Source organism: Paenibacillus sp. EB106-05-06-XG162, assembly GCF_058791655.1.
The window spans coordinates 113650-228992 of sequence record NZ_JBYTDT010000003.1 but is presented as its reverse complement, the minus strand read 5'-3'; the positions used below and the strand labels follow the sequence as shown (position 1 = coordinate 228992).

106 protein-coding genes (2 of these 106 only partly in view) are annotated in these 115343 nt (G+C 47.3%); 85 read left to right on the top strand and 21 right to left on the bottom strand.

Features of this window, described 5'->3' with window-relative positions; all coding sequences use genetic code 11:
- Together recJ and AC3WU2_RS09810 are read left to right on the top strand one after the other, a co-directional pair.
- Positions 1 to 177 carry the final stretch of a single-stranded-DNA-specific exonuclease RecJ gene (gene recJ / locus AC3WU2_RS09815; RefSeq protein ID WP_492453640.1) on the top strand. Its footprint begins 2253 nt before the window's first position, so the window shows 177 of its 2430 coding nt (coding positions 2254-2430); its start codon lies off the left edge, out of view; its stop codon occupies positions 175 to 177.
- 27 nt (positions 178 to 204) lie between these two features.
- The gene (locus AC3WU2_RS09810) at positions 205 to 717 is read left to right on the top strand and encodes an adenine phosphoribosyltransferase (protein ID WP_492453639.1); all 513 of its coding nucleotides are present in this window, start codon (positions 205 to 207) and stop codon (positions 715 to 717) included.
- 76 nt (positions 718 to 793) lie between these two features.
- On the opposite strand, the gene uraA is transcribed toward AC3WU2_RS09810, so the two are convergent.
- A complete protein-coding gene (uraA, locus tag AC3WU2_RS09805) occupies positions 794 to 2065 on the bottom strand; it encodes a uracil permease (RefSeq protein ID WP_492453637.1) in 1272 nt (423 codons plus the stop codon).
- 199 nt (positions 2066 to 2264) lie between these two features.
- Here uraA and AC3WU2_RS09800 point away from each other — a divergent pair, with 199 nt between their 5' ends.
- From AC3WU2_RS09800 to AC3WU2_RS09775, 6 genes are all read left to right on the top strand, one after another.
- Positions 2265 to 4445 (top strand): RelA/SpoT family protein, encoded by a 2181-nt coding sequence (locus AC3WU2_RS09800; protein WP_492453635.1) that lies wholly within the window; start codon positions 2265 to 2267, stop codon positions 4443 to 4445.
- Positions 4446 to 4461: 16 nt separating this feature from the next.
- Complete coding sequence (gene dtd / locus AC3WU2_RS09795) at positions 4462 to 4908, top strand: D-aminoacyl-tRNA deacylase (protein WP_018757071.1); 447 nt, start codon at positions 4462 to 4464, stop codon at positions 4906 to 4908.
- A gap of 81 nt (positions 4909 to 4989) precedes the next feature.
- Positions 4990 to 5160 carry a hypothetical protein gene (locus tag AC3WU2_RS09790; protein WP_018757072.1) on the top strand — a complete coding sequence of 57 codons (171 nt, stop codon included), beginning with the start codon at positions 4990 to 4992 and terminating at the stop codon, positions 5158 to 5160.
- A 544-nt stretch (positions 5161 to 5704) separates the two neighbouring features.
- On the top strand, positions 5705 to 6952 hold the full coding sequence (gene hisS / locus AC3WU2_RS09785) for a histidine--tRNA ligase (protein WP_492453632.1): 1248 nt from the start codon (positions 5705 to 5707) through the stop codon (positions 6950 to 6952).
- A 37-nt stretch (positions 6953 to 6989) separates the two neighbouring features.
- A complete protein-coding gene (gene aspS / locus AC3WU2_RS09780) occupies positions 6990 to 8771 on the top strand; it encodes an aspartate--tRNA ligase (RefSeq protein WP_492454035.1) in 1782 nt (593 codons plus the stop codon).
- Positions 8772 to 8788: 17 nt separating this feature from the next.
- Complete coding sequence (locus AC3WU2_RS09775; RefSeq protein WP_492453630.1) at positions 8789 to 9547, top strand: tRNA threonylcarbamoyladenosine dehydratase; 759 nt, start codon at positions 8789 to 8791, stop codon at positions 9545 to 9547.
- Between the two features lie 61 nt (positions 9548 to 9608).
- On the opposite strand, the gene AC3WU2_RS09770 is transcribed toward AC3WU2_RS09775, so the two are convergent.
- On the bottom strand, positions 9609 to 9803 hold the full coding sequence (locus tag AC3WU2_RS09770; protein ID WP_492453628.1) for a hypothetical protein: 195 nt from the start codon (positions 9801 to 9803) through the stop codon (positions 9609 to 9611).
- Between the two features lie 171 nt (positions 9804 to 9974).
- Between AC3WU2_RS09770 and AC3WU2_RS09765 the strand changes: the two genes are divergently transcribed.
- The 3 genes from AC3WU2_RS09765 (at position 9975) to AC3WU2_RS09755 (ending at position 13863) form a co-directional block, all read left to right on the top strand.
- Complete coding sequence (locus AC3WU2_RS09765; protein ID WP_492453626.1) at positions 9975 to 10991, top strand: ketoacyl-ACP synthase III; 1017 nt, start codon at positions 9975 to 9977, stop codon at positions 10989 to 10991.
- Positions 10992 to 11077: 86 nt separating this feature from the next.
- Positions 11078 to 12391, top strand: a complete 1314-nt coding sequence (locus tag AC3WU2_RS09760) for a replication-associated recombination protein A (protein ID WP_492453625.1) — start codon at positions 11078 to 11080, stop codon at positions 12389 to 12391.
- A 143-nt stretch (positions 12392 to 12534) separates the two neighbouring features.
- A complete protein-coding gene (locus AC3WU2_RS09755; protein WP_492453623.1) occupies positions 12535 to 13863 on the top strand; it encodes a hemolysin family protein in 1329 nt (442 codons plus the stop codon).
- Positions 13864 to 14050: 187 nt separating this feature from the next.
- Here the strand turns inward: AC3WU2_RS09755 and AC3WU2_RS09750 are convergent, their stop codons facing one another.
- The gene (locus AC3WU2_RS09750) at positions 14051 to 14959 is read right to left on the bottom strand and encodes an ROK family protein (RefSeq protein ID WP_492453621.1); all 909 of its coding nucleotides are present in this window, start codon (positions 14957 to 14959) and stop codon (positions 14051 to 14053) included.
- Positions 14960 to 15003: 44 nt separating this feature from the next.
- The gene (locus AC3WU2_RS09745) at positions 15004 to 16017 is read right to left on the bottom strand and encodes a LacI family DNA-binding transcriptional regulator (RefSeq protein ID WP_492453619.1); all 1014 of its coding nucleotides are present in this window, start codon (positions 16015 to 16017) and stop codon (positions 15004 to 15006) included.
- A gap of 343 nt (positions 16018 to 16360) precedes the next feature.
- Between AC3WU2_RS09745 and AC3WU2_RS09740 the strand changes: the two genes are divergently transcribed.
- The 8 genes from AC3WU2_RS09740 to AC3WU2_RS09705 all read left to right on the top strand — a co-directional run bounded on the left by AC3WU2_RS09740 (position 16361) and on the right by AC3WU2_RS09705 (position 26783).
- Positions 16361 to 17674, top strand: a complete 1314-nt coding sequence (locus AC3WU2_RS09740; RefSeq protein ID WP_492453617.1) for an ABC transporter substrate-binding protein — start codon at positions 16361 to 16363, stop codon at positions 17672 to 17674.
- A gap of 2 nt (positions 17675 to 17676) precedes the next feature.
- Complete coding sequence (locus AC3WU2_RS09735; protein WP_492454033.1) at positions 17677 to 18555, top strand: carbohydrate ABC transporter permease; 879 nt, start codon at positions 17677 to 17679, stop codon at positions 18553 to 18555.
- Positions 18542 to 19381, top strand: a complete 840-nt coding sequence (locus AC3WU2_RS09730) for a carbohydrate ABC transporter permease (protein ID WP_492453615.1) — start codon at positions 18542 to 18544, stop codon at positions 19379 to 19381. The genes AC3WU2_RS09735 and AC3WU2_RS09730 overlap by 14 nt, the downstream gene beginning before the upstream one ends.
- 23 nt (positions 19382 to 19404) lie before the next feature.
- Entirely contained in the window at positions 19405 to 21045 is a 1641-nt protein-coding gene (locus tag AC3WU2_RS09725; RefSeq protein ID WP_492453614.1) for an alpha-glucosidase, read from the top strand.
- A 33-nt stretch (positions 21046 to 21078) separates the two neighbouring features.
- Positions 21079 to 22023: an MTP-1 family protein gene (locus tag AC3WU2_RS09720; RefSeq protein WP_492453612.1), complete on the top strand. Its 945-nt coding sequence runs from the start codon at positions 21079 to 21081 to the stop codon at positions 22021 to 22023.
- A 35-nt stretch (positions 22024 to 22058) separates the two neighbouring features.
- Complete coding sequence (locus AC3WU2_RS09715) at positions 22059 to 23120, top strand: BtaManbiosPhlase (RefSeq protein WP_492453610.1); 1062 nt, start codon at positions 22059 to 22061, stop codon at positions 23118 to 23120.
- A 68-nt stretch (positions 23121 to 23188) separates the two neighbouring features.
- Entirely contained in the window at positions 23189 to 25768 is a 2580-nt protein-coding gene (locus AC3WU2_RS09710; protein ID WP_492454030.1) for a beta-mannosidase, read from the top strand.
- Between the two features lies 1 nt (position 25769).
- Entirely contained in the window at positions 25770 to 26783 is a 1014-nt protein-coding gene (locus AC3WU2_RS09705; protein WP_492453608.1) for a zinc-dependent alcohol dehydrogenase family protein, read from the top strand.
- 87 nt (positions 26784 to 26870) lie between these two features.
- Here the strand turns inward: AC3WU2_RS09705 and AC3WU2_RS09700 are convergent, their stop codons facing one another.
- The gene (locus tag AC3WU2_RS09700; protein ID WP_492453606.1) at positions 26871 to 27308 is read right to left on the bottom strand and encodes a hypothetical protein; all 438 of its coding nucleotides are present in this window, start codon (positions 27306 to 27308) and stop codon (positions 26871 to 26873) included.
- 202 nt (positions 27309 to 27510) lie between these two features.
- Between AC3WU2_RS09700 and crcB (AC3WU2_RS09695) the strand changes: the two genes are divergently transcribed.
- A complete protein-coding gene (gene crcB, locus AC3WU2_RS09695; RefSeq protein ID WP_492453604.1) occupies positions 27511 to 27897 on the top strand; it encodes a fluoride efflux transporter CrcB in 387 nt (128 codons plus the stop codon).
- Positions 27898 to 27919: 22 nt separating this feature from the next.
- On the top strand, positions 27920 to 28282 hold the full coding sequence (crcB, locus tag AC3WU2_RS09690; protein WP_492453602.1) for a fluoride efflux transporter CrcB: 363 nt from the start codon (positions 27920 to 27922) through the stop codon (positions 28280 to 28282).
- Between the two features lie 15 nt (positions 28283 to 28297).
- Here crcB (AC3WU2_RS09690) and AC3WU2_RS09685 read toward each other — a convergent pair whose 3' ends face one another.
- A complete protein-coding gene (locus AC3WU2_RS09685) occupies positions 28298 to 29539 on the bottom strand; it encodes an MFS transporter (RefSeq protein WP_492453600.1) in 1242 nt (413 codons plus the stop codon).
- A 365-nt stretch (positions 29540 to 29904) separates the two neighbouring features.
- Positions 29905 to 30768, bottom strand: coding sequence for an ABC transporter ATP-binding protein (locus tag AC3WU2_RS09680; RefSeq protein WP_492453598.1), 864 nt, complete (start codon positions 30766 to 30768; stop codon positions 29905 to 29907).
- 285 nt (positions 30769 to 31053) lie between these two features.
- Between AC3WU2_RS09680 and AC3WU2_RS09675 the strand changes: the two genes are divergently transcribed.
- From AC3WU2_RS09675 to AC3WU2_RS09630, 10 genes are all read left to right on the top strand, one after another.
- On the top strand, positions 31054 to 31710 hold the full coding sequence (locus AC3WU2_RS09675; protein ID WP_492453596.1) for a response regulator transcription factor: 657 nt from the start codon (positions 31054 to 31056) through the stop codon (positions 31708 to 31710).
- 3 nt (positions 31711 to 31713) lie between these two features.
- Entirely contained in the window at positions 31714 to 33159 is a 1446-nt protein-coding gene (locus AC3WU2_RS09670) for a sensor histidine kinase (protein ID WP_492453594.1), read from the top strand.
- Positions 33152 to 33919 carry a hypothetical protein gene (locus AC3WU2_RS09665; protein ID WP_492453592.1) on the top strand — a complete coding sequence of 256 codons (768 nt, stop codon included), beginning with the start codon at positions 33152 to 33154 and terminating at the stop codon, positions 33917 to 33919. The genes AC3WU2_RS09670 and AC3WU2_RS09665 overlap by 8 nt, the downstream gene beginning before the upstream one ends.
- Before the next feature lie 169 nt (positions 33920 to 34088).
- Entirely contained in the window at positions 34089 to 35483 is a 1395-nt protein-coding gene (locus AC3WU2_RS09660) for an ABC transporter substrate-binding protein (RefSeq protein ID WP_492453590.1), read from the top strand.
- A gap of 31 nt (positions 35484 to 35514) precedes the next feature.
- Positions 35515 to 36324 carry a polysaccharide deacetylase family protein gene (locus AC3WU2_RS09655; RefSeq protein ID WP_492453588.1) on the top strand — a complete coding sequence of 270 codons (810 nt, stop codon included), beginning with the start codon at positions 35515 to 35517 and terminating at the stop codon, positions 36322 to 36324.
- Between the two features lie 316 nt (positions 36325 to 36640).
- Entirely contained in the window at positions 36641 to 37363 is a 723-nt protein-coding gene (locus AC3WU2_RS09650) for an N-acetylmuramoyl-L-alanine amidase family protein (RefSeq protein ID WP_492453586.1), read from the top strand.
- Positions 37364 to 37384: 21 nt separating this feature from the next.
- Positions 37385 to 38782 (top strand): ABC transporter substrate-binding protein, encoded by a 1398-nt coding sequence (locus AC3WU2_RS09645; protein WP_492453584.1) that lies wholly within the window; start codon positions 37385 to 37387, stop codon positions 38780 to 38782.
- A 198-nt stretch (positions 38783 to 38980) separates the two neighbouring features.
- Positions 38981 to 39874 carry a carbohydrate ABC transporter permease gene (locus AC3WU2_RS09640; RefSeq protein WP_492453582.1) on the top strand — a complete coding sequence of 298 codons (894 nt, stop codon included), beginning with the start codon at positions 38981 to 38983 and terminating at the stop codon, positions 39872 to 39874.
- 40 nt (positions 39875 to 39914) lie between these two features.
- Positions 39915 to 40763, top strand: a complete 849-nt coding sequence (locus tag AC3WU2_RS09635) for a carbohydrate ABC transporter permease (protein WP_492454028.1) — start codon at positions 39915 to 39917, stop codon at positions 40761 to 40763.
- A 12-nt stretch (positions 40764 to 40775) separates the two neighbouring features.
- Entirely contained in the window at positions 40776 to 41921 is a 1146-nt protein-coding gene (locus AC3WU2_RS09630) for an efflux RND transporter periplasmic adaptor subunit (RefSeq protein WP_492453580.1), read from the top strand.
- A 63-nt stretch (positions 41922 to 41984) separates the two neighbouring features.
- Here the strand turns inward: AC3WU2_RS09630 and mnmA are convergent, their stop codons facing one another.
- On the bottom strand, positions 41985 to 43115 hold the full coding sequence (mnmA, locus tag AC3WU2_RS09625; protein ID WP_492453578.1) for a tRNA 2-thiouridine(34) synthase MnmA: 1131 nt from the start codon (positions 43113 to 43115) through the stop codon (positions 41985 to 41987).
- 255 nt (positions 43116 to 43370) lie between these two features.
- Between mnmA and cymR the strand changes: the two genes are divergently transcribed.
- The 15 genes from cymR (at position 43371) to AC3WU2_RS09550 (ending at position 59984) form a co-directional block, all read left to right on the top strand.
- A complete protein-coding gene (cymR, locus tag AC3WU2_RS09620; protein WP_018757097.1) occupies positions 43371 to 43790 on the top strand; it encodes a cysteine metabolism transcriptional regulator CymR in 420 nt (139 codons plus the stop codon).
- 59 nt (positions 43791 to 43849) lie between these two features.
- Positions 43850 to 45007, top strand: coding sequence for a cysteine desulfurase family protein (locus tag AC3WU2_RS09615; protein ID WP_492453576.1), 1158 nt, complete (start codon positions 43850 to 43852; stop codon positions 45005 to 45007).
- Between the two features lie 127 nt (positions 45008 to 45134).
- Positions 45135 to 45659: a PRC-barrel domain-containing protein gene (locus AC3WU2_RS09610; RefSeq protein ID WP_018757099.1), complete on the top strand. Its 525-nt coding sequence runs from the start codon at positions 45135 to 45137 to the stop codon at positions 45657 to 45659.
- A 12-nt stretch (positions 45660 to 45671) separates the two neighbouring features.
- On the top strand, positions 45672 to 45881 hold the full coding sequence (locus tag AC3WU2_RS09605; protein WP_018757100.1) for a YrzR-like zinc ribbon domain: 210 nt from the start codon (positions 45672 to 45674) through the stop codon (positions 45879 to 45881).
- Positions 45882 to 46050: 169 nt separating this feature from the next.
- Positions 46051 to 47118, top strand: coding sequence for an AI-2E family transporter (locus AC3WU2_RS09600; protein ID WP_492453573.1), 1068 nt, complete (start codon positions 46051 to 46053; stop codon positions 47116 to 47118).
- 952 nt (positions 47119 to 48070) lie between these two features.
- Positions 48071 to 50698 (top strand): alanine--tRNA ligase, encoded by a 2628-nt coding sequence (alaS, locus tag AC3WU2_RS09595; RefSeq protein WP_492453571.1) that lies wholly within the window; start codon positions 48071 to 48073, stop codon positions 50696 to 50698.
- Positions 50699 to 50828: 130 nt separating this feature from the next.
- Positions 50829 to 51089, top strand: a complete 261-nt coding sequence (locus tag AC3WU2_RS09590; RefSeq protein ID WP_018757104.1) for an IreB family regulatory phosphoprotein — start codon at positions 50829 to 50831, stop codon at positions 51087 to 51089.
- Positions 51090 to 51101: 12 nt separating this feature from the next.
- Positions 51102 to 51521 carry a Holliday junction resolvase RuvX gene (gene ruvX / locus AC3WU2_RS09585; protein WP_018757105.1) on the top strand — a complete coding sequence of 140 codons (420 nt, stop codon included), beginning with the start codon at positions 51102 to 51104 and terminating at the stop codon, positions 51519 to 51521.
- Positions 51522 to 51533: 12 nt separating this feature from the next.
- Positions 51534 to 51833: a DUF1292 domain-containing protein gene (locus tag AC3WU2_RS09580; RefSeq protein ID WP_018757106.1), complete on the top strand. Its 300-nt coding sequence runs from the start codon at positions 51534 to 51536 to the stop codon at positions 51831 to 51833.
- A gap of 3 nt (positions 51834 to 51836) precedes the next feature.
- Positions 51837 to 52151 carry a DUF1292 domain-containing protein gene (locus AC3WU2_RS09575; protein ID WP_492453568.1) on the top strand — a complete coding sequence of 105 codons (315 nt, stop codon included), beginning with the start codon at positions 51837 to 51839 and terminating at the stop codon, positions 52149 to 52151.
- A 244-nt stretch (positions 52152 to 52395) separates the two neighbouring features.
- A complete protein-coding gene (mltG, locus tag AC3WU2_RS09570) occupies positions 52396 to 53439 on the top strand; it encodes an endolytic transglycosylase MltG (protein WP_492453566.1) in 1044 nt (347 codons plus the stop codon).
- A gap of 35 nt (positions 53440 to 53474) precedes the next feature.
- On the top strand, positions 53475 to 54428 hold the full coding sequence (locus AC3WU2_RS09565; RefSeq protein ID WP_492453564.1) for a peptidase U32 family protein: 954 nt from the start codon (positions 53475 to 53477) through the stop codon (positions 54426 to 54428).
- Positions 54429 to 54466: 38 nt separating this feature from the next.
- Positions 54467 to 55804, top strand: a complete 1338-nt coding sequence (locus tag AC3WU2_RS09560) for a peptidase U32 family protein (protein ID WP_492453562.1) — start codon at positions 54467 to 54469, stop codon at positions 55802 to 55804.
- A 143-nt stretch (positions 55805 to 55947) separates the two neighbouring features.
- Positions 55948 to 58023: a methyl-accepting chemotaxis protein gene (locus AC3WU2_RS09555; protein WP_492453560.1), complete on the top strand. Its 2076-nt coding sequence runs from the start codon at positions 55948 to 55950 to the stop codon at positions 58021 to 58023.
- A 113-nt stretch (positions 58024 to 58136) separates the two neighbouring features.
- The gene (locus tag AC3WU2_RS09550) at positions 58137 to 59984 is read left to right on the top strand and encodes a peptidoglycan D,D-transpeptidase FtsI family protein (RefSeq protein ID WP_492453558.1); all 1848 of its coding nucleotides are present in this window, start codon (positions 58137 to 58139) and stop codon (positions 59982 to 59984) included.
- Here AC3WU2_RS09550 and ytvI read toward each other — a convergent pair.
- A complete protein-coding gene (ytvI, locus tag AC3WU2_RS09545; protein ID WP_492453556.1) occupies positions 59921 to 61024 on the bottom strand; it encodes a sporulation integral membrane protein YtvI in 1104 nt (367 codons plus the stop codon). The genes AC3WU2_RS09550 and ytvI overlap by 64 nt on opposite strands.
- Before the next feature lie 125 nt (positions 61025 to 61149).
- Here ytvI and AC3WU2_RS09540 point away from each other — a divergent pair, with 125 nt between their 5' ends.
- The gene (locus tag AC3WU2_RS09540; RefSeq protein WP_492453554.1) at positions 61150 to 62547 is read left to right on the top strand and encodes a polysaccharide deacetylase family protein; all 1398 of its coding nucleotides are present in this window, start codon (positions 61150 to 61152) and stop codon (positions 62545 to 62547) included.
- 51 nt (positions 62548 to 62598) lie between these two features.
- On the opposite strand, the gene ilvD is transcribed toward AC3WU2_RS09540, so the two are convergent.
- A complete protein-coding gene (gene ilvD, locus AC3WU2_RS09535; RefSeq protein WP_492453552.1) occupies positions 62599 to 64287 on the bottom strand; it encodes a dihydroxy-acid dehydratase in 1689 nt (562 codons plus the stop codon).
- 194 nt (positions 64288 to 64481) lie between these two features.
- Positions 64482 to 66665 (bottom strand): M1 family metallopeptidase, encoded by a 2184-nt coding sequence (locus AC3WU2_RS09530; RefSeq protein WP_492453550.1) that lies wholly within the window; start codon positions 66663 to 66665, stop codon positions 64482 to 64484.
- A 170-nt stretch (positions 66666 to 66835) separates the two neighbouring features.
- On the opposite strand from AC3WU2_RS09530, the gene AC3WU2_RS09525 reads away from it, so the two are divergent.
- The 8 genes from AC3WU2_RS09525 (at position 66836) to AC3WU2_RS09490 (ending at position 74869) form a co-directional block, all read left to right on the top strand.
- Positions 66836 to 67171, top strand: a complete 336-nt coding sequence (locus tag AC3WU2_RS09525; protein WP_492453548.1) for a DUF1904 family protein — start codon at positions 66836 to 66838, stop codon at positions 67169 to 67171.
- Between the two features lie 142 nt (positions 67172 to 67313).
- Positions 67314 to 67538, top strand: a complete 225-nt coding sequence (locus AC3WU2_RS09520) for a hypothetical protein (protein ID WP_492453546.1) — start codon at positions 67314 to 67316, stop codon at positions 67536 to 67538.
- A gap of 38 nt (positions 67539 to 67576) precedes the next feature.
- The gene (locus AC3WU2_RS09515; RefSeq protein ID WP_492453544.1) at positions 67577 to 68236 is read left to right on the top strand and encodes a hypothetical protein; all 660 of its coding nucleotides are present in this window, start codon (positions 67577 to 67579) and stop codon (positions 68234 to 68236) included.
- The gene (locus tag AC3WU2_RS09510) at positions 68233 to 69432 is read left to right on the top strand and encodes a glutathionylspermidine synthase family protein (RefSeq protein ID WP_492453542.1); all 1200 of its coding nucleotides are present in this window, start codon (positions 68233 to 68235) and stop codon (positions 69430 to 69432) included. The genes AC3WU2_RS09515 and AC3WU2_RS09510 overlap by 4 nt, the downstream gene beginning before the upstream one ends.
- Positions 69433 to 69435: 3 nt before the next feature.
- Positions 69436 to 70128, top strand: coding sequence for a signal peptide protein (locus AC3WU2_RS09505; protein ID WP_492453540.1), 693 nt, complete (start codon positions 69436 to 69438; stop codon positions 70126 to 70128).
- A complete protein-coding gene (locus AC3WU2_RS09500) occupies positions 70125 to 70514 on the top strand; it encodes a DUF350 domain-containing protein (protein WP_492453539.1) in 390 nt (129 codons plus the stop codon). Before AC3WU2_RS09505 ends, AC3WU2_RS09500 begins: the two co-directional genes overlap by 4 nt.
- A 184-nt stretch (positions 70515 to 70698) precedes the next feature.
- Positions 70699 to 73905 carry a DEAD/DEAH box helicase gene (locus tag AC3WU2_RS09495; RefSeq protein ID WP_492453537.1) on the top strand — a complete coding sequence of 1069 codons (3207 nt, stop codon included), beginning with the start codon at positions 70699 to 70701 and terminating at the stop codon, positions 73903 to 73905.
- A 196-nt stretch (positions 73906 to 74101) separates the two neighbouring features.
- The gene (locus AC3WU2_RS09490) at positions 74102 to 74869 is read left to right on the top strand and encodes a polysaccharide deacetylase family protein (protein ID WP_492453535.1); all 768 of its coding nucleotides are present in this window, start codon (positions 74102 to 74104) and stop codon (positions 74867 to 74869) included.
- 49 nt (positions 74870 to 74918) lie between these two features.
- On the opposite strand, the gene AC3WU2_RS09485 is transcribed toward AC3WU2_RS09490, so the two are convergent.
- Positions 74919 to 75797 (bottom strand): AraC family ligand binding domain-containing protein, encoded by an 879-nt coding sequence (locus AC3WU2_RS09485; RefSeq protein WP_492453533.1) that lies wholly within the window; start codon positions 75795 to 75797, stop codon positions 74919 to 74921.
- Between the two features lie 193 nt (positions 75798 to 75990).
- Here AC3WU2_RS09485 and AC3WU2_RS09480 point away from each other — a divergent pair, with 193 nt between their 5' ends.
- The 10 genes from AC3WU2_RS09480 to AC3WU2_RS09435 all read left to right on the top strand — a co-directional run bounded on the left by AC3WU2_RS09480 (position 75991) and on the right by AC3WU2_RS09435 (position 86575).
- Positions 75991 to 77172 (top strand): galactokinase, encoded by a 1182-nt coding sequence (locus AC3WU2_RS09480; RefSeq protein ID WP_492453531.1) that lies wholly within the window; start codon positions 75991 to 75993, stop codon positions 77170 to 77172.
- A 172-nt stretch (positions 77173 to 77344) separates the two neighbouring features.
- Positions 77345 to 78331, top strand: a complete 987-nt coding sequence (galE, locus tag AC3WU2_RS09475; protein ID WP_492453529.1) for a UDP-glucose 4-epimerase GalE — start codon at positions 77345 to 77347, stop codon at positions 78329 to 78331.
- Between the two features lie 4 nt (positions 78332 to 78335).
- A complete protein-coding gene (locus AC3WU2_RS09470) occupies positions 78336 to 79937 on the top strand; it encodes a UDP-glucose--hexose-1-phosphate uridylyltransferase (RefSeq protein WP_492453527.1) in 1602 nt (533 codons plus the stop codon).
- The gene (locus AC3WU2_RS09465; protein ID WP_492453525.1) at positions 79934 to 80803 is read left to right on the top strand and encodes a hypothetical protein; all 870 of its coding nucleotides are present in this window, start codon (positions 79934 to 79936) and stop codon (positions 80801 to 80803) included. Before AC3WU2_RS09470 ends, AC3WU2_RS09465 begins: the two co-directional genes overlap by 4 nt.
- Positions 80804 to 80889: 86 nt before the next feature.
- Positions 80890 to 81354, top strand: coding sequence for a MarR family winged helix-turn-helix transcriptional regulator (locus tag AC3WU2_RS09460; RefSeq protein WP_018757130.1), 465 nt, complete (start codon positions 80890 to 80892; stop codon positions 81352 to 81354).
- A 100-nt stretch (positions 81355 to 81454) separates the two neighbouring features.
- On the top strand, positions 81455 to 82747 hold the full coding sequence (locus AC3WU2_RS09455; protein WP_492453523.1) for a homocysteine synthase: 1293 nt from the start codon (positions 81455 to 81457) through the stop codon (positions 82745 to 82747).
- Positions 82748 to 82981: 234 nt separating this feature from the next.
- Positions 82982 to 84145, top strand: a complete 1164-nt coding sequence (locus tag AC3WU2_RS09450) for an iron-containing alcohol dehydrogenase (protein ID WP_492453521.1) — start codon at positions 82982 to 82984, stop codon at positions 84143 to 84145.
- A 150-nt stretch (positions 84146 to 84295) separates the two neighbouring features.
- Positions 84296 to 84814 (top strand): NfeD family membrane protein, encoded by a 519-nt coding sequence (locus AC3WU2_RS09445; protein WP_492453519.1) that lies wholly within the window; start codon positions 84296 to 84298, stop codon positions 84812 to 84814.
- A gap of 15 nt (positions 84815 to 84829) precedes the next feature.
- Complete coding sequence (gene floT, locus AC3WU2_RS09440; RefSeq protein WP_492453517.1) at positions 84830 to 86386, top strand: flotillin lipid rafts scaffold protein FloT; 1557 nt, start codon at positions 84830 to 84832, stop codon at positions 86384 to 86386.
- Positions 86387 to 86437: 51 nt separating this feature from the next.
- Positions 86438 to 86575: a hypothetical protein gene (locus AC3WU2_RS09435; RefSeq protein ID WP_169445382.1), complete on the top strand. Its 138-nt coding sequence runs from the start codon at positions 86438 to 86440 to the stop codon at positions 86573 to 86575.
- 342 nt (positions 86576 to 86917) lie between these two features.
- Here AC3WU2_RS09435 and AC3WU2_RS09430 read toward each other — a convergent pair whose 3' ends face one another.
- Positions 86918 to 88132 carry an MFS transporter gene (locus AC3WU2_RS09430; RefSeq protein WP_492453515.1) on the bottom strand — a complete coding sequence of 405 codons (1215 nt, stop codon included), beginning with the start codon at positions 88130 to 88132 and terminating at the stop codon, positions 86918 to 86920.
- A 196-nt stretch (positions 88133 to 88328) separates the two neighbouring features.
- On the opposite strand from AC3WU2_RS09430, the gene iolD reads away from it, so the two are divergent.
- The 13 genes from iolD (at position 88329) to AC3WU2_RS09365 (ending at position 102894) form a co-directional block, all read left to right on the top strand.
- Positions 88329 to 90194, top strand: coding sequence for a 3D-(3,5/4)-trihydroxycyclohexane-1,2-dione acylhydrolase (decyclizing) (gene iolD / locus AC3WU2_RS09425; protein WP_492453513.1), 1866 nt, complete (start codon positions 88329 to 88331; stop codon positions 90192 to 90194).
- Between the two features lie 17 nt (positions 90195 to 90211).
- Positions 90212 to 91057 (top strand): 5-deoxy-glucuronate isomerase, encoded by an 846-nt coding sequence (gene iolB, locus AC3WU2_RS09420; protein WP_492453511.1) that lies wholly within the window; start codon positions 90212 to 90214, stop codon positions 91055 to 91057.
- Positions 91032 to 92033, top strand: coding sequence for a 5-dehydro-2-deoxygluconokinase (gene iolC / locus AC3WU2_RS09415; RefSeq protein ID WP_492453509.1), 1002 nt, complete (start codon positions 91032 to 91034; stop codon positions 92031 to 92033). Before iolB ends, iolC begins: the two co-directional genes overlap by 26 nt.
- Positions 92034 to 92062: 29 nt before the next feature.
- Positions 92063 to 92773, top strand: coding sequence for a glycerophosphodiester phosphodiesterase (locus tag AC3WU2_RS09410; RefSeq protein WP_492453507.1), 711 nt, complete (start codon positions 92063 to 92065; stop codon positions 92771 to 92773).
- Between the two features lie 254 nt (positions 92774 to 93027).
- On the top strand, positions 93028 to 93975 hold the full coding sequence (locus AC3WU2_RS09405; protein ID WP_492453505.1) for an ABC transporter permease: 948 nt from the start codon (positions 93028 to 93030) through the stop codon (positions 93973 to 93975).
- A gap of 45 nt (positions 93976 to 94020) precedes the next feature.
- The gene (locus tag AC3WU2_RS09400) at positions 94021 to 95769 is read left to right on the top strand and encodes an extracellular solute-binding protein (protein ID WP_492453503.1); all 1749 of its coding nucleotides are present in this window, start codon (positions 94021 to 94023) and stop codon (positions 95767 to 95769) included.
- 97 nt (positions 95770 to 95866) lie between these two features.
- Positions 95867 to 96775 carry a carbohydrate ABC transporter permease gene (locus AC3WU2_RS09395; RefSeq protein ID WP_492453501.1) on the top strand — a complete coding sequence of 303 codons (909 nt, stop codon included), beginning with the start codon at positions 95867 to 95869 and terminating at the stop codon, positions 96773 to 96775.
- A 24-nt stretch (positions 96776 to 96799) separates the two neighbouring features.
- The gene (locus AC3WU2_RS09390) at positions 96800 to 97690 is read left to right on the top strand and encodes a CehA/McbA family metallohydrolase (protein WP_492453499.1); all 891 of its coding nucleotides are present in this window, start codon (positions 96800 to 96802) and stop codon (positions 97688 to 97690) included.
- A 12-nt stretch (positions 97691 to 97702) separates the two neighbouring features.
- The gene (locus AC3WU2_RS09385; protein WP_492453497.1) at positions 97703 to 98713 is read left to right on the top strand and encodes a LacI family DNA-binding transcriptional regulator; all 1011 of its coding nucleotides are present in this window, start codon (positions 97703 to 97705) and stop codon (positions 98711 to 98713) included.
- 38 nt (positions 98714 to 98751) lie between these two features.
- On the top strand, positions 98752 to 99702 hold the full coding sequence (locus tag AC3WU2_RS09380; protein WP_492453495.1) for a carbohydrate kinase family protein: 951 nt from the start codon (positions 98752 to 98754) through the stop codon (positions 99700 to 99702).
- The gene (locus AC3WU2_RS09375) at positions 99699 to 101171 is read left to right on the top strand and encodes a leucyl aminopeptidase family protein (protein ID WP_492453493.1); all 1473 of its coding nucleotides are present in this window, start codon (positions 99699 to 99701) and stop codon (positions 101169 to 101171) included. Before AC3WU2_RS09380 ends, AC3WU2_RS09375 begins: the two co-directional genes overlap by 4 nt.
- Positions 101172 to 102143 carry an aldo/keto reductase gene (locus AC3WU2_RS09370; protein WP_492453491.1) on the top strand — a complete coding sequence of 324 codons (972 nt, stop codon included), beginning with the start codon at positions 101172 to 101174 and terminating at the stop codon, positions 102141 to 102143.
- Positions 102133 to 102894: a sugar phosphate isomerase/epimerase family protein gene (locus AC3WU2_RS09365; RefSeq protein ID WP_492453489.1), complete on the top strand. Its 762-nt coding sequence runs from the start codon at positions 102133 to 102135 to the stop codon at positions 102892 to 102894. The genes AC3WU2_RS09370 and AC3WU2_RS09365 overlap by 11 nt, the downstream gene beginning before the upstream one ends.
- An 85-nt stretch (positions 102895 to 102979) precedes the next feature.
- On the opposite strand, the gene AC3WU2_RS09360 is transcribed toward AC3WU2_RS09365, so the two are convergent.
- Both AC3WU2_RS09360 and AC3WU2_RS09355 read right to left on the bottom strand, forming a co-directional pair.
- A complete protein-coding gene (locus AC3WU2_RS09360; RefSeq protein ID WP_211220768.1) occupies positions 102980 to 103423 on the bottom strand; it encodes a DUF441 domain-containing protein in 444 nt (147 codons plus the stop codon).
- 123 nt (positions 103424 to 103546) lie between these two features.
- On the bottom strand, positions 103547 to 104389 hold the full coding sequence (locus AC3WU2_RS09355) for a helix-turn-helix domain-containing protein (RefSeq protein ID WP_492453487.1): 843 nt from the start codon (positions 104387 to 104389) through the stop codon (positions 103547 to 103549).
- Positions 104390 to 104519: 130 nt separating this feature from the next.
- On the opposite strand from AC3WU2_RS09355, the gene AC3WU2_RS09350 reads away from it, so the two are divergent.
- The 3 genes from AC3WU2_RS09350 to AC3WU2_RS09340 are packed head-to-tail and all read left to right on the top strand — an operon-like array spanning position 104520 to position 107405.
- Complete coding sequence (locus tag AC3WU2_RS09350; RefSeq protein ID WP_492453485.1) at positions 104520 to 105278, top strand: sugar phosphate isomerase/epimerase family protein; 759 nt, start codon at positions 104520 to 104522, stop codon at positions 105276 to 105278.
- A gap of 51 nt (positions 105279 to 105329) precedes the next feature.
- On the top strand, positions 105330 to 106415 hold the full coding sequence (locus AC3WU2_RS09345; protein ID WP_492453483.1) for a Gfo/Idh/MocA family protein: 1086 nt from the start codon (positions 105330 to 105332) through the stop codon (positions 106413 to 106415).
- A 21-nt stretch (positions 106416 to 106436) separates the two neighbouring features.
- Positions 106437 to 107405 (top strand): sugar phosphate isomerase/epimerase family protein, encoded by a 969-nt coding sequence (locus AC3WU2_RS09340; protein ID WP_314591567.1) that lies wholly within the window; start codon positions 106437 to 106439, stop codon positions 107403 to 107405.
- A gap of 108 nt (positions 107406 to 107513) precedes the next feature.
- On the opposite strand, the gene AC3WU2_RS09335 is transcribed toward AC3WU2_RS09340, so the two are convergent.
- A complete protein-coding gene (locus AC3WU2_RS09335; protein ID WP_492453480.1) occupies positions 107514 to 108605 on the bottom strand; it encodes a M24 family metallopeptidase in 1092 nt (363 codons plus the stop codon).
- A gap of 154 nt (positions 108606 to 108759) precedes the next feature.
- Positions 108760 to 109224 (bottom strand): hypothetical protein, encoded by a 465-nt coding sequence (locus AC3WU2_RS09330; protein WP_492453478.1) that lies wholly within the window; start codon positions 109222 to 109224, stop codon positions 108760 to 108762.
- Positions 109225 to 109457: 233 nt separating this feature from the next.
- On the opposite strand from AC3WU2_RS09330, the gene AC3WU2_RS09325 reads away from it, so the two are divergent.
- Complete coding sequence (locus AC3WU2_RS09325) at positions 109458 to 110204, top strand: sugar isomerase domain-containing protein (protein ID WP_492453476.1); 747 nt, start codon at positions 109458 to 109460, stop codon at positions 110202 to 110204.
- A 136-nt stretch (positions 110205 to 110340) separates the two neighbouring features.
- Positions 110341 to 110751, top strand: coding sequence for a VOC family protein (locus AC3WU2_RS09320; RefSeq protein ID WP_492453474.1), 411 nt, complete (start codon positions 110341 to 110343; stop codon positions 110749 to 110751).
- 71 nt (positions 110752 to 110822) lie between these two features.
- Here the strand turns inward: AC3WU2_RS09320 and AC3WU2_RS09315 are convergent, their stop codons facing one another.
- From AC3WU2_RS09315 to AC3WU2_RS09300, 4 genes are all read right to left on the bottom strand, one after another.
- Positions 110823 to 111065 carry a hypothetical protein gene (locus tag AC3WU2_RS09315; RefSeq protein ID WP_492453472.1) on the bottom strand — a complete coding sequence of 81 codons (243 nt, stop codon included), beginning with the start codon at positions 111063 to 111065 and terminating at the stop codon, positions 110823 to 110825.
- A gap of 21 nt (positions 111066 to 111086) precedes the next feature.
- On the bottom strand, positions 111087 to 112517 hold the full coding sequence (locus AC3WU2_RS09310) for a hypothetical protein (RefSeq protein ID WP_492453470.1): 1431 nt from the start codon (positions 112515 to 112517) through the stop codon (positions 111087 to 111089).
- 136 nt (positions 112518 to 112653) lie between these two features.
- Positions 112654 to 113157 carry a preQ(1) synthase gene (gene queF, locus AC3WU2_RS09305; protein ID WP_492453468.1) on the bottom strand — a complete coding sequence of 168 codons (504 nt, stop codon included), beginning with the start codon at positions 113155 to 113157 and terminating at the stop codon, positions 112654 to 112656.
- Complete coding sequence (locus tag AC3WU2_RS09300; protein ID WP_492453466.1) at positions 113141 to 113830, bottom strand: queuosine precursor transporter; 690 nt, start codon at positions 113828 to 113830, stop codon at positions 113141 to 113143. Before AC3WU2_RS09300 ends, queF begins: the two co-directional genes overlap by 17 nt.
- Before the next feature lie 318 nt (positions 113831 to 114148).
- Here AC3WU2_RS09300 and AC3WU2_RS09295 point away from each other — a divergent pair, with 318 nt between their 5' ends.
- Together AC3WU2_RS09295 and AC3WU2_RS09290 are read left to right on the top strand one after the other, a co-directional pair.
- Complete coding sequence (locus AC3WU2_RS09295) at positions 114149 to 114880, top strand: (Fe-S)-binding protein (RefSeq protein ID WP_492453464.1); 732 nt, start codon at positions 114149 to 114151, stop codon at positions 114878 to 114880.
- Positions 114877 to 115343, top strand: partial view of a LutB/LldF family L-lactate oxidation iron-sulfur protein gene (locus AC3WU2_RS09290; protein ID WP_492453462.1) — the beginning only. 1045 nt of this gene lie beyond the right edge of the window; 467 of the gene's 1512 nt are visible here — the first part of the coding sequence; it begins with the start codon at positions 114877 to 114879; the stop codon falls past the right edge of the window. Before AC3WU2_RS09295 ends, AC3WU2_RS09290 begins: the two co-directional genes overlap by 4 nt.

The following is a 115343-nucleotide window of genomic DNA, read 5'->3' as shown; positions in this document are numbered from 1 at the left end:
CTTGGTTTCATTCAAGAAGCTTCGGGGCGTGTCACCATCGTTGATCAGCCGCAAAAAGCAGATTTGACCACGGCGCAAGCTTATCGCGATCTTGAACGCAAGTCTGCTGTAGAAGAGCAATTATTAGCCGTATCGACAGCGCAGCTCGCGCGTCGTTTTGGGCGACAATCCGTTTAAGTAATGAAATAGAGGAGAGATAGATGGATGGATTTCAAACAACATATTCGTGTCATTGAGGATTTTCCGCAACCAGGTATTAGCTTTAAAGACATTACGACTTTGCTCAAAAACGGTGAAGCTTACCGCGAAGCTATCAATGCCATGAAGGAAATGATCAAGGACAAGCAAATTGATCTGATCGCAGGTCCAGAAGCACGTGGATTCGTCGTGGGTGCACCGCTTGCTTATGCTCTTGGCGTAGGGTTCTTACCGATTCGTAAGAGCGGTAAATTACCGGGAGAGACGATTGAAGTTGGCTATGACCTAGAGTATGGTTCAGACAAGTTGGCGATGCATAAGGATGCCATCAAACCAGGTCAGAAGGTTCTTATTGCGGATGACCTGCTTGCAACAGGCGGTACAATCTGTACTTCGGTGAACCTTGTTCAGCAGCTAGGCGGCGATGTTGTCGGTGCGGCTTTCTTGATCGAGCTCGCAGAATTAAATGGCCGCGACAAACTAGAGAACATTGATGTCTACTCATTGTTAACTTATTAATCATAATAAAGATGTATCAAAAAGAGCTGGTGTAACGTATTCGTTACGACCAGCTCTTTTTTTGTATAGTTATGGATTACTTCTCGTTCGACCAGCCGATTTTCTCGATGATCGTGAAGAATAAGCTAAGGACGATTGCTACAATAGTTGCAAGTGCCATTCCTTTGAGCTCCACATGACCGATCGTCAGCTTCGCGCCACTGATACCAATGACGATAACGAGTGTGGTAAGCAGTAAGTTCGTCGGTTTACCAAAATCAACTTTGGACTCTACCAGAATGCGAAGGCCGGACGACGCGATAACACCGAAGAGCATAAGTGATACACCGCCCATAACCGGCACAGGAATACTGGAGATCAGTGCAGAGAATTTACCGAAGAAGGACATCAGAATCGCGAATACAGCGGCACCGCCGATGACGAATGTGGAGTATACTTTCGTAAGAGCCATAACGCCAATGTTCTCACCATATGTAGTATTTGGTGTGGATCCTACAAAACCAGAGATAATCGTAGAAATCCCGTTACCGAGAATGGAACGGTGAAGACCAGGGTCTTTCGACAAATCTTTACCAACGATATTGCTCGTAACCAGCAAGTGTCCTACATGTTCAACGATAACGACTAGAGCTGCTGGGATAATCGTAATAATCGCAGTCCAATTGAACGTGGGTGTCGTAATATGTGGGAAGGAGAACCAACTTGCATTTACAACACTTTCCCATTTCACAAGACCTACCATAGCTGCAACAATATAACCGACGATGATCCCGATCAGAATCGGTATGATCTTGAAGAAGCCGCGGAACATCACATTACCAATAACTGTCACGCCAAGTGTAATGAGCGATACCGTAATGACTTTAGAATCCGGTGTCCAATCTGCACCCGAACCGATGAGACCAGACATACTAGCTGCGACCGGTACGAGTTCAAGCCCGATTACGGCTACAATGGCAGCCATTGCTGCTGGAGGGAAGAGAACATGAATCCAATTTGTCCCAGCTAGTTTAACGAGAAGAGCTACGAGACAGAAGATGACCCCAGTAACTATGAAGCCGCCTAGTGCATCGGAATAACCGTTACCGCCTTTCATCGCGAGAACAACAGTAATAGGAGATATAAATGCGAAGCTGGAGCCGAGGTATGCGGGAATTTGCATTTTGCATAAGAATAAATAGAGTAGTGTGCCTATCCCGTTCATGAGTAGTACAATACCTGGATCAATGTGGAACATATTCGGAACAAGAACAGTCGATCCGAACATAGCGAACAAATGCTGAATACTCAGGATTGCGCCTTTGCCGAGTGGAGGTCTTTCATGGACTTGAATTTCTCTTTGTGACAACAATATCACTCCCCAATAAATATAAAACCTGTACTATCTTATATAGATTTTCCGATAATTTCAACAAAAATGTGCACAAATAGACAAACCAAAGTCAGAATAGTTGACGAAGCCAGCCCAGAAGGGCATAATGATAAAAACACGGATTTATGGTCGGATTGTACCGCATTCTATGTAGAGAGGAATTGGAACGGAGCAGATGGGCATTGAAAAGTTACTTGAGAAGGCATCCGCATATATCAAACCACAGGACTTGCAGCGTATACAGGAAGCCTACGATTTTGCTGAGAAAGCCCATATCAATCAGGTGCGCAAATCGGGGGAGCCTTATATTCTTCACCCGCTTGCGGTCGCTGATATTGTGGTTAATATGCAGATGGATACGACATCCGTTATTGCGGCGCTATTGCATGATGTAGTTGAAGACACATCGGTCTCCTTGGATGCCATTCGGGAGAAATTCGGCAATACTTGCGCCTTGCTCGTGGATGGTCTGACTAAACTCGAGAAGATTCAGTTCCGATCCAAAGAGGAACAACAGAACGAGAACTATCGGAAGATGTTTGTAGCAATGGCACAGGACATTCGTGTCATTGTCATTAAGCTTGCAGACCGTTTGCACAACATGCGAACGTTAAAATATCAATCCGAAGAAAGCCAGCGTCGAATTGCTTATGAGACGTTGGAGATTTTTTGTCCAATCGCACACCGGCTCGGGATTTCCGCAATTAAATGGGAGATGGAGGATATCGCCCTTAGATATTTGAATCCGCAGCAATACTACCGGATTGCGAATCTCGTTCAGAAGAAGCGTGTAGAGCGGGAGCAGTATATTGATAATGTCATTGGACGAATCAAAGAGAAGCTAGACGAGATGGGGATCGAAGCGGATTTATCCGGTCGCCCCAAACATATTTATAGCGTGTATAAGAAGATGTCGACGAAGAACAAGCAGTTCACTGAAATCTATGATTTGCTCGCGATTCGGATCATTGTTGATAATATTAAAGATTGTTATGCGACACTCGGAATTATCCATACGTTATGGAAGCCGATGCCTGGCAGATTCAAAGATTATATCGCGATGCCAAAAGCGAATATGTATCAGTCCCTGCATACGACGGTGATTGGACCAAATGGTGAACCGACAGAAGTGCAAATCCGCACATGGGAAATGCATCGCACGTCCGAGTTCGGTATCGCAGCGCATTGGGCATACAAAGAAGGCAGTGTCGTACCTGCTGGCAATTTCGAGGACAAAATGAACTGGTTCCGCGAAATTCTAGAGCTCCAGCAAGAGACCAAAGATGCGTCAGAGTTCATGGAATCACTCAAAATGGACTTCTTCTCGGATCTTGTGTTTGTTTTTACGCCAAAAGGCGAAGTTATCGAATTACCGGCGGGATCAGTCCCATTGGATTTTGCTTATCGCATTCATACGGAAGTCGGTAATCGGACGATCGGCGCGAAGGTAAACGGTCGAATCGTACCGCTCGAACATAAATTGAAGACAGGCGATATCGTCGAAATTCTAACGTCGAAGCATTCCTACGGTCCAAGCCAGGATTGGGTCAAAATCGCACAATCCTCGCACGCGCGCAGCAAAATTAAGCAATGGTTCAAGAAAGAGCGCCGCGAGGAGAACGTAGAGAAGGGTCGAGAACTACTCGAGCGCGAGCTGAAGCGTCTTGGTCTAGAGCCGTCGGCTTGGTTAACGGATGACAAACTTCTTGAGGTGGCGAAGAAATTCACCTTTAATGATATCGAAGATATGCTGTCTGCCATCGGCTTCAGTGGCATTACCGCAGCTCAGATCTGCACAAGACTTACGGAGAAAATGCGTAAGGAAGCGGAAGAAGCGAATTTAATCGAATTGACGAATGAAGTACGTGAAGTGAAGAGTTCGCCAGAACGGAAATCACGTCCGACGAACGGCGTTCGGGTCAAAGGTATCGATAACCTGCTCGTGCGGTTTGCACGCTGCTGTAATCCGATTCCTGGCGATGATATTATCGGGTATATTACGCGTGGACGCGGGGTGTCTGTGCATCGAACGGATTGTACGAACATTCCGAAGGATGACGATGCTGATGAAGCAGCACGTGTCATTGAAGTTGAGTGGGAGAAGACGGTCGAAGCGAACTATAGTGTTGATATTGAGATTACAGGACTGGATCGCCGCGGTATGCTAAATGAAGTGCTTCAGGCGGTATCCGAGAGCAAGACGAATATTTCGGCGGTATCGGGTCGTTCGGATAAGAACAAAATGTCGCTCATTCATATGACGATTCTCATTCGGAACAATGATCATTTGCAATCCGTCGTCGATAAAATTAAGCGTGTCAGAGATGTCTATTCCGTTCATCGGATGATGCAATAGAGGAGAATTGTGGTTCATGAAAGTCGTGGTACAGCGTTGTAAAGAAGCAAGCGTCATTGTCTCGGGTGAGACCATCGGTCAAATTGAATTCGGATTAATGCTGCTCGTGGGCATCACCCATGAAGATACAGAACAAGATGTTCGGTATGCTGCGGATAAAATTGCGGGGCTGCGTATCTTTGAAGATGATCAGGAGAAAATGAACTTCTCTGTCGTGGATGTTGGCGGACAGATTCTATCGGTCTCCCAGTTCACACTCTACGGTGATGTTCGCAAAGGGAAACGTCCGAACTTCATGGCTGCGGCTCGTCCCGAACAGGCGGAAAAGTTATACGAACTCTTCAATGCGAGATTGCGTGAGCTAGGCTTGGTCGTAGAGACCGGGCGGTTCGGGGCAATGATGGATGTCGTCTTTACGAATTCAGGCCCCGTCACCTTGATCGTGGATTCGAAGCAAGAGTAAGCAAGAACACCCAGATGGATTAAGAGAACTCCGATCGGGAAGACTAGGGAGGTACCAGTCTTACGTGAAGGAGCGATTGCATTGCGTTCATCGAAGAAAGAAATGGCCATGCGACGAGCAGATGCTCGAATTCTTGGCAATGATATGCATGAGACGATGCGGATGGGCGTCAGTCGGAGCGGGAACGAGTTCGCTTCCGAGATGATGATTCCAACGAAGCGTAATCAGGATTGGAATGGAACGGGGAAATGAAGCGCTTTATTTTTTGTAATATAACTGTAATGTTAATTAAACAATCCGATAACATTGCCGGTCTATACTACAAACATGACCCCCTTTTTAATATAACTTTTGGACCTACAATCGAATTTGTAGGTTTTTTTCTGTCTTCTTATCGAATTAAGGCCCAAAGAGGCAACCAAATCTTGACTTTCCTACACTAACTCGCTACAATCATATAATAAGTTTATGAATCTTTGATTCGTTGAAGGGATAAAGTACTTCACCCCACATAGACAGAGAGGGATCCCCAGGCTGTAAGGATCCTTATGATGGACGAACGAATAGACCTCCCTGAGAACAAACGGTGAACCGATGAGCTTCGATGCGAAGCCTTCGCAGTAATCGATTTGCGTGTCACGGGCGTTAACCGTAAAGCGAGCGATATTCATCCTGTAATATGGGATTTAGCTCGAAATGTGGGTGGTACCACGGGTGAATGTGAACACAATCTCTCGTCCCTGTTCTGATGACAGGGGTGGGGGATTTTTTTATTTTTAGACGGAGGGAATCGAATATGGCATTTCAGAAGCCTACGGGCACACAGGATATTCTGCCTGGGAATGTAGAGAACTGGCAGTTTATTGAAGAGAAAGCACGTGACTTGAGCCGCAGGTTCAATTACAAGGAGATTCGCACACCGATTTTTGAGCAGACTGAATTGTTCGAGCGCGGTGTTGGAGAGACGACAGACGTCGTCGAGAAAGAAATGTATACGTTCCGTGATAAAGGCGACCGCAGCATGACGCTTCGTCCGGAAGGTACGGCAGGCGTGGTTCGTTCCTATGTAGAGAACAAGCTCTACGGGGAGCCGGATACATGCAAGTTGTATTATATCGGTCCGATGTTCCGTTATGAGCGTCCGCAAGCAGGGCGTCAGCGCCAATTCCATCAGTTCGGGATCGAAGCCTTCGGTGCGATAGACCCGAGTATTGATGCGGAAGTTGTGGCGTTCGGTTATCAGTTCTGCCGCGAGATCGGATTACAAGGTGTAAAGGTGGAGATCAACTCCATCGGGAACCCAGCCGTACGGGCAGCTTATCGCGATACATTGCTCAATTTCTTGAATCCGCTACGGGACAAACTCTGTAAGGATTGTCAGTCTCGTATGGATCGTAATCCACTTCGTGTATTGGATTGTAAAGTGGATCAGCAATATTTCACGGACGCACCATCGATTCTAGATAGTCTGGACGAAGAATGTGCGACACACTTCGAGAAGGTGAAGCAGCATTTGACCGCGATGGGTGTGGAATACACGATTAATCACCGTCTTGTACGGGGGCTTGACTATTATACGCATACTGCGTTTGAGTATAAAGCACAAGGCATCGGCGCGATTGATACGATCGGCGGCGGTGGGCGATACAACGGATTGGTTGCTGGTATTGGCGGCCCGGATCAACCGGGTGTCGGATTTGGTATCGGTCTGGAGCGTATCGCATTAATTTTGGAGAAGCAGGGCATTGCGATTCCGCAGCCAAAGCCGCTCGATGTGTATCTGATTGCACTTGGAGAGCAGGCGGAGGATGAGGTTACGAAGCAGTTGCATATTTTACGGACACAAGGCATCATTGCGGAGAAAGACTACCAGGGACGTAAAATGAAGGCGCAAATGAAATCAGCTGACCGGATGCAAGCTCGCTTTACCGCGATTTTAGGTGATGACGAGTTATCCCGCGGAGAGATTGCGCTGAAATCGATGACTACAGGGGAGCAGAAGATGGTACCACTTGCTCGCTTAGCTGAAGAAATCATTAAATAGGTAAAGACAATATACCAAAAGGGGTAGAACGAAAATGATGCTAAAAACGCATAACTGTGGAACATTGACTAAAGCAAACGTCGGTGAGACGGTAACGCTCAACGGTTGGGTACAGCGCCGCCGTGACCTTGGAGGCGTACTCTTTATTGATCTTCGCGACCGCAGCGGGATCGTACAAATCGTGTTCAATCCGGATTTCTCCGGCGATGCGCTTAAATTAGGCGATCGTGCGCGGAATGAATTCGTACTTGCTGTTTCTGGTAAAGTCGTGGAACGCGATGCGGAGACGGTTAACTCGAACTTGCCGACAGGTGAGGTTGAAGTACAAATTACGGAAATTGAAATTCTAAATGCAGCGAAGAACCCGCCGTTCTTCATCGAAGACGGCATCGAAATCGATGAATCCCTTCGCTTGAAATATCGTTACCTGGATCTGCGTCGTCCAGAAATGCAGAGAACATTATTGCTTCGTTCGAAGGCTGCAAAAATTTTCCGCGATTTCCTCGACGAGCAAGGCTTTATCGATGTGGAGACTCCAATCTTGACGAAGAGCACACCAGAAGGTGCGCGTGACTATCTTGTACCGAGCCGGGTGCATCCAGGTGAATTCTTCGCATTGCCGCAATCGCCACAAATTTTCAAACAGTTGCTAATGGTCGGCGGGATCGAGCGTTACTACCAAATCGCACGCTGCTTCCGAGATGAAGATCTTCGTGCAGATCGTCAGCCAGAATTCACGCAAGTCGACATTGAGACATCCTTCTTGTCCCAAGATCAATTACTTGGCATGATGGAGCAGCTCATGGCTCGCTTGTTCAAGGAAACAATTAACGTTGATATTCCTACGCCGTTCCAACGTATAACTTATGCAGATGCAATGGGTAAATATGGTTCAGATAAGCCGGACTTGCGTTTTGGCATGGAATTGATTGAAATGAACGATATCGTAGCGAACTGTGGTGTAAAAGTATTTGCTTCCGTTATTGAAAAAGGCGGCGAAGTGAAATGCTTGAACGCAAAAGGCTGCGGAACATGGAGCCGTAAAGATATCGACGATCTAGGACCTTATGCAGCGCGTTATGGCGCGAAGGGCCTCGCTTGGATTCAAGTGAAAGACGGCGAGTTCAAAGGGCCTATCGTGAAATTCTTCAGCGAAGAAGAAATTGCAGCGATCAAAGAGCGTACAGGGGCAGAAGAAGGCGACTTGCTCTTGTTCTCCGCAGACAACAAGAAAGTTGTTGCTGATGTACTTGGTAACCTACGTCTCAAAATCGGCCGTCAACTCGGTTTGATTAACGATAATGAATACAAATTCGCGTGGGTTGTAGACTTCCCACTTCTCGGATATGACGAAGAAGCGAAACGCTATGTCGCAGAACACCATCCGTTCACGCGTCCGAACGAAGATGATGTGCATTACTTCGACACTGACCCAGGAAAGATTCGTGCACAAGCTTACGATATCGTCTTGAATGGTTATGAAGTCGGCGGCGGTTCGATGCGGATCTACAAACGTGATGTGCAAGAGAAAATGTTCAACGCACTTGGCTTCTCGCCAGAACAAGCGAAAGAACAATTCGGCTTCTTGCTGGATGCATTCGAATACGGAACGCCTCCACACGGTGGTATTGCATTCGGATTTGACCGCTTAGTGATGCTGCTCACAGGCCGTACGAACTTACGTGAGACGATCGCATTCCCGAAAACAGCAAGTGCAACAGATTTGCTCAGCAATGCGCCGTCACCGGTTGAGAGTGCACAGCTTGATCAATTGCACATCAAGCTCTCGAAAAAAGCAGCTGAAGCAGTCATCGGCTAGAGGAGGCAGTAAGCACTATGCTTCATCAGTTTTCTAGAACAGAACTGGCTATTGGTCCGGATGGTCTGGACAAAATGAAGAGAAGTACCGTCGCGGTCCTCGGGATCGGCGGCGTCGGCTCAATTGCAGCTGAAGCGCTCGCGCGTACAGGGATCGGCCGAATCATTCTCATCGATAAAGATGTGGTCGACATCACGAACATTAATCGCCAGATTCATGCGTTAACGACGACGGTGGGACAGAAGAAAGCGGATTTGATGCGTGACCGGATTAAGCTTATTAATCCGGATTGCGATGTCATCGCGCTGAATATATTCTACACGGAAGAGACCTATGAGCAGTTGTTCCAATATCCACTCGATTATGTACTGGATGCATCGGATACGATCATCTATAAGATTCATCTGATCAAACAGTGTCTAACTCGCGGGATCCCGGTCATCTCGAGCATGGGCGCAGCGAATAAGATGGATCCGACAAAGTTCCAAGTTGCGGATATTTCCAAGACTTCAATGGACCCTATTGCACGTGTCATTCGTCAGAAATTACGCAAGGAAGGCATTAAGAAAGGGGTTCAAGTTGTCTTCTCCACAGAGGAGCCAATCAAACCTCGTGAAGATGTGACCCAGCGAATCGTTCCGGAGAATGCGCCGGATATTCGTAAAGCGCAAATGCCGCCAGCGAGTAACGCGTTCGTACCTCCAACCGTTGGGCTGATTATGACCAGCGTTGCAGTACGTGATTTGCTCGCAACTATGCAGACAGAAGAATCATAATAATGCGAATAACCTGTTCTTGGCCATCACGGCCGAGTACAGGTTGTTTTTTTGTGTAAGACTATTTCAACCGCAGGTAAGCCCAGCTTACCAGGCTGATCGCTGCCGCTCCCGCGAGTGCGATGAAGAGGAAGTAACCTGCTCTAGTACGTGTAACCGTATGCGTGTCGTAGAATTCCCCTTTGCGTGCAGTGCCCGCCCAGAGATCCCAGACGAGTTGGATGACGACGAGCGTAAAGCCCCGGATTTGCTTCATGTACACTCCTCCTTTTCCTATTATTGTAATTTAATAGAAATTAACTTTCAACTGAATATTCGAATAAAACGAACCACTAGCGTTATTTAATGGGGTGTGTTATGATATCACTAAATTTAGTACCAGATACTAATATCTAGTGCTAATAAAAGACTGAAGGAGGATTAGGATATGACAAATTCAAATGTGTTGAAAGATAGTAAAATCGAAATGACTTCGCATGCTCGAATTACAGCGATCGGTGCTTATGTTCCTGAACGCAAAATTACGAATGCAGATATGGAACAGCTGGTAGATACCAGTGATGAATGGATTGTGCAGCGTACAGGGATTCATGAGCGAAGAGCCGTTTGTGATGGCGAATTTACGAGTGATATGTGTATTCGAGCTGTCGAGGATATGCTAGCTAACTATCCGGTTAACGTTGAAGACGTCGATATGATTCTGGTTGCGACGAATACGCCCGATGTTCCGTTCCCTTCAGTAGCGGCAATCGTTCAAGCGCATTTTGAGATCGCAAGTACGGGGACGCTGGATATCAATGCGACGTGTGCAGGGTTCGCATATGGTCTGCATCTCGCGAACGGTCTGATCAGCGCAGGCTTGCATCGGAAGATCCTCGTCTTCGGGGCAGATACCTTAACACGTGTGACGGATTACACGGATCGCACGACCTGTATCCTTTTTGGTGATGGAGCGGGTGTCGTGCTAGTGGAACGAGATATGGAAAACGGCGCATTTCAGGCGGTGACGATGGGGACAGACGGGGTTGGCGGCAAGCATGTATATCGGTCAGGATCGCGTAAGGAGCTCCACGGCACAGTGCTAGTCGGAGATGGGAATATCGTACAGAACGGACGGGAGGTCTACCGTTTTGCTGTGAGTACGGTCCCGAAAGGAATTGCAGCACTGCTCGAGCAGACAGGTGGAACAACGGAGCAGATTGATTGGTTCGTACCGCATAGTGCGAATTTGCGCATTATCGAATCGATCTGTGAGAAGAGCGATATTCCATTGGAGAAGGCGCTCTATAGCCTCGAATATTACGGCAATACATCGGCTGCATCGATCCCGCTCGCCATTCATTTGGGAGTTCAGGAAGGCAAAGTGAAACAGGGCGACAATATGCTCTTGTTCGGCTTCGGGGGCGGCCTCACGTACACAGGATTGATCCTTCGCTGGATGTAGTTAGGCTCCCTTAGGCTACTTGTGGTATGATATAAGAACAAGTGTTAGCATCATATCGCAGAATAAATAAGGGTTGGGATTAGACGATGGATTTATTCTCTTATCAAGAACAATCAGAACCGGGACAGCGTTTGCTTGCAGATCGACTGCGGCCGCAGTCCCTGGATGAATACATTGGTCAGGAACATATTGTAGGACCGGGTAAATTGCTTCGAAGAGCAATCGAAGCAGATCAGGTCAGCTCCATTCTTCTCTATGGGCCGCCAGGGTGTGGGAAGACGACGTTAGCTCATATCATTTCGAGGCAGACCAAAGGTACATTCGTACGCCTAAATGCAGTCGATGCATCGGTTAAGGATGTACGAGAAGTCATAGAACAAGCTAAACAGAATAAGATGATGTATGGGACGAAGACGATTCTATTCTTGGACGAGGTGCATCGTTTCAACAGCTCGAGGCAAGATGCGCTGCTGCCTGCGGTGGAGCAGGGCACCATCGTGTTCATTGGAGCGACGACGGAGAACCCGTTCCATTATGTGAACGGGGCGTTGCTCAGTCGTTCTACGCTCTTTCAGCTGCAGCCGCTCACGCAGGTGCATTCGCTGCTGGCCATGACCCGTGCCCTGTCGGATCCCGACAGGGGCCTCGGCTTCATGCAGCTCAGCGCCGATGAAGAGGCGCTGACGCACATCGCCAGCATGGCGAATGGGGACATTCGCCGTGCGCTGAATGCGCTGGAGCTGGCGGCACTGACGACGCCGCCGGATGCGGACGGCAGCGTCCGCATCACACTCGAGGTGGCGGAGGAGTCCATCCGCCGCCCGACGGTCCGTGCAGACGAGTCGACGCAGTACGACGTCTTGTCGGCGTTCCACAAGAGCATTCGCGGATCGAGCGATGCCGCGTTGTTCTGGTTCTTCTATGCCGTCGAGAAGCTCGGCATGGACCCGATGACGTTCATCCGTCGTCTGACCGTTGCATGCAGCGAAGACATCGGCTTAGCTAATCCGCAAGCGCTCGTTCAAGCGACCAGCGCGCTGGATGCGTATCATAAGATCGGGTGGCCGGAATCCAAATATATTATTGCCCAGGCCATTCTATTTGCTGTTGAGAGTCCAAAGTCGAATGCGATTCCGCTCGCCATCTATCGCGCGATGGAAGCGATGGAGGAGATCAAGTCGGCCGAGGTGCCGCTTCATTTGCGCGATACGCATTATAAGGGGGCAGAGAAGCTGGGTCATCAGGGATACAAGTATCCGCATGATTATCCAGGGCATTATGTCGTGCAGGATTATTTGCCTGCGAACATTCGAAATCGTGTCTTCTATATGGCCTCTGAGCAAGGTATGGAAGAGAAAATTAAGCATAACCAACAGCTTCGGCGACAACCAAAATCATAGACGAAAATTTTCCTTCATTTGACGGACAAACCTACTCATCGGTATAATATAATATTAATATAAGATTTTCATATCTGAAGGAGGTGTACCTATTCGCCTTTAGCGCTTGTGATTTAAGTTTCGCAAAGGAGAATAGGGAATGAATGGATGACCCTTTACCGAGTTTGTTGAATTTATTTTTTGTGTTCGTGCTCGTATTTCTGAATGGTTTCTTCGTCGCAGCGGAGTTCGCGATGGTGAAAGTACGGGGGAGTAGAATTGATACCCTTGTGCAAGAAGGCAGTAAGAATGCGAAATTCGCACAGAGCATCGTCAATAACTTGGATGCCTATTTATCGGCTTGTCAGTTGGGAATTACACTCGCATCACTAGGACTAGGTTGGCTGGGAGAGCCAGCAATCGCACAACTGCTCAAACCTGTGTTTGAAGCGTTAGGTTTCAATGATGTACTTATTCATACGGTTTCTATTATTATTGCGTTTCTATTGATTACGATTCTACACATTGTGCTAGGTGAGCTTGCGCCGAAGACGATGGCGATTCGAAAGTCGGAAAATGTGACGCTATGGACTGCGCCGTTTCTCATGTTCTTCCACAAGATCATGTATCCGTTCATTTGGGTGCTTAACGGACTTGCGAACAGTTTACTTCGGTTGTTCGGCATTGCACCGGCATCTGAACATGATTCTGCGCATACGGAAGAAGAAATTCGTATTTTGATGAAAGAAAGTAACCGGAGTGGTCTGATCGATAACACCGAGATGACCTTAGTAGATAATATATTTGAATTCGCGGAGACGACAGCCCGTGAGATCATGATTCCACGGACAGAGATGATCTGTCTATACACGCATTTGTCGCATGATGAGAACAAAGCGATTGCGCTCGAAGAAATGCGTACACGATATCCGGTCTGTGAGCAAGATAAAGACCATATTATTGGATTTATTCATATTAAAGATTTGCTCAAATCCGAAGAGCTAAATGATTCACGTTCGATAATTCGTCCGATTACATCCGTTCCTGAGTCGATGCAGATCAGTGCATTACTCAAATTAATGCAGAAGAATAAGACGCAAATTGCGATCTTGATCGATGAATATGGCGGTACCTCGGGTCTTGTAACCTTAGAAGATATCATGGAAGAAATCGTCGGCGAGATTCAAGATGAGTTCGATGAAGAGCGTCCTACGATTGAGAAGAAGGATGAGTTGACTTATTCCTTGGATGGACTTCTGTTAATTGATGAAGTCAATGATAAGTTCGGGCTGGAGATTGAGACGGTCGACTATGACACCATTGGTGGCTGGTTGTATGCCCAAATCGAGATTCCTCCGAAGAAGGGCTTATCCATTACGTATGAAGATTACGATTTCATTGTTGAAGAGACAGATAACTTACGAGTATCTCGGATTACGCTCCGTAAGGTCGTACGAGAGAGATCAGAGGAAGATGCTTTAGAAGCAGTGTAATCGAGATAATATGAAGGGAGCATATCTGCTGTTGCGGATGAACGGAACCCTTCGATAAAAGTTGTCGGCACTTAAGAAGTTGAAAAAGATGATTACTGTACTATACAGTAATCATCTTTTTTTTCACGGATACTATGAGTCCAGTCTATGGGTACCAGTCGAAGATGTAATCCTCTTTTTGTATTTATTACTCTGAAATACCTTGAATGATTGCAGATATACCGGCAAAGGTGCTATAGGAGCCATTCTCAGCAATATGAAATTGCGGAGCCTTCTCGCGAAGATAGGCACGTGTGCTTGGGAGGAAGAGATCTCCGGCCTTCGCGATTTGTCCGCCTAAGATGATCATATCAGGCTGAAATTCATCGATGTAACGTTCAAGGACTTCTCCTAGCATGATTCCGAACTGATGGAATACGGAGATAGAGGATTCGTCTTTTTGATCTCTAGCAGCCTCTGCGATATCTCGTACGTCCCATTTTGAGGAAACGCCTGCTTCTTCAGCGATCTTTAAGATCCCTCGTTTGGAAATGTAATCGTCGATAATGCTCTCGCGATAGGCATGATTGTAAATTTCTTTATTCTTAATTGCAACGCCATGATCAATAAATACAGAACCGGTACCCGTCCCAATCATAATACAGAGGGACTTGTTAACTTGCTTCGCCGGACCTATAAACCACTGGCCAACCCCGAATAAGCGGGCATCATTGCCAAAAATAATCCGGTAATCGGATTCCATACGTGGCCGCAATAAAGGATCTTCCTCCAGACGCTCTCTCATCGCGTCCATAATACTTACACCATATAAGGCATCAAATTTGGATAGTCCTTGAATGTAACTAATCCCGCGATCATAATCACATGGACCGGGATAAGCAAATCCGATACCAGCAAAGGTGTGCTGCTTATCCGTTATTTTGTTCGCCTGCTTCTGGATCAGCTGATAGAAGTAATCGAGAAGGAAAGCCCGGCTCTGATTGGAATAAGCAGGGTACGTCTCTACCGTAGATTCAATAACTTGACCGTCCTCTGTCGTAACGGCTGCCTTGATTGCTGTTCCACCTACGTCAAATACGATGGAATATGGATTCATCTTTACAACACATCCTTGTCTTCATGAAGTAGATTATGCAAGATTTATGACCATGCTTTTGGTTGTTGCGTGGACTCCCGAATGATCAAATTGGACCTTAAGAGAATTTCTACAAAGGGCTCTTCGGGATGATGGATACGCCAGAAGAGTTGTTCGACAGCTTTACGCCCAAAGTAAGATAGATCTACGTCCATCGTTGTCGTCATAGGTGTCGTGATACGTGACAATTGTCCATTATCGAAGCTGACAATGGATACATCTTGCGGAATATGATATCCAAGCTTGTACAATACGGAAGTAATGAAGAATCCAAACCCGTCATTAACGCAGAACCAAGCCGTGGGTTGCGTGTCCAATGACTGCACTGCTTGGAAGACATCATCCATTTCTTCCGTAGCACGATCCAAGACCCATACAGCATTGTATTCAATTCCAGCTTGGTATAGGGCCATACGATAACCGTCTAAGCGCTCATAATAACTGGGAGAGAATTGAATATCGCCGATAAAGCCGATTTTGGTGTGCCCTAAATCAATTAAATGCTGCACTGCTATGTAAGCGGCATAGCGATTATTGGTGAGGATGCTGTCTGCCTTGATATCGGGATGGTGGTGATCAATTAACACGGTGGGAATCCCAGTCTCGGTCACGGCCTGGATATATGAATTGGTAATATGGGATAGAATCAAGATTCCGTCTATGGATTGATCCAATATCGGAGGCAGAATCAAATGATCCGCAGCATGCTTGTCAATGGATTGAATAACCATTCGTTTGTTTTGCTTTGCGGCTTCTTTCTCAATGCTTAGATAAATTTCTCCGAAAAAGTTACGCTGGGAAAAGGCGAATTCCGATGCCAAGATGGCAAAGGTTCCAACATCTTCTTCTGTGCTTTTACGCCCACGCGAATAGATGTAACCCATCTCATCCGCTGCATCGATAATTAATTTCCTCGTTTCCTCACTTACACCGTCTTTACCAGAAAGAGCCTGTGAAACAGAGTTCTTCGATATGTTTAATCGATCGGCGATATCTTGCATCGTCACTTTCTCTTTCATGCGAAGATACGTCCTTTCTAATAGAAGTTCAATGAATGATTTCCCCCGTTGTTTCTCATAATACTAAAGATTATGCTGTAAAACCATCATTACAATACATTAATTATGATAATATAATAACGTTACAACAATAAATAGTAAAGTTATTGAATGGTATTAATATTTATGCCTTTTACAAAGAAAGATAAAAATGAGGTTGACATTTCGATCAAAAAGCACAATAATAACTATTGTAACGCTTTCATAACGCAAATGCACATAATTTTGTAACGTTACAATTATATGTTATACAGTTACAAGAGTGTGCGCGAGAGTGCATCGACATCTAGGGAGGTTTTATTTCATGAAAAAGAAGCTTTCGGTATTACTTGTATTTACGCTTGTATTCACGATTCTTGCAGGTTGTGGAGCGAAGAGCAGTAATTCAGGTACTTCAGCAGATGGAGTAACAACAATTGAGTTCTGGGCAGCACCTAACCCGACTCAACAAGCTTATTGGCAAAAAATCGCCAAAGAATATGAAGCAGTTAACTCTAAAGTCAAAATTAACGTAAGTGCGATTAAGGAGTCACCAACTTCTGAAGCAAGCATCCAAGCTGCCATTGCAGGTGGAAGTGCACCAACGATGACTGAAAATATTAGCCGTGGTTTCGCAGCCCAGCTAGCGAACAGTAAAGCGTTAGTACCTCTGGATACGATCGATGGTTTCAATGACATTGTAACAAAACGGAATATGGCCAAAACCATTGAACCTTGGAAATTTGCTGATGGTCATCAGTACGTCCTTCCAATCTACTCCAATGCCATGTTGTTCGGATGGAGAACAGATATCCTGAAAGAAGCTGGTGTGAACGAAGTTCCGAGAACATACAGCGAAGTAATTGAAGCAACGAAGAAATTAAAAGCAAAATTCCCGGATAAATATCTATGGGCAAAACCAGACTTGGCAGATCCTACGGCATGGAAAAGATGGTTTGACTTCTTCATGTTGTACGATGCGGCTTCCGACGGTAACAAGTTTATTGAAGGAACGAAATTTGTCGCCGATGATAAAGCAGGCGTAGAGGTTCTTTCATTCGTGGATAACCTTCGCAAAGAAAAAGGACTACTGTCTCAGAATGTAACAGAACCATTCGAAAATGGTGTGGGTGTATTTACGGATGTGGGTCCTTGGACATTCAGTACATGGGCTACGAAATATCCAGAGCTTGAGTATAAAAAGAACTATGAATTATCCTTGCCTCCTGTTCCGGACGGTATGGATCCAGCGAACGCAAAAACATTTGCGGATGCTAAAGGTCTTGTTATCTATGCATCTGCAAGCCCTGAGCAACAAAAAGCTGCGATGGAATTCATAAAATGGGTATACTCGGATGACAAGCATGACGTTGCCTTCTTCCAAGAAACGAATTTGCCTCCGGCTCGTGATGACGTAGGTACGAATGAAGCATTTAAGCCTGTATTTGAAAAAACGCCTGTATTGCGAGAGTATGCAAAAGCAATCCCGAATGCTGTTCCGCCAATGGACAATCCAAGATTCAACGAATTACAGACATTAATTGGTCAAGAAGCATTTAACAAAATTGTTCGTGGTGAGATTGATCCAAAAACAGGTTGGGACAACATGAAGAAGGCGATTGAAGGGGAACTTCAATAATGATTGACAAAAATAATAATCGGTTGGGCTGGCTCTTTACCAGCCCCTACCTTATTTTCTCGACCGTATTCTTCCTGGGGCCACTCATCTGGTCCCTATACTTGTCCTTTACGAACTGGGACTTAATCTCACCAACCTATGATTTTGTAGGATTTAAGAACTTTACCAAAGCTTTAGGCACACCGGGAGTGCAAGCGGCGTTTTGGGTAACGTACAAATTTATGATTGTATTTGTGCCGCTTGTCACAATCTTGTCGCTTTTAGTCGCGGTGGTTGTAAAGGGATTGCCTAAATTCAAATCCGTATTTCTGATTGGTTTCTTCTTACCCTATCTATCTTCCGGGGTTGTTGCATCCTTGATTGTTAAAGGATTCTTGTCACATACAAGCCCTGTTCAGACGTTCTTGAGGGAGCGGTTAGGTCTTGATATTGACTGGCTTGGCGGATCATTCTCGGCATTGTTCGTCGTTGCGCTAATTATTGCTTGGAAATTTACCGGTTACTATGCGTTAATCCTTACTTCCGGATTGGAAAGCATTGATCAAGAAGTCTATGAAGCGGCAGCGATCGATGGTGTGAAGGATAGCCAGAGGTTCTGGAAAATCACGTTGCCTTTGCTTTATCCGGCAATCTATACGACATTGATTTTATCCTTCGGAGCAACATTCGGTATTTTCACTGAGGTCTACCAATTAACAGGCGGCGGTCCGAACTATGCGACGAATACATGGCAAATGGAAATATACAGCCAAGCCTTTAAGAACCTCCAAGCAGGCTATGCATCAGCTATCGCGATTATGGCCGCTGTCGTAACATTTGTGTCCATCTTCGTGATCAGAAAATTATTAGAAATGTGGGGTAAGCGCAATGGTTGGGTCTAAATCAAACAACAAATTCCGGTTGTCGATCCGCTACATTTTTGCGATCGTACTGCTCGTGATTATGGTGTTCCCCTATTTATACATGGTATTAAATTCGTTTGCCGATTGGTCGCAGGTGGATCGGAAATTGATACCGACCAAATTAACGCTTCACTCCTATCAATGGCTCTTCACGGGCGGCGAGACTGGTATTACAAGACCATGGATTCATTCCTTCTTTAACAGTGTGTTCATATCTTTAGTCTCTACGGCCTTAATGATGTTGTTCGGGATTATGGTTGCTTATGCATTAGCGAAGCTAAAATTCCGCGGAAGAGATACGATTAACAATTTTGTATTGTTCCACATGTTCTTCCCGGCGATTATTCTGATTATCCCTAACTTTTTGATCATTCAAAAAGTGGGACTGTTCGATACGTATTGGGCGCTCATTATTCCGAAAGCCATGAGCCTATGGGGAATCTTCATGTACACGAACTTCTTTAAGGCAGTACCAACCGTGTTCATTGAAGCAGCGAAGCTAGATGGGGCATCGGACTTCAAAATCTTATATAAAATTATGATGCCGATGTCGAAGTCCATTACGACCGTTGTTTTCTTATTCCTGCTTATGGAACGTTGGACAGAGCTCCTCTGGGATATGATCGTCGTACGGAGTGACGGGATGTTGACGTTGAACGTCTTGTTATCTCAGATGTTCGGTCCGTATCAGTCGTATCCAGGTCCGATGTATGCCGGGGCCGTGATGCTGACCTTGCCGATTATTATCTTGTTCATCATTTTCGGGAAGAAGTTCCAAGAAGGAATGCAATTTAACTTGAAATAAGCCTGCATGGGAGGGGATATCGAATGGAAAAGCCGTGGTGGAAACAGACGGTATTCTATGAAGTGTATATGCCAAGCTTCTGTGATGGCAATGGGGATGGGATCGGTGATTTCATCGGTCTTACCTCGAAGTTAGATTATTTACAAGATCTTGGGGTACGAGGGATCTGGTTAACGCCGTTCTATACGTCTCCGAAAGTCGATAATGGATACGACATTGCAGACTATTGCCAAGTCGATCCTGACTTTGGAACGATGAAAGATTTCGAACGATTTATTCAGGAAACGAAGGCTCGAGGGATTTACGTGATCGCGGATCTTGTGTTGAATCATACGTCTTCAGAGCATGCATGGTTTAAGGAGTCTAGGTCTTCCAGAACGAATCCGAAGCGGAATTGGTATATCTGGAAGGATGCGGTCCATGGCGGTGTCCCGAATAACTGGGAGTCCTTTTTTGGCGGAACGGCCTGGGAATGGGATGCGGCGACAGAACAGTATTATTATCATGGGTTTGCGAAAGAACAGGTTGATTTGAACTGGGCGAATCCTGAGGTCAAAGAAGCGATGAAGGAAGTTATGGCATTCTGGCTGGACAAAGGTGTGAACGGCTTCCGGCTAGATGTCATCAACTTCTTGTCGGTGTCCAATCAATTCCCGAATAATCCGATGGATGAAGCCACGGGTGAACAGAAGCATGTGAATGATCAAGATCAAGACGGAATTCAAGATGTTATCCAGGAAATCAGTGAATTTGTTCATGCGCGAAGCGGGATGTTCATGGTGGGCGAGGTTGGTTCCGAAGATATGGACATGCTGAAGCGGTATAGCGGTCACGGGAAACTGGATGTGGTCTTTAATTTCAATCTCGGTAGTCAGAAGGAATTTAGTCCGGAGAACTTGTTCACTGAGATGGAGACAATGGAGCGGGTACACCGTGAGGATCAGATTCCGACATTATTCTTCGGCAGTCATGATATGGCTCGTGTGATCTCACGATTTGGTGAAGGGGATGCGGAGGTTGATGAGCAACGGGCTCGCCTCATGGCAACACTGGCCCTGACCGCCAAAGGAGTACCTTTCTTATATTTCGGCGAAGAGATTGGTATGCGGAATTTCGTAGCTCATCGACTCGAAGATATGCAGGATGTTCAAGGATTAAATGCCTATGACATTGCTGTGAATCAAGGGAAGACGAAGAAGCAGGCGCTGGAAATCGCAAATGCGAAGGGACGGGATGCTTCTCGTTCTCCGATGCAATGGAATGCAGGTCTTCATGGCGGATTTACATCAGGAACACCTTGGATCGGCATGGGACCGGATTATGAGCAAATAAACGTAGAGTCAGCATTAAATCATTCCGATTCATTACTTCATTATTATAAGAAACTACTACACTTGCGTAATACGCAAGAAGTATTTCAGGTAGGCGATTATACCGTATTGGAACGGAGAGGTCATCTCATCCTGTATGTGAGAACGTTGAAAGGCGCCAATACCAGAGCACTCGTGGCACTGAATTATGACAATCAGGGCGTACAGATTAATCCATGCGAATTACTAGACGGTGAAGCCCATTTCGTGTTGTCCAGTCGTCGAGATACAGTGAACAGCATGGACGCGGTTACCCTAAGACCTAATGAGGCCGTAATATGGACGCGCAAGTAACGCGCTCCTTGAAATAGAGAGGATGTCATTGCTATGAAACTACACAAAACTGCCGTAAAAACATGTGAGCAGCTGCTCATGGAATACACGATGAAAGACGCTGCTGTCATGGATGTGGCAAAATTACAATTCACAGGTATTGGCGATAAAGATGTCTACAATATTACAGCACGCTTCGAAGATGAAGGCGAATGGGTCATTGCAGGGCGGGTTGAATCCCGAGATAGTGAGCATTCAGATATCGTATTTTTCGTCGAGCGTGACGGCGTGTGGGTTCCGCGTGAAGGAGCACCTACCCTAGAACTTCAAGATCCGTTCTTTACGAAAATCAACGGCGAGTTGATCGTTGGGGGCGTTCAAATTTATCCGCACCCGACAAAGGCTGATGCATTAATGTGGCGTACGGTATTCTACCGTGGACAGAACATCGCGAGCTTAAAGCTATTTTTTACAGGTCCGGACGGCATGAAAGACTTGCGTCTTGTAGACCTGAAAGATGGCATCGGCGTGCTGACTCGCCCACAAGGCGATAAAGGCGGACGCGGTAAAATCGGTTTTACCCGCATTGCATCCTTGGATGAGTTGTCCATTACATTAATTGAGGAGACCCCGTTGTTAGATGGGCAATTCATCGATGCGGAGTGGGGCGGCGCGAATGAGGCTCATTTGTTGAAGAATGGTCTGCTCGGTGTCCTTGGACATATTGCATCGTTTGATGATGCAGGGGATCGTCACTATTACCCGATGGTATTTGCGATTGATCCTGCGACAGGTGAATATTCGGATATTCAATTAATCGCTGTACGTAATCAATTCTTGCCTGGCGTAGCGAAACGACCTGATTTGGAGGATGTTGTATTTAGCGGAGGGCTTGTTCGCCATGAAGACGGTACGGCCCACTTATATGCAGGAATCAGCGATGCGGAAGCACAACGTGCGACCATTCCTGATCCGTTTGCTCCATTTGAAATTTTATAAATATGAAATCCATTGTTTAGGAGAGTTATTACAACATGAGAATCTATCGTTATGAACAAAATCCACTGATTACACCAACTGACGTGAAGCCGTATCACGATAACTTCGAAGTGATTGGCGCGTTTAATGCCGGTATCGCGAGCTATAATGGCGAAGTATTGATGCTTCTTCGTGTAGCTGAGCGTCCAATCAGCAAGGATCCGAAAATTGTGAAAGCCCCGATTTTCAACCCGGAGACAAATGAGCTAGAGATCATTGAATTGAACACGGATGATGAGCGGTTCGACTTCTCGGATCCACGTGTGATCAAGAATAAATCTGAGAGTGCAACGTTCCAGTACTTGACTTCATTGTCGTATATCCGAATCGCACGCAGTAAGGATGGACATCACTTCACGGTAGATGAGAAACCATTCGTATACCCTTCAAATTCGTTGGAAACATTCGGCGTGGAAGATCCTCGCGTAACCCAAATTGGAGATACGTACTATGTGTATTTCTCCGCCGTGTCCCCTGTGGGTGTAGGTGAATCGATGGTATCGACCAAAGATTTCGTGAACGTAACTCATCATGGTATGATCTTCGGACCCGATAATAAAGACGTATTGATTTTCCCAGAGAAAATAAATGGAAAATATTATGCTTTGCACCGTCCGACGACGAAGAGCACAGGAAATCCTGAAATGTGGATCGCCGAATCGGACAACTTATTATACTGGGGGAACCATAAACATTTGATCGGATTGCGTGACGGCATGTGGGATAGCGGTCGTATCGGCGGTGGCGCAGTGCCTTTCAAAACGGAAAAAGGTTGGTTGGAGCTGTACCATGGTGCAACGCTGGATCATCGTTATTGCATGGGTGCGGTCTTGCTAGACCTGAATGATCCTTCAAAAGTGATTGCACGCTCTAATACACCGGTCATGGAGCCAGAAGCTGAATACGAGAAGAACGGTTTCTTCGGCGATGTCGTGTTCTCCTGCGGCGCGCTCGTAGAAGGCGACATTGTCAAAATGTTCTACGGCGTTGCAGATACATCGATGGCTTGCGCAGAACTTAGCGTACAAGAAATTTTAGATAGTCTAGTTTACGTATAAAACAGGGACGTCAAAACCGAAACCGGTTTTGGCGTTTTTATATAGGAGCGATGATGAAGAGAATGAATATTAAATTAACCGAGAATTGGAAGCTTCGTGATTTTCATGTCGGGGAAGCCCGAGACCTAGAAGTCGCATCACCGGATTTCGTTGATTATTTCTGGATGACAACGACGGTGCCTAGTGATATCCATACGACGCTGCGCGAGAAAGGGATCATTGAGGATCCGTTTTTTGGACACCAAGATCAGAAATGCCGTTGGGTGGAAGAAAAGGTTTGGTGGTATCGTACGGTTTTTTCATTCGATGCTAACCTGGAGCCGGGAGAGAAGATGGAGCTCAAGTTCGAAGGGCTAGATACTTTCGCAACGATCTATCTCAATGGCGTGGAACTCGGGTCGACGGATAATATGTTCATTAGCCATTCTTTCGATGTAACCCGTGAGTTAAATCAGGGGAAAAATACGCTTGCGGTAAAATTTGATCCTGTTCATGTCCATGCGGGAGATAAAATCCAATACTATTGGTCGGGCTTTAGCAAGAAACGAATTTGGACGCGTAAAGCGCAAAGTCATTTTGGATGGGACTGGGGTCCGCGTCTTGTCTGTGCAGGAATCTGGAAAGATGTGTATTTGATGAAACGGTGTCACGCGCATATAGACAGCGTGTTTGCTCGTACCACCTCGATTCAGGATCAAGTCGGTGTCGTGGATGTGCATTTGTGCGCGCATGCCTTTGATCGCGGGGCTTCGTATTCAGCACGTGTGGAGCTATTAGAGGGCGCAGAGAGCGTTGCGGAAGCCAATGTGCCTCTAGATCGTTTCGGAGGTGTAATGGTTGACGGCGCGATTACAGCGCGGACGTTGCATAACTCTGTTACCTTAAAGGTAACAGATCCAAAGTTATGGTGGACCCATGATCTAGGAACACCCTTCTTATATCATATACGCGTGACGTTATTTGCGGATGGGGAGCAAATTGATACGTATGAGCAGCCGTTTGGCATTCGTACGATTGAATTAATGCAGCGTGATGAAGAGGGGCGTCATGCTTTCACGTTTGTGTTGAACGGCGTTAAAGTGTTCGCTAAAGGTGCGAATTGGATTCCGATCGATAGCTTTATTGCAACCGTGCCGGATAGCCGATACACCCATCTTCTTCAAATGGCTAAGGATGCCAACATGAATATGATGCGTGCTTGGGGCGGCGGTATTTATGAGCGGGATATTTTCTTTGATGAATGCGATCGGCTAGGGATTTTAGTCTGGCAGGACTTCATGTTCGCTTGTGCATTATACCCGGATTATAACCGCAATTTCATGAACAATGTACACCGTGAAATTGAGCAGATTGTGAAACGTCTTCGCAGTCGTACATGCCTTGCGCTATGGTGTGGGAATAACGAAAATGATTGGTTGTATGAGGCCCTATACTCCAGTGGAGAGATCACAACTCCTTTTTACGGGGAAAAGATATATCACGAGCTCATGCCCGCGGTCCTCGAGCAATTAGATCCAACGCGAACGTTCTGGCCAAGTTCGCCATTTGGCGGCAACGACCACAACTCGCGTGAAGTTGGAGATACACATAACTGGCAGGTCTGGCATGGAAATAATGAGCCGCGCCACTTTGGCGAACCGCAGACCCAAGATTATAGTGTTGAAGGGATCTCGTTCAAACGATTCAAGACCGATTTCACGAAATTCGCCAGTGAATTCGGGATGCACGCCTCTTCCAATCGATATACCTTAGCGAAAAACATGCCGGACAATCAATTCTATTGGGGCAGTGACGAAATGAAGTATCGCAACAAAGATGTCCATTATCCGAAGGGCATTCTGCTGATGGAAGGTTATACGGGGGTTCCGAAGGATATCGATGAATATATTCAATTCTCGATGTTGACGCAGGCTGAGGGGTTAAGATATGGCATTGAGCATTACCGGCGCAATAAACCGGATACGAGCGGGGCTTTATTCTGGCAATTTAATGACTGTTGGCCGGGCACAAGTTGGTCTGTGATTGACTACTACGGCTTACCGAAGGCGAGCTATCACTATGCGCGAAAATTTTTCGCGCCAGTACTCGTAAGTGTGGATCATGATCCGAATCAACCGCTGCGTCTTTGGGCTGTCAATGACCGGCGTGAAGTTTATCAGGATCAGGTGGAGCTGATTCTTTATCTCATGGATGGTACAGTCGTATTTCAGCGTGAATTCGATGTGTTCGTTGAAGAGAACGGGAAAGTGAATTTTGCTACGCTTTCGGAAGTAGAGGTGCTGCAGCAGCATAGTCCGCGTGACGTTGTCGCCGTGCTTCGCTCGAAGAATCGAGTGACGGAAGACTATGTATTCTATTTACGGGATCACAAGTATATGGAGTTTCAACCTGCGAATATCCAAGTCTCTGTAGATGAGAAGGAAGGGCTTATCCGTTTCAACTCGGATCGTATCGCTCGAATGGTAATGATTGAACTGGATGCGCCATGGGTGGTTATGGATGATAATTTCTTTGATCTTATCCCAGGTGAGGAGAAGGCAGTTCGTGTGCATTACGCGGATACCGAGCCACTTCCTTGGGAGACGTTGCGTGTAACGGCGATAAATGGTGCAGGTTTACAGGATTTCGGAATCAAGGAGATGAGCTGACATGAAAGCGGCTGTATTTCAAGGCAATAAACACATAGAATTTACGGAATGGGAAGTTCCGCCTGTTGGTCCTAAAGAAGTGAAGCTGCGTGTGAAAGGTTGCGGGATTTGCGGGACAGATCAGCATATTTACCATGGGTTTCCGGGATCTGCTGAAGTGACGCCTCCGGTCGTACTGGGACATGAGCTAGCAGGCGAAGTGGTTGACGTAGGTCATGAGGTTACGACCCTGCAAGTGGGCGACCGTGTATCGGTGGATCCGAACATCTATTGCGGGAATTGTTATTTCTGTCGGAACGGCAAAGTGCATTTGTGCGATAACTTGCAAGCGGTAGGGGTGACCCGTGATGGTGGCATGGGTGAGTATTGCGTTGCACCGGCTGCGAACTGTTACTTGTTACCCGATACATTAAGCTGGATTGAAGGGGCAATGCTTGAACCGTTAGGATGCGTGCTTCACGGATATAAGAAATTAGATATACGCCCTACACACCAGGTCCTTATTATCGGCGGCGGCTTTATCGGTCAATTGTTCTTACAGCTCGTCCGATCTGCAGGTGTGAGAGGAATCATTGTCAGCGAGCCGGAAGTGTTCAAGCATGATCGATTGGTTGAGTTAGGAGCGGATGAAGCAGTGTCGCCTGCAGCGGAAGGTGTTATGGAAGCTCTCCATCAGCAATTCGATATTGTTATTGAATGCGTTGGTCGTGCGGATTCCATGGAGCTCGCGGTAAAGGCAGCACGCAAAGGGGGACAAGTGTTGATGTTCGGCGTCGCATCTCCTGATACGATAATCCAGGTTTCTCCGTTCGACATTTTTACGAAAGAGCTGCGTATCATGGGGTCTTTCATTAATCCATATACACATGAGGAATCGATTGCGCTGATCGAGAAGGGGATCGTTCAGATTGAGCCGTTGATTAGCCATCGATTCTCGTTAGAAGACATGTCTGCCATCATGGAAGAGTATCCGAAATTGCGTGTATCTAAAGGGGTTATTGTGCACGATCGTTAATTTCATACAGATATAGAAGCGCCCATGGCTGCGAGAGGCAACCATGGGCGTAATTTATGTTTTGGGTTCTAGTTCTAATTGTATCTGTTATCCACCGACGTGCATAAGCTCACGAGGCTGTAGACTTGCCCAAGTTGTGTCTTGATCGAAGAAAATACGATAATCTGCTGCCATACGTGGCAATAGGCGCGTATCTGCAACGATGCGATCTCTCATCGCGTCGATGATGCTAACACCGTAGAGCGATTCGAACTTCTTCTGCTCCCGTATGTAGCTAATTCCTCTGTCAAGATCACAGGATCCTGGAAATACATATCCGATTCCTGCAATGAGATCGGACCCAGAAATTGTTGCAGCTTGCTTCTTAATCAGTTCATAGAGATAATCCAAGAGAAAATGTCTGCTTTGGTTCGAATACGCCGGATATACTCTGGCGGTCTTCTCTAATACTTTCCCCGATTCTGAGACGATAGCGCTTTTAATCTCTGTTCCACCGACGTCAAATACGATGGTATATCGGTTCATTGTGAAACCTCCTCATGAAAGCTGCAATGATGATTGCGCATACAGTTACGATACCATGATCACCGGCTAAATGGTATTTCTCTTGCGCTGGATTTATGAATTTTTTGTTAACACTTTTGGCGGTTGTGGGCGGAATGTTGTTTTTATGGAAAGGTGTGGTTAAATAGCAGTATATCGTTTTTTGAAATAGGTGATGAGACATATGATTTATAAAGTTTTGGCAGTAGGGAGCGGTGGGTTTGTGGGCGCCGTGCTTCGATATGGGTTAAGTAAATGGATTCCTGCAGTGGATGGCTTCCCTTGGGGAATTCTCATCATTAACTGGAGCGGATGTCTTTTCCTCGGATGGCTTCTAACGGCAGCAGGGAAGTCGCTGAAGATCTCACCGACATGGACTCTTGCACTTGGCACAGGGTTTACAGGTGCATTTACCACATTCTCGACGTTTGCTGTTGAGACTTTCCGATTGATGGATCAGGGACATTGGCTCACAGCTATGCTATATATCTTGAGTAGCGTGATCGGTGGATTATTGCTGGCTTACATCGGGGTTAGATTAGCTGCTGTGCAAGGTGTAAAGTGCGAGTGAAGTGGGATGGAGTGATTAGTAGATGTTATGGATCATTGGCGCGGGTGGTATCCTCGGGAGCGTAAGTCGGTTCTTCTTAGGAACTTGGGTCACCTCACGGGCATCATCCTCTTATCCATTGGGGACTTTAGTAATCAATATAAGCGGCTCGATCATTCTCGGCTGCCTCGCAGCACTTTACGGGCAGCACGAGATATCGGAGACGCTGTATTCTTTTCTTGGGATAGGCTTCTGCGGCGCTTACACGACCTTCTCGACATTTGGTGTTGAAACAATACGATTGCTGGAACGTAAGTTAAGAACACAAGCTGTTATCTATGTGACGACTTCTGTCATTCTTAGCCTCGTAGGTGCAGGTGCCGGGTTCCTTATCTTTAGCAGCTAAGGCTGTTCATCCATGCTACATGTTCGCATGCAGGTTCACTTCCTCTTCACGATGGAAGGATGCATGGATGATACAGCAGATCACGGCAAGGACGCCGCCTGCTACAGCGACCCAAGCTGCATAATGAATGCCGCCTGTATCGAACATAAAGCCAATGGCATATGGGCCGAATAACCGGCCTAAGCTGCTAATGGCTCCTTCAACGCCGAGATAGAAGGGGGCGTTAGAGCCAGTCCGCTCACTGATGAAAGCAGGGACGGTTGGAGAAATCAGCATTTCCCCAATCGTAATCGTGATCATAGCGAGGATGATCATAGGATAGCTGTGATTCAAGAGAATCATGATGAATCCAGCCATATAGAAAATTGCGCTTCCGGTAAGTTGCGACGTGAGTTGTCTCATAAATCGATCATTGAGCCAGCGGACGAACGGCTGACCGACAAAGATCAGAACACCATTCAGTGTCCATAGAATACTAAATGCAATAGGCTTCATGCCGATACTGTTAAGTAAGGTCGACACACCCGTCCCCCAGATCGAATTACCAAACATAATGAATAAGGCTCCAAGTGCCATGAAGAGATAAATTTGGTATGCCGAGAGCAATTGCCAAGTCTGCTGGAACGAAGATTTCGTTTTCTTCTGATGTTTGGAGCGATCAGCTGAAGAGAGATTTAAGTCCAACTTGCTCATGAACACCCAGAAGAACGTAGCGAATAAGAGGGATGTTACACCATTCAATACGAACGTGAGCTGATAGGAAAAACTTGCAATAATGCCGCTGCATGCGGTACCAATCGCAACACCTAGATTATTACCCACGTAAGCAATATTGTACATCTCTCGTCGACGATCCGCCCAACGGAAGCCGATAAATGCCGCAATGGCTGGCATGCTGATGGCATTGAAGAAGCCTACACATGCCATAAGCAGAGAGTAGATATGGAAATTGCTTGTGAACATTAACGAGAATTGGAACAATGACGTCATAAATAGTGCACTGACGACTAAGGCACGCATACCGACGCGATGAAATAGAGTACCGCCGACAAGTTGCCCAGCAATACTGGCGAGTGCTTGTCCGAGCAATACAAGGCCTGCATCAGCAGCTGATCGATGGAAGAAGGAATAGATGTAGAGCGATGTTAAAGGCCACATAAATGCACTGCCTAAGGAATTGACAAAGCTAGCCGTAACAAAAATCCAAACCTCGCGGGGCAATTCTGACATTTTATTGAAGTGGATTGGAAGCTTCATGATGATCACCTATCTTTTAGAGGTTGTTCAAAAAGTCATCATTTGATCACGAAGTGATTCAAGAAGCATAATCAACATCGAATCTTGCGTTCACCTTTGAAGTCCGGTACTCATTTAGGTTTCGCCTAAACTCCGTTCCTCCTTCTTCAGGTTCTCGCAACCTTCTCGGTGCTGAAATGCCGACTTTTTGAACACGCACTTTTATATCAATCTAGAAATATATAACAACATATCATAGAGCACAGACAAGAAAAAGCCCTAGAGAGAAAATCATACAAAATGGCGAAGAACATTGTATGATTTTACCCTTTAGGGCTTTTTCAGGTGAGGGTTGATCAGATTTAAACCGTGGTTAATTCTGTATGTTATTGAGCAGCAGCTATTGACTGGAGCGAAGCTTCCTTCGCGCCGGCCGATGAACGGCTGGAGGAACTACTGTATGGTGTGCCTGCTAATTCGTAAGGCAGACAGAGTGGCAGGCCCGTTCTTGGATCAGGCACGATATCGGCTTCGATGCCGAACACATCTCGCATCACTTCTGGTGTGATGACTTCGGTTGGTGAGCCGGAGCTTACAACTTTACCGCTCTTAATGGCTACCATATGCTGCGCAAACCTGGAAGCATGATTCAAATCATGGACGACCATCACGATGGTGCGTTTCTGATCTTGATTGAGCTGCTCGAGCAGCTTCAAGACTTCCAATTGGTGAGCCATATCGAGGAACGTTGTCGGTTCATCCAAGAACAACAAATCTGTGCCTTGAGCGAGCGCCATCGCGATCCACGCGCGTTGACGTTGACCGCCAGATAGCTGATCGACAGGATGCATACTGAATGCACTCATACCAGTCACTTGTAACGCCCATTGAATCATTTCTTGATCTTCCTTATTCAGGTTGCCGAATCCCTTCTGATGTGGGAAGCGACCGTAGGAGACGAGTTCGCTGACGGTAAGACCATCTGGCGCCGTTGGATTTTGAGGTAGAATCGCTAGCTGCTTCGCAACCTCGCGTGTCGATTGACGATGCAAGGAACGTCCATCCAGGATGACCGTACCTTTCTGTGGCTTCATAATACGTGCCATCGTCTTCAGAATCGTCGATTTACCGGACCCGTTCGCGCCGACAAGTGCTGTAATTTTTCCTTCAGGAATGACAAGATTTAAATCCTCAACGATGAGGCGATTATCATACGCAATATGAAGCTTCTCCGTAAATAAACGATTCATGTAGTCTACCCCTTCTTATAAGCAGCTAAGGTCAGAAGTGATCTGTCTGTTAGCCCGTTATGTCCAATTGAAATCCATGATATGTTAAATGAGCAAAGTTCCGTTATGTTTATTTAAATGATAATGATTCTCATAATCATTGTCAATAGTTTTTGCGAAATTGAAATTTGTACAATTTTTGACCCCGCGCTTGGGGGAGTCAGATATTGCTCTTTAGAAATGCTCTGCAATCCGATAGAATCATATGAGATAGATACATCAGGATATGTAAGGAGATAGATTAGCATGCCCCAAAAGATACTGATCGTAGAAGATGATATCCATATTTCCAGAATCATTAAAATGAATCTCAACTTAGTAAATTATGAGACCGTCGAGGTATACGATGGATTAGCGGCGCTTGCAGCGGTGAGGCAAGAAAAGTTCGACCTCATTCTGCTGGATGTCATGATTCCCAAGTTGGATGGGTTCGAATTAATGGAACAAATAAAACCTTATGGCATTCCGGTTATTTTCCTGACAGCTAAAAATTCGGTCTATGACAAGGTGAATGGACTTAAGCTTGGGGCCGATGATTACATGGTCAAGCCCTTCGAAGCGATTGAGCTGCTGGCCCGCATTGAGACGGTGCTGCGCAGATACGGCAAAGAAGAACAGGTGATGATGATACAGCATGTCCGAGTCGATCTGGACAAACGGGAAGTAACGCTGCATGGGGAGACCGTTGAGCTAACGCCGAAGGAATATGAATTACTTGTGGTGTTGTTGAAGAATAAGAATATTGCCCTCTCTAGAGAGCAGTTCCTCGATAAAGTATGGGGCAGCGATTATTACGGCGAGACCCGAACGGTGGACATGCATATCAAGTCGGTGCGTAAGAAGCTTCAGCTGCAGGATCATATTAAGACCATTTACAAAATCGGCTATCGGCTGGAGGATTGAGCCATGAAATTTTGGCATAAGATCTCATTGTTTTCTTTTCTAGTCTTCGTCGTCATCTTTAATGCAGCTTCGATCCTGGTCATCGAACGAAGCCATAACAAGATCCTGTCGCAGGAAATAAACAGCGCCTTAAGCCAGAACATGAGCATTCATTCAAGTATCGACGCGATTGTTCCGATTCTTCGAATCTATGATTCGCTTGATTATGAGAAGACGGTATTAACCAATGTCGCCAAGGAATTCGTAGAGAAGAATCGCGATCAACAAGTTTATATGGATATTACGAATGATAAGAATCAGTCGATCTACAGTAATGTTGATTTTAAGATGCCGATCCATCGTGAGGAACTCAGCAAGCTAGCTGCGGATGAGATACATTATATTCTTCGAGATATTGATCAGCGTACGATCCTGTTTACCTCGAATATTACGGATATTCATCATAAAAGCTATGTCTTCACCTACATGAAAGACGTAACTTCCTTGTACGTGGATCGCTTGGAGCAGTATCGCTTCTTCGCCAAAGTCGATATTGCTGCCTGCTTCCTGTATATGCTGATCATGCTCTTCGTTAGCAGGGGGCTGACCAAGCCGATTAATCGGTTGAATCGGACGGCGCAAAGGATTGCGCAGGGAGGATTTTCGGAACGCGTCTCATTGAAATCGAAGGATGAGATTGGTATTCTGGCTCGTAATTTTAATGATATGGCTGCGGTTGTTGAGGACAAGATCCAAGTCTTGGAGAGGCATAATCAAGAGAAGCAGCGATTTATCGATAATTTTACCCATGAATTAAAGACACCGTTAACTTCCATTATCGGCTATGCCAATTTCCTGCGAACGACGAAATATAACGAAGAACAATTCCTCGACAGTCTGGATGTCATTTATACCGAAGGGAAGCGATTAGAGTCGCTGTCTCATAAGCTGATGGACTTGATATCGTTGCAAGAGGGTCGTGGTCAGATGGAAGAGCAAGACTTAGGATCAATCATCGCCGAAATGAAACCGGCACTTGAGATGATGGCGAAGGAGAAGCAGATTGATATCGTCCTCGATTGCGTAGAAGGCGGCAGACTGCTGTTGGACAAGGATTTGATCAAAGTACTGATTTTTAATCTCGTTGATAATGCGCTGAAGGCGTCAGCTTCCCAGCAGAGCATTACGATCCGGCTGTTCAGTCAGAATGATCGATCCGTGCTGGAAGTGATGGATCAAGGGATAGGTATCTCTGAAGCACATCGGGACAAAATATTCGAGCCGTTCTATATGGCAGATAAAGCAAGAACGCGTGACAATCAGGGAGCGGGACTCGGACTCTCTATTTGTCAGAGCGTAGCAAGGATGCACCATGCGGTCATCGAAGTCGCGAGTGAAGAAAATGAGGGAACGACGATTCGCGTTATTTTCGAACCTAGTTATCCGAAAGGCGGGGGAGTTCATGAATAAGCTCATTCGAATGGTTATCGGTGCAGCATTCGTGATGGTGTCGCTGACGGGTTGCGAAGGCATATTCAACAGCATTGCCAAAGATAAGGTGATGGTGAAGAAAATAACGAAAGAGCCGAATACGAACGAAGTGCAGTATGAAGGCGTGTTGTCGCAGGATGCGGTGAAGACCGTCAGTCTGAATGCAGTCAACAAATATTACGATAAGAACTTATCAATCGATGACGTTCATTTTGACGAGTTGCTTGCGGTAGACCAAATGAAGCTGAAAGACCTGCTGGATCGGGTGGAAAAGAAATATAAGAGTTACCCACGCGTGCGGGAGATGTTCACATTTAAGATGGACACTGAGGCAGAACTGGATAAAATTCCGAGTGGTTTATTCTATGTTACCTTGATTCATGATGCGAACCCTAGGGAAGTTTTTGATATCGTTGTTAATGCAAGAGATGGCGAAGTGCTTCGAATCAATATTGTCGACCAGTCCCCTGTTGTGTACAATGATGTCATTTCAGATCCGCTCATGGATGAATTCATTGGGGTGGCGAACCGTTTCGTTCAGGAAAAGACGAATGAATCATTGTCTCAGTTGACCTTTGATAAGAAACAGATTCGATGGGGTATTAGACCGGAATTATATTACTTGAACAAGACAAATCAGGAGTTGAAATATAGTGTTCAATTCCAAATGGCTACGAAGCAAGTGGTGGGATTTAGTAAGGACGTGATGGCGCTCCTCCAATATTATTCAGAGTCGTAAATCTACAATTTTTGGCCAGCTGCACCTGCAGCTGGTCTTTTTTTGTGTGACTTGTTCGCTTGAATCTAAATTTTACAACTTCTATACAAGTCCATCTTACTTACCATATATTCGCCTACTACACTAAAGCACATGGTCTAGTAAGTTCATAAGGGAAAGGAAGAAGGAAATGAAAAAAACGATATTGATGATGTTCACGATTTTACTAATCATTTCGATCTCGGCATGCAGCACCCCTGCGGGTAAGAGAGAGACACAAAGCGAAAATAAGAAAACAGAAACGCTAAAAGAGAAGAATACGACGCCGGATTTGACATTGGACGGGGAGAAAAAAACGATCGTGTTCTCCACCTATTTTCCAGATGAGTTTTTTATGCAGGCGAAGAAGAAATATGAAGCCAAACATCCGAATATTACCATTGATCTGAAATTTATCGAGAGTGATGACGCCCATGGGGAAGCGGATAGCGAAAAGTTCATCAAGACGACGAATACCGCCATGTTGTCTGGCTCGGGTCCGGATCTCATTGAAATGGACTTGTTGCCGAAGGGAAGCTATGTGAACAAACAATTGTTGGTCAATATGGGTGAGATGATGGATCACGATCCGTCTTTTCAGAGAGACCAATATTTCACAAATATTCTGGACGCGGTCAAATTGAACGGCGGGATCTATGGCATGCCGCTGAACTTTATCCTGTACGGCCTTATAGGCAACGAAACGGTGATCGATAAAAGCGGTGTGAAGATCGATGATAAGAACTGGAACTGGAGTCAATTCGTCGACACGGCCAAGGAATTAAAGAAAGCGGATCCTACCAAGAACCAATCGGCCTTATTAAGCGAACCTCATTTTTTGTTAAATCAAATGGTTAAAGATCAATATGCGACCTATGTGGATCAGGCTAAGGGGGAAGCCAAATTCGATTCAGAAGAATTCAGGTCCCTGCTGCAACAAGTTAAATCGTTATTCGATGAACAGGTGGCTTCGGAGACCGCATCACGATCGATATTCTGGAACACGTCGATTGTTTCCCCTGCGGACTACATTCGAATGATGAAGCAGAGTGAATATTATGGGAAGGGATATGAATTTAAGTCTAAGCTGTACGCCAAACCTCATGCGGACGGGAAGGAAGCGGGAGGATATTTCATAACCTACAAAACAATCGGGATGAATGCCAAATCGAAGGTTAAAGCGGAAGCGTGGGATTTCATCAAATTTATGTTGTCGGATGAAGTACAAGCTAAGGCAGGCAGCGCAGGTTTTCCATTAAATAAGAATGTCTATCAGAAGCAAGTGCAGCAATTGCTGCAAGAAGGCAAGGTCATATCGGATCAAGAAACGGGGCCTCTGAAGGGGAAGGTATTCGACGTGACAGCACAGGATCTTCAAGGATTGGAGCATTTCCTGGCTGAAGCGATCTATCCGGTAGAGTTCAGACTTTCTAAGATCGACGGGATCATTACGAATGAATCGAAGGCCTTCTTCAGCGGACAGAAGTCAGCCGAAGACGTGGCCAAGTTAATTCAAAATCGGGTGACAACTTTCTTGAATGAGTAACCAGAAATTCAGAGAAAGGCTTAGATAAATAATGAAAACATCACGACATAACAAAACAATAAGGAAGAAAAGGGCAAGAAGAGTAGGGCTTATGTTAGTAACTGTTTTTCTGATGATCTTTTTCATAGGGAAATTGATTTCTGATCCCGAAGAAAGTGTAGCTGAAGAGAGTATCCTACAAGATACCGTACAACCAGAAAAACAAAAAAGACCGGATGGCAAGCCGATGGGAAAAGTTGTTTACCTAACATTTGATGATGGCCCTAGTACCTTAACGAATCAATTCTTAGATGTATTAAAGGAGCAAGATATAAAAGCAACATTTTTTATGCAGGGAAGTAATCTACTAAAAACCAATTTACAAGAGAGAGTAAAGCGGGCAACAAAAGAAGGTCATTATGTTGGTGCACATAGTATGACACATATTTTCGAAAAGCTATATGATCAGGGGCAGTTTATACCAGAGATGAACGAAACATTAGCTCTTATACAGGAAATTACAGGTACGAATCCCAAGTTGGTTCGTCCGCCATATGGTTCAGCACCAGGATTGGAAAGTGAACAGATTCGTCATCAAATTGTAGAGGCTGGCATTAAAATATGGGATTGGACCATTGATTCTAACGACTGGGGGTTACAAGACAATCCAAGCCAAATTGTAGAGAATATTAAAAAGGGAACTAAAAATGACATAGAAGTCGTTCTCATGCATGAAAAATCACAAACATTACAAGTGCTTCCAGAAATCATTTCGTTTTATAGGGAAAAAGGATATGTGTTTGGTGTGTATAGTGACGCCGACCATTTCAATCTAAATTTCTATCAAGATCAATATCTGTAATTATTGTACGAGTAGCATCGAAATCCGCGCACCGTGGATCGACAGATCCCATGCTAGCTGCAACCGCAGCTGGCATTTTTGCGCTGTACTCTCTGATAAATTCTGCTTTTTACAACTTCAATACAAGTCCATCTCACTTATCATATATTCGCGTACTACACTGGTAGAATACCACGGCAGGCAGAGAAGAAGGAGGGCCGATGGGTTAGCGAAAATGCTCATCTATACAGCGATATAAGTACAAGACGTGACGGTCGACTATGTTCCAATCTGGATTTAATGAGGCATAGAGAGCGGCCATGAGTAAGGGGACAGCATGAAAAGGATAAGGAGAAAACAGCTTCAACGCCGCCAAGCGATATTTATGATAAGCATCGTTATTTTAATGGGAATGGTCTGGTCCATCTATGCGGCATCATCCTCGATTTCAGGGAATCGGATCACAACTTCGGCGGAGTCGACCGTTTCGCTGAATAAGAATAAAGGAGTATCCAAGCGCTACAAAATTGTGATTGATGCAGGGCATGGGGGCAAGGATCCTGGTGCGGAAGGGGTAAGCGGGAACCATGAGCGAGCTTACACCCTCGCGTTGTCTACGAAGGTATATGACTTGCTTCAGCAGGAGCCGATGTTCGAGGCGCACAGCACGCGTACGGATGACACCTTTGTCAGCCTGAAGGATCGTGCCCAGATCGCAAATGATCTTAATGCAGACGCGTTTGTCTCCATTCATGGGAACACATACGGTGATCCGGATGTATCTGGCACTGAGACGTATTATTATGCGGACGAAAGTCTACTGTTCGCAAGTAAAGTGCACGAACAACTGGCAGAGGCTACGGGGTTCAAGAACCGCGGCGTAAAAAAAGAAGGCTGGGAGGTACTGAAGCTCAGCAACAATCTCGCGATTTTACTGGAGATTGGCTTCCTCACGAACCCGAGTGATGAAACGAATATGCTCAGTGAAATACATCAGAATCGAACCGCCCAAGCCATTGTAAGAGGAATTAAAAAGTATTTCGTGGATAGAGAAGGCTAGAAAAAGGAAGGAAGAATAAACATGAAAAAAATGTTGTCCATGTTGCTAACGATTCTACTCATCATCTCTGTCTCTGCTTGTAGTAGCTCTAGCCGTGCGGGTCATGAAATTGTGGCGCAAACACAAAACGAGGATAAGATAACAGAACAACCAAACGGGGAAAAGAATGAAGGAAAGAAACCCAGTAGTGGCAAAAAAACCATTGTGTTCTCTACTCTGTATCATTATGAATTGTTTGAGGAAGCGAAGAAGAAATATGAAGCGAAGCATCCTAATATCACGATTGAACTTAAATATACAAAGAGTGGTGATGGTGCAGAAGGAGAAGCGGCTCATGAGAAATTCGTCAAAACGACGAACACGGCCATGTTATCAGGTATAGGTCCTGATCTGATTGAAATGGATCAATTGCCAATCGAGAGCTATGTGAAAAAGAATTTGTTAGCCAATATGAGTGAAATAATAGAGAACGATCCAACCTTTAAGAAAGAGCAATATTTCAACAACATTTTGGACAATGTTAAGATAAACGGCGGAGTTTATGGGATGCCCTTGGCATTCATTATGTATGGTCTGATAGGGAACGAAACATTGATAGAGAAAAGCGGGGTGAAGTTTGACGACAAGACTTGGAATTGGAGTCAATATACCGATGTCATCAGACAAGTCATGAAGTTTGGAGATAAAAGCAATTTTGGAGGGTTGTTTGGTTCACCAGATGCTGTATTAAATGAAATGGTCAAAGAGCAGTACCCCACGTTTGTCGATGAGGTGAAAGGAAAGGTGAATTTCGATTCGGATACCTTCACTACATTACTCAAGCAAGTGAAGTCCTTGTCCGACGAACACATTCTTACGGAAGAATTTCTAGTCCCTCTATTCAACAATGTTTCTATTGTTTCACCTAGACATTATATTAATGACTTAAAACAGAGTGAATTTAATCCGAAGGAATATAGATTTAAATCCAAACTGTATACGAAACCAAAAGCGAATGGTCAACAAGCTGGGGGGTATTTTAGACCGTACATAACCATTGGCATCAATGATAAGTCTTCTGTTAAAGAGGAAGCATGGGATTTCCTTAAATTTATGTTGTCTGATGAAATGCAGCCTGGCGGTTTCTCATTAAATAAAACCTCATATGAGAAGCAAGTGCAGCAACTATTAAAAGAAGGGAAGGTGAAATCCGATCAACCCGTTGGAGCTATGAAAGGCAAGATATTCGAGGTAACAGCCAAGGATATTCAAGAACTAGATCAATTCATTTCTGGCGCAATCCATCCCGTTGCATTCAAGCCTACGAAGGTAGAAGAGATCATTTCACAAGAATCTAAAGCTTATTTCAGTGGGCAGAAGTCAGCCGAAGACGTGGGGAAGTTAATTCAGAATAGAGTGACGACTTTATTGAATGAGTAACTCATTTTTCGTAAAAAACCATGAACGACACTTCAGGAGCCGACAGAATCAAGGTCAGCTGCAACCGCAGTTGGCCTTTTTACGCTGTGCTGCTTGTTGAATTCAGCATTTTACAACTTCATTACAAGTCCATCTCACTTATCATATATTCGCGTATTACACTGGTAGAATTCGATGGGGATTTAGGAGATGTTAAATATGGTGGGCAAATGTTATCGGGGCAAAATAGTTAAGTTGCTTCGAAAAGATTGGATGGTGGCTGTTCTTTTCTTGGCGCCGAGCTTGATAGGCTTCGCAATTTTTTATCTTATTCCGTTTGTTATGGGATTTTTCTATTCTTTCCAAGATAGCGCGGTGGATGGCTCTTTTGTCGGTTTTGATAATTATAATGAACTGTTGGCTAGCGGATCCTTCCGTAAAGCGGCATCCAACACATTCCTATTTACCGGTATAAGTGTGCCGCTCATCGTTGTTTTATCCTTATTATTTGCGATTTTGCTGAATCAAAAACTATTTATTCGGAATTGGCTGCAGACGGCTTTTGTATTGCCACTTGTGGTACCTGTCGCCTCTATCGTAATGATGTGGCAAATATTGTTCGACTGGAATGGTACCGTAAATGTATGGATGCAAAGCATGCATATCGAACGGATCGATTGGATGAAATCAGATTGGTCCATGGGTGTGTTGGTTGTCGTGTACACATGGAAAAATATCGGGTACAACATCATTTTATTCTTGGCCGGACTACAAAGTATACCAAAGGATTACTATGAAACGGCGGATATCGAAGGTTCCGGCAGATTTCATAAACTGATTCATATTACGCTGGTCTACTTGACGCCGACCATGTTCTTTGTCGTGCTAATGTCTATTATTAATTCTTTCAAGGTTTTCCGAGAAACGTATCTGATTGCAGGGGATTATCCACATGACCGTATTTATATCCTGCAGCATTATATGAACAATATGTTTCTATCTCTCGATATTCAGAAACTAACGGCTGCTGCCACCTTGATGGTAGGCGTCATTCTAATCAGTGTGACGGTCATGCTCTCAATAGAACGCCGTTTTCGGCAGTTCATGGATTAGTGTAAGGACGGTGAAATGTTTGGCTTTTATTCGCAAGTTTATGTTGACGTTGGTGATGGCAATAATCGCCGCGATGATGCTATTTCCTATTGTTGTTACATTCACCAACTCCTTGATGACGGAAGGTGAGATTGAGCATAACTATCATCTCATTGGCGAGATGATCAATACTTCAGCAGGAGAGAAAGATGGCTTTGTTAATTTGAAGATATTTCCCGATTGGCTGTCATTTCATCAATATGCGGAGGTGTTGGTTCATAAACCGATGTTCCTTCAGATGTTTTGGAATTCCGTAGGGTTGGTCACACCTATCATCGTAGGGCAAGTGCTAGTCGCATCTCTGGCGGCCTACGCTTTTGCCAAGCTCCGATTTTGGGGGCGGGACAAGTTGTTTGTCATTTATTTAATGACCATGATTATGCCGTTTCAAGTCACCTTGGTTCCCAACTACATTATTGTGGAGAAACTTGGTCTAATGAACACAACATCCGCGATTATTTTACCGGGAATTTTCAGTGCTTTCGGCGTATTTATGCTAAGACAGTTCATGCTGCATATTCCGAATTCGTATATCGAAGCGGCCAAAATGGACGGAGCTGGACAATTGAGGATTTTTTATAAGATTATCGTTCCTCTAGTTCAGCCTGGAATTGCTGCACTGATTGTATTGCTATTTGTTGATAATTGGAATATGGTCGAGCAACCGCTTATTTTTCTGGAGGATGCATTCAAGCAGCCGTTATCACTATATTTGTCGCGAATTAATGAAGGGGCCCGGGGTGTTGCGTTTGCTGCATCGGTTCTGTTTATGGCACCCATGGTGCTGTTGTATCTCTATGCAGAATCTTATTTTGTCGAAGGCATTCAGCTATCGGGGATTAAAGGATAAGGGGGGATTACCATGCAGGTACAATCTGCCGAACAAGCGGTAATGGGACGCAAACGAACGATTCGAATCGTTGCAATATTGTTCATTTTCGTACTGATTGCCTTTACGCTGCTTGGCAATACGATCATGGCGCTGACATTGCCTAAAGTCGCGGTCATCGAGCCGAAGCCTGGACAACTCACTCACACATTTAAGGGCAGCGGAATATTGAAGTGGCGTGCGGAAATGGAATTGGTGAATCCAACAAGCAGTATCGTGAAGAAGATAAAAGTCAAGAAAGGGGATGTGGTAAAGAAGGGACAGCAACTCGTGATCTATGATCGCACCGATGCGGAACAACAGATCTTAGACGAGCAAGCGATTCTTCATAAGCTTAGGATTGCCATAGAGGATCATCAGAGCAGCTATATTATGGCAGTCCAGAGTGGGGATGAGCTGCAAATAAAGGGCGCGAAACGCCAAATCGATACTAGCAAAATTGATCTGGATGTGCAGCAACGTAAAATCCAGAAAATGCAGGAGGATTTAACGAAAAGTCGAGCATTGGTGGCTCCGTTTGACGGCATGATCACGGAAGTGGGTGCGATAGAAGGCCTATCTTCCACCAGTAAGGGACCTGATGTGCGAATCTCGAATGGGAGCCTTGGATTTGATGCGGAAGTATGGGTTCCGGCGAAAATGGCATCCTTCTTGAAGATAGGCGATAGGCTTGATCTCCAGGTGATAGGAAGCCAAGAGGAGCAAGTCGAAGGCATGCTGGCCGATATTCAAGATGGGAACGGTACAGAGCTGAGCAGTGGCGATGCAGGCGGGGGTACGCCTCCGAACGCGCCTATGAAGCGTCTGCGCATCACGATCCAAGGCGAAGGCTGGAAAGGCGGCGAGAATGTTCAAGTGGAGTTGATGAGACAGACAGCCGCGGAAGCGCTGCTGATCTCAAATCAAGCGATACATGAAGATTCAAGCGGGAAGTACGTCTATCGGGTAGAAGAGCGGAACGGTCCGCTTGGCAATGCGTTCTATGTCCAGAGAGCATCGATTACTGTCGTGGATGCGAATGATCATGAATCTGCCATAACTGGAGGATTATTCGAACAGGATCAAATCATTCTGGAGAGCAGCGAGCCGCTGCAGGAGGGAAATAAGGTTCGAATGTAATTAAGATACGCGAAATAACCGCTCAGACTCGCTAGGTCTGAGCGGTTATTCGTCTATGGTAGTTTATTTATTTGTTGGCTCCGGCTGCAATTTATGCACCTGATCGATCGTTCCGCCTCCAAGACATACATCGCCATCGAAGAAGACGACGGCTTGTCCTGGTGTAACGGCCTTTTGCGGTTGATCGAATTTCACTTCAGCCGTGTCTGCCGTTAACCAAGTGATCGTGACGCCTTGATCGGGTTGACGATAACGGAATTTTGCTGTGCAGCGCATGGATTCCCCAGGCACCACCGCATCGTTGCCGCGAATCCAGTTGATCCCTGTCGCCGTGAGGCCGTGCGAATACAGACTGATGTGCTGATCCCCTTGAACAACATAGAGAATGTTCTGCTCGAGATCTTTATCTGCGACGAACCATGGTTCTCCGGAACCGGATCCGCCAATACCTAGCCCTTGGCGTTGACCGAGGGTATAGTACATCAAGCCGTCGTGACGTCCCTTGACTTCACCTGTGCGAATATCGACCATGTTGCCAGATTTGGCAGGCAGATAGTTGCTTAGGAATTCCTTGAAGTTTCGTTCGCCGATGAAGCAGACGCCTGTACTGTCTTTCTTCTTCGCTGTAGCAAGTCCAGCTTCTTCTGCAATCCGACGCACTTCCTTCTTCGGCAGATGCCCGATCGGGAACATGGCTTTGGATAGCTGCTGCTGGTTCAACGCATTTAGGAAATAGGTCTGATCCTTGTTGCTGTCCACCCCGCGCAACAGTTTGAATTCTCCGTCTTCCTCAACGACGCGCGCATAGTGGCCTGTCGCAAGATAGTCCGCGCCAAGGTCCATGGCTTTCTGCAGGAATTCACCGAACTTGATCTCGCGGTTGCACATGACATCGGGATTTGGTGTCCGCCCACGCTTGTACTCATCTAAGAAATAAGAGAATACTTTATCGAAATATTGCTTCTCAAAATTGACTGTATAATAAGGAATGCCGATTTGTTCACAGACGCGACGGACATCTTCTGCATCATCTTCTGCCGTGCAGTGTCCGAACTCATCTGTATCATCCCAGTTCTTCATGAATATTCCGATGACATCGTAGCCTTGTTCTTTGAGTAACAGAGCGGTAACCGAAGAATCGACGCCGCCTGACATGCCGACGATGACACGGATGTTCTGATTTGAATTTGACATCGTTATCACCATTTCTCTCCTATATTTCAAAAGGTCTGCCTTGCAAATGTAGAACTTTGAGTATATTGTAACATAACATTTGATTTTCATCGAATAATGTGCATAGAACTTAGATGTCACAACATTTTCGTGAATAGGTTGATGTTTTTTTGACCATAACGATGATAAATATGTTAGGATAAACACAGGTGTGTCATTGGATTTATCGGAATACAATGCTTTAAATTATTGAAGTGATGAGAGAGGTGCTCTTTTTTGAAAATATCAACAAAAGGCCGTTACGGTTTAACAATCATGATGGAGCTCGCAGCCAAGTTCGGTGACGGGCCTATTTCTTTGAAAAGTATTGCAGAGAAGAACCAATTGTCAGAGCATTACTTGGAGCAATTGGTTGCTCCGCTTCGCAATGCGGGCCTTGTGAAAAGTGTTCGCGGCGCATACGGCGGTTACATCCTTTCGAAGGAAGCTGAACAGATTACGGCAGGCGATGTCATTCGTGTGCTGGAAGGACCGATCTCGCCGGTTGATTTTACGGAAGAAGACGATCCTGCCAAGCGTGATTTGTGGCTTCGAATTCGGGACAGTATTGCCCTTGTGCTCGATTCCACGACGCTCGCTGACCTGATCAATTTCAAAGATGAAGGCGCGCTGGATAATTACATGTTCTATATCTAAGCTGCAGCCGTGGTAACCATCGAATTGTGAGTAAGTTAATAGACAGCAGGTGAATGAAAATGTCATATATTTATCTAGATCATGCTGCAACGACGCCGATGCATCCAGCGGTTGTGGAGGAGATGACGCGATATATGCAGGGGCATTTCGGTAATGCCTCTAGCGTCCATCGGATCGGTCGTGAAACGAAGCAGTATCTGAATCAAGCGCGAGATCGTATTGCGGCAAGACTTCGTTGCCACCCGAATGAACTGGTATTTACAGCGGGTGGAACAGAGAGCGATAACATGGCGCTCTTCGGCGCAGTATCGTACGAGAGAGATCGTACGGGCAAGAAGCATATCATCACATCGCAGATTGAACATCATGCTGTGCTGCATGCCTGTGAGCAATTGGAACGCATGGGGGTGGAGGTTACCTACGTACCTGTCGATACTTCTGGACGCGTAAGCCTGGAAGATATCGAAGCTGCCATTCGCCCAGATACGGTGCTCATTAGCATCATGTACGGGAACAATGAAGTGGGAACGCTGCAGCCGATTCGTGAGATTGGCGAGCTGGCCAGATCTAAAGGTATTCGATTTCATGTGGATGCCGTACAGGCATTAGGTGCTTGCCCACTCGATTTGTCGGAATTACCCGTGGACCTCATGAGTTTATCCTCGCACAAAATTAATGGACCCCAAGGTGTTGGTGCGCTCTACATTTCACGCCGCACAACCATTGATCCTCTCCTGTTCGGAGGTTCCCAGGAGCGCAAACGGAGATCGGGCACGGAGAATATCGCCGGAATCCTTGGATTTGCCAAAGCTGTGGAGCTTGCGACAGATGCACTCGATGATAAGATTCAATTTGCCTCCCATTTACGAAATACGATGTTTGATCAGCTTCAAGCACAGCTTGGTGCTCAGCATGTTGTCCTGAATGGCCATGTTAGCGAGCATTTGCCGCATATTCTAAATATCAGCTTGATCGGCGTGTCGACTGAGACGATGCTGATGAATTTAGATATGGAAGGGATCGCAGCAGCTAGCGGATCTGCTTGTACTTCAGGTTCGCTCGAAATATCGCATGTTTTGCAAGCGATGCACCTACCTGAGGAAGTTCTCCGCAGCGCGGTTCGTTTTAGTTTCGGTTTGGGCAATACTATAGAAGATGTGGAAGAAACCATAGCGAAAATTGCAACCATTTACACACGGCTGCGTAATAGAAGTTAGGGGTTTCTATGTGGGCAAGGAGGGACAACCATCCACATCATTCGGAGGACCGTCGGACATGCTGTTGTATCGTGCATTCGAGGTTCAGACCGCTATACCGAAATGAGGAGGACCTTGATAACGCATCATGAAGCTGCTAGAAATGATCGGATTACCCATCTATGAAGTTGAGACCGGCAGACGGGTCGGTAAAATACAGGATTTCTACCTGACGCCAGATTGGCAGATGGAGGGAATTGAACTGGAAGGAAAGAAGTGGTTCGCTACTTCACCCATTCGGATGGTGCCGTGGCAAGAGATAACGGCTTGCGGCGAAGATGCCGTGATGATTGCGAATAAACAGGCGATTCAGAAGCGAAGCGCCGTCGATATACAATATACACTCCTGTGCGGGGATCGCAGAATACGCGATCTCCCACTGTTAACACCTGATGGAAATCAACTCGGCCGTGTTGTCGATGTTTACGTTGACCAGAAATTGGGTAATACAATAATAGGTTTAGAAATTACGGATGGTTTTATTTCAGATCTCATCGAAGGCCGCAAGTGGCTACGGGTGTCCGACGTGCTGCAGATTGGTCAAGATGCCATCATGGTTCCTGTAGACATTGAGCAACGTCTGGAGAAAATCATTACTTCTGTTAATGGATAGGTGAATGTTATGATGAGATGCCCAAATTGCAACTCCAAGGATATCGGCAAGATTGGTTCTCACCAGTTCTACTGCTGGGGATGCTTTATTGAGCTTACCGTGAACGGGGAGAAAATGTCTGTCTTCCAAGTGGAAGAGGATGGGACACTCAGCTCATTGGATGATTTGTTTTTTGGCGAGGAAGTGCCGCAGGATTTCCCTTCGGTTCAGGTTTCTCCATAATTTCATACACAATGTGTAATCATGATACCCTTGTTTCGGTATGGAAAGCCTGCCTTTATCCATGTCATCCGGAACAGGGGTTTTTGGTCTTTGCTGCTTGGCTTATAAATTCCCTACCAGGTACATATACTGATCTATATGCTAGTCCGAACGGTGGGGATGTACGAAAATGGAGCGATTTACGAAAAGTCGATTTTTTATATATGGTGTGTTTACGCTTCTGGGCTTGCTGATTTTGTACATGCTGCTGCAGATTAAGCCCATTATCGTCGGAATCTATGATTTCGTGAAGGCGGTTCTTGCCCCTTTCTTGGTCGCTATGATTATTGCTTATGTGCTGAATCCGATTGTGAACCTGCTTAAGGAACGGAAAGTACCGCGAACGATGGCGGTCTTACTTATTTATGCGGTATTCCTCACTTCGCTTACCGTTATTCTCATGAATGTGATACCGATGTTCATGAAGCAGCTGCAAGAGTTAAACGAGCATATGCCGGAGTTGAATATGAAGGCACAGAGCTTGGTGCAGGATCTGAATCATTCTTTGCTGCCCCCGAGCATCCGTTCTGGCATCTTTCATTGGATCGGGCAGCTGGAGACGAAGCTTGCGCACACGATCTCGAGTCTGATGAACAATATTGGCGAGACGATTAATTTGCTGATGGTTGCATTTATCGTGCCGTTTCTTATTTTCTATATCCTCAAGGATTTCGAAGTGTTCGAGCGGGCGGTGATTCTGTATGTGCCTCGCAGTCATCGGAAGCAGATCGTCAAGTTAATGAAAGATATAGACTCGGCGCTAGGGAACTATATTCGAGGTCAATTCCTGGTCTGCCTAATTATTGGCGTATTCGCTTATATCGGCTACTGGTTGATTGGGATGCCATATCCGTTATTGCTCGCCAGCGTCGTCGCGATCTTCAATATTATTCCGTATCTCGGTCCGTTTTTCGGTGCTGCTCCTGCGATTCTCATGGCGTTCATGGTCTCTTGGAAAATGGTCCTGTTCGTCGTGATCATCAATACGATCTGTCAGATCCTTGAGGGGAATGTGATCTCACCCCAGGTCGTTGGCCGCACGTTACATATGCATCCGTTATTAATTATTTTCGCATTGCTTGTTGGCGGCGAAATCGCGGGTGTGCTTGGATTGATTTTGGCCGTTCCATTCTTCGCCGTCATGAAGGTCATTCTTCAACATTTCTTTGCTTATTATGTGAGGCGAAAGACAATCTGAGGGGCTATTTGACAGGAATCAGCTTCGTCGATATACTTTTAATATTATTGTGAAAAAATGGTCTATACCCATCAATACGTGGATGAAATCAAGTAAGCCGCACCTATGCTCAGAGAGCAGATTCCTTCCCAGCCATATGGTTCTAACGATATGCTGCTGTGATGGCTGTAAGAGTCTGCAATGAAGGACGGTTGAACGCTAATTTCGGAGTGCGAACGAACTTCGCCGGCTAGCCCCGTTAACGGCTCTACGAGGCGATCCAACTGCTGCTAGCAGATGGATAACCAGGGTGGTACCGCGATTTTTCGTCCCTGAATTTATTTGGGGACGTTTATTTGTGTTTGCCGTGGGCCATCCCCCTAAGTCCCCCTTTGAAAGGGGGATTCCGAGGGTTCCCCTCTGGACACCCAAAGTTTGTCGAGGTGCGGGGCAGAGGCGCTTTTTCCTGCTACTGTGGCGGTGGGAGCGCTACGGTCCTTCGGCCCCGCTTGGACGTTGGTGCAGTGCTGGACATTGAACCTGCGCGGTGCCGCGTTCAATGGGGCTGCGGGAGAAGCTCCGTAGCAATGCTGTAAGCAGCTCAGTGAGGGCGGACGGGCGTAGCGTCCGCCGAGCCTCGGAGGTCCAGATACCTCCGAGGCGTGAATTCTTTTTTATCCCACGGTGAGGCGTGCGGCGTGGAGGGCTTGGAATAGCGAGAAGATGGGTGAATATCAGCGGAGTGGCTGAAATCGTACTGGAGAAGCGATTGCGTTCGCATTTGTCCACAGATTTCTACCTCATCGTGTTCTCGTTCAATCAGAGAAATCTGGGGACAAGAGCGATCGGAAGAACGATTCAGTCGCGGAGCGGCCGGGTTCACCCATTTCTTCGAGCGGACATTCCAACTTGCCCATAACACCGCCACCCCTCACCTTTATAAAAACAAATTTTAACTTGGAGGTATCCCCCAATGAAAGCCAGTGAAATTCGCTCAAAATGGTTAGAGTTTTTCGCCAGCAAAGGCCACACAATTGAACCAAGTGCGTCGCTCGTTCCGCATAATGATCCATCCTTGCTATGGATTAATGCGGGGATGGCACCGCTAAAGCCATATTTTGACGGACGCGTGAAACCTGCGAATCCACGGATCGCGAACTCACAGAAATGTATCCGTACGAACGACATCGAGAATGTAGGTAAGACACGCCGTCACCATACGTTCTTCGAGATGCTCGGGAACTTCTCAATCGGCGACTATTTCAAAGAAGAAGTTATCACTTGGGCATGGGAGTTCTTAACGGACAAGAAATGGATCGGCTTCGACCCAGAGCGCCTTTCCGTGACGGTTTATCCGGAAGATGAGGAAGCCTTTAAGTTCTGGAATGAAAAGATCGGCATCCCGGCTGAGCGTATCTACAAAACAGAAGATAACTTCTGGGATATCGGCGAAGGCCCATGCGGACCTTGTACGGAAATTTTCTATGACCGTGGCGAGAAGTACGGAGATCTATCGGATCCAGAATGTACGCCAGTGGGTGAGAATGAACGTTTCCTAGAAGTGTGGAACTTGGTATTCTCGCAATTCAACCATAACAAAGACGGCAGCTTCACGCCGCTTCCGAATAAGAACATTGATACTGGCGCAGGACTTGAGCGTTTCGCTTCCATTTTGCAAGATGTGGATTCGAACTTCGATACGGACCTATTCCAACCGATCATTCAAGCGACATGCGAAATCGCAGGCGTGAAATATGGCGTGAACACCGAGCATGATGTTGCACTCAAAGTTATTGCAGACCATGTACGCACGGTTGCCTTCTCCGTAGGTGATGGCGTTCTTCCGTCGAACGAAGGCCGCGGATATGTCATCCGCCGCTTATTGCGCCGCGCCGTACGTTACGGCAAATTGCTCGGCATGGATCGTCCATTCATGTACCAATTGACTGCGGTTGTTGGCGAGATCATGGGCGTGTACTATCCAGAAGTAGTCGAGAAGCGCGAATTCATCGAGAAAGTGATTCGCACAGAGGAAGAGCGTTTCCATGAGACATTGTCCGACGGTTTAGAGATTCTCTCTCAGCTAAGCAATAAGGCAAAGCAAGAAGGCGTGACAGAGATCAGTGGTGCAGATGCGTTCAAACTTTACGATACGTATGGCTTCCCATTCGATTTAACAGAAGACTATGCGGCTGAGCATGGATTGACTGTGGATCGCACTGGTTTCGATGCTTCCATGCAAGAACAGCGGAATCGCGCACGCGCGGCTCGCCAAGAGACAGAGAGCATGAAGGTGCAAGGCGGCGTCCTGTCTGATTTTACGTCTAAAAGTGAGTTTGTTGGATATAATGAATTGGAGATTCAGGCGCAAATTATCGGCATGATTGTGGATGATGCGCTTGTTGATACCGTCGAAGAAGGTCATGTGTGTCAAATGATCTTAGACCGTACTCCGTTCTATGCAGAGAGCGGCGGTCAGATTAGCGACTTAGGAACGATCTCTAATGACAGCGGTGTTGCACAAGTTGCGGGTGTGTTCAAAGCACCGCTTGGTCAACACGTGCAGCAGGTGACAGTACAATCGGGTACACTTCGTGTTGGAGATACCGTGCGAGCTTCCGTTGATAAGGCGGCTAGAGAAGATATTATTAAGAATCATACAGCAACGCATTTGCTTCATCGTGCATTGAAAGATGTGCTCGGCGAGCATGTTAACCAAGCAGGTTCTCTTGTAGAGACCGATCGTCTTCGTTTCGACTTCTCGCATTTCGGCAGCATAACAGCGGAAGAGTTGACTGAAATCGAGCGCCGTGTCAATGAGCAGATCTGGAAAGGTACAGATGTTGTGATTGAGCAGAAAGCAATCGCAGACGCAAAAGCAATGGGTGCGATGGCATTGTTCGGCGAGAAATACGGCGATGTCGTTCGTGTCGTGCAAGTCGGTACGTACAGTATTGAGCTATGCGGTGGCTGTCATGTACGCAATACATCGCAAATCGGCTTATTCAAATTGGTGAGTGAGAGTGGTATTGGATCAGGTGTACGAAGAATTGAAGCCTTTACGGGTCGTCATGCGTATAAGTATATGGATGGGCAGATTGAACTGCTCAAGCAAAGCGCTTCTCTCTTAAAATCGAATATCAACGACGTGCCGAAGCGTCTTGACGCATTATTCGGACAGATCAAGGAATTGCAACGTGAGAATGAATCACTGCAAGCGAAGCTTGGCAGCATTGAAGCGGGTCAGCTTACAGATCAAGTGAAACAAGTTGGCGATGCGCAGCTTCTTGCAGCGAAAGTAAATGCAAGCGGAATGGACGCGCTTCGCGGTGTAGCCGATGAGCTCAAGGTGAAATTGGAGTCGGCGATTCTCGTGCTTGGTGCGGTTGCAGAAGATAAAGTGAACATTGTCGTATCTGTCTCCCCTGATTTGGTTAAACGCGGATTCCATGCAGGCAAACTCATCAAGGAGATTGCGGCAATCTGCGGCGGCGGCGGTGGCGGACGTCCGGATATGGCACAAGCTGGCGGTAAAGATCCATCCAAATTGGACGAAGCACTGAAATTTGCTGAGGAACTTGTAGCGAAACAAACGGTGTAAACGTGAGGAAAAAGGTTCAAAAAGTCGTCATGACTTTTTGAACCACCTAGAGAAGATGGAATTTTAATGTGGGCAATGATATGTTATGATAGAGAGAAAGCTTTGGAATTGAAGTGAGGTGGTGTTGGCGATGGAATCGATGGATTCAACCATGAAATTTAACGTCAAAGCAGAAGAAGAAGAGTTTACTTCTGAGGAAATTCTGCTAAAAGTGTATGATGCTTTGGTGGAGAAGGACTATAACCCCATTAATCAGGTTGTAGGCTACTTATTATCCGGGGATCCCGCTTATATTCCTCGTCATAACAATGCTCGAAGCTTGATACGTAAGAAGGAACGCGACGAACTCATTGAAGAATTGGTTCGTTCGTATCTCAAACTGCATCGATAACAGGAGTACCAGATGACAAAAATTCTAGGTCTGGACTACGGGGATCGGAGAATCGGTGTAGCCGTAAGCGACATGTTCGGATGGACAGCCCAAGGGCTGGATGTCATTGATCGGAAGCGCGACAGCGATGAGCTGAAGCGTATCGGTGAGATGATTGAAGCCAATGAAGTTAGCGAGATCGTCCTCGGACTTCCGAAGAACATGAACGGCACAATCGGCCCCCGTGGCGAAATTTGTATGGCATTTGCCCAGACGTTGCAAGAAGCTTTTAACCTCCCCGTTCACCTTTGGGATGAGCGGCTGAGCACCGTATCTGCAGAGCGTACGCTTGTCGAAGCGGATGTGAGCCGCAAGAAGAGAAAGCAAGTCGTAGATAAGATGGCAGCAACGTTGATTTTGCAAAACTATTTGGATTCTAAAATGAAAAGGTGAGGGTGATTGCAGATGACGAAGGACAATGAAGTACAGATGGAAGAACCAGAAATTATTTATATTCCGGATGATGAAGGCAATGAGGAAGAATTCGAAGTCATCATGAAGTTCGAAGTGGATGGTTCCGATAATAAGTATATGATGGTCGTACCGGTTGAATCGACAGACGAAGAGGCGGATGAAGTTTATGCCTTCCGTTATGAAGAAGATGGCGACGATTTGAAGTTGTTCATTATTGAAGATGAAGAAGAATGGCAAGTGGTTGAAGAGACTTTCAATACACTCGTTGGTGAGCTGGAAGAGGAGAATTAAGAAATGAGTTATTATCAGTTGAGAGATGTCGTGTTTACGAACCGTCTTGTGGAAGCCTTTGGAAATGATATCGAGCTTACAGATGATCAGGGTCATGCTGTCGTCTATCGTCTGCTCAAGGAATTTCAATTGGGTGCGCATGGCTATGCTGTGCTCCAATCGCAAGATCATGATGATGAAGATGTTGAAATCTTCCGCGTTATAGTGAATGCAGATGGCCAGCCGGAGCTAGAGACCATTGAGGATGATGAGGAATGGGAGAATATCTCGGAACTGTATGATGAACTTACGCTCCCAGATGCAATTGATGAGCCTTAAGGGCAGAGATTACCATCATAGCACCACATGATAGATGTAACTTCATTTACGACCTTGCAAAAGAGCGGATTATTCCGCTCTTTTTGGTTCGGATAGATTTATCGGGTCCCCGCAAAGTACATGAATCACATCAAAGCTAGAGCGCCACTTTGTAGGGTGTTCGGTGGTTATTAAAATTTAAAGAGTTGTGCATATGTGATATACTTGCTATATTCTTGCGAAAAAAGGGGGAATGGTGGACAAAATGAAGAAATTTGTCCTAACCTGCGTCATCATTTTGCTGGTGATTGTGATAGGCGGTGCCGGATATGGCTGGCTTCAAATGCAGCCGACATCAGCGAGTGAGCAGGCCAAAGAGGTTCAAATTAAACAAGGGATGGGGACTTCGAAGATTGCGGATGTATTGGAGCAAGAAGGACTCATTAAGAATAGTCTTATTTTTAAGGTTTATTTGAAGGTCAATAAGGAAGGATCCAAGTTCAAAGCAGGCAAATATGCGTTAACACCGGGTCTGACTTATCAAGAGATCATTGCCAAGTTAAATGCAGGGGATGTGATCCCGGATGAAGTCATCCGATTCACGATTCCTGAAGGGTATACGATCAATCAGATCGCGGATAAACTAAGTGCAGATCATCAAGTCGATCGTGCGGAGTTTCTTAACCTTGTGGATGACGCTGCTGAATTTAAGTTACCGGCATCTACGGTAATTCCAACCGATACGAAGCTGATACATCAGTTAGAAGGCTATCTCTTCCCTGAAACCTATGAGCTCAAGAAGGGCAGCACGGCGAAGGATATGATACAGCGGATGTTGAATGAGCTGGATAAGAAGCTGGCCACTCTCCCATCCGATTGGGAACAGAAAATGAAAGCCCAGAACTTAAATTTCCACCAGTTGATGACGGTAGCCTCGCTTATAGAACGAGAAGTTGTGGTAGATTCTGAACGTGGGCTAGTTGCGGGTGTGATCTATAACCGTCTTAAGCAGAACAAACCGCTTCAGATCGATGCGACCATTCAATATTTGTTCGACAAGCCGAAGGATCGACTGTACAATAAAGATTTGAAAATTGAAAGTCCTTATAATACCTATTTGCATGATGGATTGCCGCCAGGGCCGATCGCAAGTCCGAGTCTTGCTTCGATCGAAGCAGCGTTAAATCCAGAGCCTTCGAAATATTTGTATTATGTGACGAAGAAAGACGGCAGTCAGAGTCATTTGTTCGCAGTGACGTACAAAGAACATTTGGAGAATATTAAGAAGAGCAAAGAAATGGCGAAATAAGAAAGCATAGTGGAGAGTCCAAGAGGTGAAGTGAAATGAGCAAAAAACCAGAATTACTTGTAACAGCAGGCTCTATTCCACAGTTGCAGAAATTTATTGCAGCGGGAGCAGATGCGGTGATCATCGGGGAGCAGAAGTACGGCATGCGTCTTCCCGGTGAGTTCAAGATTGAAAATATCCGTGAGGCGGTAAGCATCGCGAAGCAAGCAGGCGTGAAGATCTATGTCGCCGTGAATAATATTATGGATAACCAATTGCTCGAAGAGCTTCCAGCCTATCTGGCGGAAGTGCAGCAAGCTGGAGCTGATGCAATCGTCTTCGGTGATCCGTCTGTTCTGATGATCGTACGGGAGGCAGCTCCAGACCTGAAGCTGCATTGGAATGCCGAAATGACGTCAACGAACTACCGGACAGCTGCGTACTGGGGAAAACGCGGTGCGAAGCGGATCGTTGCTGCTCGCGAGCTGAATATGGAGCAAGTGATCGAGATGAAAGAACATTTGCCGAATATGGAAGTTGAAGTTCAAGTCCATGGGATGACGAACATTTATCATTCCAAGCGGAATTTGGTGAAGAGCTATATGTCGCACCAGAATGAGCGTAATCACGCTTCGGAAGACGTACACAGTCAAGATGTCTCCAAAGATCGCGGGTTATTCCTGATTGAGCAGGAACGTCAGGATGAGAAATATCCCATTTATGAAGATATGAACGGTACGCATATTATGAGTTCGGATGATATTTGTATGATTGAGAATATCCATGAGCTGCTCGAAGGACAGATCGATAGTCTGAAGATCGAGGGACTCATGAAATCAGATGTATATATCGAGACGGTGATTCGAGCTTATCGTCAAGCCATTGACGCATATATCGCTGATCCAGAGAACTATACGTTCCAAGACGAGTGGTTAGAAGCAATTCAACAGGTTCAAGATCCTGAACGTGAGCTAACCTTCGGATTCTTCTTTAAAGAGCAAGTGTATTAAGTCGCCATTGGCGAATGATGAAGTAAGAGGTGGAAAAAATGTTAACAAGCGAAAGACCCGTACTAAAGGGCAAACGAAATCGTCTAGACAAACCAGAATTGCTCGCTCCAGCAGGGAATTTGGAGAAGTTGAAGTTCGCAATTCATTATGGTGCAGACGCTGTATATATTGGTGGACAGAAGTATGGTCTTCGTTCAAATGCGGATAACTTTAGCTTTGAAGAAATGCGTGAAGGTGTTGAATTCGCGAAGAAATACGGTGCCAAAGTATTCGTCGCAACGAACATCTATGCACACAACGAAGATATTGAAGGTATCGAGGAGTATTTGCGCAATTTGGAGGAAGTCGGTATTTCCGCCATTATTGCAGCGGATCCGGTAATCATTGAGACAGCCCAACGTGTTGCCCCTCGGTTAGAGGTCCATGTTAGTACGCAGCAATCGATTATGAACTGGCAGACGGTGAAGTTCTGGAAGGAAGAAGGCGCGCCGCGGGTCGTTCTTGCACGAGAAACTAGCTTGCAAGAGATTTATGAAATGAAGCAGCATGTGGATATTGAGATTGAAGCATTTATCCATGGTGCCATGTGTTCTTCCTATTCGGGACGCTGCGTTTTGTCGAATCATTTCACGGACCGTGATTCGAATCGTGGGGGCTGCTGCCAATCCTGCCGTTGGAAATACGATCTATTCGAGGATGGACGCCCGGACTTGGATGAGATCATGAGTGAAGAAGAAGCGGCTCAGCATCCGGTGTTGGAACAGTTTAAAGTTGGGATTACACAGCTTCCGCTATTCAAGCAAGAAGATAATCAATTCTCGATGGGTTCCAAAGACTTATGCATGATCGAGCATCTGCCGGATTTGATCGAAGTAGGCGTCGACAGCTTCAAAATTGAAGGGCGAATGAAATCGATCCACTACGTTGCTACGGTTGTGAACGTGTATCGTCAAGTCATTGATTCCTATATGGCGGATCCAGAGAACTATGTTCTGAAGACTGAATGGATCGAAGAAATCAATAAAGCGGCGAACAGACCGCTCAATACGGGGTTCTTCTATGATACGCCGGATCATGAAGATCACATCTATGAACCTGAAGAGAAAGCAGCACCTTACGACTTTGCAGGTCTTGTCCTGGATTATGAAGCAGAGACAGGCATGGCAACGATTCAACAGCGCAATCATTTCAAACCAGGCCAAGTGGTGGAGTTCTTTGGACCGAATGGCACATTCTTCAAACAAACGGTTGAGGAAATCTGGGATGAGTCTGGAGTGCTACTTGATGCAGCGCGTCACCCATTGCAGCGTATCCGTATGAAGGTCGAACAGCCTGTACAGTATTTCGATATGATGCGTAAAAAGAACGGGAAATAAAATAATGAAGATGCCTTCAGTCTCAGATTGAAGGCATTTTTTATTTTTATTTATTTTTTTGTAAAAAAAGCAAAAGTTTTTAGTGGATTATGCCGAACAAATAGATAGTAGATAAAATAGATATAAAGGATGGTGCTCCCATCGTGCAGAAGCGTTTGAAACTATCAAAATATTTGCAAAACCCCCTAAAGTCCGTAGGACTCAAGCTTTTATTGATTTTCCTGATCAGCAGTATTATTTTTGTTGTGGGGATTGGTCTATATTCCTACTCGCAGTCCAAAAGCATTATACAGGAGCAATCTTCGGAAGCGAACTACCAGACGATCGTTCAGGCACGTGAGAAGTTGGATTTGATTCTTAAAACCTATGATGATATGTCCATGCAATTGCTGATGAATAAAGAGCTGCAGACAAATCTGAATGTTTATTTGAAAAGCAGCGCAAGTGAATTCAGTAGTTTTGAAGCGAATGGCAAAGCAACCGATATTCTTCAGACGCTAAGTATCAATAATTCGAATATTGTAGGGATCTATTTGGTTCCGATCAAAGGTACTTCGCGAATCATTTCGACAGGCGGCGGAATGTCTTCGGAACTGGAAGAGGTTCGTAATTCAGAATGGTTCAAAAATGCTCTTCAAGCACAAGGGAGAACGGTATATATTCCAACAGGGACGCAGAAAATTATCGACAAGACACCAGACCATACATTTGGGCTTAGTCGTGTTCTTAAGAATGTGTCAACGGGAGAATCTTCCCATGTGCTATTAATCGAATTGAAGATAGACACGCTTGGCAAAAACTTAAGCACCATTAATCTTGGAGAAGGCAGCGATCTGCTCATCATTGGTCCTGGTAACAAGATTGTGTATTCGAAGCAGGAAGACCTGGTCGGTAAGGATTCTCTCTTGAAGCTTAAGGGCCAAGAGGGCGTTGCGAAATCGGGCGGTAGCGAGACCATCAAAAATGGTAATGGAGTTGAGGTTCTAGCTTCGTATAGTCCGTTATCCTCCAATGGATGGAATCTGGTAAGTGAAGTACCTGTAGAGAAATTGGTTGAGAAGGCTAAAGAAATTTACAATATTACGATCATTGCAGCCATCGTTGTGGCGATCGTCGCTGGATTAATTGGCATATGGGTTATGCGCATGGTCGGCAGTCCGCTCAAATATTTGCGTAACCTCATGAATCAAGGGGCGAGCGGTAACTTGGGCGTCCGTATGAAGGTGAAGTCGCAAGATGAGATTGGTGAATTGTCCAGAGGCTTTAATGAGATGATGGATAAGATTACGGAACTCGTGAAGCATACAAGCCAATCTGCGCAGGATGTGCTCGATACGGCATCCGAGCTCAGCAATGCTTCTAAGAAGACAGGGATCTCAGCGCGTGAGATTGCAATTGCAACGGAAGAGATTGCGAACGGTGCAACGAATCTTGCTGTTGAAGCTGAGCGAGGAAATGATCTCACGATCACAATTGGATCGAAAATGCGCAATGTGATTAGCTCTAATGTTGAGATGGGTGAAGCGGCTTCGGAGGTTGAGAAAGCGAGTCAGCACGGAATTACCCATATGACTGTATTGACGGATAAGACGAATCTCACGGAAGATATGGTTCGTTCCCTTGTTCAGAAAGTCAATGCACTCAAAGAAAGCACGAATTCCATACGTAAAATTCTTGAAGTACTGAACAATATGACGAAACAGACGAACATTCTATCACTTAATGCAACGATTGAAGCTTCGAGAGCTGGAGCAGCCGGCAAAGGATTTATGGTGGTAGCGGATGAAATACGCAAACTCGCAGATCAATCGCGTCAATCGATTGATATCGTGGGACAGATTACGGACCAGATCTCTGGTGGAATCGGCGAGACGGTGAATGTATTATCTGATGCTTATCCGATCTTCCAAGAGCAAATTGTATCTGTTAAAGATGCAAGCGAGATCTTCTGGACTGTTCAAGGTCAGATGACGGGATTCATTCAGCAATTGAGTCAGGCAACGGATTCGATTCAGGAGCTTGATCAATCACAAGGGATTCTAGCAGAAGCAATGAGCAGCGTGAGTGCTGTTGCCGAAGAAGCGTCTGCAACATCGGAAGAAGTCGCATCGCTCAGTAATGAGCAGCTGGTCGTCAGCGGGAACTTGATCGATTTGTCGAATAAGCTTGAAGAAGTATCTACGCGTCTCAAAGAGACATTATCCAAATTTACGTTATAGTCATGAATTGCATATCGCTTCGAACCTGCCTGAGCCGCATGCGCTTAGGCAGGTTTTTTCTTAGGTTTGTGGCAATAATGAGGAGTAACAATGAGATAGATGGAGAGATTGATATGTTCACGAGTAAAAGGAGAATGTTCTATAGCTTGATGATGTTCACAGCGGTGTTCATTTGTATTGCCATTCGAATGGCGTGGATGCAGCTGCATCGTCAAGATGCCGGAGCTGTATCCAAGAAGAGCATTGCGCAGTTATCTGTTTTACAACGTGAACGTGGGATTATCCTCGATAGCGGTCGTGGGCATTTCTATGATCGGAATGGTTTAGCGCTGACAGGGAGACAAGTTCCCATGTTAGTGATGTTCCCGATTGATTCAGCATCGCGAGAAATGAAGGAGAGCACGGAGAATCAACGTAAGTTAGCGGACATCTTACAGATATCTTATAGAGATCTTGATGCATATTGGAGGCAACTGAAGACTCCTACTATATGGATGGGGAAAGGGAGCAAACAGCCCTACAAATTGTCATCGGAGCAGATGAGACGCATTGAACAGCTTCCTTTAAATGGCGTACGTATCTTACCGATACAAATGCGCTACGATGCAACTGGTGCAGCCAAACAGTGGCTTGGATTTGTAGCGGAGCAGCCTGAGCTGTTGCTTGCGCAGCGTGCAAGCGGCAAAGACCGCTGGAAAACCCGTCTTGAGACGCCGATTGGCGCAGCGGGACTAGAGAGAACATTTGATCCTTTCTTACGCGGTATTGGGCCGACGACAGCGACTTATTTTGTAGACGGTGCTAGACGACCATTATACGGACTGGATACGAGGGTGTCGAAGCCTGAGAATCCATTCTATCCCCTCAAAATCGTTACGACAGTAGATTTATCCATCCAGAGTAAGCTGGAGGCGTATGCCGATCAAGCAGGGCTTACGAAAGGGGCGATTGTCGTTCTAGACGCTGCAAATGGGGATGTGGTTGCGATGGTATCGAAGCCGTCATTTGATCCGTACCATGTAGATCTTAAGGAAGGAAGCTGGGGAAATCGTGCTTTGAAAGCACTCGTCCCAGGATCGATCTACAAAGTGGTTACGGCTGCTGCAGCACTTGAGACGATACCAGGGATTGAACGTGCGACTTTCGAATGTCATGGGAATTATGGTAAATATGGCTTCTCATGCTGGAAGAAGGACGGGCATGGTCTGCTATCGCTCGAGGAAGGTTTCGCGAAGTCATGTAATATTGTGTTTGCGACCATCGGAGAGCATACGAAACCGGAGACCCTTTTCCGTTATGCCTCGATGCTGGGGTTATCCAGGACTGTCGGTTGGCAAGCGGAACGGCTGATGGACATGCCTCATTTTAACCAATTGGATGGCGAGGAAGCGGGGCGTGTATTTGCTGCGCAACAAATTGATGGAGGAGTTATGGTGCAATCTGCCGTAGGTCAGCGGGATGTGCTTGTCTCCCCTTTGCAAGCGGCGAATTTAGTTGTAACTTTAATAAATGATGGGAAGGTGCATGCACCACGTCTTGTGAAGGAAATTCGATATGCGAATGGTCAGCTGTTAACGTCACTCCCTAAACATCTGTCACCATCTCCTTATGGATCCATTCGTCCAGAGACTGCGCATCAATTAACCCATTGGATGGAAGAGGTCGTAACAGATGGCACGGGGAGTGCACTTAAGCGCTCGAAGTGGAAGTTAGCCGGTAAATCAGGAACCGCGCAAGTGAAGAAGCCAGGGCTCACGACGAACAATCATTGGTTCATCGGATATGGCCCAGTGAAATCTCCACGTTACGCGGTTGCCATTGTGTCGGAGAATAAGCCAACGTTCGGCACTAATCAAGCGACAAGTTTATTTCGAGGGGTTATGGATCTGCTCGCAGATCACGATTCGGATTCTGCACCGTCAAATTCTTCCTTAGGAAGTCGGATCCAAGATTTGAGGTAACCTTGATCGATTAAAGCCTTCATAAGGATCAGTAAGATCGGGGATAATATCAAACCTGCCACTCCGAAAAGCGATAAAGAAATAATCATACAAGCTAACATTGTAAATGCGGACACACCGAGCGTATTGCCTGTAATCTTCGGCTCCATAATTTGTCTAATCAGCATCACCACTGCGAGTAATACGAGCAGCCAAATGGCAAGCGTCGAGCTACCGACAAAGAACAGATAAATCACCCAAGGGATAAATAGTACAGGCACCCCAAGGAGTGGAAGTAAATCAAGAACAGCTGAGATCAGTGCAAGTGTGAATGCATTTGATACGCCAAGCAGCAGAAGTCCAACGAAGACGCCGACGAATGTAATGGAAATGAGCTTCATCTGCGCTTTGAGATAAGCTGCAATCCCGCGGAATACATTTTCTTTCAAAAATATGTACGCCGTTTTGAATGTTCTCGGTGTTCGTTCATCTGCTAACTTCTTCCACGACTTAATCTCCGTACTTAAGAAGTAAGCGAGAATAACTCCGATGCCGAAGTTCACGACGAAGGAGGATACGGATTGTAACGATCCAAGAATCATGTTCAGAAATTTTATGGCAATTTCAGAGCCTTTCCCTGCGATCGTACCGAGATAAGAATTTATATTCGCAATAATATTTTCCGGCAATAAATTAGCCTTGTTCTGTAGCATGCTAACAATATCGTTAATGGTTGACTTGAAGATATTGGTATACATGGGCAGCCGATCGATTAAATTCGTAATCTGAGTGATCAAGATGACGCCAAGTCCGAAGAAGACACTTAGAAGTAACAGAACAAAGATGAGTACGGATATGGCAGAAGCGACGGATTTCTTGAGGCCACGGCGATTCAGGAATTTGGCGAGAGGCTCGATAATCATGTAGATGACGAACGAGAGAAAGATTGGAGTAGCAATATTGTACAAATAACTGAAGAGTGACATGGTGAGGTATACAGTAAGTACAATTAACCCAATATCAAATGCGGTACGCCAATATTTTTTATAGAACGGTAACAAACGGGAACCTCCTTATTTCATGAAGAATATATATTTGATTGTACACTATTTTGAAAAATCGTGCCTATTTTTTGCACCTGTATGATACAATAATAGGAGCTCATTTGAAAAGTGGGGAAATGTACATGGAAAATTTGGTTCTATGGTGTTTCTACATTTTAACGTTTTATGCGTTTCTCCCAGGCGTGTTTAGTCGCATTTTTGGATTTAGGGTATTCAAAAGAGGGCGTAGTCAACGGGAAATCTGCTTAACTTTTGATGACGGTCCGGACCCCTATTACACGGCAGAGTTGCTCGATTTGCTCAAAAAATATGATGCAAAGGCGACTTTTTTTGTTGTTGGGTCAAATGCGGAAAAAAATCCTGAAATAGTCAAGAGAATTCATGACGAAGGACACCTCATAGGAATCCATAATTATGTCCACAAGACCAATTGGCTGATGCGTCCCGGTACGGTCAGAAAACAAATCAAGAAGACATCCGATATTATTTATCAAATAACAGGTTCGAAGTCGGTCTATTATCGTCCTCCTTGGGGGATAGTTAACTTATTTGATTTTGGGAATTTGGGACATATTCAAATTATTCTATGGTCAGCCATGTTCGGGGATTGGCGTAAAGGTGTTGGGGCAGAGCAGTTAGAGCGAAGAATGATGCGCAAATTACGTCCTGGAGAAGTCTTGCTCTTGCATGACTGCGGGATTACATTCGGTGCGGATGCGGATGCACCAGCGAATATGCTTATCGCCTTAGAGAACTACATGCAAGCAGCTACGAATAAAGCATATCGATTCATCCGCGTGGATGAAATGATTAAGGTGACAGATGAAACCAAGGCAAGAACGCTTAGCTTCGGCAGACGGGTAATGGTTCGACTTTGGCTCTTGTGGGAGCAGTGCTTCCACGTCTTGTTCAATTTGAGGAAGACAGCAGATCCAGATACGACATTCCATTATCGCGTAACCCGTTATCATGGAGAGGCTGTGACCATGCAGGATGGAGAGGTTCTTATGAATGGCGATTCCGTGATGGAGCTTCACTTCGATAATCAGAAGCTGTTCGATATGGGACAGAAGGCACGGTCATCCATGCATGTAGCCATTCAATTGATACGCGGGGTCGAACATGCCTTGCCGTATTTCGCAGACGAATTGGTAAACAATCCGGAATTTTCCGATGTAAAAGCTTTGTATGGTGTATCGATGATACATCGCGGAGCAGATAAACTCGGCTTCAGTGTTCAGGATTTACCAAAGGGGTTGTTCAAATCCCTTACAAGCGTCTATCTCAAATTTCTGCTACATGTCATTCGCCCGCAAGGGCAATCAAGAGCTAAAGAGCGTTCATCGATGTTAGTACCGAAGAGCATCATTCTCTCTGCAGATCTATTAAAGAAACGTTATTATGTAGAAACTTGTAATCAAAGGAAAGAGCAAGTAGATCATCCGATGGAGGAACAGGTCTTGAAGATTGCTGTTGAACAGACGTACGGCAATACGACGAACACCCCATCAACAATGTGATAATGAGAAGCCCCTTGACTAATAAGGTCAAGGGGCTTCTTTATTGTAAGATTAGATTTTCATGACACCGCCGGTACTTGCATTCGTTACGAGCTTGGAGTAACGAGCGAGGTAGCCGGTTTTTACTTTTGGTTCGAAGCCCTTCCAGTTCGCTTGACGACGGGCGAATTCTTCATCGCTCACATCGATCAAGTTAATCGTACGGTTCTTCAGATCAAGCTCGATGATATCACCGTCTTCGATGAATGCGATTGGACCGCCTTCAGCTGCTTCAGGGGAGATATGACCGATACTGATTCCGCGGGATGCGCCTGAGAAACGACCGTCTGTAATCAGACCGACTTTAGCGCCAAGTCCCATACCCACGATTTGTGAAGTTGGAGCAAGCATTTCTGGCATACCAGGGCCGCCTTTAGGACCTTCGTAACGAATGACGACCACATGGCCTTCTTTCACTTTGCCGTTCGCAATGCCATAGAGCGCATCGTCTTGCGAATCGAAGCAGATTGCAGGACCTTTGTGGTAGCCGCCAACGGATTTATCAACGGCACCGACTTTAATGATGGAGCCGCGAGGCGCGATGTTACCGAATAGGACGGAAAGTCCGCCTTCAACGCTATGCGGGTTATCGAGCGTATGAATCACGTCCGTATCTTGAATCTCACAGCCAACGACGTTCTCACGTAGTGTTTTGCCTGTTACCGTGATGCAATCGCCATGAAGTGCGCCTTCTTTCTTGAACAATTCGTTCAATACCGCACTGACGCCGCCTGCATTGTGAACATCTTCGATATGATAGTCAGATGCTGGAGCGATTTTCGCCAAATGCGGAACGCGCTTCGCCACTTCATTGATCCGTTCAATTGGATATTCAAATCCAGCTTCGTGTGCAAGGGCTAACGTATGAAGAACCGTATTCGTAGATCCGCCCATCGCCATATCGAGTGCAAAAGCGTTATCGATCGCTTCGATGGTTACAATATCACGAGGTTTAATGTCGGCTTTGATCAATTCCATCAATTGACGAGCAGATTGACGAACGAAATCTTTGCGTTCAGGAGCAACCGCAAGAATCGTACCGTTACCCGGCAATGCAAGGCCAAGACCTTCTGCGAGACAGTTCATGGAGTTCGCCGTGAACATGCCGGAGCAAGAGCCGCAAGTTGGGCAACCGTATTGCTCAAGCTCCGTTAAGCTATTCTCATCGATCTTACCTGCCATGAAGGCACCGACGCCTTCGAAGACGGAAGTTAGAGAAATCGCGCGGCCGTCGCTTGTGCGACCTGCTTTCATCGGTCCGCCGCTGACGAACATCGTCGGGATGTTCACGCGAAGGGCGCCCATCATCATCCCTGGTGTGATTTTGTCACAGTTCGGGATACAGATCATGCCGTCGAACCAGTGAGCGGAAACGACGGTCTCAAGTGAATCAGCAATGATCTCACGGCTCGGAAGGGAATAACGCATACCGATATGCCCCATCGCAATCCCATCATCGACGCCGATCGTATTGAATTCGAATGGAACCCCGCCTGCTTCGCGAATCGCTTCTTTTACAATTTTACCGAACTCTTGTAAGTGGACATGCCCTGGGACGATGTCAATGTATGAGTTGCATACTGCGATAAATGGCTTGTCGAAGTCCTCTTCCTTGACGCCTGCTGCACGCAGCAAGCTGCGGTGTGGCGCGCGGTCGAAGCCTTTTTTAATCATGTCTGAACGCATTTTTTTCTGAGTCATGGCTTTAACCTCCGGTTTTTTCGTTCTATAAATGGAATGATTAAAATTGAGTCTATCACAATCGACTAGCTTTTTCTAGCAATAAGTGTATTCGTTATAATAGATATTTCCTATGACTTTATTGTGAAATGAAAAAGCGACCGCGCGCCATGGTTATGGCTTCGTGATCGCTTCTTGTCTAGTATCATTTTTGCTTATTGTTGTTCAAATAATTTCACCATCGGGTTCTCTACTTTTTTATCTGTTGTTACCTTACCCGCAGCATTCATACTATAAAATTGATAGAAGTGACTTGAGAAGTTTAATGCTTCTGAGGCTTTGATCATGTACGGCTCCATTTCTTGCTTGTCCGTCATGAAGAAATTGACCATCAGGCGCTTCTGGTTATAAGGATGCTTGATGACATACGCCCCGGACGCATCCTTCTTGTTCATCATGTCTTTCCACGGGTATCCAATCGCTTCAGTCCGTTTCATAATGCCAGGTTTCATCGCTTGAAGTAGCGCATTCGATTTGGCATCACCAATCACAATGATATTACTATTCGCCAGTTCCTTTTCTAACTTGGCTTTGATGGATGGTCGGTCCTTAATCACATCGGCGTGAATGCCCATGAAGGTAAATGTCATTTTCAGTTGCTCAACGAGCTGCTCTTGCTGTGTTTTTGCCGTGCTGGACAATGGATCGCTCAACACGATTGTAAGCGGCTCGCCCTGCAGCGCTTTATGAATAATCCGGCTCATGGTCTCTTCAGGAAGAATCGGATTCTGCGTGAAAATACCATCATAGATCGATTTAAATTGTTCATGCATATATGCCGTTTGTTCATCCTCGGTCATCTGATATTCGGGTTTCAATACGAAGTTAGGCTGTCGGAGTGCCTTTTCCATATCGTCACGTACAGCCTTGCCTAATGTATCTTCAATGGTCTGAAGCAAACCATCGATCGTTGCGTTCTGATAGATATAGCGTTTGAAGTATTCTTTCATGAACGGATCGAATTTCTCTTCCCCGACCATACGATACAGCTGATAGATCGCTTGACTGCCTTTGCCATAGTAGACGGGGTTGGCCATATCAGCGACTTCGGTATTGGATGATGCGATGCTCAGATCGATAGGTCCTACGTCCATTCGGATCGAGTTAAATCCACTGAGTGTATCGCCTTGCTTCTCAGAGAAATATACTTTCGCGAAATCCGCTAAGCCTTCATCCAAGAAGGACTCGGTCTCCGAATTGTTACCAATCAGCGCATGGAACCATTGGTGCGCAATCTCATGAACGAATACCGTATCTTGCGATGCATCCTTCTTGTTCTGGATCATCCCCATTTGGATCACGCGGGCAAATTCCACCGCTACGCCCTCAACGTACGATTCCACAATGCGGAATTCCGGGTAAGGGTATTTGCCAAATTTATCACTGAAGAACTGAATCGCTTTGAAAGCCTGATCGATGTATTGATCGATGATTTCTTTTTTATCCTTCATGTTGTCAAAATAGTAGTATTGCACCGTCAGACCGTCCCGGGTCTCACTCGCGACTTTGAAATCCGGACTTGCGAAGAAGACGAGTTCTCTTGTGTTATTGGAGACGGTAGATACAATCTTGCGTCCAGCTTCCGTAGATTCATGCTCTGTGATCGTACCCGGCATAGAGACTTGATAAGAAGCAGGGACATTCATATTGACTTTGAAATCGGACGATGTGTAATAATCGGATTCAAAGGACGTACTATAAGGTGTTCTATCCCACTCGTGTTTGTTCTCATCATAGACAGACATCACAGGGAACCAGTGCGCACCGTTAATGATATTCTTGTAATAGGATAGACGCTGGGAACCATAAGGGATTTTGACGTCGAAAGCGATCTGAATCGTGACGGATTCATCTGGTTTCAACGCCTGACCAAGTGTCGCTGTTAATGCTTGGTTCTTATTATTGAACGGAAGTACTTGTCCGTTCGATTGGACCTTCGTAATATCAATCCCGCCTAAGAAATCCTCGGGTTTTCGATTTGGTTCGTTCTTTTGAAGTTCAGCATTGGTGTGTTCGAACATCGAGGGTTGCGTATCCTTCGACCGGTTGGCATCTGTGTAGGTGTGGAAGACAAGCTCCTTCAACGTATCTTTGGAGGTGTTGCGGAATACGACGGTCTGAGTGCCGTGCAGCGTCATATTTTTCTCATCTAATCGAACATCGATTTGGTATTGGATGGGGCTTTGAACTGCAGCCTTCTCTACGGATTGATCCGCTCTAGATGTTGCTGGTTCAGCCATCACACTTCCTGTGCTGAGGATTGGGCATACCGCTAAGGTAAAGACCATGGAGCATGCTAACATTCGTTTGGAGATTTTCATCCTTGTTGTACGATTCATTGTGTATTCCCCTTTTTACTTGATACATTCAGTATAGGGACACTTCTCGGGTGGTTCTATGCGTATGACTTACATGACCCTTACAATTGTGTAATCTTTGATTGAACGAATGAATTCGCTATAATAAAAGGAGAATAACTTACATAGACAACCTAGAGGAGGAGCTTAAGTTGCCCCATATATTGTTCAGAGGCCTAGAAGCCGAGAAGCTTGGACAGATCAGCGGTCAGCTCGTTGAAGAACTTGCCGAGATCTGTGCTTGTGGAACCGATAATTTTACGTTCGAGTGTCTACATACGACCGTTGTATTCGGTGGAGACGCGATATCATCATTTTCATTTATTCAGGTGGGCTGGTTCGAACGCGGTGGTGAGGTGCGGGATCTTTTCGCCGAAGCCGTTACACGACGGGTGAAGTCGCTGGGAATTCCCGAGGTGGAAGTTGTGTTTATTCCATATGAAGAGAAGGCGTACTATATTGATGGCGTGCGCTGCGACAGACTCTAAACGAATGAACAATAAGCTATTTCGATGTCACTTTGATGACGATGGGATAGCTTTTTTGCTGTATGAACCATGAAAACGAAACATTTGTTGCGAATCGTTCGTATGAATGGTCGTGCATAAATTTTTACAAAGGAGTTGTCTTATGGCAGACGGAATGATCGTTCAATTAATTGAAAAGCAATCGGATGGCACGCTCGTAGAGCGCGATGAGCGTCTGTGGAGTCAAGATATGATTGCAGCGCTTCATCATATCAACTATTTGACCTTAGAAGGACATGAATATGAGACGATTGAAGGAAGGTTGAATGTAGAGAAGCAGACGATGGAGCTGCTCATTGTTGCGGTTAGGAGTCGCGAGCTTACATAGGGGTATGCTCGTGTTGAAGAAAGGGGCGTTAACTTCGGATGAATCAAGAGGGTAAATCGAATCGTTCGCTTAAGAAGTTATTATTTACGGAAGAAGGCAAGCCGCTTCGTGTCTTGTCGACATCGCTAGGCATCGCGTTATTAGCGAATGTCCTGATTATTCCAATGGAACCAGGAAGCGCTGCTGCCGATAACAGTAGCGCCAATGGACCCAAACTCGTCGAATGGTCTTCTGAGGAAGTGAAGAAGTATTTTGACGCTGAAATGGACTGGAACATCCCAGAACTGAAGAAGGAAACGAAGGAAGAGGGCAACGGTGGGACAGTGACGGGGGGAAGCTCGTCGTCAAGCGGCACAACGATTGTACATACAACGTCTGGGTTCGGTTGGGACGATTTGCTCTTATACCACATGATCTTTAACCGCGGTAATTCTTACTCCTCCTCGGGCTGGTATTCGAATCATTCGGCATATGATGTCCGCAGCGGTCAGAATTATCGGCCACGTTCATACACATCAGATACATTCCAGAACAAGCCGGTATCCGGTTCTGCTATGACGCCGAAGACTTCAAGAACGACGGGATCGATTACGAAAAGATCGACTTCCTCCTCACGTGGTAGCATTGGTGGCAAGTCAAGCGGATTCAGTTCGTCTAGTTCAAGTGGATCCCATTCCAGCGGCGGGTTCGGCGGATGAGCAGTCGTGTCATTGAAGTTCGAGGAGTTCCACAGGCCAATCGGCAAGCTCGGGTGAATGAGCTTGAGGCGCTCGGATTTACATGGTCGAATCTCGACCAAGAACAATATTGGATTGATCAGTTAGTCGTCATGAACAGGGATACATATGAGGAGCTTGAAGAAGCATCCAGAGAGTTATGGGCGATCTTCGATAAGGCCGTTCGATTCGTCTGCGGCAGACATGATTTGTATCAAATGATAAGTATACCAGAGGTGTTATGGGAGAGTCTTGATACGACGCTCATGAACGAACCTGGTCTGTTGAGCCGTTATGCAAGATTTGATTTTGCGGTATCAGGCACGGGTGAGATCAAGCTGCTGGAGTTGAATGCGGATACACCGACAGGATACGTAGAAGCAGCCGTTGCGACCCCCTGGATGTGCAGGCAGTATGGGGTAGATTCCCCGAATGAACAGATGGCGAGGCGGATTCAAGAGGCTTGGGCCGTTGAGCGTCCAGATACCGCAGCATGTGTCGCCTATGGACAGCATGCCGAAGACTCAGGAACGATAAATATGCTCGTTCGGCATAGCGGGCTCGATATCACTTGTGTGGATTGTTTGGATTTGTGGATCGATGAAGGAATTGTTCGTGATGCATCAGGGAGACAGATTGAGCGAATGTTCGCACTCTATCCGAAAGAATGGATGGCTGTGGATGATGGCGGGGATGCCTTGGCGTATTCCATGGAGATGGGTTATCTACAATTGTTCAATCCGCCGCATGCAATTTTATTGCAATCCAAAGGGCTGCAAGCGCTGATCTGGGGGCTGCATGAATTAAATCTATTGTATACGCCGGACGAGAAGACGGTTATCGAACGATATATGCTGCCCACGTATAATAAAGCGGTGTTCGACGGCAGCTTTGTCTCCAAATCGATGTTCGGTCGCGAGGGCGGATCGGTCAAAATATTCGATGGCAGCGGGCAATTGGAAGTTCAAGATGAAGCGGGATTCGATACGAGTCGGCTATTTCCGTTAATCTATCAGAAAAGAGCCGAATTAGCGCAAATTCATCTCGAATCGGGGAGCTTCCATTTGCTAACGGGGATGTTCATGATCAATGGAGAGCCTTGCGGCTTGCTTGGGCGTGCAGGGGGACCGATTACGGGGAATGCAAGTCATTTTGTGGCGATAGGGGTAGGGGGATAGAAGATGAGTCAGTATAGAAGGAAAGGATCAAACTCCACAGCGGATCATACCGCATCGCGTCTCATTCAATTTGTCATCATTGGCATTATTGTCTTAGTATTTATCGGAATTGCTTCGGGTGGATGCTCGAACCAAAACGATGATTGGGATTCATCTGTTTCATCTTCATACACAGAGGATTCGTCTTCGAATACGAACACAGTTCCTTGGGATTATCGCATTGTGGAAGGGACCGTGGGCGATCTGATCGGCAGTGATATGACGGTTCTGCCGGATAATGAACTCATTCCAAATGATGATAATTATGGCACCGGGGATCAAGTATGGACGCTGCAAGCGATGGAAGCTGATATGAACACGAATTCGCAGGATCGGGCCGATGTGACGCTGACTGCTTGGGAATCGCTCAAGACATTCAAGTCCAAGCAAGCTGCACAAGAAGACCTCGATAAGCTGAAAATTCAGTTAAAAACGGAAGTTGATTTGGTAGGCGTCTACAAGACAGAATACCAAGGTAAGACTCGTCAATTCGCGGTCATCACGCTTCCGTCAGGACAGCATGTGAAGCAGCCGATTGATGCGGATCGATACCAATCATTTAAGTCGTTGAAAAAAGTGAATATCATTCTGGAAGAAGTGCACGATTTCTCGAATTATGATCTGACATATGCCAAGTTTAGGGGATGGGCGAAATGATCGTATTAAATATATTTATAAGTGTTGTTGTGATCGTTGTCTTGCAATTGCTTGGCATGGTTATTTTCAGCTTAATGACGCCGTATAATGACCTGGAAGAATTGAAGAAAGGGAATGCGGCTGTGGGGCTCGCCATGGGCGGCAAATTTTTCGGAACAGCGATCCTGCTTGGCGTGTCGGCCTATACTAATGCTTCGATCTGGCATATGATGCTGTGGTTCGCAGTGGGATACATTTGTCTCATCGCCGCCTATTGGATATTTGAATGGGTGACCCCGGGGCTGAAGCTATCTGAACATCTGAAAAACGGGAATATTGCAGTCGGAATTCTGCTCTGCTTCGTGTTCATCGGGATGAGCTTTGCTGTAAGCAGTCTAATCATATAAAAGGTACCATACGAAGGGCTGTTCACGTATATTGTGAACGGTCCTTATGCTTATTTATCGCAATTATCTAGGTAGAAATGAACATTTTTAGCCCATTGTCGGTTATACTTAAGAACAGTGGATAGAAATCGATGCCGCTTAACACAAGAGTCGTTAATGGACTTTGGCGGAGGGGAATCACATATTGGTTAGAGACGAACAATGGAATGGACTATGGCTCCATGATCGATTTTTTTGCTATAGATGGGATTGGAAAGATGTTCGGGATTTAGATGAGGCATTAGAGGATATTCGAATGCGTGCGGAAGAGACGGGTGAACGACTGTGGCGGCCTTGGGTACAGCGACGGGTAGAGCTCAGCTTTCCTACGGGCGGATATCCTGATTCGACCGGGCAGGAGATACGTACTACGGGCGGGCGGCGACGTGAGGTCATTGGCTTTACGTTGCCTGCTCATTCGATTCTACAGTTGTTCAACAAAGCGGACTATGCTGAACAATTGCAGAAGATTCTAGGTGTACAAGAGGAAGAATTATTAGGGCGGGACCTGCATTATTGGCGACGAACAGTGCTATTCGCACAAGATTTGATCGATCGTAAATGCTGGGTTCCGGATGTCGAAATCGGATTAAAAACGGGAAAAGCTACCTGGCGGCCGAATTTGGATCGTGAAGCTGACATGGAGCAATTCTATCGGTTAGCGGAGGCGATGCCGGCTGCGAGCCTTGCAATGGCAGGCCGTGAAGAGGGGGCGACGTCGTGGCGAACACCCGAAGAGGCGCTCTTCTCCTTCCTGATTGCGATAATCGATAGCACCGTCAGAGAACAGATTCATGCGGTAACAAGGCAGCGGCTACCTATGACGGAAGCGATTGGGGCTACCTGGGGCGGAGCTGTTCTGCCGAAGCTGATGGCAGGGAATCGGATGGCGGAGATGTGGTGGAAGCAGATGTTATCCGCGCAGCAAGCGGTAACGTTCTCAGCGAATGCGCAAGAGATGGAGGCGCTGGCAGCCGATATTCAGCATTGGACGCGGGCCTATCATCCACTTCGTTCACCGCAGGAGACAGCGGCACTACAGCTCGGTCTTCGTCTTACGGCAGACCAAGACAGTGAGTCTACCGATCAACAACAGACAGAAGCGATACCGACTTGGCGTCTTCATATCTTCATGCAGCCTGAAGACGAGCCTAATTTAATGATACCGATGGCAGAGATTTGGCAGGAACAGCGTTCAGAGACACGTTGGTTCCACCGTCGATTTCGACATATTCAAGAGGTGCTTCGAAAGAAGCTGAGAGATGCAGCTCGGATTTATCCGCCATTATCACGTGTGTTCGACGAGGCGGACGGTTCGGATGGGCTAAGTATGGATACGATGGAAGCTTATCAATTCTTGGTGCGATACGCCGATATTCTGGAGGAATACGGCGTCCTTGTTCAGTTGCCTTCTTGGTGGACTGAAGCAGGACGTAGGCGGCTTGGCATTAAGTTAAGTCTTACGAATCAGGAAGATCGCCAGCTTGAAGACGTGACGGTAAATGGTTCTCCAAGTCGGTTCGGACTCGAGCAGCTTCTTCAATTCGATGCCCAGGCGGCAGTAGGGGACGAACCGATTACCCTTGAAGAATTGGAACAATTAACGCAGCAGGAGCTTCCGCTCGTTCACTTTCGTGGTCATTGGGTGGAGATGAATTCGAAGGATATTGATCGTGCCGTTCATTTTCTAAAAGAGCGTACGAAGGTAGATATGACGCTCGGAGAGCTCATGCATCTCGCTGCGGAGAGTGCTTACGGAAGTGCTTCGTTCGACGGGATTCCGATCTCCGGTTACGAGCTACCGAACCGTCTTCGAACGTTTTTGGACGGGGATTGGATGCATGAAATGCGGGATCGTGAAGTGCCAGATACGCTGCAAGGCACATTACGAACGTATCAGGTTACAGGATATCAGTGGCTTACATCCATGCGAGACTTGGGGTTTGGGACCTGTCTTGCGGATGATATGGGACTTGGGAAGACCGTTCAGATTATTACTTTACTTCTTAGTTCGTATCGGCATGAGGCGCTGCCATTAGGCATGGGACCGGCACTTATTATCTGTCCGACCTCACTCCTTGGCAATTGGCAGCGTGAGCTTACACGATTCGCACCTAGCTTGAAGGTTTATATTCACCACGGCAGCTTCAGGCTGCAGGATCAGCTCTTTATGGAACAGGTCCAGCAGTATGACGTGATTCTGACGACTTACAATTTAATTGGCCGGGATGAAGCAACGTTTCGACAGCTGCATTGGACATACATCATATTGGATGAGGCGCAAAATATTAAGAACGAGCATGCGAAGCAGACGCAGAGTATTCTAAGACTTCGATCGCATTACCGCGTTGCGGTTACAGGTACGCCAGTGGAGAACCGACTAAGTGAATTATGGTCGATTTTTCGCTTCTTAAATCCAGGATACTTGGGATCCGCTTCCGTATTCCGAAGTCGATTCGCAACGCCGATTGAGCGAGATCATGATGAAGTTAGGCTTGAACGTCTTAAACGATTAGTCACACCCTTCGTGCTCCGGCGGGTGAAGACGGATCCGAACATCAGCAAGGATCTACCGGATAAGATCGAGACCAAAGCGTATTGCAACCTGACGAAGGAACAAGCTGCCCTCTATCAGTCGACGGTCAGAAATATGCTCGCACAGATCGATGCAGCCGAGGGAATGAAGCGGAAGGGTTATGTGATGGCCAGCCTCACGAAACTGAAGCAGATTTGCAATCATCCCGCGTTGTTCCTGCAAGACAATCAATCAAGTAGCAAGCGCTCGGGGAAAATGGAGCAGCTGTTGGAGCTTGTACGCAGCATTCGCGAAGCAGGTGAAGCGGTCTTGATTTTCACCCAGTATGTTCAAATGGGGCATTTGCTCGTCGAGCAGTTGCGTAAAGAAACGGGGCAGACGCCATTGTTCCTGCATGGTGGTGTACCGAAGAAGGACCGAGATCTGATGGTGGATGAATTTCAGCAGCCGAATGGTCCGGATATCTTCGTCCTCTCTGTCAAAGCGGGAGGCGTCGGTCTTAACTTAACCCGAGCGAATCATGTCATTCATTTCGATCGCTGGTGGAACCCCGCGGTGGAGAACCAGGCAACAGATCGTGCATTCCGCATTGGTCAGACACGCAATGTTCAGGTTCATAAATTAATCTGTACGGGTACACTCGAAGAGCGAATCGATGAGATGATTGAATCGAAACGAGCCTTATCTGAACAGGTTGTGGGTTCCGGTGAGATGTGGATTACCGAGTTATCTACGGCGCACTTACGGAACTTGCTCGAACTCCGCGAGGAAGCACTCGAGGAAGATGATGCATGGAATGGAGAATTCGCTACATGAGAAAACCTTCATCGAAGTCCTTTCAAGTTGAGCGACCGCGGTTAGAGGTTGTTTTTATCGCCAAATAGCATTTTCGTTTTGAGATGTCAAAACTTAGTAAATTCAATTGTGGTAAAATAGCCATCGGATGGGGACACTCTTATAATGCATTGTTGATTAGGATTAAGGATAGGGCATAGGAGTGTTGAATAAACCCATGTTATCGTATCTTCCGTTGTTATGGACGCTCACTGTAGGGGCTAGTATCTTTCAAGCAGACCCGCCGTTCCCGGTTGGGCTGCAGGAAGGACCAGCGAAGAGCAGGCAATATTATGAAGCTCGTGGCGAGATTGTATGGGAGGTGCCGATGGAGCGTAAGCTCGTGGCACTCACTTTCGACGATGGGCCAGATCCGAGACAGACGCCGGGAATTCTTGAGCTGCTCAAGCAATATGAAGCGAAAGGGACTTTTTTCGTGATGGGCAAAAAGGTAACCGCGCATCCCGAGCTCTTGAAGCGGGAATCGGACGAAGGCCATGAGATTGCGAATCATACGTACAATCACTTATATTTCAATGCGAATGTATCGAGTCAGAAGCTTGGCGATGAGATTGATGCCACAAGTGATGCGATTATGAAAGTAAGTGGATCGCGTCCCCACTTGTTTCGTCCGCCAGGAGGGTTCTACAATGAACGAATGATTAAGATGGCCAAGGAGAAAGGGTACCTCGTCATCCTATGGTCTTGGCATCAAGATACGAAGGATTGGCGTTCTCCGGGTGTCTCTTATATCGTGCGTAAAGTGCTGAACAATGTACGCGGCGGCGACATTATTCTGTTCCATGACTCTGTAGAGGGTTCAGGTCGCAGCCAGACGGTAGAGGCATTGAAGATTATTCTTCCCGAACTGAAAGAACGCGGATATAAATTCGTTACCGTGTCGCAGCTCATTCAGAATACAAAGACCATTCCAGCGAAGAAATAATGGGTTGTTCTCGATGAAAAATCGTAAAAAAGCCTTCAACGGCACCTAGTTATTGGTGTGCGTTGGAGGCTTTTTGTGTGGTAGCAATACGATATTCTGTTGGAGACATGGCATAGAAACGACGAAATTGGCGTGAGAAATAGAGCGCGTCTTGGATACCGACGGAAGCGGAAATTTGCTCTATGGTTAGCTCCGTTCGCTCCCGAAGCAGTTGTCTTCCTTTGTCAATCCGCAGCTTCAGAAGAAAGGTGACGGGTGACATTTGGGTGGCTTGCTTGAAAATACGTGAAAGGTAGGCTCGATTATAACCTAGACTTTCTGCCATATCTTCAATCGAAATCGGCTGGGCATACTGCGTGGATAAGTATCGGATCATTTGTGTGACGGCTTGCTGGCTGTGTTGGTCGGCCGTGATAAGCTCTTCGCTTTGGTTCAAAATGTCGTGGTACGTGGCAAGAATCTGATACAGGTACCCCGTTGCGGTTAGATGACTGCTTGGTTTACGACTCTGGAAAACTTGCTGAATCTGATGCATATGCGACAAAATGGGTGTTGCATCCTTCATACGGACGACAGGGTGGTGCGATGTAAATCCGACATCACGGAGAATTTGTTCTGCGGAAGTCCCGTCGAACGCGACCCAGCGGTAATGCCACGGTTCCACTTCGTCGGATACATAGCTGACGAGCTGCTCAGGACTGATGAGGAAGCTGTCGCCTGCCTCGAGTGCGTACGATTGCTGCTCAAGGGTGAACAAGCCACGACCAGAAATAATATGGTGCAGCAAATAATAATCATAGACTTTGGGTCCTAGCTTATGTTGGGGCTTGGTCTGGCTCTCCCCGGAGAATAGCACGTGGAAATCACTTCGATCCTGAAAAATAGGATTGGATGCGACAGCATAGGTATAAGTTGGAAAGGTGCGCATCGCGACGATCACCTCGATTAGTAGGTTGGATTTGATATTTATTCTATCTCAAAAAGTCACATAAATCCATGTGGAAGCAACATCGTTTTATATTCAATGGCAGCATATTCCTGTATACTAAGGTTAATTCATAGATGCGCTGGATATGGCGACTATGAATCTATCCCGCGGAGAAAAGAGAAGGTGAATTCAATTGTCGAACACGTTACATGAGACATTGCAGAGCAGCTTTTTACAATATTATGGTCCGAGCGATCAAGCGATCCAGTGGTTCCATGCCCCTGGTCGCGTGAATTTGATCGGTGAGCATATTGACTACAACGGTGGGTTCGTGTTCCCGGCCGCATTACAGTTCGGAACCACATTGTGTATTCGCCCGCGTACGGATCGTAAGGTCGTGATGCGATCAACGAACTTCGATGGCACAAGTGAAATCGCATTAGATGCGCTTCCAGCATCTAAATCGAATGCTTGGACAGATTATCCGACAGGGGTCGTCGTTACGCTGCAGGAAGCTGGATATCCGATTACGAAGGGGTATGAGATGCTCTTCCACGGGGAGATTCCGAACGGCTCAGGACTTTCCTCATCGGCTTCGATTGAAGTGGTTACGATGTATGCATTATTATCGCTTGAAGGTCACAAGACGGACCGTAAAGAAATTGCGGTGTTATCACAGAAGGTGGAGAATCAATTCGTCGGCGTGAATTGCGGCATTATGGATCAATTTGCGGTTGCGAATGGACGCAAGGATCATGCGATCCTGCTCAATTGTGATACGCTCGAAGAGAAGCTTGTTCCTTTCCAAGCGGGACAGTATAAGCTGGTGATCGGGAATACGAAGAAGCGCAGAGGATTGGTGGATTCCAAATATAATGAACGCCGCCAAGAATGTGATGAAGCCGTTGCAATTCTAGCACAGCATGTGCCAGGGCTGAAATTACTCTGCGAATTGTCGAGCGAAGCATTTGAGCCGATTGCTCACCATATTACGAACGAGACTGTGCGTAACCGTGCTCGCCATGCAATTGAAGAGAACGATCGTGTATTACAATCGGTGGCGTACTTGACGAACGACGATCTCGTGAATTTTGGTCTATTGATGCAAGCATCGCATAACTCATTGCGGGATCTCTATGAAGTAAGCTGCTTTGAATTGGATGTCATGGTCGATGAAGCATTGAAAGTGCCAGGTGTGCTAGGCGCACGGATGACGGGCGCAGGCTTCGGCGGATGTACCGTAGCGCTTGTTCATGAGGATCAAGTAGAGAAATTCATTCAACAGGTTGGCGAAGTCTACGAGCAGAAGACAGGGATTCAAGGGGAATTCTATGTGTGTGATGTAGGGAATGGCGTCGAGCAACTGATTAAATAATATAGATCAACTTATCAGCACCGAGAAGGTTGCATGAAACTGAACAAAGAGGAACTGAGTTTAGGTAGAACCTAAATGAGTACCGGATTTGGAAGGTGAATGCAAGATTCGATGTCGAATTACTTCTCGATTAACTTCGTGATCATAAGTTGATAGAGGGAGTGGAGAAACGATGGCAATTATGGTAACAGGCGGTGCAGGATATATTGGGTCACATACGGTAATGGAATTGGTCACGCGCGGTGAGGATGTTGTCGTTGTCGATAATTTATACCAAGGGCATCGTGGCGCGGTACGTGGCGGGAAATTGTACGAGGGGGATATTCGCGACCGTGATTTCCTTACTCAAGTGTTCCGTGAGAACCAGATTGATGCGGTGATTCATTTTGCAGCGAATTCCTTGGTTGGCGAGAGCATGCAGAACCCGGGCAAATACTACGACAATAATGTCTACGGTACACTATGCTTGCTCGAAACGATGAATGCGTTCGGTGTGAAAAACATCGTATTCTCCTCGACAGCAGCGACGTACGGTGAACCGGAGAAGGTACCCATTGAAGAGACGGATCGGACAGAGCCGACTAATGCGTATGGTGAGACAAAGCTTACCATGGAACGGATGATGCGTTGGTTCGATACGGCACACCGTATGAAATACGTGTCACTTCGTTATTTCAATGCAGCTGGGGCGCATGAGAGCGGCCTTATAGGCGAAGATCATCAACCGGAATCGCATTTGATTCCACTGGTATTACAGACAGCGCTCAAGCAGCGTGAATTTATTGCCGTATTCGGTGAAGATTATCCAACGACTGACGGGACTTGTGTACGTGACTATGTACATGTCACAGATCTAGCGGACGCGCATATTCGCGCAGTGCAATATTTACGCGATGGCGGCGACAGTAATATCTTTAACCTTGGCAGCGGAAACGGGTTCTCCGTACGTGAGGTCATTGAGACGGCGAAGAAGGTGACGGGGCTCGACATACCTGTGCAAATGCAAGAACGACGCGCCGGGGATCCTGCCGTATTAGTTGCTTCCTCGGCCAAAGCAAGACAAGTTCTCGGATGGAACCCAACGCGTGAACGGTTGGAGCAAATTATTGAATCCGCTTGGAACTGGCACAGTCAGCATCCGAATGGCTACGGGGAGTAAAATCATGATGACGCAGACGGAGAACCATGTACAATCGGAGCAGGCCTTAGTCGCGATTGAGCGTCTTGTTCAGTTCGCAGCGCATAAGAAGATGATTGCTGCGGAGGATGTGAACTACGCACGCAATGTATTGCTGGATCTGTTTCAATTTCATGCTCCTTACATGGGCGTATGGAGTGCAGATGAGGTCCCTGCGGATGAACCGCATGCGCTCCTCGCACAGTTAATCGATTACGGTTTTACAATTGGGCTCATGCCAGAACGGAATACGACCTACGCTGATCTACTCGATGCGAAAATCATGGGGCTCCTGATGCCGAGACCTTCGGAAGTGGTGCGGAATTTCCGCGATACGGCGACGGACCAAGGTGTGGAGGACGCGACGACGGACTTCTACAATTTATGTATTGATTCGAATTATATTCAGATGGAACGGATTCGCAAGAACAGCTATTGGCGGCATTCTTCGGACTATGGCGATATCGAAATGACGATTAATCTATCCAAGCCGGAGAAGAATCCGCAAGAGATCGCGATGGCGCTTAAAGCCGCCCCTTCGCATTATCCGAAATGTCTATTATGCGCGGAGAATGTGGGGTACGCAGGTCGATTGAATCATCCAGCACGCCAGAATTTACGGGTTATTCCCGTCGAACTGACGCAAGAGCCGTGGTTCTTCCAGTACTCTCCATACGTGTACTATAATGAACATTGTATCGTATTCCACAGCGAACATGTCCCGATGAAGTTAACGCATGAGACGTTTGCACGTCTGGTTGATTTTGTGGATCAATTCCCGCATTACTTCGTGGGAACGAATGCAGACCTACCGATTGTTGGCGGCTCGATTCTGACACATGATCATTTCCAAGGCGGACGGCATACGTTCCCGATTGAGCTATCTTCACTTGAGACGCGATTCTTGCATGATGCGCATCCTGCAGTTCAGATTCATCGCGTGAAATGGCCAATGTCCGTGCTTCGTCTAACGAGCAAGAAGCGGGAAGCGTTATTGAGCGCGGCCAATGAAGTCTACGATGCGTGGAAATCCTATAGTGACGAGAACGCGAATGTAATCGCATATAGTGAACGTGACGGACAGCTTGTCCCTCACAATACGGTAACGCCGATTGTTCGCTATAATGCGAAGGGTGAATACGAGATGGATCTGGTGCTTCGGAACAATCGGACAGACGCGGATCATCCGGAAGGCATCTACCATCCGCATCGTCATTTGCATCATATTAAAAAAGAAAATATCGGACTTATCGAAGTGATGGGTGTCGCGATTCTGCCAGGCCGTCTGAAATCACAGCTTGAGCAGATTGCGCAGATTCTGAGCGGAGAATTGCCTTGGACGAATGAACGTACTGAGGACCACTATGCTAGCATTGCTGAGCATATTCCTTGGGTGGAACAGCTCCGTGCTACACATGGCCAGCTGTCGTCGAAGGACGAGGCGATGCGTATTGTTGAACAGGAAGTTGGCGACAAATTCGTTGAAATTCTATCGTGTGCGGGTGTGTACAAACGAACGGAGCAGGGCATTGCAGCATTTAATCGCTTCGTTCACAGTATGGGTTGGAAGGAGACTACAGAAATATGAGTACAATGCAATATCAACAAGTTGATCATGAGGTATGGGGACCATGTCTAGAAATTGTGAACGAAGATGTTCAGCTCCTCGTGACCTTGAATTATGGCCCTCGTATTATTCATTGCAGTCTCGTAGATGGCAAGAACCTGTTCTTTGAAGATCCGAATAACAAGTACCATGAAGAGAATGGGTTTCGCTTGTGCGGCGGTCACCGTTTCTGGCTGAGTCCAGAGATTTATCCGGATACGTATGAGCCTGCCTTATCGCCAGTAGAATGGAAGCAGACTGAAGCGGGCCTCGTCTTTACATCGGGTGTCGATCATGTGACTTCGACGCAGAAGGAGATTGTCATTTCCTTCATCGATCGCCGTGTTCATGTCAGACATCGTGTGACGAATTTGGGTGAGAAGGCTATCGAGCATGCGGCATGGGCATTATCTATGATGGCACCGGGGGGGACGGCATTGGTGCCACAGCCGGATAGTTATGCCGATCTGCTGCCGAACCGCAAGTTGATTGTATGGCCCTATACAGATATGTCCGATCCTCGAGTTCATTGGGGGAAGGACGTCATTACGGTTGCACAGCGCAGCAATACGGTACCATTCAAGTTCGGGATGAATCAAGTGAAACAGTGCGCTGCATATTACAATGACGGTGTATTGTTCCAGAAAACATTCGAGCATCGCGAAGGAGCCAACTACCCGGATTTCGGCTGTTCTTTTGAATTGTATACAAATGAAGATTTCTTGGAACTTGAGTCCCTTGGGCCGCTTGTAACGATCCAGCCGAACGAGTCGATCCAGCATGATGAATGGTGGACGATCAAACGCAGTGACAGTATTGTAGATAGTCTGAAACAACTGCCTTTCTGAGCCTAGCTCAGAAAGGTTTTTCTTTCTTTGGACTGGAAATTATCTTATAATAGGAGAATTGTCATTACCGTAGTAGGGGGATCAACGTGGAGTCGTCCAATCATTTCGAAGAATCGAATAAACAACAAGAAGAACGAGAAGTATTATTGCATCAATTGCATGACATGATGGAGGTTATTCTACAGAAGAATTCACCAGACCGCCATTACCTTCGGGATGTGGAGCACCTGGGCGCGGGATCCATGTATGTATTAAATGCCTTGTATCAGAAAGGGGTATGCCGTGCTTCGGATATTGCGCATAGCCTTGAAATCACATCCGGTGCTGTAACAGGGCTGACAGACAAGCTGCTCTATATGGGACTGATTCATCGGGAGCGATCCGAAGAAGATCGGCGCGTCGTACTCCTGTCCTTGAGTGATCAAGGCCGCGAGACGTATATGCGATTACGCAATGCGCGTTCCGAGCGATTGAAGGCTGCCTTTTCTCATGTAGGAACGGATGAAATTGAGTGTTTGCATCAAATCTTATCCAAAATTAAAAATCAATAAACAGTAAATTATAGAGGAAAGTCTTTCCAAGCCTGCAGAACTATGCGAGAATAAGGGGAGTAATACCCATAAATCCTATAGATGCAGGGAGGAATTAAATATGTCTCAAGAACGTCCTTTTGATTTTGAAACACTTGCTATTCATGCCGGTCAAGAAATTGATCCGACAACATTATCACGTGCAGTTCCGCTCTATCAGACAACTTCCTATGCTTTTCGCGACACCGATCATGCTGCGAACTTATTCGCACTGAAGGAATTCGGCAACATCTATACGAGATTAATGAATCCGACGACCGATGTATTCGAGAAGCGTGTTGCAGCACTGGAAGGCGGTCCAGCTGCGCTCGCGGCGGCATCGGGACAAGCTGCGATTACTCTCGCGATTCTGAATATCGCAGGCTCTGGCGATGAGATCGTATCTGCTTCAACGTTATATGGTGGGACTTATAATCTCTTCTCAACGACACTCGCTAAGCTTGGCATCAAAGTGCATTTTGTGGATTCAAGCAATCCGGAGAATTTCCGCGCAGCCATTACACCGAACACGAAGGCGCTCTATGCGGAGACGATCGGGAATCCGAAAGGCGATGTACTAGACATTGCGGCGGTAGCAGCGATTGCGCACGAGCACGGTATTCCGTTAATTGTCGACAATACGTTCCCAAGCCCGTACTTGCTTCGTCCATTGGAGCACGGCGCAGATATCGTCGTTCATTCTGCGACCAAATTCATTGGCGGACATGGAACATCGATTGGCGGCGTCATCGTCGACGGCGGGAAATTCGATTGGAAAGCAAGCGGGAAGTTCCCAGGCTTAACAGAACCGGATCCAAGCTACCATGGTGTGGTGTATACCGATGCAGTGGGTCCGATTGCATATATTATCAAGGCACGCGTGCAATTGCTTCGGGATATGGGTGCGACTTTGTCGCCATTTAACGCATTTATGCTGCTGCAAGGACTGGAGACCCTTCATCTGCGGATGGAGCGCCATAGTTCGAATGCGCTACAGGTAGCGCAGTTCCTAGAAGCACATGATGCCGTCGAGTGGGTGAACTATGCAGGACTACCAAGCCATTCCTCCTATGAGCTTGCTCAGAAGTATCTGCCGAAGGGTCAAGGCGCGATCATGACCTTTGGCATCAAGGGTGGCTTGGAGGCTGGACGTAAGCTGATCAATAACGTGAAGCTGTTCTCGCACCTTGCGAATGTTGGCGATTCGAAATCATTGGTTATCCATCCTGCGAGCACAACGCATCAACAGCTCAGCGAAGATGAGCAAATTTCCGCAGGGGTTCATCCAGGCATGATTCGGGTGTCCATCGGTACGGAATCGATTCAAGATATTTTGCATGATTTGGGGCAAGCTATTGCTGCAAGCCAAGCGTAATGATTAGAGAAGGGGCCGTAAGGCTCCTTTTTCTGTAACCACAATAGAATTTATAAGTTTCGCTGTAAACGAAACACCCACATTCTATTTGGCGATAAAAACAACTTCTAAACGCGGTCGCTCATCTTTGAAAGTACTTCGATCGGAGTTTTTCTCATTAGAAGTAGAACGGGATACAGTGGTATACTAGGGAAGGCGAGAGTAATCGCATTTAATCGCATGAGGAGGATACGTATGCAACCCTTTCAATTTCATAATCCAACAAGACTGATATTTGGTGAAGGTCAAATTCAGATGCTCACACAGGAAATTCCGAAGTATGGTTCGCGTGTATTGCTGCTCTATGGCGGAGGCAGTATCAAACGAAATGGCCTCTATGAGCAGGTATTGCTGCAATTAGAAGCCGTTAGTGCCTATGTCGTTGAACTCGGTGGAGTTGAACCGAATCCCCGGCTGTCTACGGTACATAAAGGCGTCGAGATTTGCAAAAAAGAACAGATTGACTTAATTCTGGCTGTTGGCGGGGGGAGTGTCATTGACTGTGCGAAAGCCATTGCGGTTGGCGCGAAGTATGACGGCGATGCATGGGATTTCATGACCCACCAGGCTGTTCCGCAAGATGCGCTTCCGCTGGGTACGGTGTTGACGATTGCAGCGACAGGCTCCGAGATGAACGGGGGTTCCGTAATCACGAATTGGGAGACGCAGGAGAAGCTTGGTTGGGGCACCCCGCTCGTCAATCCGAAGTTCTCGATTCTGGATCCGAACTATACGAAGTCATTGCCTCGTGACCAGACGATTTATGGCATGGTCGATATGATGTCGCATGTGTTCGAGCACTACTTCCATCATGAGCCGAACACAATGCTGCAGGATGGCTTCTGCGAGGCGCTGCTGCGTACGGTCATGGAGACGGCGCCGAAGCTGCTCGAAGATTTGCAGAGCTATGAGCATCGTTCAACGATTCTCTACTGCGGAACGATGGCACTCAATGGCGTGCTCAACATGGGATATAACGGGGACTGGGCAACGCATAACATCGAGCATGCGGTATCGGCCGTATATGATATTCCGCACGGCGGCGGACTTGCGATTCTGTTCCCGAATTGGATGATGCATGTGCTGGATGAGAATGTTGGACGCGTCAAACAGATGGCAGTGAATGTATTTGGTATTGATCCATCAGGCAAAAGCGACCGCGATGTCGCACTCGAAGGGATTGAGGCGCTTCGCAGCTTCTGGAATTCGATTGACGCGCCTAGCCGATTAGCAGATTATAATATCGATGATTCTAAGCTTGAAGCCATGGCAGATAAAGCGATGAAATTTGGTCCATTCGGCAACTTCAAGAAGCTCAATCGTGAGGATGTGCTCGCGATTTATCGCGCATCATTGTAAGCTTGAATGGTATAATATGTATCAAAGGAAGGAAGCGTAGTATGCGGGATTGTCCCTGCTTGTTACGCTTTTTTCTCATTTTTTGAAACAATTTCCTAATATTTGCGTAATACATATATATCAGATCTGATAAGATGAAGGAGGTGTGAAATGGTCGCATTTTATTGGGGCTGTCTAGCATTTGGCGCTTTATTTGCACTCATAAGTGTTGTCTTGGGGGACATTCTTAGCAGTGTGTTCGATGGCATGCTCGACTTTTTATCGATTGATTTCTTACAGCCGATGGTTATCGCTACGGCGGTGACGACACTTGGCGGCGCGGGAATTCTTCTCACGAAATATTCGCCGTTTACGACGCTGGTATGTCTAGGCATGGCCGTCATCATTGCATTATTGTTAGCGGTCGCCGTGTATTTCGGTTATGTGAAGCCGATGCAGAATAGTGAGAATTCGACAGGCTTTTCGATCCAAGAGTTGCAAGGTAAAATCGGTCAGGTCACGGTCGCCATTCCTTCTAGCGGATTTGGTGAAGTATTAGTACGGATCGGAGCAGGGCATACGAATCAGATTGCAGCGAGCTTCGATGCAGTGAACATCGCGGATGGAAGCCAAGTTGTTGTGGTGGAGATCCGTGAAGGCGTAGCCTATGTATCCCCAATAACCCTCTAAGATAGGAGAGATTGTATGTCAGAAATTCCAGATTTCCTCATCATTCCAGGTATTGTGATTGCCGTCATTATTGTTTTTGGTCTAGCCTTTTGGGCGCGTTACAAAACGGTAGGTCCGGATAAAGCCATGATCGTTACGGGTTCTTTTCTAGGTGGTGGGTCGACGATTTCAACGGATGATTCGGGTCGCAAAATAAAAATTGTTCGCGGCGGAGGCGCATTCATTTGGCCCATTTTCCAACAGTCTCAGTACATATCCTTACTCTCACATAAGCTCGATGTCTCGACACCGGAAGTCTATACGGAACAAGGGGTTCCGGTTATTGCGGACGGCGTAGCGATTATTAAGGTCGGTGGTTCCGTAGAAGACGTGGCGACCGCCGCAGAGCAGTTCATTGGCAAGCCGATTGAAGCTTTGAAAGGGGAAGCGCAGGAGGTGCTTGAAGGCCATTTGCGTGCAATCCTTGGTTCGATGACGGTGGAAGAAGTATATCGAAATCGCGATAAATTCGCACAAGAGGTGCAAGGCGTTGCAGCGCGTGATTTGAAGAAGATGGGTCTTCAGATCGTGTCATTCACGATCAAAGATGTTCGCGATAAGCAAGGTTATCTGGATGCACTCGGGAAGCCGAGAATTGCAGCGGTGAAGCGGGATGCGGAGATCGCCGAAGCGGAAGCGGTGCGAGATGCGCGGATTCAGAAAGCAAAGGCGGAAGAAGAAGGACAGAAAGCCGAACTCATTCGTGATACAAATATTGCGGAAGCCGGGAAAGCAAAAGAGCTCAAAGTGGCATCCTTTAAGAAGGAGCAAGATACAGCAAAGGCGGAAGCGGACCAAGCGTACCAGATCCAAGAAGCGAAAGCCAAGCAGCTCATGGTTGAAGAGCAGATGAAAGTTGAGCTCGTACGTAAGGATCGGGAGATCGATCTTCAAGAGAAGGAAATCCTCGTTCGTCAGAAGCAATATGATGCGGAAGTGAAGAAGAAAGCCGATGCGGATAAATACGCGGTCGAACAAGCGGCGGAAGCCGATAAGGCGCGTAAGATGCGGGAAGCAGAAGCATTGCAATATTCCATCGAAGCGCAAGCGAAGGCAAACGCCGAGCAGAAGCGTCTCGAAGGGATGGCGATTGCGGACGCGGAACGTGCGAAAGGTACTGCCGATGCGGAAGTCATTCGACTTCGCGGTCTAGCGGAAGCCGAAGCGAAAGAGAAGCTGGCCGAAGCATTCCAGAAATTCGGTGAGGCAGCGATCCTCGATATTATCGTGAAAATGCTCCCAGAGCTTGCTGGTAAAATCGCAGAGCCGATCTCATCGATCGAGAAGTTGACGGTTGTAGATACAGGGAATGGTGCCGGCGCTGCGCGCGTCAGCAATTATGTAACCCAACTGATGGCGACAGCGCCGGAAATGTTGAAAAGCGTATCAGGTATCGACGTCGAATCGCTGATCAAAGGGATGACGGCGAAAGTGGGTCAGCGTAACGAGTCGAACGAAATCGCTGCAACGTCATCCGTACCGTCTGCTCTAGCTGCGCTGGTCGCTGAACAGAAGCCAAAGGCGCAAGAATAGGATGAGTAATTCTTGGATGAATTGACATCCTATGGTGAGGAGGTGATTTCCTTGCCACATAACAAATCGCAGAAAATCAACGATCAGCACAACAAGTCGCGTTTGAAAGAAGAGGCCGTGACTTCAAGTACTGAAAAGGCGTCCCGTCGTCCTCCAAGCTTGAATAACATATCCAAGCAGGACTCCTAAATGAACAAAGCCATCTCAGCTGATGCGGAGATGGCTTTGTTTTGTTTGTTTTAAATTACGTGTGCGTTCGGTTGATTGTTAGAGCGGGTGCGTTGTACCGAAGCTAACGAATCGTAAACCGCTTATTGATGCGGAAATGCAGTGAATTTTGAGCTAACGAACCGTAGTCACGCTATTGGTATCAAAATGAGCGGAAAAGGGCGGTTTGTGGCTGAATAGCGTATGTGAGGTTCGTTAGAAAAAATAATCGCGACATTTGGGGCAAATAAGGATTGCTGGGTTCGTTAGCGGGACGTTGGGTGATTGGGGTACTTTCAAAGTAAACTACCCTGTTCACGCCCGCTAATCTTCCAGACGTATCTGTCCTTCCTTCATATTCCAAGCGAGCACGGTGCAGATGAGTAAAATCGCGACCATGAGATAGACGGCGGAGAGCCAGGATTCGCTGTCCCCCTTGATCCATTGCATCGCTGCGATGACGAGTACACCACCTAGATTGCCTGCGAGCATCATCAGTCCTGTCGCTTCACCGGCATGCTTCTCGCCGGCGATTTCTTCGGTCATGGAGAGCAGCAAAGCATACCCCGGAAGGAACATAAAACCCAGTAAACCACTGAATAGCAGCAGGGCACCCATATTCCCTGTTGTACATAACGGGTAGGTGAGCAGCAGCGCCACCGCACAACAGAGGATGAGGAATGGCTTGCGTCGACGATAACGATCCGAGATGGCAGGAATGATCGCGGCACCCAACATACCGAAGATGATGAGCATACCGCCGACGAGCCCGGCTTGTTCAGCGTTCACCCCATAAGGCTTCAAGATCGGTTCGAGCCAGGAGGTAATGCCGTTGAAGAAGCCGAGCGCAAAGAAGGCGATGATGCAAATGAGAAGCAATTGCCGATTGCGAAGCAAGGGGAGGAGTTCTCTCCATCGTACGGAAGGCTGCGCTTGCTGTTGATTGCCTTGGGGATTAGGATACGCAACAAGCCAGAAGAATAAGGTAGCAAGGACAGTAAGCCCGGCGAAAATAATCATGGTGACTTGCAGATTCGTTGCTGTGACTAATATTGGCGTGGTTGCTAGCGCGAGGGCCATCCCTGCGAACATGCCTACGGTTCCCAGCCCTGTTGCCATCGCTTGTCGATCTCGTGGGAACCAATCTGCGACCAGTTTGGTAATGCCATTCATGACATAGGGCTGACCGATCGCAATGCCGACATGACCAATGACGAGGAAGATGAATTGCTGATCGAAGATCCGAACACAAGCGAAAATGGCCATGAACAATCCGCCAATCCCTACCCCGAATCGATAGCCTCGTCGATTGATGACGATTCCCGCATGTACGGATAGGAGAACATAGACGAGCGGGAACACCATTAACAGTAAGTTCATGCTTTCTTCGGATACATGATAACGTTCCTCCAGCGTTGTAATGAGCGGCGCGAAATTCAGCCAGAGCATCTGGCTTATGCCTGCTAGCAGCGTGAAGCTGAGCAAGACCGTCCAACGATTGGTAAAGGCGCTCACGCCCTGATGTTCCTCTCGAGACAAGAAGCATTCCCCCCTCCATTCCGAGATAGATTATCGCACATCCCTTTATACGCACGATTATATTAATATTCTTGAAGGCTTATTCCTCACCCTACCCAAACATTCTCTCATAGCATGCTAGAATCCGGCATATAAGATGGGAGCGGGTTTTTTCATACCAGCGTAGCTCGATCATAGAACGAGAGGGTGAAATGAAATGGGTGTGCTTCGATTAACGATGGCACAGGCGTTGCTGAAGTTTCTTGATCAACAGTACGTAGAGCGTGACGGGAAGGAAACGAAATTTGTAAAAGGCGTCATGGGCATCTTCGGACACGGCAATGTGCTTGGGATTGGCGAGGCGTTGGAGCGGGAGCCGGGAAATTTGCAATTCATCCAAGGGAAAAATGAGCAAGGCATGACGCATGCCGCTGTCGCATATGCGAAACAGAAAAATCGACTCGAAATTTTCGCGTGTACGTCATCCATTGGACCGGGCGCCTTGAACATGGTGACAGCCGCTGCGACGGCGACGGTGAATCGAATCCCGGTCCTGCTGCTGCCAGGGGATATCTTTGCATGTCGACAACCGGATCCCGTGCTGCAGCAGATTGAGCATCCGATGGATTATACGATATCGGCGAATGATGCGTTTAAGCCTGTGAGTAAATATTGGGATCGAATCACTCGGCCGGAGCAATTGATGAGCTCGATGATGCAGGCGATGCGCGTGTTGACGGACCCTGTGGAGACAGGGGCGGTGACGATCTGCTTGCCTCAAGATGTACAGACGGAAGCCTATGATTATCCAGAGCATTTTTTCGCGAAAAGAGTCCATTCGATTGATCGGATGCCACTAAGTAAGTCGGCATGTGACAGAGCCGTTCAATTACTTGCGCGCAAAAAGACGCCATTGCTGATCGCAGGCGGCGGTGTCCACTATTCCCTTGCCTATGAGCCGGTTCTTCAATTTGCTGAGGCATTTGGCATCCCCATAGCCGAGACCCAAGCGGGTAAAAGTGCCGTACCTTGGCATCATCCGCTCTATATGGGTGGCATAGGAACGACAGGTTCGCTCTCAGCCAATCAGCTAGCGAAGGAGGCAGATGCGATCATTTGTGTCGGAACACGGTTAGGGGATTTTGCAACGGCATCGAAGTCAGCTTTCCTTCATCCAGAAGTGGAATTCATCCATATCAATATAAACAACTTCGACGCGGGGAAGATGAATGGCGTCAAACTGGTTGCCGATGCAGCAGAAGCCTTAAAGGAACTAACGGATGTACTCCTAGCGAGAGGGTATAAATCGTCTTATGATGCTGCGGAGCTTGTAGCGAAGAAGGCAGAATGGAACCAAGAAGTGGATCGACTGTATGCAGTGGAGCTAGAACAAGGCTTGTCGCAGACGTGCGTCCTTGGTGAAATCAATCGGTTCATGGACGGCCATGAAGTCATTGTGGCGGCGGCAGGCAGTCTACCAGGGGATCTTCATCGGTTATGGCGCTCCGAACGTCCGAAATCCTACCATATGGAGTACGGATTCTCTTGTATGGGGTATGAAGTCGCAGGTGCATTTGGGGTCAAATTAGCCGAGCCGGATCATGAAGTGTATGCACTTATCGGGGACGGCAGTTATTTGATGCTTCATTCCGAGCTGGTTACGAGCCTGCAGGAGGGTGTGAAAGTGAATGTTATTTTGCTAGACAATCATGGGTTCCAATGTATTCACAATTTACAGAAGGATCACGGCAGCGATGGGTTCGGCAATGAATTCAGATATCGCAGTCGGGAAATGGGCGGTCTGACAGGGGACTATATTGCGATAGATTACGCAGCGCATGCGAGAAGTATGGGCGCAACAGCTTACACCGTGACGAGCATTGAGCAATTAAGAGATGCGCTTCATCAAGCGAAGCAAGAGAAAAGTTCAACGCTAATCGCTGTACAGGTGCTGCCGGGGACAAATTCAGGTGGTTATGAATCGTGGTGGAGAGTGGATGTACCGGAAGTCTCGACGAGCGATCAGGTCCAGCGTGCCTACCAGCGGATGCATGAGAAGACGAATCGGGCGTTAAACATCTAAGGAGAGGAGCGAATGCAATGTCGAATCTACTTATACGAGGCAAGCAGCCGGACGCAGCGGGGAACACCCTGACAATAACACCACAATCTGCGGGTTGGCAGTATGTCGGATTTCAAGTCTATAAGCTGCGACCCGGCCAATGCTTAAGTCAAGAAACAGGAGCGAACGAGATCTGTGTTGTGGTGCTGAGCGGAATTGCCAATGTATCCACGCAGCATGAGCGTTACAACCAGATTGGCCGCCGCATGAGCGTGTTCGAGCAGACACCGCCTTTTTCCGTATACGTGCCTGCACGAGACGAAATTCAGGTTGAAGCAATGACGGAACTCGAAATCGCCATATGTGAAGCACCTGCTGAAGGTCGATTGGAAGCGCGATTGATTACGCCGGAGCAGGTAGGCGTTGAACAACGAGGGTATGGCGCGATGGAGCGAACGATCCACAACATCCTACCGGAACGTGAAGAAGCCGAGCGGCTGCTCGTCGTCGAAGTGTTCACGCCAGCCGGGCACTGGTCCAGCTATCCACCGCATAAGCATGATCAGGATGATCTGCCGCACGAATCGCTGCTGGAGGAGACGTACTTTTACAAAATTGCGCCTGTAGAAGGGTTTGCCATGCAGCGCGTATACACCGACGACTTGTCGCTTGATGAGACGATCGTCGTTCACGACGGCGATGCGGTCATGGTCCCGCGCGGATATCATCCCGTCTCAGCGCCGCCGGGATATGGTGTCTATTACTTGAACGTAATGGCTGGACCGATGCGCACATGGAAGTTCCATAATGATCCGAATCATGAATGGTTATTGAGACCGGGGAAGGAGGCGTCTATGCATGAGTTTAATCCCGTTTCAGAATAACCGACCACTCGATTTGATCGGGTTAGGAAGATTGTGTATCGACTTGAATGCGAACGAAATTCATCGCCCGTTAGAGGAGACCGTCACGTTCACGAAATATGTGGGCGGCTCACCAGCCAACATCACGATTGCGATGTCACGTCTCGGAATGAACACTGGATTTATCGGCAAAGTCGCGAGTGATGCGCATGGGCGCTTTATTGTCCACTATTTGCAGAAGACGAATATCAATACGGACGGCATTTGTGTGGATCAGACGGGCAGCGTGTCAGGTCTTGCTTTTACGGAGATCAAATCGCCTACAGATTGCAGCATTCTGATGTATCGTGACAATGTGGCCGACCTGAAGCTGACGCCATCCGAAGTGAGTGAAGACTATATTCGCCAAGCAAAAGCCTTACTAATCTCGGGTACCGCCCTTGCACAGAGCCCTTCCCGCGAAGCCGTGTTCAAAGCGCTCACGCTGGCGAACAAACATCAAGTCGCTATCATCTTCGATATCGATTATCGCCCATATACGTGGACATCCAAGGAGGAGACGGGGATCTACTGCAGGCTTGTCGCAGAGAAATCGGATGTTATTATCGGCGGCAGAGAAGAATTTGACTTGATCGAAGCGTTGGATGGCCCGCTGCGTCATGACGACGAGGCGACAGCGCGCCAGTGGTTCCATCATCGCGCTCATGTGGTGGTCGTTAAGTGCGGTGGGGAAGGCTCGGTCGCTTTTACCGCACAAGGGGAACGCTCCGAAGGTCATGTATTCCCTGCCCAGGTGGTCAAGACGTTCGGAGCCGGGGATTCCTTTGCAGGTGCCTTTATCTATGGGATGATGCAGGGATGGAGCTTGAGTCGATGTCAGCAATTCGGCAGCGCTGCCGCCTCGATTGTGGTGTCGAGCCATAGCTGCTCGGACGCAATGCCTACGGTAGAACAGATTCAAGCACGAATCGATCGCTATATTCAGCAAGGGTTGTAGGACAGCCCGTTGCCAAGGAGGTCAGACGCATGCATCATTCTCATTTCTGGGTTGCAGCGCACACGGGTTCGGGCAATGCCCCGGACAACACGATGGACTCATTCCTCGAAGGAGTAAACAGCGGTGCCGATATGGTCGAGATCGATGTCCGATCGACAAGAGATGGCGTTGCAATCCTGCTTCATGATGATTCACCGCTGCTCCAGCTGTATACTCACAAGCAGCTGAACACCCGGGAAATGCGCACCCAGCTCGATCCCCTCTATGCACACCATGACATTGTGCGTCTTGATACAATTTTACAGATTGCGATGAAGCACCAAATGAAGTTAAATCTGGATATGAAAGACCACTGTAGCATTGAACCCGCGTTGGCCGCGATTCAGATGACGCAAGCCGCAGAATGTGTCTATTTCACGGGATGCACAGAGGGACTTTTGGGTCTTCAGGCAGGACTTCGGGTGATGATGAATACGCCTGATGCATTGACGGACCAAGATGAGGGGGACTACGAGGCATTTGCTGATGCAATCTGTGCGCAGGCACGAAAGGAAGGATACGTCGGACTCAATATGGATTACCGGACCTGCCGTCAGGAGATTGTGGATCGTGCCCACGCGAGCGGTTTGGTGGTATGGGTGTATACCGTGAACGAACCGGCATGGATGGCGAAGTGTATATCGATGGACGTGGATGCGATCACAACGAGAAATGTAAGCATGCTGCTCCAGCTAAAATGAAGGCGCTTTAAAAATTTTTCGAAAAATATGGTATCGATACCATACCGATTGAATATGGCTTAATAAGCAGGTTGTTTTACCCGCAATGGAATTTATTGTTATCTTCACAAAGAATTAAGCCGTACATGACGTTGCGTTAACACTTCATCGATATAATGATCATCAAACCGCAATGGAAGGGAGATGAGCCATACACTTAAGATTGGACAAATTGTATAGAACCCACTAACTCATGAGAAGGTGATTGATCATCCATGACAACACATGTGAACCGAGCGGTGAACACTTCGAAGAGATCCAAACACTGGAGAAATATTTTACTGCATAAATACTTATACCTCATGTTACTGCCTTGCCTCGTCTTTTTTATTATCTTTTCCTACATTCCTATGACTGGCATTATTCTGGCTTTTAAAGAGTTCAAGTTCAACCAAGGGATTCTTGGGAGCCCCTGGGCAGGCTTCAAATATTTTGAACGATTCTTTAATGATTACCAGAGCAGCATGCTCATTAAGAACACACTGATTATCTCGTGTATGAAGCTGTTCATCGGCTTACCGTTCCCCATCATTCTCGCGCTGATGTTCAACGAAGTGAAAAATCGCTACTTCCGCAATATCGCCCAGAGCATCTCTTATCTGCCTCATTTCTTATCCTGGGTCGTCGTGGTTGGATTGACCCAACGTCTTCTTGCACCCGATAACGGCTTACTGAATCAGATCGTCGGCTTCTTCGGTGGAGATAGCAGCGTCTTCTACATGATGGAATCGAGTTATTTCTACCAAATCATGTTCGGGAGCCATATCTGGAAATCGATCGGCTGGGACTCCATCATCTATCTGGCAGCGATTGCAGGTGTGAATCAGGATATGTACGAAGCGGCGAGGATGGATGGAGCCAGCAGGACCCGAGAAATTTGGCACATTACACTTCCTTCGATCCAACCAACCATTCTCATTCTGTTTATTCTATCACTCGGAAGTATCTTATCTGCAGGGTTCGATCAGCTGTATCTCCTGCGAACACCAGGGAACATGCAATTAGCCGAGATTCTCGATACGTACGTCATTCGGGTGGGACTTCAAGGCGGTCAATATGGGTATGCGACAGCCGTCGGTCTCATGCAAGGGGTGATTGGATTAATACTCGTCGTTGCAGCAAATCGGATTTCTAAGAAGGTATCAGACACTTCATTATGGTAGCGATTCCAGAGGAATGAATAAACCAATGAAAAGAGGGATGATGAAATGCTTAGAAACAACATGTGGTTTCGACTACTTACGATTCCGCTCATTTTGACGATGCTCCTCGCAGGCTGCGCCGGGAATGATAGCGGTACGGACAACAAGGGTGCACAGCCTCAAGACAACACGGCGAATCAAGGGACGGACAAAGGATCGGCGGACAGCGGCAAACCTGCAACATGGATCGCGGATCGGAAAGTGAAAGGGCTTGTTTTCATGGGGACGGATGATTACACCGGGGATATGAACGCGGAGATCAAAGCAAAATTAAAGGAACTAACAGGAATCGACTTGGAAGTTGAAATTATGGTCGCAGATCATTCCATCGACGGGCTCATCGCAGGGCTGGCATCGAACGATTTGCCGGACTTCATCACCTTTTATCTGAATAACAGTGGTCGACCGGAGATGCCAGTTCTTTTGAAAGCCGCAAGGGAAGAAATGTTCACGGATCTTGCGCCGCTGATGAAGGATACGAAGGTGTACAGCAAATATTTGGAGGATGGCTACTTGCCGCTCGATACGAAATTTGGCGTCATGTTCCGCCCAGAATTCAATGGTTCTACTTACTTCATCCACATGAACGTGGCACGCCAAGGCGGCTATGCGACGTGGAAAGCTGCTGGTGGCCCTTACATTCGCAAAGATATCGCCGATGCACTGAAAGTCGATCCTCGCACGATCAATACCACGGAAAAGCTGTATGAGCTTGCGAAGAAAATCAAAGCAGGCAGCTTCAAAGATAATAACGGAAAAGATGTCGTACCGATCGGACCTAGTTACTGGGGTGGTCAAGAGATCGGCGTCCTCTTCAATGATCTGGAATGGGGCAGTGACGATCAGCGGATTAAGAAGGACTCGTCCGGCAACATTTTGCATGAAAGTCAGACAGAATATGCATTGAAAAAAGTAGAGTACATTCAAAAGCTGCTTAAAGAAAAGCTCATCCATCCAGAATTCTTCACCATGGACGAAAGCCGCGCGACAGAGGGCGCACTGAACGGCACATGGGGCATCATCGGAAATGCGCACAACTATCAAGAATTCAACCGCGATATGCATTACTTGCCGCTAGGCCCCATTGATTATGTGGATCGTCCTTATCAGATGCAAGTGGATTTCAAATCGGGTTCTTCCGGGTGGGCCATCCCAGCGACAACGAAGAACCCGGAAGATATTATGAAGCTGGCAGATTTCCTGGCTAGTCGTGAAGGCAAGCTGCTGTGGCAGTATGGATTGGAAGGCAGAGACTATACGCTGGATGCGAAGGGCAACCCACTCGCGAAGAAGGAAGTCATTGACCTCAAAGTAAGTAATCCGGAAGAAGCCAAGAAGCTTGGGTTCGCAGGCGTAGGCAATTCCTGGGGCGCTCTGCTCGGCGGTACCGATATTGACCGGATGGCTGACTTTGGCGAGATGGAGTATGGGGACGCTGTCGCGCCGGAACTCAACGCGGGTGCACTCAAGATTGCGGAATACTGGGGCTGGGAAGAGAAACGCAAAAATGCCAAGATGGTGGACGGATATACGCCATTATCCTTTATTAGTGAATTTGAGCATGGAACGGAATTAAAAGCAGCACTTAAGAATTATGATGACAGCCTCATTCGGGCGTACTATGCGAAGAACACGGACGAAGCGAAGAAAATTCTCGATTCTGCCTCCAAACAACTGGAAGCGACCGGATTACAGCAATTCCTGGAACTGCTCAAGACGAAAGATGCTGATCCAAAGACGCATGTGAAGTTCTAATCCGACACGGGAAAGGGTGGGTCGGCTCGTTTCAAGCTTCGCTGAACCGGCCCTACTTGTTCACCTTTCAATCGCCAATATGAGGAGGAGACCGAGATTGAGGGAGTTCTACAAGACATCATTCGGGGAAAAAGTCTTTAAAGTCTTCATTTATCTATGTATCACGGCGCTATGTCTATCCATCATCCTTCCTTTCTTCAATATATTGGCCTTATCCTTCAATGCGGGAAAAGATGCGGAACGCGGAGGGATTTACTTCTGGCCGCGTGTATGGTCGCTTCAAAATTTCGCGGAGGTGCTGACTTCAGCCAATATGCTCTCGGCGTTCGGCATATCGCTGTTCAGGACCATTGTCGGAACGCTAGCGAGTGTATTCCTAACGGCCATGGCTGCATATACCTTGAAGAGTAAGACGATGCCGGGCGTTCGATTTTTTACGATGCTGATCTTCTTCACGATGCTGTTCAGTGGCGGCATAATTCCCTATTACATGCTGCTGAAATCCATCCATTTGACGAATACAATCTGGGTGTATGTTATTCCATCCCTCTACAGTGCGTGGAACCTAATCATTATGCGGACGTTCTTCCAGCAAATTCATGCCAGTCTCGAAGAGTCGGCACGGATCGATGGATACAATGATTTCTCGATCTTCATGCGGGTCATCATGCCGCTGAGTAAACCGGTGATCGCAGTGATTACGTTATTCAACGCCGTAGGTCATTGGAACGATTGGTTCACGGGCGCCTTCTATGTCAGATCGGGGGATCTCCGTCCGCTCTCTACTTTGCTCCAAGAGATGCTCACGCGGGCAGAAGCGATGCGAAGCAAGCTGGAGTCGGCGGCTGGGACGACGCAGTATGAGATGCTCGACAAGATGCAGGTGACAGGCGATTCGATGAAAATGGCTACGATTATTGTCGTCGTCGCACCGATTATCATCATTTATCCGTTTATCCAGAAGTATTTTGCCCAAGGCGTGATGATCGGGTCGATCAAGGAATAGAGGACTGGGTATAGGAGGAATCACATGCGCATTGACAATCCGTACGATAAGCAGGGCACATGGCTGCGGGGCAGCTTCCACAATCACACGAATAACAGCGACGGCTGGTTTTCGCTTGAGACGGTCTATACCATGTACGCGGATTATGATTTTCTAGCCATATCCGATCATGACAAGATTACGAATCTAGAGGCGAAATGCAGGATCCCTACCGTATTCGAAGCGATTGAGGTCAGCAGTAGTAAGCCACATATGTTGCTCGTCAAGCCCCCGTATTCGATCATGGAAGGGTACAGCAACGAATTTACGATTGCGAATTATCAACAGCTTGCCGATGCAACGCTCGATCATGGCGGCATTTGCGTCTTGGTGCATCCGAATCGCTATTTCTCCAACTTCTGGACGATCGAAGACATGCTGCAGATGGAGCGCTATACCGGGGTGGAGATTTATAACGGGGACGGGAATGTAGAATATGATATCGCCTTCGACAAATGGGATGCGCTGCTCTCGGCTGGGCGCAAAGTATGGGGCTTCGGAAATGATGACTCCCATGTCTACGGGCAGGAGAAGCAGGCTTGGAACATGGTGCTCGCCGCCTATCATTCGCAGGAAGCGATTTTGGATGCGATTCGCGGGGGGAGCTTCTACGTGTCGACGGGGTACGGTTTTGACGCGATTCGCTGCGAGGGTTCGAAAATAACCATCGATCTGAGATCGAATGCGCTGCTGGATAAGATGTACAAATACGTCACCTTGTTCGGGAAGGACGGCAGGGTGCTGCATGAAGCGACAGGTCGGGTAAAGCAAGTCTCGTACGAATGCCAAGGGGATGAAGGGTATGTGCGCGTGAGCGCCTATATTGAGGGAGGTTATGCGGCGTTTTCACAGCCCTTGTTTATTATGAAGGATTAGGATGAGGTCGAAATGAATGTGAAAATCAAAGACGTAGCCATTCGAGCAGGGGTCTCGACCACGACGGTCTCCAGGGTATTGAACGGAGAGAAGTATGTGAAGGAAGAATTGAAGAAGCGGGTAAATGACGCGATTGAAGAGCTGGGGTATGCGCCGAGCCATATTGCCCGAAGCCTTGTGCGCAACAAGACGGATCTCATTGGCGTGATCGTGCCTGATCTCACCTCAAGCTTCTATGCGACGATTCTCAGTTCCATCGAACAGACGGCGACCTCGAACAGCTACAATCTGCTCGTGTGCAACATTAACGAGGATATCGATAAGGAATTGAAGTATTTGAACATTTTCAAGGAAATGCGGGTCGAAGGCATCATTATCATGCATGAGAAAATCAACGAAGAGATTCGTGGATTCATTAATAGCTTGCAGATTCCGGTCATCTTCTCGAGCGTCAAACCGATGGATCAATCGTTCATCTCGGTGATCGTCGATGATTATACGGCTGCGTATGATGCGACGCGGTATTTAATCGAGTTAGGTCATGAACGGATTGGCTTCATCGGGGGCGATATGCGGGATATTACGTCGGGACAGAATCGATATGTCGGTTACTGCAATGCTCTTCGGGATCTTGGGCTCAAGATCATTCACGAACGGATTCGATTCGGGGATTACAAAGTGAAAAGCGGATACGAACGGATGGGGGAGCTGCTGCGATACGAGCAATGGCCAACGGCTGTATTCGCTGTGAGTGATGATATGGCGATCGGCGCGGTCAATTGCATTATTGATCACGGCATGCGCGTTCCCGAAGATATCTCGGTCATGGGCTTCGACGGAAGTCAAATGACAGAGCTGGTTCGGCCAAGAATTACATCGATGGAACAACCGATTCATCACATGGGGGTCGTTACCGTTGAGACGTTACTCCGGCTTATTCGAGGCGAGATTGAACAGGATGAGGACATCATACTAGGCCACCGATTGGAAGTTCGAGACAGCTGTAGACAGCGCTCGATGTAAGGGAGTGTTTCGGCAGGAAGATACAGGGAGAGGGAGAAATGTTGAAGACATTTGATGCCTTGGTCATTGGTGACGCGAACGTTGATTTGGTAATTGTCGGCTGCAACACGTTACCGCTTCCCGGACAAGAAATATTCGTTCAGGACATGTCTCTGCATGTCGGAGGAGGGGCAGCATTATTCAGTCTAACCCTTGCCAAGCTGGGCAAGACGGTGGCTTTCAAAGGGATCGTCGGCCAAGATTACTATGGTCAGTATGTTCTGGATCAATTCCGTCTCGCTGGTATCGATACCAGCTATACGAAGCGAAGCGAGCAGAATTCGACGGGCATTTCGATTGCGATTAATCCGGAGCGGGATCGCTCCTTTATATCATACGCGGGCACGAATGCGGAGCTGCAAGTCGATCACGTTGCAGATCTGGAACCGATTCCAGCCCGACATGTTCATCTTACGGGGTACAGAGGGAGCAGCAATCATGAAGCTTTTATGCGGATTGTTCGCCAATTGAGGGCCTCTGGCATCACGGTGTCACTTGATGTTGGTTGGGATGATACCGGGGAGTGGTATCCGGGTGTCTTTGAACTGATGGATGGGATTGATGTGTTCTTCATGAACGAGACGGAGGCTCTGCATTATACGGGTTGTGCAGCTATTGAAGAGAGTATTGGGCAATTGAAGGAGCAGCAGAAAAATGTAGTTGTGAAAAGGGGCCCGCAAGGAGCAACGGCCATCATCGGAGGTAAAGTGTCGCATTGCGCAGGCTATGTGGTTGAAGTCGTGGATACGACGGGTGCGGGGGATGCTTTTAACGCGGGCTTTATGTACGGCTACCTATCTGGCATGTCGGTAGGGGAATGCCTCGTATACGGTAATGCTTGCGGTGCGCTATCGGTTCAGAATTATGGCGGCAGCACGGGTGCGGTCGATCTTACAGCGTTGATGCAGTTCATTGAATCGCATCGTATTGACGAGGAGAGTGCGAAATGAAGGGGATCATCGGGTGTTCAGAGGATGCGCAAGTGATCATTGTTCCGATTTGTAAGGAGGATGTCGTGCGTGGCGGCATGATGGTAGGGGGTGAACCGGTCGAGCTGGAGCTGCGTCCATCGGCGGGCGATAAAGAAGCCCTTACTTGGGTGTGCAGTCCGTCGGACCGTCCGGGAATGCTGTTCATTGGACTTGGTGAACGGACGCGTGTGGACGTAGAGTGTGTGCGGCATGCTGCGGGTTATGCAGGAAGAGCGGTCATGCGCGACAAGCTGGAGCAGGTTCAAGTGTCCTTTGGCTCGTTGGCGCAATGTTCGTTGTCAGCAGCTGAAGCGGCGGGGGCATGGATGGAAGGATGGTCGCTCGGATCGTATGCATTTGATCAATACAAATCAGCGGCGGCGGAGCGAGTTGTTCCGATGGTGTACTTGGATGTGGAGTCATCGGAGGCAGTGGAGGAGCGGATCCGGGTCGCGAATCGTCGTGCAGAAGGAACGATGCTTGCTCGAGATCTAGCGAATGAACCGCCGAATGCGCTTCGTCCGGAGACGCTCGCACGCAGGGTTCTGAAGCATTTTGAAGATACGTCGGTTAAGGTTGAGGTGCTGCCCGTGAGCAGCTTGGAGCTGCAAGGGATGGCAGGGCTGTTAGCGGTCGGGCGTGGGAGCGTGCATCCACCCGTATTGATCAAGATGTCGTATGTTACGGATCCTTCCCAACCGTTAATTGCGCTCGTAGGCAAGGGCATCACGTTCGATACGGGCGGGATTTCGCTGAAGAGGGACTACAATATTAGCGATATGCGGATGGATATGGCCGGCGGGGCGTCCGTGATTGGGGCAATGGAGATCTTGTCGCGAAGTGGAGCTGCGCTCAATGTCGTTGCGCTGGTCCCAGCAGCAGAGAATATGCCAGGCGGGAATGCGTTATTGCCTGGTGAAATTCTAACGTATACCAACGGACTTACGGTACAGATTGGCAATACGGATGCGGAAGGCCGTCTCGTCCTTGCGGATGCGCTATTGTATGCCCATCGCCTTGGCGCGGCTGAAGTCGCGGATATCGCGACGTTAACGTATTCCTGCACCGGAGCGCTTGGCTCCAAATACGCAGGCGTCTGGGGTGAACAGGCCTTGGTCGATACGATGCAAGATGTCGCTGCGCTAGTAGGTGAGAAGGTGTGGCAGCTCCCGCTAGCTGCTGAATATGACAGTTATTTGGATAGCGATTGCGCAGACATGTGCAATGTGAGCAGCGTAGGTGAAGCGGGGGCGATTACCGCGGCGTTGTTCCTGCGGCGATTCGTCCACCCGTCGATGAAATGGGTGCATCTCGATATGGCTGGGCTGAAGGAGATATCGGCAGCCAAAGGATATCTTGTGCAGGGAGCGACAGGGTTTGGTACGCGCCTGCTCGCCGAGTGGGTACTGCATCGTGCGGCTCAGCATGAAGGGAAGGAGGGGTTGTGAATGAAGACGATTGCGATTGAAGGGGTGAGAAATGGTTGTCCCATTACGTATAACGTATCCCAGTTGATCATGGGCTCGGGAAATTTCTTGCGACGGGATGATATGGAGCATATCGATCGGATGTTCGATACGTTCCTTCAGGTTGGCGGCAATCTGATTGACACGGCGCATCAGTATGGTCGATGCGAACGGAAGATCGGCGCGTGGTTGGATACGTCGGGCAGACGCAGTGAACTCATGATTCTCACCAAAGGGGCGCATCATGACGATGGTGAACCGGGACCGCGCGTGAATCCGCGAGCGATTACAAAGGATTTGCTAGAAAGCTTGGAACGATTGAGAACCGACCATGTGGAGCTCTATGCCCTGCATCGCGATGAGCCGACGGTTGAAGTCGGTCCTATTATCGAAGTGCTGAATGAACATATCGCGTGCGGGCGCATTCATGCCATAGGCGCATCGAATTGGACGCATAAACGGATCCAAGCAGCAAATGACTATGCAGAGTCCCACGGGTTAATCGGATTTACGTTCAATAGTCCGAATCTTAGCCTAGCCAAGTGCAGGGTGCCTCGGTGGGAAGGCAGCGTTTCAGCGGAGCGCGAGATGTGTGCGTGGCATGAAGGCAATGGGATGCCGCTTTTATCCTGGTCCTCGCAGGCTGGCGGGTTCTTCACGGGTCGATTCACACCGGATCGGCGGGATGATGCTGAGATGGTTAACGTGTACTATACGCCGGACAATTGGGAACGGTATGCAAGGGCGGAACGGCTTGCGCAGGAGAAAGGAGTAAGTCGAATGCAGATCGCATTATCTTATGTGCTCCATCAATCATTTCCGACTGCAGCGCTCGTGGGGATGGAGACGGTTGAGGAAGTGTTATCTTCGGTAGATGGACTCGCGATCGAGATAACCGAGCAGGAGGTTCGGTGGCTGGATTTGCTTGAAGGAGGTGAAGGGCATGCGGAATAAGTTTGCCGCTCAATTATATACTTTGCGGGAAGCATGCAAGGAGGATTTCTATGGGACACTGCGTACGCTGCGGCAGATGGGGTGGTGCGCGGTACAAATCGACGGACTACACGGATACCCAGCAGAGGAGATCGCTGCGGTTCTGCAAGAAACGGGTCTTTCCGTAGCAGGTATGCATGTGAGCTTAGCCCGGATGAATCATGAGCTGGATGCGGTGATACGCGAAGCGGAATGGTTCGGTACGCCGTATATTTATTGTAATTCAGTACCTGGTGAATTGCAGGATGAGGAAGGGTATCGTCAATTGAAGCGAGAGCTGCTGAACATTGAGGGAAAGGTTCGCGGGAAGGGACTCTACATCGGTCATCACAATCATGATTTTGAATTCCATACGGTTGTTGATGGGAAGGTAGCGTTGGATTACGTGCTCGAACCGGAAGAAACAGGGACTTTGATCCCCGAATTTGACACCTACTGGATTAAGAAAGCGGGGCGCGATCCTCTCGCATACATTTCAACGTATGCAGGTCGGAAGCTGCCGATTTTGCATTTCAAAGATATGACGAAGGATGATCAGCAGTATTTCGCGGAAATTGGAGCGGGATGTATCGATTTTGAGCCGATTCTAGCGTGGGGTGAAGCGAATGGTGTCGAATATTACGCGATTGAGCAGGATTATTGCCCGGGCAATCCTTTCGACAGCTTGGCCCAGTCATTATCGTATTTGATGCAGCTTACGAGTACGAAATAGATAGAAGGATGCATAGAGATGAGAATAGCAACGCCACTCATGAGTATGTCATGAGGGGCGCCATTTAGGTGCGTTGCAGGAGAAGTTACATTTTCCCGATTATCATCGATAGAATTCCTGCTGCAATGAGTGGTCCAACCGGAACGCCGCCGAAGATTGCTACGCCAAGTACGGTGCCGATTAGGAGGCCTGCGACGAGCGTGGGCTGATTACCCATCAACGTGACGCCGCGTCCGCCGAGATAGGAGACGAGGACACCGATCACGATGGCGAGGATCGATTTCCAGTTCAAGAAGGAATGAAGCATCGTATCAAGGCTTATTTTGCCGCTCGCAATGGGGGCCATCACGCCAATCGTTAAAATGATGATTCCGATTGTAAGTCCGTATTTCTCGATCCAAGGGAAGACCTGATCCATATGCGTCACACGCAATAGCAGCAGAACAACCATCGCGATGGTGACGGTGGAGTTGCCGCTGAACAGACCGAGTGCCGCGAATAGCAATAGGATCAGGGAGGGGGTGTCGATGTTGGTCATTAGATGAATTCCTCTTTCTTGGTGCTAATAATTCAACGTGTTGAACTGAATGTGTTTTCCCTACCACGATAGCATATTCGCCTGTTAAATCAAAATGAACACCGTCATATGCCGTTATTTCCGTGTATTCAACTCACGATATTCGCTCGGACTTAAGCCCGTGCGCGTCTTGAAGGTGCGATGGAAATACGTATAGCTCTGGAACCCGCACAGCTCGGCGATTTGCTCCAACGTCATTTTGCTATATTCAATTCGTTCACGAGCTGTAGAGATCCGGACCTCAATCGCGTAATCCATAATCGTCTGGCCGAATACCTCTTTGAACAGATGGCCAGCGCGAGATACACTGAGCTTCGCATGGTCTGCGACGTCCTGCAAAGTGATCGATTCAGCGGCATGCTGCTCAATATAATCTTTCATATGATTACAGATCGGTACATATTTGGACTTCGCGCTGGAACGGTTGGATTCTTCCAATAGACGGTCGAGCATCAGGAAGAAGGACCTGGTGAGATACTGGACGATCTCCTCCATGGAATCATGGAAACGCCGTTTCTCTTGAATCATCTGGCGCCACAACGTAATAAGCCGTTCGTCCAGCCGAATTCGCGTCTTCGGACTGCGTTCGCGCGAGTTCCACCATTCTTCCACATAGCTGCCTCTGACCATGAGGAAGTAGTCCATACTATTAATTTTTGGTAGAATCTGATTCGAGACAGGATGCTGAAATCCTATCTTGAGTTCATAGATATCGCCTTCTTTGTAGAGCAGCAGGTCGCCGGGTTCCACCGATTCGAAATGATCGTTCATCCATACATGGGCAGATCCCTCGGTCTGAAGACGAATGAGGTAGTATGGCAGACGGCTGCGTTCCCGATTATCGTAAGGTCTATAATGTTTGGCATAGTCCACGAGCAGCACTTCCAAATTGTTCGAAGAGGTTTGAGAAACACTCATTTTTCATCATCCTTTATGATCAAGTGTAGCAAAATAGTTCAGGATTAGGTCATATCATTCATTCCCATTATATCGATAATTTGTCTAGAATAGAAGCGTAGGAAAACCTTTTCATAGGAGTTGGATTGCAATGATGAAGATTGGGCTACAGTTATATACGTTACGTGAGGAGACAAGTCGTGATTTTGTAGGAACTTTGCGTAAAGTTGCAGAAATTGGCTATGAAGGTGTCGAATTTGCTGGTTATGGTGGTATGGATGCGGAAGAACTAAAAGCATTACTTGAAGAATTAAATTTGGTATCGATCGGTGCTCATGTGGGCTTGGATCGCCTTCGCAATCATTTAGATGAAGAGATCGCTTTCCATAAAATACTCGGAAGTGAATATATCGCTTGTCCGTACTTGTCTGCGGAAGAACGTGGTTCGCTAAGTTCTTTAATGGAGATTACGAAGCTATTTAAAGATGCAACCCGCAAATGCGCGGAGCATGGCCTTCAATTCGGCTATCATAATCATGATTTCGAATTTACGGAGCAAATCGGCAACAAGACCTTGTTCGACTCGATCTTCGAATTGACCGCTCCAGCGCCGATGTTCGTTGAGCTTGACGCTTGTTGGGTTCATCATGCAGGGTTCGATCCATCCGAATATATGATGAAATATGCCGGTCATGTGCCGCTAGTTCATTTGAAGGATTTGGTGACGAATGAGGATGGTTCTGCGAAGACGGTTATTCTCGGTACCGGTGAGATGGAGCTGGATGAAGTGATTGCGACAGCGAAATTGACGGGAGCAGAATGGTTAATCGTAGAGCAGGATATGTGTCAGATTGATCCGATTGAGAGTGTTACACAGAGTATGCAATGGGCGCGTACGCATCGCAAATAAGGTTGTAATTTCTTTTAGATAAAACTATTAAACTATTGGAGGCGTTCTAACATGTCAAAAATCTATCGTATTGCAATTATCGGCTGTGGTGGTATCGCGAACGGCAAACATATGCCAAGTCTTAAGAAATTGAAAAATATCGAGATGGTCGCTTTCTGCGATATTATTCCTGAGCGTGCAGAGAAAGCAGCAGAAGAATATGGTGCTGAAGGTGCAAAAGTATACACAGATTACACTGAAGTATTCGCAGACAAGACAATTGATATCGTACACGTATGTACGCCGAACGATTCACATGCTGAGATTGCAATTGCTGCGATGGAAGCGGACAAACATGTTATGTGTGAGAAGCCAATGGCGAAGACAGCAGCAGATGCGCGTCGTATGGTAGAAGTTGCGAAGTCGACTGGCAAGAAGCTTACCGTTGGATACAACAACCGTTTCCGTACAGACAGCCGTTATTTGAAAGAAGTATGTGATGCAGGCGATTTGGGTGAAATTTACTTTGCGAAGGCTCATGCGATTCGTCGTCGTGCTGTACCTACGTGGGGCGTGTTCTTGGACGAAGAGAAACAAGGCGGCGGACCACTTATCGATATCGGTACACACGCGCTTGACTTAACCTTGTGGATGATGAATAACTACAAGCCAAAAGCGGTTCTAGGAACGGCATTCCATAAGCTTTCGAGCCGTAAAAATGCTGCAAATGCATGGGGATCATGGGATCCAGAGAAATTCACCGTAGAAGATTCCGCATTCGGGATGATTACGATGGAGAACGGTGCAACGATCATGCTCGAATCCAGCTGGGCGCTTAACGTGGTGAAATCCGGTGAAGCAATCTGTACGCTTTGCGGAACAGAAGGCGGCGCAGATATGTGGGATGGTCTTGTAATCAATGGTGAGAAGCACAGCAAATTGTACGATCAGAAGATCCAACTTGGCGCAAGTGGCGTAGCTTTCTATGATGGCGCTTCGGAAGATGCTCCAGATGTAGAAATGCGTCTATGGATCGAAGCAATTGAGCAGGATAAAGATCCTGTCGTAACAGCTGAGCAAGCATGCGTTGTTTCTGAAATTCTTGAAGCGATCTACGAATCTTCCAAAACAGGCAAAGCTGTCTACTTCAACAACTAATCAGCAAAGGAGCGTTCAAAGATGAAATTAGGCGTATTCGCTGTATTATTTGGTCAAAAGCCGCTTGAAGAAGCGCTCGATTATATTCAAGGCAAAGGGCTGCAAGCTGTCGAAATCGGTACAGGAGGCTATCCGGGGAACAGTCACTGCAAACCGGAAGAGCTGCTAGCTGACGCGGGCAAATTAAAAGCGTTCAAGCAAGCTTTCGATTCCCGTGGATTAACGATCAGCGCGCTGAGCTGTCACGGCAATGCGCTGCATCCGCAGAAGGATATCGCGAAGCCGTTCCATGATGATTTCATGCGTACGATCGAGCTTGCGGAGCGTCTTGAAGTACCTGTTGTTAACGGATTCTCAGGCTGCCCAGGCGACCATGAGGGTGCGAAATACCCGAATTGGCCGGTTGCACCTTGGCCGGGCGACTATCAAGAAATTCTCGACTGGCAATGGTCGAACAAAGTGATCCCTTACTGGACGGAGACGGGGAAATACGCTTCGGATCGTGGAGTCAAAATCGCATTAGAATTGCACGGCGGTTTCTCTGTGCATACGCCAGCGAACTTGCTTCGTCTGCGTGAAGCGGTTGGGGAAGTGATCGGCGCGAATCTCGATCCGAGCCATATGTGGTGGCAAGGTATTGATCCGGTACAAGCGATCCATATCCTTGGTCGTGAGAATGCGATCCATCACTTCCATGCGAAGGACACATCGATTGATCCGATCAATGTGAACAAACATGGTGTGACGGATATGCAATCCTATGCCTTGATGCTCGATCGTGCATGGCAATTCCGTACGGTTGGTTATGGTCATGACATGAAGGTGTGGGCGGACATCATGAGTGCGCTTCGTCTGGTCGGCTATGATTATGTCGTAAGTATTGAGCATGAAGATGGCTTGATGTCGGTAGATGAAGGCTTCACAAAAGCTGTAGAGAACTTGAATCAAGTCTTGATTAGAGAACCGCTTGGCGATATGTGGTGGGTATAATCCCTGTCGTAAAGGGTGATAAATGAAAATCCCCGTTCTTCCAGTCTGTTGGGACTGTGAAGAACGGGGATTTTTGATGTCTAGTTGGATCGGGTGGAAAGCGTGATGCTACCCTCCGATGATCGTTAATTCTTTTGGATACGTGGTTAAAATTTCAATGCCGTCTGCGGTCACGACGACGTCATCTTCAATACGCACGCCGCCTCGGTTTGGCAAGTAAATGCCTGGCTCAATCGTAAATACGACGCCTTCTTGCAGCAGATCCTCATTGTTCGCATGAACGCCTGGATATTCATGTACATCTATGCCAAGACCGTGACCTAGGCGATGCATGAAATATTGTCCATAGCCTTGATCTTCAATCACTTGACGCGCTGCACGGTCAATAGAGGCGTAGGTGACGCCGGGACGGACGGCTGCGATGGCTGCCAGATTCGCTTGAAGCGTCGTGTTGTAGATTTCTTTGAGCTGATCATCAATCTCGCCTACAGCGAACGTCCGTGTGATGTCCGAAGCGTAACCATTCGCATAGACGCCAAGGTCGAAAAGCAGCAGCTCATTCGCTTGCACTTTCCGTGTGCCTGGATTCCCATGCGGCAATGCGGATTTCTCTCCAGCGAGCACTAATGTATCGAAGGAAGGCCCGTCAGCGCCCAGCTTCTTCATCTGGTATTCGAGCTCAGCGACGAGTTCTATCTCGGTTACGCCGACCTTCACTTGGCTTACGACGGTATGTAATGCTGCCTCAACCAGCCGCACGGCTTCCTTCATGCGCGCGATCTCGTCTGCGGATTTACGCATGCGCATGCTGCGCAGCTGATCTCCTGCGTCGATATACGCGTTCGCTTGCACGACGGCGCTTAATGCTTCGAAACGAACGACGGACAGGTGCTCTTTCTCAATCCCGAGCGTGTGGATCGAAGCTGGCAGGTGCTGTTTTAAGATGGCATATGGATTATCCGTATCTGTGTGTGTCGCAATTCGCTTCACCGAAGATTCCTGCGAAGCTGCTCCTGCATCGAGTGCGGGAACGATCAGCACTGGCTCTTGCTCTGTAGAGATGATAAGACCGAGGAAACGCTCATGCGGATTGCAGGCGAATCCAGTGAAGTAGTAAACATGCTTCGGTTCCGTAATTAATAGAGTGGACATGCCGCTTGCTTGCATAAGGGTATAGAGTTGATTGATTCGGTTCGTCATTGTGGATTTCATCCTTTCGCTAAATAGAGATTCTATATAGCGACGATACCACTTTTTAAGCGGGAATGCCAATGAGAAAGGGCTATGATGTTACGTACGATAAATATAGAAAGCGAAAAGACGTATTCACAGAATACGTCTTTTCATGTATGTATTATGCAGAAATAGAATTGGATTGCGCGAAATTACCTGTCGGACCTTTTTCCACAATACTAGATTTCTTGAGGAATAATCCTAAAATTAGTGCAACAACCATTGGAACGAACCAAATTACAACCAGCATAGCCATTCCGATTCCGGCACCGATCACTGCACCAGCTTGTTCGTATTCATTAGAAGCATCATTAACGACTTGGCCAGCGCCAGCCATACCAGCGATTCCCACTATGATCATTGTGATTGTCCAGAAGAGTGCAAAGTATTTCATAACATTCCATCCCGTGCCGCCTTCCCTCACTTGACCAGCTTTTAGATATCGTTTGGCCAAATAGAAAGGTAGGACTAATGGACCTCCAAGGAAACATCCAATACTCCAACCAATGAATTGATTGCCTCTCTTCTTTGCATCGAAAAATACCCATACTGCTATTAAAAAGTACAAAATCCAATAAAACACCATACCATCCTCCTAGTCATATTTGGTAATATTATACTGTAAATTGCGACAAAAGTCCTTAATTATTTTAGTTAAATAGTAACAATCTAAAAATAATGAAGAAAAATGTTGATTTATAACCGTAATATTTAGTTTCTCTTTTCTGCCAAATTCATAGAGTAAAATGTGGACTTCCACCATATACATAAATAGAGAGGGTATGAACAAATCTATGGAATGAGGGAAGGTGTCACGATATGAAGTTAGGTGCTAGAGTCATGATGGGGGCCATCTTGGATGTTGTGAAAGAGATGGAAGCTACGCAGGTAGAGGCGATTCAAGAAGCTTCGAAGCTATTGGCTGCGTGCTTGCAGCGAGGCGGCATCATTCATGTGTTCGGGGCAGGGCATTCGCGAGCCTTTGGCATGGAGATGTGCGGTAGAGCAGGTGGGCTTGTTCCGATGAAGCTTGTCGCGCTTGAAGACATTGCGATTGCAGAAGGCACGGCTGGAATTAATCTGACAGAGCTCGAACGTTCACCGGAGACGGCGCATCGATTGATGGACATTCACCAGGTGCAGAATGAAGATGCCTTTATTATTGTATCGAATTCGGGTCGGAATGGATCTGCCGTAGAGTTGGCAACAATCTGCCGGGATCGGGGACTTCCAATTGTTGCGGTCACATCGCTGAAGCATTCGATGAATACGGACAGCCGGCATCCGAGCGGTAAGAAACTCTACGAACTCGCTGATATTGTGATCGATAACTGCTGCCCTTATGGGGATGTGCTGCTTGAGATTCCGAACATGGAAGAGCGAACGGGATCGGCGTCCTCGATTGTCGGTGGATTGATTGCACAGGCGATTACGAATGAGATTATTCTTCTGTCCGTTGAGCGCGGGGAATTGCCACCTGTTTATCGCAGCGCGAATCTGGATGGCGGCGACGAGCATAATCGGAATATTGTCGCGCGTTACGCGCACCGGAATATTACCTATTAATTGGCAAGGAGCTCTTCACATTCAGGGAGGCTCCTTTTCTTTTAGCGCAACCACTTATGTCCAGGGATCTTATGGTGTAAACTTGAGATAGGCTCACATCAAGCAATCCAACTTATTGAATCTAGGAGATGATCCCATGTCACATAGTAAGCCGAAGGTTACTCCATTTTTGATGTTCCAGGGACAAGCGGAAGAGGCGATCAACTTGTATACCTCGACTTTTGACCAATCCGAAATCTTAAGTATGATGCGCTATGGGCCGGGTCAACCGGGGACAGAGGGAAGCGTTATGATGGCCTCCTTCTCCTTGCATGGGCAAGTCTTTATGGCCAATGACAGCAACGTGCAGCATAACTTCACATTTACGCCATCGATATCGATGTATGTCACATGCGATACGGAAGAGGAAATTGACCGCGTATTCGCAACATTATCCGAAGGCGGCGGCGTCCTGATGCCGTTACAAGCGTATCCGTTCAGTGCGAAGTTCGCTTGGATCTCAGATCGATTCGGCGTATCCTGGCAATTGAGTCTGGTGAAGAGCTAGCATTGTTTCGGAAAAGAGGAAAACCTGTTGAATCCTTACGCGGAATCAACAGGTTTTTTGGCGTTCACCATCTAGTATAGAGGCTGTTGGGAGTCGGTCCCAGGCCATTGACACCCAGGAAACGGATTGACGGCTTGAATCTGACTGAGCGGATAATGCTTTGTAGCAAATTGCGTGTGGTAGAGATACTCCATCAAGTAGATTTCGCCATTTTGGACGCTGCACAGGACACCGCTTACGCCGGTACCGTCCATCATGGAGACACCGACGGGTTTACCGAGAAGTCCGTGCAGACTTTGTGCGGATACGGGCATTCTGTTACACCTCCAATGCGATTAGATGAGGAACATCGCGACAATGGTCGTAACGACAAGGCCGATGATAACAGGCTTTAGGTTGCGCCGGGCAAGCTCGAACGGACTGATGCCGCAGATGGCTGCTGCCGGGATTAATGCCCAAGGGATGATCGTGCCGCCGCCTACCCAGATGGCTGCGATCTGCCCGAGCGCGGTTAAGGTCGCGACGCCGCTCTGAATAGCTGTCCCGAACAGATTTGCGATGGAACCCGCGAGTGAGATACCTGAGAATCCAGATCCGTCGAGACCCGTGATCGCACCGACGGTGGTTAAGGTCGCGGCACTCACAGCGGTATTGACAGGCACGGTATGCGCGAGGGCGAGACCGAGATCATTCACAATGCCATGGGAGCCGGCAGGAAGTGTCTTGCCGAAGACTTCAATGAATGCGCTGTCACCCAAATAGAAGAAAGCAGCAATTGGGATGACGGGACCGAAGACGCGAAACCCGAATAAGAAGCCGTCGACCATATCGGTCGTCGACTGCTCTAATCCCCGGCTGCCATGCGCGAAGAGACAGATGAGCAGGAGGAGCAAGAGGGCTGTACCGCCGATGAGTGCCGTTGCATCGCCGCCCTGCAGCTTAAAGTAGATCATGGCAGCAACATCAGTGAGGAAGAAGAGTGGAACGAGAATCGAGAAGACGATCCGCATCTTGCGAGGCATGAGCGAACGGGACTCAGTCTCTGAGGGTGGAACGGCACCGTCGCTGCTGACGGATGTGGTTGTGGTGCCGCTCGTTAACCCTGTCGTGAAGGTTAATGATCCGTTCTTCATATCGCGGCGAAGGAACCAGAAGGCAGCCACTGTTGTGACGATTCCCATCACCAAAACGAGCGGTACACTTGCAGAGATCACGTCCCCGACGGGAATGCCAGCGGCGTCTGCGGTAAGCTTGGGTGCGGCTTGGATGATGTAGTCGCTCGATAAGGCGATTCCGTGGCCGAACAGATTCATCGAGACGGCAACGCCGAGTGCGGGCAATCCTGCGCGAATGGCCACCGGAAGCAGCACGGCACCGATCAATGCGACAGCGGGCGAAGGCCAGAAGAACCAGGAGATGACCATCATGACTATTCCGATCGTCCAATAGGCGAGGGTTGGGGTGCGAATGAGCTTAGTGAACGGACTCACCATCATTTCATTGATGCCGGTACGTGCGAGGACGCGGCTTAAGGCGACAATCACAGAGATGATGAGGATGGTGCCGAGTAATTCTTTTAACGCATAGATGAAGCTTGAGAAGATACCGCTGACCGATGCGGTGAGCGATCCGGTGGCGACGACGCCTAGCACGAAGATGCCTGCGATACAGAGCAGCGTCGTGTCTCTTTTGCGCACCATGAACCCGATGATGAGTACAATACAGGCAACATAAATCCAGTGCAGAGCTGATAAGTGGACATCCATGTCTACCCCTCCAGTAGAGACTTGCAGTTTGACTTGCTATACATTATGCATGGGCCTAGAATGGGTGCGCTGAGGTGCGTGTCCAGGCATAGAAAAACCTCTAACCTTCGTAAACGAAGAGTAGAGGCTTAGAACATTAACGGTTATCGATTTTCTCCGGGTACATATCATGCTGGAACAGGCGCTGTCGTGCGACCTCTTCCCAAGCCGTCCCGGGCTTACCATAGTTGCAGTAGGGATCTATGCTGATGCCGCCGCGCGGGGTGAACTTGCCCCAGACTTCGATATATTTGGGCTTCATTAGTGCAACGAGATCGTCCATGATCGTATTGACACAAGTCTCATGGAAATCGCCGTGGTTACGATAGGAGAACAGATATAATTTCAACGACTTACTCTCGACCATCAACACATCCGGCACATAGCTGATATAGATCGTAGCAAAATCCGGCTGGCCTGTCATCGGACACAAGCTCGTGAACTCCGGACAATTGAATTTGACGAAATAGTCGCGGTCTTGCTTCTTATTCTCGAAGGTTTCTAATAGCTTCGGGTCATATTCGTAGGTGTAGACGGTGTTCTGGTTCCCGAGTAAAGTTAAGCCTTCGATGGGTTGATTCGCGTTATGCTGCGTGGTCATGATGAATTCCCTCCTGTGTATAGCTGCTTCGTGCCCATGCGACAAGCGCATAGACGAGCGGTGTTAGAATGATACAGAGTACAATCTTGATCCCATATTCCGTGCCGATGATCTTCCCAATTTCTCCTGTAGGCACGCGTCCCCAAAACGCAATGAACGAGAAAATCGTCGTATCGATCAGCTGGCTGACCATCGTACTGACATTGTTCCGCAGCCAGAGATGACGGCCATGGGTTCGCTTACGCAAGCCTAGGAACATATAGATGTCTAGGTTCTGCGAAATGGCATACGCAATAACGGATGCTAGCACGATACGCGGCACGCCGAGCAGTACAGATTCAAAGGCAGCTTGCCCTTCATAGAACGCAGCGCCAGGAAATTTCACGGCAATCGTGAACAGGCAGACCATGATAACATTGGCCGCGAGCCCGAGCCAGACCATGCGCTGAGCGACGTGTTTGCCCCAGACTTCGGAGACCGTGTCAGCAATGACGTAGGTAAAGGGATAGAACAGGATGGCGACCGTCGCGGAGGTGAAGCCGAAGGTGACGATCTTGGTCGCGACGATATTTGCGATCATCACGCAGCAAATAAAGAGGCCTGACAACAACAGCAGCTTCTTCGAGCTGGGGTCGACAGGAATGAATGGGGGTAAAGCTTTTTTCTGTGGCATAATGTTGCCCTCCTAGTTTTGTTTTAACAGAGGCGGAGATTACGAACTCTGTCTATGTGATTATGGCTTGCCGGGTCGGCAGCCTGAAACATTATAGCATGGCACCTACCATCGGTCGAGCCAAAAAATTGCAATCACCCCATTGACTCAGCAAACGCAGCGGGCTTATCATGAATAATAGGTATGATTTTCCTCACAAAAGGGACAATCGCTTGCACGGCCTGGCGTCATGGCGTTAGGTATTTTATTTATCCAACATGTCTGACAACCTGACAATAAGATGATTGCATGAACTATGATGATAATGAGGTGTGAAGGATGAAGGTTTCTTTATTTATTACCTGCTTAAGTGATGCGATTTACCCGCGTGTCGGCGAGGCGATGGTGCGATTATTGGCGCGGTACGGCGTTCAAGTGGAGTTCCCGAAGGCACAGACCTGCTGCGGACAACCGGCGTTCAACAGTGGTTATTGGGAGGAAGCGCGGGAATCTGCGAGAACGTTGTTGGCGGCTTTTGAGGACAGCGATTTTGTCATCTCCCCATCGGGATCCTGCACAGGAATGATTCAGCACTACTATCCGAAACTGTTCGAGAAAGATCCAATTATGCTCGAGAAGGCGATGCAACTGCAAGAGAAGACCTATGAATTCACCCAATTCCTCGTACAGGTGCTCGGGGTGAAGGATGTCGGCGCGGAATTCCCGCATAAAGTCACGTATCATCCATCCTGTCATGGCAGCCGGTTATTAGGGATTAAAGAAGAGCCATTAACACTAATGGAGAACGTCAAAGGCATGGAATTGATACCGCTTCCATTTGCGGAGGATTGCTGTGGATTCGGTGGAACGTTTGCTGTGAAAATGTCTGAAATATCGGCCGCGATGGTGTCGGAGAAGGCGCAGCATGTGCTGGAGACGGAAGCGGAAGTACTCGTCGGCTTGGATATGGGCTGTATGATGAACATTTCGGGTAATCTGATGTACCAAGGCAAGCCGATTCGCGTGATGCATCTGGCTGAATTGTTATATGAAGGGGTGAAGCAGGCATGAGTCACGGGCAGCAGGCAGGTACGGTCAAAGAGCGATCGCATATCGCGCTGAACAATGAATTTCTGCGAAAAGCGGTGAAGTTCACGACAGAACGATTGCGCAACGGGAAGAAGAAGGCTACGGAAGAGCATGGCAACTGGGAAGAATGGCGGGAGCGGGGGCGGCAAATTCGGCTGCATACGATTGCGCATTTGGACTATTATTTGAATCAGTTTGTTGAAAATGCGAGAGCGAACGGGGTGCACGTACACTTCGCGGTGGACGGAAAAGAAGCTGTTGAGCTGTCGATGAAAATCGCGGCGTCTAAGCAAGCACGTTCCGTCGTCAAGTCGAAGTCGATGGTCTCGGAAGAATTGCATATTAATGCGGCGCTCGAAAAAATGGGAATCGAAGCTGTCGAGACGGACCTCGGCGAATATATCATTCAGCTGGCTGGTGAGACCCCGTCGCATATTATCATTCC

Bases quoted from the DNA above. Each gene is read 5' to 3' on its own strand.
- AC3WU2_RS09580 (WP_018757106.1), top strand. From the start codon at position 51,534: ATGACGAAGGACAATGAAGTACAGATGGAAGAACCAGAAATTATTTAT.
- AC3WU2_RS09655 (WP_492453588.1), top strand. From the start codon at position 35,515: ATGAAAACATCACGACATAACAAAACAATAAGGAAGAAAAGGGCAAGA.
- crcB (WP_492453604.1), top strand. From the start codon at position 27,511: ATGATTTATAAAGTTTTGGCAGTAGGGAGCGGTGGGTTTGTGGGCGCC.
- hisS (WP_492453632.1), top strand. From the start codon at position 5,705: ATGGCATTTCAGAAGCCTACGGGCACACAGGATATTCTGCCTGGGAAT.
- AC3WU2_RS09400 (WP_492453503.1), top strand. From the start codon at position 94,021: ATGCTTAGAAACAACATGTGGTTTCGACTACTTACGATTCCGCTCATT.
- AC3WU2_RS09750 (WP_492453621.1), bottom strand. From the start codon at position 14,959: ATGAATCCATATTCCATCGTATTTGACGTAGGTGGAACAGCAATCAAG.
- AC3WU2_RS09470 (WP_492453527.1), top strand. From the start codon at position 78,336: ATGATGACGCAGACGGAGAACCATGTACAATCGGAGCAGGCCTTAGTC.
- AC3WU2_RS09350 (WP_492453485.1), top strand. From the start codon at position 104,520: ATGATGAAGATTGGGCTACAGTTATATACGTTACGTGAGGAGACAAGT.
- AC3WU2_RS09770 (WP_492453628.1), bottom strand. From the start codon at position 9,803: ATGAAGCAAATCCGGGGCTTTACGCTCGTCGTCATCCAACTCGTCTGG.
- AC3WU2_RS09300 (WP_492453466.1), bottom strand. From the start codon at position 113,830: ATGCCACAGAAAAAAGCTTTACCCCCATTCATTCCTGTCGACCCCAGC.
- AC3WU2_RS09380 (WP_492453495.1), top strand. From the start codon at position 98,752: ATGTTGAAGACATTTGATGCCTTGGTCATTGGTGACGCGAACGTTGAT.
- AC3WU2_RS09635 (WP_492454028.1), top strand. From the start codon at position 39,915: ATGTTGACGTTGGTGATGGCAATAATCGCCGCGATGATGCTATTTCCT.
- dtd (WP_018757071.1), top strand. From the start codon at position 4,462: ATGAAAGTCGTGGTACAGCGTTGTAAAGAAGCAAGCGTCATTGTCTCG.
- AC3WU2_RS09660 (WP_492453590.1), top strand. From the start codon at position 34,089: ATGAAAAAAACGATATTGATGATGTTCACGATTTTACTAATCATTTCG.
- iolC (WP_492453509.1), top strand. From the start codon at position 91,032: ATGAGTTTAATCCCGTTTCAGAATAACCGACCACTCGATTTGATCGGG.
- AC3WU2_RS09810 (WP_492453639.1), top strand. From the start codon at position 205: ATGGATTTCAAACAACATATTCGTGTCATTGAGGATTTTCCGCAACCA.
- queF (WP_492453468.1), bottom strand. From the start codon at position 113,157: ATGACCACGCAGCATAACGCGAATCAACCCATCGAAGGCTTAACTTTA.
- AC3WU2_RS09500 (WP_492453539.1), top strand. From the start codon at position 70,125: ATGATCGTATTAAATATATTTATAAGTGTTGTTGTGATCGTTGTCTTG.
- AC3WU2_RS09295 (WP_492453464.1), top strand. From the start codon at position 114,149: ATGAAGGTTTCTTTATTTATTACCTGCTTAAGTGATGCGATTTACCCG.
- iolD (WP_492453513.1), top strand. From the start codon at position 88,329: ATGGGTGTGCTTCGATTAACGATGGCACAGGCGTTGCTGAAGTTTCTT.
- AC3WU2_RS09365 (WP_492453489.1), top strand. From the start codon at position 102,133: ATGCGGAATAAGTTTGCCGCTCAATTATATACTTTGCGGGAAGCATGC.
- AC3WU2_RS09565 (WP_492453564.1), top strand. From the start codon at position 53,475: ATGAGCAAAAAACCAGAATTACTTGTAACAGCAGGCTCTATTCCACAG.
- AC3WU2_RS09610 (WP_018757099.1), top strand. From the start codon at position 45,135: ATGAAGCTGCTAGAAATGATCGGATTACCCATCTATGAAGTTGAGACC.
- AC3WU2_RS09485 (WP_492453533.1), bottom strand. From the start codon at position 75,797: ATGCGCACCTTTCCAACTTATACCTATGCTGTCGCATCCAATCCTATT.
- aspS (WP_492454035.1), top strand. From the start codon at position 6,990: ATGCTAAAAACGCATAACTGTGGAACATTGACTAAAGCAAACGTCGGT.
- ilvD (WP_492453552.1), bottom strand. From the start codon at position 64,287: ATGACTCAGAAAAAAATGCGTTCAGACATGATTAAAAAAGGCTTCGAC.
- AC3WU2_RS09800 (WP_492453635.1), top strand. From the start codon at position 2,265: ATGGGCATTGAAAAGTTACTTGAGAAGGCATCCGCATATATCAAACCA.
- AC3WU2_RS09510 (WP_492453542.1), top strand. From the start codon at position 68,233: ATGAGCAGTCGTGTCATTGAAGTTCGAGGAGTTCCACAGGCCAATCGG.
- AC3WU2_RS09445 (WP_492453519.1), top strand. From the start codon at position 84,296: ATGGTCGCATTTTATTGGGGCTGTCTAGCATTTGGCGCTTTATTTGCA.
- AC3WU2_RS09390 (WP_492453499.1), top strand. From the start codon at position 96,800: ATGCGCATTGACAATCCGTACGATAAGCAGGGCACATGGCTGCGGGGC.
- AC3WU2_RS09455 (WP_492453523.1), top strand. From the start codon at position 81,455: ATGTCTCAAGAACGTCCTTTTGATTTTGAAACACTTGCTATTCATGCC.
- alaS (WP_492453571.1), top strand. From the start codon at position 48,071: ATGAAAGCCAGTGAAATTCGCTCAAAATGGTTAGAGTTTTTCGCCAGC.
- AC3WU2_RS09700 (WP_492453606.1), bottom strand. From the start codon at position 27,308: ATGAACCGATATACCATCGTATTTGACGTCGGTGGAACAGAGATTAAA.
- AC3WU2_RS09560 (WP_492453562.1), top strand. From the start codon at position 54,467: ATGTTAACAAGCGAAAGACCCGTACTAAAGGGCAAACGAAATCGTCTA.
- AC3WU2_RS09740 (WP_492453617.1), top strand. From the start codon at position 16,361: ATGAAAAAGAAGCTTTCGGTATTACTTGTATTTACGCTTGTATTCACG.
- AC3WU2_RS09720 (WP_492453612.1), top strand. From the start codon at position 21,079: ATGAAACTACACAAAACTGCCGTAAAAACATGTGAGCAGCTGCTCATG.
- AC3WU2_RS09335 (WP_492453480.1), bottom strand. From the start codon at position 108,605: ATGACGAACCGAATCAATCAACTCTATACCCTTATGCAAGCAAGCGGC.
- AC3WU2_RS09385 (WP_492453497.1), top strand. From the start codon at position 97,703: ATGAATGTGAAAATCAAAGACGTAGCCATTCGAGCAGGGGTCTCGACC.
- AC3WU2_RS09505 (WP_492453540.1), top strand. From the start codon at position 69,436: ATGAGTCAGTATAGAAGGAAAGGATCAAACTCCACAGCGGATCATACC.
- AC3WU2_RS09590 (WP_018757104.1), top strand. From the start codon at position 50,829: ATGGAATCGATGGATTCAACCATGAAATTTAACGTCAAAGCAGAAGAA.
- AC3WU2_RS09550 (WP_492453558.1), top strand. From the start codon at position 58,137: ATGTTCACGAGTAAAAGGAGAATGTTCTATAGCTTGATGATGTTCACA.
- AC3WU2_RS09705 (WP_492453608.1), top strand. From the start codon at position 25,770: ATGAAAGCGGCTGTATTTCAAGGCAATAAACACATAGAATTTACGGAA.
- AC3WU2_RS09325 (WP_492453476.1), top strand. From the start codon at position 109,458: ATGAAGTTAGGTGCTAGAGTCATGATGGGGGCCATCTTGGATGTTGTG.
- crcB (WP_492453602.1), top strand. From the start codon at position 27,920: ATGTTATGGATCATTGGCGCGGGTGGTATCCTCGGGAGCGTAAGTCGG.
- AC3WU2_RS09515 (WP_492453544.1), top strand. From the start codon at position 67,577: ATGAATCAAGAGGGTAAATCGAATCGTTCGCTTAAGAAGTTATTATTT.
- AC3WU2_RS09370 (WP_492453491.1), top strand. From the start codon at position 101,172: ATGAAGACGATTGCGATTGAAGGGGTGAGAAATGGTTGTCCCATTACG.
- AC3WU2_RS09685 (WP_492453600.1), bottom strand. From the start codon at position 29,539: ATGAAGCTTCCAATCCACTTCAATAAAATGTCAGAATTGCCCCGCGAG.
- AC3WU2_RS09355 (WP_492453487.1), bottom strand. From the start codon at position 104,389: ATGAGTGTTTCTCAAACCTCTTCGAACAATTTGGAAGTGCTGCTCGTG.
- AC3WU2_RS09540 (WP_492453554.1), top strand. From the start codon at position 61,150: ATGGAAAATTTGGTTCTATGGTGTTTCTACATTTTAACGTTTTATGCG.
- iolB (WP_492453511.1), top strand. From the start codon at position 90,212: ATGTCGAATCTACTTATACGAGGCAAGCAGCCGGACGCAGCGGGGAAC.
- AC3WU2_RS09715 (WP_492453610.1), top strand. From the start codon at position 22,059: ATGAGAATCTATCGTTATGAACAAAATCCACTGATTACACCAACTGAC.
- AC3WU2_RS09575 (WP_492453568.1), top strand. From the start codon at position 51,837: ATGAGTTATTATCAGTTGAGAGATGTCGTGTTTACGAACCGTCTTGTG.
- AC3WU2_RS09520 (WP_492453546.1), top strand. From the start codon at position 67,314: ATGGCAGACGGAATGATCGTTCAATTAATTGAAAAGCAATCGGATGGC.
- floT (WP_492453517.1), top strand. From the start codon at position 84,830: ATGTCAGAAATTCCAGATTTCCTCATCATTCCAGGTATTGTGATTGCC.
- AC3WU2_RS09530 (WP_492453550.1), bottom strand. From the start codon at position 66,665: ATGAATCGTACAACAAGGATGAAAATCTCCAAACGAATGTTAGCATGC.
- AC3WU2_RS09320 (WP_492453474.1), top strand. From the start codon at position 110,341: ATGTCACATAGTAAGCCGAAGGTTACTCCATTTTTGATGTTCCAGGGA.
- AC3WU2_RS09605 (WP_018757100.1), top strand. From the start codon at position 45,672: ATGAGATGCCCAAATTGCAACTCCAAGGATATCGGCAAGATTGGTTCT.
- AC3WU2_RS09490 (WP_492453535.1), top strand. From the start codon at position 74,102: ATGTTATCGTATCTTCCGTTGTTATGGACGCTCACTGTAGGGGCTAGT.
- AC3WU2_RS09410 (WP_492453507.1), top strand. From the start codon at position 92,063: ATGCATCATTCTCATTTCTGGGTTGCAGCGCACACGGGTTCGGGCAAT.
- AC3WU2_RS09760 (WP_492453625.1), top strand. From the start codon at position 11,078: ATGGATTTATTCTCTTATCAAGAACAATCAGAACCGGGACAGCGTTTG.
- AC3WU2_RS09665 (WP_492453592.1), top strand. From the start codon at position 33,152: ATGAATAAGCTCATTCGAATGGTTATCGGTGCAGCATTCGTGATGGTG.
- AC3WU2_RS09600 (WP_492453573.1), top strand. From the start codon at position 46,051: ATGGAGCGATTTACGAAAAGTCGATTTTTTATATATGGTGTGTTTACG.
- AC3WU2_RS09670 (WP_492453594.1), top strand. From the start codon at position 31,714: ATGAAATTTTGGCATAAGATCTCATTGTTTTCTTTTCTAGTCTTCGTC.
- AC3WU2_RS09405 (WP_492453505.1), top strand. From the start codon at position 93,028: ATGACAACACATGTGAACCGAGCGGTGAACACTTCGAAGAGATCCAAA.
- AC3WU2_RS09730 (WP_492453615.1), top strand. From the start codon at position 18,542: ATGGTTGGGTCTAAATCAAACAACAAATTCCGGTTGTCGATCCGCTAC.
- AC3WU2_RS09630 (WP_492453580.1), top strand. From the start codon at position 40,776: ATGCAGGTACAATCTGCCGAACAAGCGGTAATGGGACGCAAACGAACG.
- AC3WU2_RS09745 (WP_492453619.1), bottom strand. From the start codon at position 16,017: ATGAAAGAGAAAGTGACGATGCAAGATATCGCCGATCGATTAAACATA.
- AC3WU2_RS09725 (WP_492453614.1), top strand. From the start codon at position 19,405: ATGGAAAAGCCGTGGTGGAAACAGACGGTATTCTATGAAGTGTATATG.
- AC3WU2_RS09640 (WP_492453582.1), top strand. From the start codon at position 38,981: ATGGTGGGCAAATGTTATCGGGGCAAAATAGTTAAGTTGCTTCGAAAA.
- galE (WP_492453529.1), top strand. From the start codon at position 77,345: ATGGCAATTATGGTAACAGGCGGTGCAGGATATATTGGGTCACATACG.
- AC3WU2_RS09340 (WP_314591567.1), top strand. From the start codon at position 106,437: ATGAAATTAGGCGTATTCGCTGTATTATTTGGTCAAAAGCCGCTTGAA.
- AC3WU2_RS09645 (WP_492453584.1), top strand. From the start codon at position 37,385: ATGAAAAAAATGTTGTCCATGTTGCTAACGATTCTACTCATCATCTCT.
- AC3WU2_RS09310 (WP_492453470.1), bottom strand. From the start codon at position 112,517: ATGGATGTCCACTTATCAGCTCTGCACTGGATTTATGTTGCCTGTATT.
- mnmA (WP_492453578.1), bottom strand. From the start codon at position 43,115: ATGTCAAATTCAAATCAGAACATCCGTGTCATCGTCGGCATGTCAGGC.
- AC3WU2_RS09765 (WP_492453626.1), top strand. From the start codon at position 9,975: ATGACAAATTCAAATGTGTTGAAAGATAGTAAAATCGAAATGACTTCG.
- AC3WU2_RS09465 (WP_492453525.1), top strand. From the start codon at position 79,934: ATGAGTACAATGCAATATCAACAAGTTGATCATGAGGTATGGGGACCA.
- AC3WU2_RS09775 (WP_492453630.1), top strand. From the start codon at position 8,789: ATGCTTCATCAGTTTTCTAGAACAGAACTGGCTATTGGTCCGGATGGT.
- ruvX (WP_018757105.1), top strand. From the start codon at position 51,102: ATGACAAAAATTCTAGGTCTGGACTACGGGGATCGGAGAATCGGTGTA.
- AC3WU2_RS09345 (WP_492453483.1), top strand. From the start codon at position 105,330: ATGTCAAAAATCTATCGTATTGCAATTATCGGCTGTGGTGGTATCGCG.
- AC3WU2_RS09680 (WP_492453598.1), bottom strand. From the start codon at position 30,768: ATGAATCGTTTATTTACGGAGAAGCTTCATATTGCGTATGATAATCGC.
- AC3WU2_RS09315 (WP_492453472.1), bottom strand. From the start codon at position 111,065: ATGCCCGTATCCGCACAAAGTCTGCACGGACTTCTCGGTAAACCCGTC.
- AC3WU2_RS09615 (WP_492453576.1), top strand. From the start codon at position 43,850: ATGTCATATATTTATCTAGATCATGCTGCAACGACGCCGATGCATCCA.
- AC3WU2_RS09650 (WP_492453586.1), top strand. From the start codon at position 36,641: ATGAAAAGGATAAGGAGAAAACAGCTTCAACGCCGCCAAGCGATATTT.
- AC3WU2_RS09375 (WP_492453493.1), top strand. From the start codon at position 99,699: ATGAAGGGGATCATCGGGTGTTCAGAGGATGCGCAAGTGATCATTGTT.
- mltG (WP_492453566.1), top strand. From the start codon at position 52,396: ATGAAGAAATTTGTCCTAACCTGCGTCATCATTTTGCTGGTGATTGTG.
- AC3WU2_RS09675 (WP_492453596.1), top strand. From the start codon at position 31,054: ATGCCCCAAAAGATACTGATCGTAGAAGATGATATCCATATTTCCAGA.
- AC3WU2_RS09450 (WP_492453521.1), top strand. From the start codon at position 82,982: ATGCAACCCTTTCAATTTCATAATCCAACAAGACTGATATTTGGTGAA.
- AC3WU2_RS09755 (WP_492453623.1), top strand. From the start codon at position 12,535: ATGGATGACCCTTTACCGAGTTTGTTGAATTTATTTTTTGTGTTCGTG.
- AC3WU2_RS09330 (WP_492453478.1), bottom strand. From the start codon at position 109,224: ATGGTGTTTTATTGGATTTTGTACTTTTTAATAGCAGTATGGGTATTT.